Source organism: Desulfopila aestuarii DSM 18488 (genome assembly GCF_900143695.1).
GTDB lineage: Bacteria > Desulfobacterota > Desulfobulbia > Desulfobulbales > Desulfocapsaceae > Desulfopila > Desulfopila aestuarii.
This window is the reverse complement of record NZ_FRFE01000015.1, coordinates 1-115,343: the sequence shown is the minus strand read 5'-3', so window position 1 is coordinate 115,343 and position 115,343 is coordinate 1. Positions and strand designations below refer to the sequence as shown.

The window sequence follows — 115,343 nt, the reverse complement described above, 5'->3', positions numbered from 1 at the left end:
GCGATGATCGAGTCGATATCGCGGCTGATGCTGATAATATTCTCACCGCTTCGTTTCTTGACCGAGAGGTTTACCGCCGAGCGGCCGTCGAGCCGGGAACGGCTGGTCTCTTCCTTGAAACCATCAACCACCTGTGCCACGTTTTTGAGGTAGACCGGCTGGCCGTTGTGGGTGCCGATAATAAGACCGTAGATCTCTTCAGGGGTCTTGAACTCACCAGGCACCCGCAGCTGGAAGCGCCCGTTGCCAAGACGGATGTTGCCGCCGGAGGTATTCTGGTTTTCACTCTCCACAGCCTGCTGGAGGGAACCGATAGAAAGCCCGTAATAGGCCAGTTTTTCAGGAAAGACTTCGACCCGGATTTCACGTTCTAGCCCGCCGGTGACATCCACCTCCAGCACACCCGTAATACCTTCGATATCGTCTTTTAAATCATCGGCGATATCTTTGAGGCAGGGCAGGCCGCAGGTGCCGCTCAGGGAATAGACGACGATGGGCATCTCCGAGAAATTGACTTCGAAGACAGACGGATCCTCATCGAGATCGGTGGGCAGATCGCCCATAGCCTCATCAACCTTGTCTTTCACGTCTTGTAAGGCCTGATCGATATCGGTACCGGTTACAAACTCCACATTAATAGAAGAAAGTCCCTCGGAACTGACCGACTTGATCTTCTTGAGTCCATCGAGTCCCTTTAACTTCTTTTCGATCTCGATGGTGACGGCGGTCTCGATATCGGAAGGCGAGACACCGCGGTAGTTGGTGGAGATAAAGACGTTCGGGATGGTGATGTCCGGATCGCTCTCCCGGGGCAATACCTTATAACAGTACACGCCGAAGATGATGAGCAGCAGGGCCAGTACCGCCACCGCTGTGCTTTTCTGGACTGCGGTATCTGAGATGATCATAAGGTCAGCTCCCCGGGATTGGTCAGGGCCTTGATGACGTTGACCTGCTGACCGTTCTCGACATCACGGTGACCTTCGACCACCAGGTTTTCACCGGCGGCAAGTCCTGTAGTGATCTGCACCATCCAGCCGTCCATGATGCCCATTTTGACGTTGCGCTTTTCGACCACGCCATTTTTTTCCACAAAGACAAAATGCTCGTTCTTCCGGGAGATAACGGAGTAGAAGGGGACGACCACGGCATTCGCAACAGTTTTCTTGACAATATCGGCCCGCACGAACATACCTGGCAGGATACGACCGTCACTGTTGTCGATCGCAAGCTCCATTTCATAGAGCCGGGCCACGGAATCGGGAGCGGGGGAAATAAACTGGTTTTTTCCGATGATTTTTTCGTCGCCAAGGGCCTGGATGGACATCTCGACGCTGGTGAGCGGCCGAACAGCGTTGACATCGGATTCGGGTATGCCGATTACCCCTTTTAATCGGTCAATCTCTAGGATTCTGGCAATGGGGTCGCCCACTGAAAGCAACAAACCGATCTTGGCATCCATCGTCTTGATGATTCCACTCATAGGGGCGACGATATTGCAGCGGGAATACTGCAGTTCGGCATCTTCCAGATCGGCTTTTGCTTTGGCCAGATTCGTGCGACGGTTTTCGATATCCGCTGTCGGGATCATGCCCTTGGAGTAGATCGATTTGTCACGCTCAAGATCGGCCTTGGCTTGATTGTAGGCGGCCCGAGCCCGTTCGAGCGCTATACGGTAATCGGCTTCCTCGATCCGGGCGATGATGTCACCTTCGTTGACCCGGTCACCTTCGCTTACCAGGAGTTCGGTAACGGTGCCCTTGATTTTTGCCAGCAGCTGCAGGTCGGTCCACGGCTCGATTGAACCTGGAAGGTTGATCCTGTCTTGGATTTCTCTGGGAGTGAGCAGAAGGGTCACAGCGTTGACCGGCGGTTTCTCACTACTGATTTCCGCAGCTTTACTGGCAGCGATGGATTCTCCTTCTTTTTTGATGGCGAAAAAGAGCACGACAATGAGTGCCACCATCATCAACAGGGCGAATCTCGGCATATTGCTCCAGATAAAGTAGACAGTTCTGGCACGCAGGGATTTGGGAGGAGTAGTAGGAGAACTCATGATTGTGCCTCGGCATGGTGGGTGGTTGCAGTTGATGGCTGAAGGCCGACAAAGGCCTGAGTAAAGAGTGTTCTCAGTGCCGCTTCCGCCTCACTGGTAGCGATGAAATCGGAATACCAGGCATGAAGCAGCAGTAAGTAAATGGCAAAAAAATGACCGCAGAGGTGCAGCAACTCAAACTCTTGACGGATCTCTCCGCGTTCCTGCCCTTTCAGTAGGATAGGAAATATCATTTCAAAAAACTTGTTTTCACCTTCCTTGTGTTTTTCCGCCAGCAGTTTTTTGGGAAAAACGATTTCCTGCATATAGAGTCTGCCGAATTCGGGATTTCTGGTAACATACTCAAACTCTGCCATAAAGACGGTTACCAGTTGCTCGAAAACAGGGGCATCCTGGTTGGTTCTGGTGTTGAGCTGTTCATGAATATATTCAAGTTCGTCTTCGCAGAAGGCCAGCAGTAAGTCCTGCTTGGTTTTGAAATAGCTGTAGACAGTGCCTTTGCCGACGCCCGCAGTTTTTGCGAGCTGCGAGATGGAGGTTTTTTCAAAACCATTGATGGAGAAGAGTTCAACTGCTGCGGCAAGAATAGCCTTCTTGGTTTTCTTCTTTTTTGCTTCTCTAGTGAGGTGCATGTTGTTCCTGCTGCGATGAATTGTTAAAAATGACCACGGTCGACTTTTACCCTGCCCGTTGCATGGCGTCAAGATAAAAGTTGACCGCGGTCGAAAATTTGTTCAGAGTGGAGCCTTGTGCTGGAAATTAAGGATTTCCTAAAAAAGGTTGTGTACAATGAGCTGGCTATTGCTATATCTATATGGACAAATTGCGGTAACCGTGCTGTTATGTAACCGGTAAGACAAAGACAAGATAGGGATTTGAAAGGATACGAAATGGGTATTCAGGGAATAGTTAGTCAGTTGGTCGGCCAGATAGCCGAGATGTTACCGATGGGCTACGCCTTCGGTGCGGGGATGGTCTCAGCGGTCAACCCCTGCGGCTTTTTTCTGCTACCGGTCTATATCTCTCTTTATCTTGGTGCCGAAGAGGAGAACTACACGAGTCAGACCCTGGCAACACGTGCCATGAAAGCGACCTGGGTGGCACTGGTGGTGACGGTTGGTTTCGGGCTGCTTTTCGGTTTGGTGGGCGCGGCAGTTATGGCCACTGGCTATTACCTGATGAAGTTGATCCCCTGGTTTGCGGTTGGTGTCGGGGGGGTGCTTGTTATTCTGGGCTTGCGAATCCTGTCTGGGCGATCGGTGGCCCTTCCTGCGGCTGCGAAGGTGGTTGACTGGGTGGGCGATTTCCGGCGAATGAACGTCAGGGGCTATTTTCTGTTCGGACTGGCATTTGGTGCTACATCCCTTGGTTGTACATTGCCGGTTTTCTTGGCGGTAGTGGGCAGTTCGGTCACTGCGGACAACTATCTCGACGGTCTTCTCCGCTTTGTCAGCTACGTGCTGGGTATGGGGCTTGTCATGCATGCTCTGACAATGAGTATGGCGCTTGTGAAAAAACGGTTTGTTCTTGGTACCATGCGGAGAATTATTCCCTATATAAATACTATATCGGCATTTTTCCTGCTGACAGCCGGTGGCTATATACTCTATTACTGGTTCTCGAGCGGCCTGCTGTTCAATTCGTAACCACGGTATTATTTGAAACCTTTCCGAAAGGGTAGATGGTGGTATGCAATACTCAACCGGTATAGTTGCAGCAGTGGGGGCCTATGTGCTCTGGGGGATTTTGCCGATTTTCTGGAAAGCACTTCATGCAGTTTCTGCCCAGGAAATTCTTTTGCACCGTATGGTCTGGTCCCTGTTCTTTACCCTCGGGCTCATTCTGCTCATGGGCCGACTCAGGTCTCTTGTTTCCATTATCCGTAACAGGCGGAGCCTTCTGCTCTTCTCGCTGGCGGCTCTGCTCTTGTCCGGCAACTGGCTGCTCTATATCTGGGCGGTGAATGCCGGTTATGTCATTGAGGCAAGTCTTGGTTATTTCATTAATCCCCTGGTCTCGGTGCTGCTTGGGGTGATCTTTCTTACAGAGCGACTGCGGCCGGGGCAGATCGGGGCGCTGGTGATTGCCCTTTTCGGGGTCATGTACCTTACCTTCTATTATGGGCAGTTTCCCTGGATTGCGCTGACGTTGGCCTGTTCTTTCGGCCTCTACGGTTTTTTACACAAAAAAGTATCAGCTCCGGCTATTGAAGGACTGTGTCTGGAGACGATGGTGCTGTTTGTGCCGGCGGCAGCGGTGCTGCTGGCATGGGAGGTCGATGGGCGAGGCGCTTTTGGCCATGGAGATCTTCTCCAGACCTTGCTTCTTTTGGGCTCGGGCCTCATCACTTCGTTGCCGCTTTTGCTCTTTGGGTTCGCCGCCCAGCGGATATCTCTTACCCATCTGGGTCTTTTGCAGTATATCGCTCCCAGCATAAATCTTTTGCTCGGCATATTTCTCTATCATGAACCCTTTCCGCCAGAAAGAATGGCCGGTTTTGCAATGATCTGGAGTGCACTTTTTATCTATATGGCGGAAGGAACATTACTCAGACGACGTCGGCAGCGTGCGTTATGCAGTGTGGGGAAAGGATGAAGGAGCAATTCCGGTGAAGCCTGCTTGGCTTCAGTGAGATATTTTCGTTGTTTTTTCTTCTTCTTTTGCTTCCTGTTGTTCGCGCAGAGGCGGCTCCAGCGGCAATTCGACAATAAAGGTCGTGCCGAGATCCGGCTGGGTTGAGACCCGCAGGTCGCCATGATGATTTTCTTTGACAATAAAATAGGACACAGATAGCCCTAGGCCGGTGCCCTTTTCCCGCTCCTTGGTGGTGAAGAAGGGGTCGAAAACTCTCTGGGCCAGCTCGCTGCTCATCCCCGGCCCGTTGTCTTCGATCTCCACCCTGGCAGTTTTGCCATCCCGCATGATCCTGATGGTAAATGTCGGGAAGCTGGTTCCTGCATCACCCATTGCTTCAGCGCCGTTTTTGAGAATATTAAAAAAGACCTGTTGGATCTTGCTGGCACTGCAGTAAACCTTGGGCATGTTCTCCTCGAACAATTTATTGATCGTTATTGATTTGAAGCTATAGGTTCTCTTGAGTTCATGGTCTTTTTCAGCCAGAGCGATTGCCTGATTTATAATTTTTTCCAGTGACTCCAGGGAAAAGTCACCAATGGTTTTTCTGCTGAAAGAGAGCATATCCTCGATAATTACACCAGCCCGCTGGCCCGCTTCATGGATATCGCCCAGCATCTTTTTTATTTCCCTTTTTTCCGCATATCTCCTCACCTGGTCAAGCGTACAGTTGCAATCAACTGCAGCCTGGATGTTCATCTCGTTGTTGTCGAAAATCCGGTTTTTCACCACCTGAATCCCCTGGACAATGGAGGCGAGCGGACTTCGTATTTCGTGGGCTATGCCGGCGGCAACACCGCCCAGGGAAATAATTTTTTCCGTTTGCGATATCAACTCCTGGGTTTTCTTGTATTCGGAAATATCGGTGATTGAACCCTCCAGATAGAGGACATTGTCATATAGGTCATAAACGGTGTGGGTATTTTCGATGACATCGATGATTGAACCATCACGACACTTGAGTGAGTGCTCGCCCTTAGCCCAGTTATTGGTGAGTGTTTTTCGTGGAGACTGTGAGATGTAGAGCTGTTGGTCAATGTCAGTGAAGTGGTCTATCACTTCCTGCGGGGACGAGAATTTCAACATCTTGGCCAGTGCCGGATTGACCTGGAGGAAACGTCCATCTGCTGTGGCCTGATAGAGCCCGTCGTTATTGTTGTTGAAGATTGAACGGAAATTTTCCTCGCTTCTGCGCAGTTCGATTTCAGCCTGTCTCCTTCGGTAAATATTGACGGTGAGGATAAGGATAACCACAAGCAGGATCGCGATGAATATACCCGAAGTGATAAGAACGGATTGATGCTTCTGGATAAAGGTGATGGGGCGATTGATGATCAGGCTGTCTGGCGGCAGCTTGTCGGGATTGATATTGAATCTGGTCAGCTGTGCGTAGTCGAACATGAAACGGTTCGGACTTTCAGCCAGTGGTGGAATTTCGGTGATCGGAGTTCGTTCCAGCCAGGATCTCACCATCTCCGCCATCGCCGCGCCCTGTTGGTATCCGCTGGTCAGCATGCCACCGGTCAGTCCCAGGCCCAGATTGAAATCCCAGGCACCGAAGATTGGTACGGGACTTTGTCGGGATATGAGGCTGATGGCCTGGTCATATTCAAAGGTTTGACCTGTTTTGTCCTGAAAAAAGAAGGTGTAGAAAATAACACTATCTTGAGGAATGCTATTCACCCTGGATATGAGTTCGGCCATCGAGATATCTTCCCAGAGGGTGAACTTCACTTGGCCTTGAAATTTCGCCATGGCCTTTTCAATAGCAGGGTGAACTCTTTTTCCAGTGATCGTTCTGTCATTAATGACGTAAATATTGAGTGTTTGGGGGAGTAGTTCGAGGATTGTCGCAAATGTTGCATCGATATCGGCTCTTTCCGTGACACCGTGAAAATTTGGTAAATCATGCAGGTCCTCGGCGTCCAGATAGTTGGTGCCGCAGAAAAAAACCGGGACACCGGGAAATACCGTGTTGCCGAAGCGCTTTAAGAGCAGGAAGGCGGCGTCATCAGTGGAGACCACCATGTCGATGGGAATATCCTGATATTTGATGGCAAGTGCCTCGGCAAGCTGGTCCAAACGCTCGTCCGATGAAAAGCGTTTCGTGTCGAGGTATTCGACGTGCAGGGCGATTTTGGCACTGGAAGGTTCGAGGGTATCAAGAAATCCCTGATATTCCTCATCCGACCATTTGTAGCCGACATGGTATGAGTTCAAATACAGGATGTGCCTGGACTGGGCGAATGTTTGGCCAGCCATTATGAAAATGACAGCGAAAAGCAACAATAGCAGGAGAACCTGGCGAAGTAGCGTGGACCGTGCTGCTGATCGAGTAATGGAGTTATGGATGGGCATGCACTATGCTGTTGCCTGTTGCCGCAAGACGAGCGCCGGTGATAACCGGTACTCGTCTTGCGACGCGTGAGTCGCTTAGATCTTAAAGGTGTTGACCACCTTTTTCAGCTCTTCAGCCATGCGCATCAGGTCCGAACTACTGGTGTTGACCTGTGAGCTGCTGGTCGAGATATCCTCGGCGGCACTGTTGACCATGCTGATATCCTTGGTTATGGAGCCGGCTACTACCGAGACCTGACTGACATTCTCATTTACCTCGCTTAAGCCTTGGGCAGCCTGGTTGATATTGTTGGCAATCTCTGCAGTTGCCGCGGACTGTTCAGCCACCGAGGTGGAGATATTGGCAACGATCTCATTGACGCTGTTAATGACGGCACTGATTTCTTTGATCTCTGCTACTGTAGTGCCGGTGGTGGACTGGACGTCGTCGATTTGCTTTTTAATGTCCAGGGTGGCCATTGCGGTCTGCTTGGCGAGTTCCTTGATTTCATTGGCAACTACCGCAAAACCTTTACCTGCCTCACCGGCCCGGGCGGCCTCAATGGTGGCATTCAACGCCAGCAGGTTGGTCTGCTCGGAGATCTCGGTGATAGTTTCTGTCACCTTGCTGATCGCCTCAGCAGAAGCTCCCAGTTCTGCCATACGGACGGAGGTCTTTTCAGCCTGAGTGACCGCTGTCTCAGAAATAGTGTGAGCCTTGCCGGCATTCTGGGCAATCTCGTTGATGGTGGCGGTCATCTCTTCGGCGGCGCTTGCCACCATTGAGGTGTTGGTGGTGGACTGCTCCATGGCTGCGGCAACGTTATTCATGTTGACGCTCATTTCCTCGGCCGAGGAGGCGACGTTTTCGGAAAGATCAGAGGTCTGACCGGCATTTTTTTCAAGACTCGCTGCGATTACGGAGAGGTTTTGTGATTCGCTGTCAACTGCAGCGGTATTCTGGGCAATGGTGCCAATGATGCGCTGCAGTTTTTCCAGAAAGATGTTGAACCATTTTGCCAGCTCGGCAATCTCGTCACGGGATTTTATCTCGATACGCTTGGTCAGGTCACCTTCGCCTTCGGCTATATCCTGAAAACTGTTGATCATTGAACCGAGTGCTTTAACGATGCCGATGACGATGATCAGACAGAGGGTGATGATTCCAGCAAAGATAAGACCTGCGGTGGAGAGCATCACAAAAATGCTTTTTTTGACCTGGCTGGTGATTTCACTGCTCATGCTGGCCTGATAGGCATCGATATTGTCCAGATAGACACCAGTGCCGATCCACATGTTGGTACCGGGTATCATCTCCGAGTAGCTGAGCTTGGGTACGTCACCGGCGTTGGGTTTTGGCCAGATATAGGAGACAAAGCCGCCACCTTTCTTCGCATTATCGAACAATTCGCGTACCAGGAACACACCGTTTTTATCTTTGAGTTCGGCAAGGTCATTTCCCTGTAGCTTCTTATTGGGAGGCAGGGCGACGTTAACCGTTCCTTCATAGACGAAATAGTAGCCGGAACTATCCTCTTCAAAACGGACATCATCGATCATCTTGCGGATAAGTTCGATCTGTTGTTCTTTATCTGTAATGGACTCAATTGCGTGGCCAATAGCAACGGCAATGGTATGACTTGCCACCTGCAGTTTGGCTTTCTGGTCGGACAGCATGACCTCGCCTGTTTTTTGTATCCCCATATCTCTGGTCTTTGTCCCGTTCTGGATGGCGAAATAGGTCATGACCAGAAAGAGAGCCAGAATGGCGACAATAATGAGATACATCCGTTGTTTGACAGTGAACCTGTTGAGCATGATTCCCTCCTGAAATGCCCCTTCTCGTTCCGATGCCAGGGTGGGGTCTGTACTAAAACGAAAAAACTATTGAATTTTAAGTGTCTTGCGAACACTCTTGTTGTAAGTCAGTTTAAGTATATGTTGAATTTCCAGCAATGTGAAAAGGTTTTATAAAAAAAAGCGGAATCAGGTGTAAATCTGTTAGCGGACGAAAAAAATGCGGCAGTAGGGCAGGGAGACCGTTAGCTGAGAAGACTGTCGATAGTCGTGTAGATACTTGTAATGTTAACCGGTTTTTCCAGGTATGCATCAAACCCGGGTGAGGAGTGTCTGGTGTCGTCGATACCGTTTCCGGAAATGGCAATGGCTGGAATGGTGGCTGTCTTTACCTGCTCGCGAAGTTGTTTCAGCACCTCATTGCCGGTCATATCAGGAAGAGTGATGTCGACAAGAATAATATCGGGCGCTATGGTAAATGCCAGATGGATTCCTTCGCTGCCTGTTTCAGCCTCAAACATTTCGATGTCGTTACGTCGCGCCAGAATAAGCCGGACCAGATCTCGGATAGCTTCGTTGTCTTCAATATAGAGGAGCTTTTTCACGTTGACGTCCGGTTATCTGAGGGCTTGTGGTTGTGACACTGTGTACCATTTCATTCGAATTGTTATCATTAACTCTGCCATGAGTCAAGGGCGGGTTATCTGGAGGTGGTGATGGGAGTTATGCAGAGCCGATAACATATGGGGTGCTGGCGTGGGATCTGTGATAGCAGATTGCCTTATGGTTCCGATGTTTTTTGCCAACCGTGAAAAAAGGGGGCTTTCGTGGAGTATCAGTATTTACGTCTTGCTAACGATCTTGAGAGAAAGATTCGTGGCGGAAATTTTCGGGTTGGAGAAAAACTGCCGTCTCTTCGCAGCCTCCGGGCCCAGACTGGCAAATCTATTTCCACCATTTATCAGGCCTATAACGAACTGGAAGACCGTGGGGTGGTTGAGGTACGGGAGAAATCCGGCTTTTATGTCAAGCCGCTTTTGGACCGTGTTCTGCCGCGACCGCTCCGGGAGACCGGAGTGATCCGGCCGCATCAGGTGACCATCAATACCCATTCCACCATGCTGCAGCAGTATATCAACAATCCGGCAATGCTGCCGTTGGGTACAGCTGTGGCTGCACCAGAACTGCTACCCTTGAAACAACTCGGACGCGAGGTGCGCAACGTCGCGAGCGGCTACATGAACGGTCGGATGATCGGTTATGGCCACCCGACCGGCCATCCCGGTCTGCAGAGTGAGCTGGCAAAGCGCTCGGTTGGTTATTTTCGCCGGGAGAAAGGCGAAGAGATTATTATCACCAATGGCTGTATGGATGCCATCGATCTCTGTTTGCGCTCCGTTGCCCGGGAGGGCGATGTGATTCTGATCGAGTCGCCAACGTTCCTCTGTTACCTGCAGCTGATTGAAGATTTGAACATGAGGGCCCTTGAGATTCCTGTTGATGCCGATACCGGCTTCGATCTGGCCCAGCTCGAGGATATACTGCAGCAGCATGACGTGCGGGCGGCGTTGGTCAATACCAGTTTTCATAATCCCCTTGGCTATGTGATGACCGACCTCGCCAAAAGACGGCTCGTTGAAATCATCACAGGGCGAAATATCCCGATTATTGAGGATGACATCTACGGTGATCTCTATTTTACCGAGACCAGGCCACGCCCCCTCAAAAGCTTTGATAATGAAGGATTGGTCCTTTACTGTTCATCGTTTACCAAATCGCTTGCTCCTGACCTCAGGGTGGGATGGACCATCCCCGGTCGTTTTCGGGAGAAGGTAAAGAGGATCAAATTCAACTCCAACGTGGCCGGCTCCCAGCTGAACCAGTCTGTTGCGGCCAGTTTTCTCGCTTCCAAAGGCTATGAACGGCATCTTCGTAAGATGCGAGGATCACTCAAAAAGCAGGCTGCTTCCATGTTGCAGGGAGTGGCCCGCTATTTCCCCAAAGGCACCAGAGTCTCATCTCCCCAAGGTGGTATCTGTCTCTGGGTGGAGCTGGATCGCCGGGTCGACAGTCTGGTACTGTTTGAGATGGCGCGTCAGCACGATATTGCCCTGGTTCCCGGTAATCTTTGCTCGGTCACCAACCGCTACAATCATTGCATTCGTCTCAATTATGGCTACCCCTGGACAGAGCGGATTGAAGAGGGAGTGAAAACACTGGGGCGGATGGTCCACGAAATGCTGAAAACCTGATACTGAAGCTCGAGAAATGGCTGCCTTGGTGGGTGTCCTATGGTTTCAAGGTTTTTAAATTTCCTGGACTATTCCACTGTATGGGGCAGGTTGAAAAACAATAACAATTGACGCAACAGTGCTCGCAGGATACATTACAAAATTCTTCCGAATTATATTCACTTTTAAATAGTAATATCAAGTTATTGCATGTGGAGCTGTCGTGGTCAAATCTGTTCTCTCATTACGTGGGCTGAAAAAAGCATTTTCTGGGCAGACGGTGCTGGCCGATTTCAGTCTTGATATCTCGCATGGGGAGTTTGTCACCCTGCTGGGGCCATCCGGCTGCGGCAAGACCACCTTGTTGCGTCTGGTAGCCGGTTTTGAAACACCTGACGACGGTGCTGTCTTTCTCGACGGTACCGATATCTCCCAGCTGCCGCCGGAAAAACGCCAGGTCAACACTGTCTTCCAGAGCTATGCTCTTTTCCCGCACATGACGGTCTTTGACAATGTGGCCTTCGGCCTTCGCCTAAAAAAAATGAAGGGAAAGGTTCTTGCCGAGCGAGTAAGGCAGGTGCTGGTTCAAGTGAAGATGCGGGAGTTTGCCGACCGTTATCCGGGCGAGCTTTCAGGCGGGCAGCAGCAGCGGGTGGCTATTGCCCGGGCTATTGTCAACACCCCGAGAGTTCTGTTGCTCGACGAACCGCTTTCGGCTCTTGATGCCCGGCTGCGTCGCGAAATGCAGATGGAGTTGAAACGATTGCAGCGAGAGCTGGGCATCGCCTTTATCCTGGTGACCCATGACCAGGAAGAGGCACTTTCCATGTCGGATAGGGTCATCGTCATGCAGGACGGAAGAATTGCCCAGATCGGTACACCGCGGGAGGTGTATGAAGATCCGGCAAATCTTTATGTGGCGAGGTTTATTGGTGATATCAACCTGTTCCCCGGAAAGGTCACGGAATGTATCGGTGAAAACGAGCTGCAAGTAGACGTTTTCGGCAAAAGCGTGCAGGCCAGAACCAAAAAAAAGCTGCAGACTGGCCAGCAGGTCCTGCTGTTGCTGCGACCGGAAGATCTTCGCCTCACCGAAAATACTCAGGAGGAGATGCCCATTTTTCACGGTGCGATCATGGAGCGGAGTTATCGCGGCTCGACCCTTGATACCACCATTCATCTCGATGACGGTCCCGTGGTGCGGGCCTGTGAGTTCTTTGACGAGGATGACCCCGATTTTGACTATCGGGTCGGCGAGCGGGTGAAGGTGTCCTGGGTGCGGGGATGGGAGGTTGTTTTACCGGATGAAGATTATGCGCACTAAGACGGCAGTCATCTCGCTTGTTTCCGGTTGGCTGCTGCTCTTTGGTGTCGTGCCGATCCTGATGCTTCTGGCCGCCAGCTTTCTTACTCAGGATGCAACCGGTTTTTTTCGTCTTCCTTTCGCCCTCACGTCGTATCGGCAGCTCTTTCTTGATCCCGGTTATCTCGAGGTACTGCTCCGTTCGGTGAAACTTGCTGCCATTACCACCATCTGCTGCCTGGCCGTTGGATATCCTTTTGCCTGGTTTACCGTTCGCCGTGCCAGAAAACAGCGACTGGTAATATTGATATTGCTGATGATCCCTTTCTGGACCAATTCCCTGGTGCGAACCTACGCTATTCGGATGGTGCTTGGTACTAACGGTTTGCTTAATAAAATGCTGCTCGCAGCGGGGGTGATCGAGGCGCCGCTGAAGCTTCTCTATACCGATACTGCTGTTATTCTGGGGCTGTTCTATCTGATGCTGCCATTCATGATCCTGCCCCTTTATGCCAACCTCGAGAAACTCGATTACCGACTGGTGGAAGCGGCGCGTGATCTGGGAGCGGGACTCATGGCGATCTTCAGAAAAGTCATTGTCCCGCTCTCCATACCCGGTATCTTTGCCGGCTGTATCATGGTCTTTGTACCCACCATGGGGCTTTTTTATGTCGCCGCACTTCTCGGGGGAGCACGGCAGTTATTGATCGGCAACCTTATTCAGCAGCAGTTTCTCAATGCCCGTAACTGGCCGCTCGGTTCGGCCACAAGTGTGATTCTGATTCTCCTGATGACCGTGATGCTTGCCGGTTACGCGCTGGTGATGCGACGGCTGGCTTCAAGGGGGCAGCGCTCATGAGAACTCTGCGCTTCTTCTTTTTCACCGGCATCTTTCTCTATCTCTATGTGCCGATCGGCATCCTGATCGTCAACGCCTTTAATTTGAACCGTTATGGTCTCAAATGGGATGGTTTCACCCTGAAATGGTTTTCCGGGATGTTGGCCAACCCCGGTCTGATGGAGGCGACCCGTCATTCACTGGTTATCGCTGTCTGCGCCGCCACCATCGCTACCGCTATCGGCTGTTTTGCGGCAATAGGTTTTTCCCGCTATCGCTTTGCCGGCAGGCGCATTCTGCAGGGGACACTGATGACGCTCATGATGGCTCCTGATATCATCCTGGCCATCTCGCTCTTGGTGCTTTTTGTGGCGATCGGTGTCTCACTCGGCTTCTGGTCGCTGCTGCTGGCGCATATCACCTTCTGCCTGCCCTTTACCATGATGACTGTTTCCGCGCGTCTGCAGGGGTTTGATCCATTTCTGCTTGATGCTGCCCGTGATCTCGGAGCGTCGGAAGGACAGTTGCTGGGGAGGGTAGTGCTGCCGCTTCTGCAGCCGGCATTACTCTCCAGCTGGCTCTTATCATTTACCCTGTCACTTGACGATGTTATCGTCAGTTCGTTTGTTACCGGCCCCGCTTATGATGTGCTGCCGCTCAAGATCTTTTCCATGGTGAAAGTCGGGGTCAAACCGGAGGTGAATGCGCTGGCGACGCTGATGGTTGTGTTGTCGCTGGTGCTGGTCATTATCAGTCAATTGTTTTTAAAGGAGAGGGAGAAAAATGGGAAAAATCAGTAACATCATCACGAGCGGATTGCTGGCGGTCGCATGTACAGCTCTACCCGCATTCGCTGCCGAGAAGGTCTACGTCTATAACTGGACCGAGTATCTTCCCGAAAGTGTGCTGCAGCAGTTCACCAAGGAGACCGGGATCGAGGTGGTCTACTCCACCTATGACAGCAACGAGACCATGTACGCCAAGCTGAAGCTGATCCAGAAGGATGGATATGATGTGGTATTCCCGTCCACCTATTTCGTCAGTCGTATGGGGAAAGAGGGGATGTTGCAGCCGCTTGATCGTGCACAGCTTCCGAATATGAAGGATCTCGACCCGAATCTTCTGGATAAAAACTATGACAAAGGCAACGTCTATTCCATTCCGTATATGTGGGGCTCAACTGGTATCGGGGTCAACAGTGAAATGATTCCGGTGGCGTCTATTACCGGCTGGCAGGATCTCTGGAAACCGGAGTACAAGGGCAAGCTGCTTTTGCAGGATGATGTTCGCGAGGTGTTTCATATGGCCCTCAAGATCAAGGGGTACAGCAGCAACTCCACTGACCCCAAAGAGATCGAGGATGCCTATCTCCTCTTGAAAGAATTAATGCCCAATGTCCTGCTCTTTAACAGCGATTCGCCGCGCCTGCCGTATCTGGCAGGGGAGGTGAGCCTCGGTATGATCTGGAACGGTGAAGCCTATATGGCCGAACAGGAAAACCCGGCCATTCGTTACGTCTATCCCAAAGAAGGTGCCAACCTCTGGGTTGACAGCTACGTGATCCCGAAAAGTGCAAGAAACATTAAAAATGCCCATGCCTTCATCAACTTCATGATGAAAGCCGATGTTGCCAAGACCTGTGTTGAGGAAAACGGTTATGCAACCCCGGTCCTGACTGCGCTGCCGCTGTTGGACGAAGCGGTAAGAACCAATAAAACGGTTTTTCCGGATAAAGAGCAGATTGCTGCCGGCGAATTCCAGACCGATGTTGGTGAGGCCCTTGCCATTTACCAGCAGTATTGGGAGAAACTTCGGGCGGGGAATTAAACGAAGAAAAGCTTTCTCTGTAAGCACGGGGAAGGCAGATGTCGCATTTGGGAAGCGGTTGAGCATTGTCATGTTCAGCCGCTTCCAACGTATCAAACGGGACCCATCCCTATAACATTTTCGCTAAATTTCTGGGTTTTCGATCTTGTACGACTCAAACGCTCCCTGATCATTGATGCGGATGACCACGCCGCTCTTAATCGGATCACCACCTGCGGTCATGTCAAGGGTACCTGTGACTCCCTGAAAGCCTTTTACTGAGGCGAGACTGTCTTTTATCGTAGTCCTTGCCGTCAGCAGGTTGTCACTGATACTGCCAACATTCGCTATCGCGGTTATCAGCAGGCTGGCAGCGTCATAACCCAGCGCCCCGTCTGCAGTCGGATTTTTGCCTGTCTTGGCCTTGAACGCCTCGACAAACTCCAGGCTCTTGCCTTTTGCGCCGACAGCGGCAAAGTGTGAAGTGAAGAAATACCCTTTGCACTGATCGCCGCACTGTTCCATGAGGGTGCTTGTCTCCCAGGCGTCGCCACCAAGAATCGGCTTGTTCCAGCCCGCAGCTGCAGCCTGTTTGACAATCTCAGGGATCTGGTTGTCATACTGCGGAACAAAGAGTACATCTGCGCCGCTTGCCATAATACGTTTCATGTGTGCACTATAGTCCGTTTCATTGGAATGAAAATCTTCGTAGGCGACGATTGATCCCTCACCGTGTTTCGCCAGGAAGGCTGTTTTGAAAAAATCAGCAAGCCCTCGAGGATAGGCATCAGCTATATCAAAGAAGACAGCGGCTTTTTTTGCGTCAAATTCTGTGGTTGCAAAGTTTGCCATGGCCTGCCCCTGAAAAGGGTCCAGGAAGCAGGCACGAAAGACATATGGTCTGTCAAGCGTAGTTGTTGGGTTTGTCGACATCGGCGACAGCATTGGTGTTTTGAAAGATTGGCTAATGCCTCCTGCCGGAATGGCCCTGGAGCTGTCATTGGGACCGATGATCGCAACAACCTTTTCGACGGTAATGAGCTTTATTACATTATCAACAGCTTGTTGCACATTTGACTTGTTGTCGGCGTAAATATACTCAATAACGTATTTTTTCCCTCCTATGGTAACCCCGCCGGCATTATTGATCGTATCTTTTGCCATTTCGGCACCGGCTCTGGTGGCAAGGCCGGAAGATTCACGGCCTCCGGTGAATGCCAGATTCAGTCCGATCTTGATGGTATTTTCTGCCTGGCCAATGCTAGAAAACATGAATGTCAATAAAAGTACCAATCCTGCCTGTGCTGGCGAAATGAGACGTTTTCTCATCGGTTACCTCATAATATGGAGAAAATAAATGGTATTATACCTGCAGTATCTCCCGCCGCCATGATTTGGATCTGTTGGATGTTGCGTGCAGATCAGTACATGTAATGGCAAAAAATATCCTGCATTGTTGACCGCAATAGTCGATAATATGCTTTGAGAAAGAATGGTTAGCACACCATCATGGGGAATACAAGGAGTTTTTTCTTAATGGCGGGATATGGGTCTATTGATCGGACCCCTTTGGTGGAGTGCTGTCATCGACAGCGTTTTGTTGGATACGTTTTCGTAAAAAAAGAGAGCGCATCCAATTTCCGGATGCGCTCACAAGTTGGCTCAGATTAACTTAAGCGCATTGCCTTTTCCGGACAGATCTCCTGGCAGCAGAAACAGGCTATGCAGGTTTCTTCCTCAACCACAGGAAGTGTTTGCTGCATTGAGAGTGCGGAAACCGGGCAATGCTCGATGCAGGCGCCGCATGTCGTGCAGAGTTCAGGGTCGGCTTTGGGGGTAACGTGGCCCTTGGCATGCAGTAATTGCTGAGCGTTCGGGTTGTCGGTAATGGCTTCACCGCCAAGAGGGGGAAGCTTGAAATCGGGGAGAACCCGCATCTCGCCTTCAATTGCGATCATATCGGAAGCGAAATCACCAAGGCCGGTGTCCCTGGCTTTTTGCAGAAAATGTAAACGGGCAGGGTCAACGCCCATCATTCTGGCAACCACCGCATCCATGGCAACCGCATTATCGGCGGCCAGTATCAGACCAATTTCCCGTAATTCTGGCGATGCCGGGCCATTGCCCTCCATACCAATTACACCGTCCATAATAAACATATCCGGAACCCGTAGGCGGAATACTTCCACTATCAGTTCATGAAAACGTCTCGCTGTTCCCGCAATCTGGTGTAACCTCGCCTTCTGTCCGCCGGGAAGGATACCATAGCTGTTTTTGATGGCACCGGTCATCACGGTGAGCCCATGGGTTTTAAATTTGGGCAGGCTGATGAGGATGTCAGCAGCCATTATTTCTTCTGAAACGCCGATTTTCGGCATGAAATCAGGATGAAAATCAAGGTAACGTGTGGTGTCTCCAAGGTTTCTGTAATACCCTTTCGCAGCTGCCATCAGGCCGGTCTGCTCGAAACAGTTCTCATTGTCCCCATAATTGAACAGACCGGGGTTGTCGCCAACAATGAGCTGACGCGGTTGCATCTCTTCAACTTTTTCAATCACTGCCTGTAATAGTGCCGGGTTGGTGACAATATGCTCATCTGGCCTGGAACCGCGGAGCACATTTGGCTTGATAACCACTTTCTTGCCAGCAATTTCCTGGGGGAAAAGTTCAAATGCGTGGTCAACTGCGACGCGGCAGTTTTCATAGGTTGCCGGATGTATCATGACACGGTGCATATTTTCTCCTTTGCGCTGTTAAATTTTCGCTCGCTGATAGGGGGTAGGCCACTCGATGTCATCTCCCAGGTTTCTGGCAGCGTGAAGCGGCCAATAGGGATTCCGCAGCAATTCACGACCCAGCGCGATGAAATCGGCCTGGCCTTTTTTGAGGGTTTCCTCGGCCAGGGAGGGCGATTCCAACATTCCCACCGCCATGACAGGGAGTTGCAGCTGGTTCCTGATGGTCTCGGCAAATGGTACTTGATAACCGGGGGCCGTTTTTACCAAGGCGTCTGCCGCCACACCACCTGAGCTGACGTGAACAAGGTCGATCAAATGCTTGACCGGTTCGAGCAGCCGGCATAAATCTTCCGGGTGATTGCCGCCATCTTTGTAATCTTCAGCGGAAATGCGGAGGAACACAGGCATTCCAGGCGGGATATGGTTTGCTGTTTCTTCGAGAACTTCCCTGAGAAATCGTGACCGGTTTTTCCCGTACGTATCTGTACGTCTATTGGTGAGCGGCGACAAAAACTGATTGATCAAATAGCCATGGGCGCCATGAATCTCGATAAAATCAGCACCTGCAACAACTGCTCGACGAACAGCATCGCCAAATGAATGGACAATATCAGAAATTTCTTCTGGGGAGAGTTCTCGCGGCACCTGGTATTGATCATCAAAGGCGATGGCGCTTGGTGCCACAATAGACTCATGAGTGACAGTCGATTTCCGGCCGGCATGGGCTATCTGAATACCGACTCTGCAACCATGGCTTTTTATCTGTTCTAGCAATCCGGCAAACGGAGCGATGGCATCGTCATTCCACAGTCCAAGATCCCGGTCGGAAATTCGTCCCCGAGGCTCGACAGCTGTTGCCTCGGTAAGGATCATGCCTACCTGGCCGATAGCTCTTGAAACATAGTGAATGCGGTGCCAGTCGTTCGGCAAACCGTCAGTCGCAGCAGAGTACTGGCACATGGGAGCCATCGCCACGCGGTTTTTGAATGTTACACTTTTTAACGTATATGGCGAAAACAAGAGTGTCTTTTTCATGATGACCTTTTGGCAAACAGAGATATGTCAGCAGGGCAATGCGAAAAGGGTTGGCGAAAAGAGAGATCAGTTATTCTCAGATCGCACATTTCATCGAGCCTTTTGAGGTAAGACAACAGCACCATCCGGATCGGCATATAGCCACTCGCCTGGCCTGAAGGTGACACCGGCAAATGTCACCGGCTCCCCGCTGTCGCCTCGTCCCTTCTTGACGCTTTTTCGGGGAATAGTTGCAAGAGCAAGAACTCCCAGCTCCATTTTGCCAATCTCTTCTGCGTCTCGGATGCACCCAAACATCAGTATACCGGCCCAGCCATTGTCAACCGCCTTCTGGGCCAGGATATCACCCAGCATTGCGCAGCGGAGCGATCCACCACCATCAACCACCAGGATGCGTCCCTGACCTGGCTGTCCAAGCTGATCGCTTACCAGGGAGTTATCTTCAAAACATTTCAACGTGGCGATCGGACCGTGGAAGGTCCGGTGCCCGCCATAATGGCGAAACAGCGGTTGACAGACCTGGAGCAGTTCTTCTTATTCGTCATACAGATCAGCGGTCTTCATAATCACCTCGTGCGTATCAATTGTAACTGCCTCTGTACAATCTTTTCAGCCTCAAGGAGGCCATTGGCAGTGAAGTGGGGTGCAGGTAGTAACTTTCGCTTTTTTTCATCATTACGTCAAGGCATGGTCAGATGGGGCGGAGGCAAAAAAACATTTCCTCTGAGAGTTCAATTGACTCCAACTTGCCGCCCTGTGTGGCTGGCGACAAGGCAAAACTGACCCAGGTGCTGAATAACCTTCTGGCCAATGGCTGCAAATTTACAGAAAAGGGTGGGGTGCATTTGCTGGTGGAACTAGCCCATTCCGATGCGGTGAGTGCCAGTGTCACCTTTACCATTTCAGATACCGGGATAGGCATCGAACCCGAGGAAATACAGCATATTTTCCAGCTCTTTCGTCAGGTCGACTCCTCGATGAACAGAAAATTTGGCGGAACTGGTCTCGGGTTGACCATTGCTGAACGGATTGTGCAGCTGATGGGCGGAACTATTCACGTCAACAGCCAGAAAGATAAGGGGACTGTTTGTCGTTTTACGCCGACATTTCCGCTTGCCGTCTTTTTGAGTACAGCAGATTCGAGCTCTGAAACACGGGACAAGCAGTCACACTGGTTGAGGCCTCCGCGAGTGCTTCTTGTTGAGGACATCAAGTTTGATTCTGCCGATGAGGTACGAAAATACCTGAATATGATTCTACAAGAGACGAGAAAGGAGACCGCGCGTTTGAGAAAAAGGAAATAGCGGACTATGTATCCAACACCTTACGCACGATTCGTAGCATTTCTCCAACGTTATACGGCTTATTGATAAATGTCAGTCCATCTCGAAGAACGTTTTCCTGTGTTGCTATGTCTGAGTAACCACTGGCAATAATAACCTTGAGCGAGGGGAAATCCGCCAAAAGCCATTTCATGCATTGTTCGCCACCCATGCCCGGCATAATAATGTCAAGAATGACCAGCTGTATCTGTTCTCGCTGTTCTTCGGCAATGCGAAGCGCCATCTCACCACTTTCGGCACAGATTACAGTATAGCCAAATTGTGTCAGAATCTTTTGCCCAAGCTCCCTGATATACGGTTCATCATCAACCAACAGAAGCGTTTCCACGCCGCCTGGCAAATCCGTTGCCGGATCAATCTTGGCCTGATCCGGCAACAGGTCGATAGCAGGAAGATAAATGATGAAGGCGGTGCCTTTGCCGGGTTCACTATCACAAACAATATGACCCTGATGATTTTTCACGATGCCATATACCATGGCGAGACCGAGGCCTGTACCACGGCCGACTTCCTTGGTGGTGAAAAATGGATTGAAGATGCGCTCCCGTGTCTCCTGATCCATGCCGACACCGGTGTCGGCAACGCGTAAGACAACATAGGGGCCAGGTACCATCTCAGGAAGAATTTTTCCTTCATGGTCTGGAAACGCTATCTCTTCGGTGCTGATGGTCAGCACGCCGCCATCCGGCATGGCATCTCTGGCGTTGACAGCAAGATTCATCAGTACCTGCTCGAGTTGTGCACCATCGCCATTCACCTGGCGCAGGTTGGCATTGAGATGCAACTGAACCTGGATCATCTTGGGAATGGTTCGTTCCAGCAGAACGCGCATGTCGCCGATAATCTGGTTAATGTTCACCGGACAGAGCTTGCTCTCCATCTTGCGGCTGAAGGTGAGCAACTGTCGGGTCAACTCGCCGCCCCGTTGTGCGGCCCGAAGCACCTGATGCAGTTCCCGGGATTCATCCTTGCCGGATTTCAAAAGCAGTAATTCGGTATAGCCCTGAATGCCCTGCAGCAGATTGTTGAAATCATGGGCAACACCACCAGCAAGGGTGCCGATGGCCTCCATTTTCTGGGCGTGCTGCAGTTGCTGCTGGAGCTTGGCATTTTCCGCTTCCGCCATTTTTCTCTGGCTCATTTCTGACTCAAGTGCCCACATATGTTTTTCCATCTCATTGTGGGCCCGGGTAAGTTCGACGTTATTGTTCTGCAGTCGTTCATATGATTCGCCCAGCTCCAGGGTCATCCGATTCAATGCCCTTTCGATGACATCCCACTCGTCTTTTCGACCCATACTGATCACAGTCTGCAGATTTCCTTCACTGACCGAAGCAATACCTTGAAGAATTGCTGCCATCGGCCTGCGGATATGCAAAAGGAGAAACGTATAGATGATGGTGAGGATGACAATGGCAACAAGTGCTGCAAGCAGCACCATTGAGTTGACAGAACTGCTGATACTCTGCCGGATGGCTGTCTGGATGGTCTGGGCGCCATTGGCGCTTTGTTCATCGACGCTTTGCATGACGGCCAGAGTCTGTTCCTGGATACCTTTCAGCTCTGAGAGGCGTGTGTGCAGAGTCACCACTTCTGCGGCAAAGACGATGACGAGCTTTCGATAGGCAACTGTTTCAACGAGTAGTTTTTTGCCATAGGTTGCGACATCTGCTTCTGAGGCGAGAAGGGTTCTGAACCGCAGATGGAGGGTATCAAGTAACTCTGTGATGGGGAATACATCCTGGTTTCCATCCTGTACTGGATCGAGACTGGTGAAGCGCAGGGCGATCTGCAGAACCACGTCGCGATACGAAGGGATGAGGGCACCGAGCTGTTCGAGTGCCATGGAATCCTCACCGGCAAGAACGAGATTAACGATTTTCCCTGCAACACTTTCCTCCAGAGCGTTAAGGGTAGTATGTAAATTTTTGTCTACATTAAGAATGCTTCGCTTCAGCGAATTAATTTTTTTGCATTGTTCAAGAAGCGAAGAGAGTGAAGAGCGAAACTTCAGCAGAACCTTACCTTGTTCCTCATCCATATCTCTGCCGAGAATGGTGAGGGTCATGGTAGCAAGTTCCTTTTCCTTGGTTACCAGAACGACATCCTGGCCATAGAATGAACTTACCACCAGGTTGGTTTCGGTGAGGATACGGGTCAGATCTCGAACCAGCTGACCGTTTTGAATGATTCTGCTCACATCACGTTCGATAATGGTATTGCTCAGTGAATCAACTGTTCGAAATGCCGAGATCATCGTCCAGATAATAGCACTGAAGGCCAGGATGACAAAAAGGCAGAGCACAAAAAGTTTGGTGGTTATACTTGGCCGGAGGGTAAAAATACGAGACATTATTCCTCCGTCTTGAACAGCTCAACTCCGATCAGGGCGCTGGGCTTTGGCTGGATTCCCAGCTCCTTCATCACCGACACATTGATCATTCTTCGACCTTGATCATTACGGGTGACCGGGAGTGATGTCACGGGTGTTCCCTGAATGGCTTTCTTGAGGTATTTTGCAGCTTTCAACCCTTGCTCCTGACCGGAGACCGCTATTGCGGAGAACATGCCGTATTTCATATCATAGATGTTGTCGGAAATAAGCGGTTTGCCAAACGTCTTTGCCACAAGAGGAATAATCTCCTTTTCAGGGCGTGGGGTGCCATCTGCTCCTGTCAATCCCTCCATGGTGGCGACAAAAAGCACATCGGCTTTTTCTCGCAGCCCTGCTGCCATATCCACAGCCTCCTGTACGGTTTTAGGATACAGATAGGCGACCGGATGGGCAGAATAGTTCTCGGCCTCCTTTTGGGCTTGCTCAAGGACAGCCCGGCCGGTTGGACTTTCTTTGGCCATGAAACCGATTGTTTTGACAGCAGGAAGAAGTTCCTGCAGCATCGCAATGGACTCTTTGATATGTCCCCGCTCCAGGATACCGGATACATTTTTAGCGGGATAGCCATACTTCTCTGGTTCGGCGTTGACGCCGCAGAAGATGACCGGTGTGTTAACCTTTTCTTTTAAATAGGGTACCACAAACATTGACTGGGCATTATCATCCGAGGCGATCACGCCATCCGGTTGATATTGTAGGTAGAGTTGATACGCTTCCTGCGCCTTATCCTGACCACCAGCCAGATCTGTTTTGGTGTTCATGTAAAAATATGTGATATCACTGGATCCGCCAAGACCCGCTTCAATGCCTTCCTTAACCTCAAGATCCCAGGGAAAGTCTTCTTCGTAACTCATTATCACAAGGACTTTGAATTTCGGCGTGGTCCGGATCAATTTCACACCTTTGAGAACAAAGGGCTTTGGTTTCACTCCCAACTCTTCCATCACCGTGACATTGAGTACAGGCTGCCCTTTCTTGGTTCCCGTTACCGGGATATCCGACATTGGTGTGCCACGCATGGCTTGCAACAGCTTGTTTGAGGCCTCTTCCCCCTGCTCCTGTCCACTCTTGATGACAGCGCAGAGGGTGCCGTCCTCAACATGATAGAGATTGTTTGAAATGATTGGTTTGCCGAAGATCTTCGCCAAAATGGGTATCACTGTCCTGTCGTTTAAGGGAAATCCTTTTTCGTCAGGTATTCCTTCGAGTGTTTCAAAGAATAGGGCATCAACCGTGTTTCTGAGCTGTGCCATGATTTCTTTTGCCTCCATGAGGGTTTTGGGAAGGTGAAATCTCGCAGATTCGACCGGATAGTTTGCCGATTCTTTCAGAAACTGTTGCAGAGAGGCTTGACCGGCGGGACTCTCCTTCTGCATATAAGCCACTTTCTTGATGGTGGGGATGAGCTGTTGGGCAAAGGCCAGCGATTCACCGATATGGAGCCGTTCGGTTACGCCGGAAACGTTGGAAGCGGGATATCCATAGAGTGAGATATCGGCATTGACACCGCAGAATATGACAGGAGTTACCACTTTGTCCTTCAAATAGGGGACAACAAACATCGACTGGGCATTGTCATCGGCGGCGATTACCCCATCGGGTTGGAACTCTGTATACGCCTTGTAGGCTTCTTTCGCTTTTTCCGGGCCAAGGTCTAAATGGTTTTTGGTATCCATGTAGACATATTTGATCTCCGAAACCACACCCAGAGTGGCTTCGATACCTTCCCTGATTTCCTGTTCCCAGCCATATTCTTCATCATAACTCATAACTACCAGCACTTTGTACGGTGCAGCCAGACACACTCCTGGCAGAAGGAATAACAGGCCAAGGAGAAGCCGGGAAAGAAAGGAAAAATTCAATTTCATGTGCGTCATAAATCCTCCCAAATCTTTACCGGGTTATGCTGCTGCGACGATCAGATATATTGTAATAACAAGTGCTCTAGCTGAAGTATATATTCAGGGCGGAAAGGAAGCAAATGCCGTACACTGATTGGAGGGGTTGCCTGCACCGAGGAGGCGAGAGTTCAGATGATGGAACAGGGCAGGTTGAAAACATCCGGATAGCGGAAACCAGGGACAGCTTGTATGCTATTCGGCGCTGTCCCTTGATTTCCGAGTCGATTACTTTGGATGCTTTTTTTACGTCTTGGACCGTATAGCTGCGAGGGGAAGCTATTTCAGGGCCTTAAATTTATCGTGCCAGGCACATCTCTCACAGTAGGTTTCGGTCTCTTCCTCAACACTGAGTTGATCTTCTTCGCCGCTGCGAGGAATGATTGTGCCTTCTTTCAGGTCGAACTCGAAGATATTGAACTGGTCGTCAGGATCTTTCACATAAAAACTTTCACATCCGCAGTCCGGGCATTTCATGGGTGCCATAGTCTCTCTCCTGATGGGTGATATGAGGGGGTGAGGACCTGCCTCAACCTATCACTATAAGATAATGAAGGAAGCGGTCAAGAGAGCGCGATATTGATGTCAGGCTACGGTCTATGATTCAATCGCAAATGCGCGGAGCAAAGTGACTGTCGGAATCCTCATGTCCCCTGCTTGAATTGGCTGGCTGGTTATGGATAACAAAAACTCGCCCTTTCCAGTGATCCAGGCTTTCTGAAAATAGGATTCTGCAATAAAGAAGGTTTATTATTTTTCCGGCAGGTTCTTCAAGGAGAGCGCGATCCGTTTCCTGGCTTTATCCACCTCCAGCACTCGCACCATCACCTGCTGGCGTGGTTTGACCACCTCTGCCGGATCTTTCACAAATCGATCCGCCAGCTGGCTGATATGGATAAGGCCATCTTGGTGCACCCCGATATCGGCGAAAGCCCCGAAGGTGGTAACGTTGGTGATAATGGCGGGAAGGCGCATGCCGGGCACCAGGTCGTCTATGGTGTTGATGCCTTCGGCAAAGCTGAAGACTGAGAAGGATTGCCGGGGATCGCGTCCCGGGCGGGCCAGTTCGGCCATGATATCTATTAAGGTCGGCAGACCGGCGGAACCGTCCACATAGTCCTGCAGCCGGATGCTCTTTCGAAGTTCCTCTGACCGCATAAGTTCTTCGACGGAGACGGCCAGGTCTTTGGCCATGCGGGTGACGATACTATACCGCTCAGGATGTACTGCGCTGTGATCAAGCGGATTGGAACTGGCCGCAACTCGCAAAAATCCGGCGCACTGTTCAAAAGCCTTGGGGCCGAGCCTCTCAACCTTCAGCAGTTCACGACGGGTTTTGAATTGCCCGTGCTGCTGTCGGTAGGCAATGATATTGGCTGCAAGGGTAGGTCCGACACCCGAGACATAGGTGAGGAGTTCGAGGCTGGCGCTGTTCAATTCAACACCAACACTGTTTACGCATGACTCCACGACATCGTCGAGGCCGCGCTTTAAGGCTGCCTGGTTGACGTCGTGTTGGTATTGGCCGACGCCGATGGCCTTCGGGTCGATTTTCACCAGTTCAGCCAGCGGGTCCTGAAGTCGCCTGCCGATGGAGATGGCGCCACGGACTGTGAGATCGAGTTCAGGAAACTCTTTGCGTGCTGTTTCTGAAGCGGAATAGACTGAGGCACCGTCTTCGTTGACCATGGTGATGAGGATGGCCGGCGAGAGTCCGAGTGCGCGGATAAAGCTTTCCGTCTCGCGTCCGGCTGTGCCGCTGCCGATGCCGATAGCTTCAATCTGGTACTCGCGTACCAGTCGTTGTACCGTTTCCGCAGCTCGAGCCAATTGCTGTTCTGACTGGGTGGGGTATATGGTGGTGGAATGCAAAAGGTTGCCCTGAGCGTCCAGGCAGACCAGCTTGGCACCGGTGCGAAAGCCGGGGTCAAGGGCCATCACCCTTTTTTGGCCCAAGGGCGGAGCCAATAACAGTTCCCGGAGGTTATTGCAGAACACCTCAATGGCTTCACGATCGGCCGCTTCCTTGAGTTCCTTTTTCAGCTCGTTTTCTAAAGAGGGTGCCAACAGCCGGTGGTAGCCGTCTTCAATGGCGAGACGTACCTGTTCAGCGTTACCCGTTTTTCGTGTGATATGAAATCGGTAGAGGATTTCCAGAGCTCTGGCTGGCTCGGGACGAAAAGAGAGGGTAAGATATTTTTCGCTTTCACCTCGCAACATAGCCAGCAATCGATGACCGGCAACTTTTTTGACAGATTCCTGCCAGTCAAAATAATCGCGGTATTTCTGGGCTTCGTCACGTTTCTTTTCCACGACACTTGCGCCGATCATCGTCTCCCGGCGAAAGAGTTCTCGCAAAGCTTCCCGACTCTTTGGATGTTCACTTACCTGCTCTGCGATGATGTCGCGGGCTCCGTCCAGGGCGTCGTTATCATTGATATCTGTACCGAGACTGCGAAGAAAATCGTGAAGGGAAAATGGGGTCGCCGGACGGTTATACATCGCGTCAGCCAGGGGTTCCAGCCCGGCCTCTTTGGCGATGGCAGCGCGGGTGCGGCGTTTTGGGCGGTAGGGAAGGTAGATGTCTTCCAGTGTAGCCAGGGTTGTTGCCTGTTCTACGGCGATTTTGAGTTCTGGGGTCAGTTGCTCAGTCTTCTGGAGTGAGCTGAGAATTGCTTCTCTCCGTTTAGCGATCTCCTGTTGGTTCGTATATTCATCGCGGATAGCGGCGATCTGTACCTCATCAAGAGAGCCGGTGGCCTCTTTCCGATACCGGGCGATAAAAGGGATAGTGCATCCTTCCTCAATAAGGGACACAACACCCTCAACCCCTTTTGCCTCAAGCTGTAAAGCTTTGGAGATCGTCTGAACGAATTGCATTGGCGTGGTCATGGTTAGTGGGTATCAGGCAGCGTTAAGGCGCTGCACCCCGGCCATCATCAGACCGATCTCTTCACGACTGGCATTGTCACGTTCGACGATGCCCATGATTTCCCCCTCGTACATGACTGCGATACGATCGGAAAGGGCCATGATCTCGTCAAGATCCTCGGAGATCACCACCGTAGCTGTGCCTCGCGTTCGTTCGTCGGCCAGTCGTTTGTGAATATATTCAGCTGCGCCGATATCCACCCCGCGTGTAGGCTGGGCGGCGATCAGGACCTTGGGGTTGCCGGAAAGTTCACGAGCTAATATGAGTTTCTGGATATTGCCCCCGGAAAGATGCTTGGTCGGGGTTTCAAGATCGGGTGTTTTCACGTTGAACTCGTCAACGAGTCGATTGCAGTGTTCCTTGATTTTTGCAAAACGGAGCATACCGCTCGGGCGGCAGAATTTGGTATCACCATGATCAAGAAGAATCAAATTTTCCTTGATATTAAAATCTCCAATGGCCCCGTCGCGCATACGCTCTTCGGGTACATAGGCAAGGCCTGCTTTCCTGGCTGACTTGGGGCAGGAGGTTCGGAGCACAGTGCCGTTGATCTGCACCTTTCCGGCACGAGGTTTTCTGAGCCCGCTGATCGCTTCGGCGAGTTCTCTTTGGCCATTGCCGGAGACGCCGGCAATGCCGACAATTTCGCCGCTTTTTACCTGCAGGCGAAGATTGCGGACCGCGTCACCACCCCTGTCTCCTGGCGCGAAAAGGCCTTCGATATCGAGCATAACCGATCCCGGCCGTACCTCGGATTTATTGGGGGCCATCTGTACTTCACGGCCAACCATCATCTGGGCCAGTTGCCGCCGATCGGTTTCCTGGGGAAACGTTTCACCGGTAATCCGACCGTGGCGGAGCACAGTGATACGATCGCTTAACTGGAGCACTTCGTGAAGCTTATGGGAAATGAAGATCATGGAACGACCGTTTGCGGCCATCTGCTGGAAGGTAACAAAGAGGTCATCGACCTCAGGCGGTGTAAGTACGGCAGTTGGTTCGTCGAGAATGAGAATGGAGGCGTCGCGGTAGAGGGCCTTGATGATCTCGACCCGTTGCCTTTCACCCACGGCAAGCTGCCAGACGTACGCGTTTGGATCAACCTGAAGCCGGTATTTTTCCGACAGTTCCTGAATACGGTGTGCCACCGTTTTCAGGTTGGTCAGGGGATGACGCTTTGAACGCAAACCGAGCGCAACATTCTCGGCTACCGTGAGCGACGGGACCAGCATGAAGTGCTGATGGATCATGCCGATACCGTGCTTGATGGCATCGGCGGGTGACTGGAGCCTGACCGGCTTGCCGTGCATCCATATTCCTCCGCTATCGGGCTGTTGGAGCCCATAGAGGATGTTCATGAGGGTGCTTTTGCCCGCGCCGTTTTCTCCGAGCAACGAGTGAACCTCACCTCGATGCAGGGTGAGTGAGATGTTATCATTGGCAATGACACCGGGAAAACGCTTGGTGATATTGCGCATTTCAAGAACGGGGGCTGTTTTCTGTTCCATTGTGATCTTCCTGTACAGCGTAGGTGCCAATCGTCATAGTGACCGGCAGCATAGTCCGGGCCGAGGAACTTGAATGTCTCGGCCCGGCGGGGTTCTCCTGCCAGTACCGGCAGGAGGTGGGGCGTGTGATACGGTGAAACGATTATTTCAAAACGGTGATCTTACCTTCTTTGATAGCGGTAATAGCATCCATGCCAATGGTCTTGACGTCGGCAGGCAGTTCATACTTGTCGTTGAATTCTATGACAAGCCCATTGTTGGCCAGGCTGATGGCGTATTTCTTGCCACCAAGAACGCCCTGATCCATATCCGCCAGGATCTGCTTTAAAATTACTTCCCATTTATAAACCTGACAGGCTACGACGATTTCCGGAGCCAGAACGGTCTGGTTGGCCTGGGTACCGAACCAGGCGGCCTTTTTGGTTTTTGCGACACCGACAGCGCCGACTACCATCTGGGCAGTACCAGTCAGTACGTCGGAACCGACGGCAAGATGAGCGCGGGCGGCTTCAGCGGCAAGGGCCACATCGCTGAATGAACCGATGTAGTTGACGTTGGTCTTGATGTCCGCTTTTTGTGCCTTTGCACCAGCCACGAAGCCGTCAACATACAGCTTGGCATCACCAACCTCGATGGGTCCGACAACTCCGATAGATCCGGATTTCGAAAGGGCTGCAGCCATCATACCCATGACGTAGCCACCCTCTTCGGAGTGAGCCTCATAGGAGGAGACGTTGGGCATTCCGAAGGTGTCGGCGGAGGTGCCCCAGGCAAATGCGGTTTTGGGGAAATCCTTGGCTATCTCTTTGAGCGATCCACCATATTGGGAACCGTGGGCGATAACCAGGTCATAGCCTTTTGCAGCGTAATCCCGGATGGCAGCGGCAGCGTCCTCGACGACGAAGGTGCCGTCGGTTATGGCAACATCAAGCTCACGCTCTGCTTTGATGGCGTTGATACCTTCAACGATGGACTGGGTGAAGGCCAGATCGTTGCTGGCACTTGGCGCAATAATGGCAACCTTCAGAACCTTGCCAGCGGCGAAAAGGTTGCCGGAACTGAGGCAGAGGGCGACAGTTGCCGCGGCGATCAGGGCTTTTTTCAGAGTGCGTACTGGATTCATGCTGTTCTCCTTTCTATTGGATTATAAACCGGTTGATACAACGACAAACGAATAGTGTTCATGGCGACGACGTGCTTATCTGCCCCGTTCATATGGTTTGCTGAGGGCAGCAGGCTGTTTGAAGCGATTGGCGACCAGTACAAGAGCGAAAATGGTGATCACAGCAGGCGCCATTGCCGCAAGGTCTGAGGCGCTGCGAGGGATTATACCGAGTGTCTTGCCTTGTAGAACAATAGCCGCCACCATACCGAAGATGAGTGAACCAGCCATAACCCCAAACGGGCGCCAGGCCCCGAAATAGACAAGCGCGATAGCGATGAATCCCATAGAGTTCGTCAGATTATGCTGAAAAATACCGAGTTCAATGGCCAGTGCAGCTCCGGCCAGTCCTGCAAGACCATTGCCGATGATGATAGCGGAATAGCGGACTTTGGTGACGCTGACCCCGAGACTGTCGACTGCGGCCGGGTTTTCACCTACTGCCCGGATATTCATGCCGTAGGTGGTGCTGTTGAGCAACAGGGTAAAGGCCGGTACCAGCAGGAACGCGACATAGACGATAAGCGAGTGGGTAAAAAGCATGGGCCCGATGATTGGAATATCGGCAAGCAACGGGATATGTATTTCGGGAAATGGCATAATCGGTAGTGGTGTACCGACCAGCTTCTGGAAAAGCAGATCGCTCATGCCCAGTCCGAACAGGTAGATACCGATGCCGCTCACACCCTGTTCGGCATGGAGGTTGACGGTGATAAACGCGTAAACAAGCCCAAATACCATGCCGAGCAGGATTCCGGCAGCAGCGCCAATGAGCGGGTTGCCGGTTTTAAGAACAACGAAATAGGCGACAAAGGCGCCCATCAGCATGACCCCATCTACACCCAGATTCAGGACGCCGCTACGCTGTCCAAGGGCTTCTCCTAACGAGGCGAGAAGAAATGGAGTCGCAAGACGGATACCGGAGGCAACGGTGGCGATGAGGATAGTGGTGGAAAAAAAATCGTTCATGACCCAACGTTCTCCTCTGTCAGTCGGCTGTCTTCTTCAATAGCTTGACGAGCGGAATGGTGTTGCTGGAGCTTGCGTCGGAAAAATTCTGAGCTGACCACAAAAACGACGATCAAGCCGTTTAAGGCGATAACGAGGGCCGATGGTACCTGTGCAGCTCGTTGCAAGGCATTGGCACCAACCAGCATACCGCCAAATAACAGGGATGATGGGATGGACCAGAGCGGATGCAAACCGGCGAAAAGGGCGACCACAATGCCGTTAAAACCGGCACTGCCGGTAAAACCGGTGGATGAACCATCGGTTACCATGCGATGAGACTCGCTGCCGAAAACGAGTATAGCGCCGGCGAGACCGGCCATGGCACCGCTCAAGGCGAGAGCGGTGATGATCGAGCGCTTGACCGGGATACCGGCGTAGCGGGCAGCTTCACGACTTAAGCCCACAGAACGGAGCTTGAAACCGAGTGCGGTTCGCCAGAGCAACACCCAGACAGCAAAGGCGGCAAGAAGAGCAATCACAAAGCCCAGGTGAACCCGTAACCCTTCAAAGAGCAGGGGAAGGTCGCTTGTTTCCGGAAGCCGTGCGGTCTGAGGTATCCGGGTGCCGCGCTCAATTTCTCCAGGATCGATAAGGACGCCGCGTAGCAGATAGTTCATAATCTGAACGGCGACAATATTCAGCATGATAGTGGAGAGTATTTCACTCACATTGAAATAGGCCTTGAGCGCTCCGGGAATGGCACCCCATACCGCACCGCCGAGAATACCCATCAGCAGTACCAGCGGGACAAGCATAAGACTATCCAGATGGGGAAAACTCAGGGCGGTTATCGTGGCCCACAAGGCTCCCATGACCATCTGACCTTCACCACCAATATTGATGACGTTGGCACGAAACGAAATGCAGATGCCGACTCCGACCAGCAAGAGTGGAATCGATTTCATGGCGGTTGCTGATAAACCTTTGAGGTTACCGAAAGCGGCGCCGAACATGGTAGCGTAACCAGACAGTGGTTCTGCACCGAGTGCCAGCAGCATGATCGCCCCTAGGGCAAGGGCAGCGATAACAGCACCAATTGGTATGAGCCAACTGGTGACTTTGCTTTTTACTTCCTGCACGGCAACCCCATGGAAATATCGTAATGCATTTTCTGTTGTGAAATCATGAGACTGTATTTGTTAATGTGGGAGGTTGTCGGTATAGATGGTCACCTGGAAATGTTTACAGGGACAATGAAAAAACAACGATTGTAAAGGATACGCTCAAATATCTCGGTCGCAGTTTTCTAAAAAAAACATCGCGACACTTTGTCTATATGACTGACAACGATGGATTTGCTGCGAAAATGTAGGAATACTTCATTTACGAAAGATGGTGAAAAGACCCCGAATAGATTTCGCACTCCAGCGCCAACTTTATACCATACTGACTATATTCTGCACAACTCCAACATGATGCTTTCTCCCTCCCTTAGAGTGTTTAATCTGCAAATAACATGTTTTTATGGATAAAATTTAAAAAGACGATCCCTTGTCTCAATAGCTCGTAACTGATGCAAAAAGCAGACAATAATACAGAGGAGGAGAAACTGACGAAATGCGGGGGGCTTATTCGGCCTGAAAAATGGCTTCCGCCACCTGCAACGCCTGCCGGGTGGCAGCGACATCGTGTACCCGGATGATATCAACCTGATGTGGAACTGCAAGAGCTGAAACGACTGCCGTGGGGAGATCTCGTTGTTCTGCTTCGAGTCCGGTTAGGTGGCCAAGAAAACTTTTGCGGGAGTGGCCGAGCAGGACCTGCAACCCGAGGGAGCGAAACCGGTCGAGATGCTTGATAATTGAGAGGTTATGGGTGATAGTCTTACCAAAGCCGATACCGGGATCGACGATGATCCGCTCACGGTTAACACCATTCTGAACCATCCAGTTGATGCGCTCTTCAAGAAAGGCCAGAATATCATCAACAACGTTACTGTAACTGGGGCGATTTTGCATATCGGCAGGGGTGCCTTGCATATGCATAATGATCACCGGCACATTGGTAGAAGCGGCCACCGCAATCATTTCCGGATCTTTTTTCAATGCACTGATGTCATTAATTATATCAGCTCCGGCAGCAAGTGCCTGGCGGGCGACTTCGGCCTTGGTGGTATCGATAGAGATGGGAATGGTGTGACGGGAACGAACAGCCTTGATCAGCGGGATAGTGCGGGCAAGTTCTTCTTCTAGTGAAACAGGTTCGGCGTAGGGGCGGGTAGATTCCCCCCCCACGTCGAGAATGTCGGCCCCGGCTCCAATGAGCGCCTCGGCTTGAAGCAGAGCATCATCAAAGGTCTGAAAATTGCCACCGTCGGAAAACGAGTCAGGGGTTACATTCAGTATCCCCATGACTCGCGTACGAATCTGCTGCATCAGTTGCCTGCTGCTCCGCCTTCAGGAATGGAGTCATCACCGGCTTTCGCTTCACTTGCCGGAGGTTCGGTCTTCTCCTTGGCAACTTCGTTGTCGTCTTCCGGTTCAAACACAGCCTCTTCTGCGATGTCGGCGGCTTGGACAGGCTTTGCTGCTTTCTTGTCCTTCTGCGGATATTTACCAGGGCGAAGTTCCTGGATCATCACGTCAATATCATCGAGGACAATAGTTTCCTTTTCAAGCAGTTCCTCCGACATCCTGGTCAGGATATCCTTGTTACTCTCGAGCAGTTCAGTAACCTTGACGACAGCGTCGTTGATGATCTTCTTGACGGCGATATCGATCTGCCGAGCAGTATCATCACTGAAATCCCGGTGCTGGGCAATTTCACGGCCAAGGAAGATCTGTTCTTCCTTTTTGCCATAGGTCAGCGGACCAAGAGCATCGCTCATTCCCCATTCGCATACCATCTTGCGGGCAAGACCAGTGGCTCGCTCAAGATCGTTACCTGCACCGGTTGTGATTTCATTGAAGATGATTTTTTCGGCAATACGCCCGCCAAAAAGAATACAGATGGTGTTCTCCAGAAAGCTCTTGGAGTGGGTGTATTTTTCATCTATGGGCAACTGCATGGTGAGCCCCAGAGCTCGTCCGCGCGGAATGATGGTTACCTTGTGGATCGGATCGGTTCCAGGCAGCAACCAGGCCACCAAGGCATGACCCGCCTCGTGGTAAGCGGTGATTTCTTTTTCTTTATCGGTAATGATCATCGAGCGACGTTCAGCGCCCATCATGATCTTGTCTTTGGCTTTTTCCAGGAGCCCGTGGTCAATTTCCTTTGCCCCTGTTCGAGCTGCCATGAGCGCTGCTTCGTTGATCAGGTTTTCGAGATCCGCACCTGAAAAACCAGGAGTGCCCCGGGCAAGAACTTCGAGATCGATGTTCGAGGCCATTTTTGTTTTACGGGCGTAGATCTCCAAAATCTTCTTGCGGCCACCCACATCCGGCACCGGCACAACGACCTGACGGTCGAAACGACCGGGACGAAGCAGTGCGGGGTCAAGGACATCAGGTCGGTTCGTGGCGGCGACAATAATGACGCCTTCATTGGACTCGAAACCGTCCATCTCAACCAGTAACTGGTTCAGGGTCTGCTCGCGTTCGTCATGGCCACCGCCCAGTCCGGCACCACGATGCCGACCAACAGCGTCGATCTCATCGATAAAGATAATGCAGGGAGCATGCTTTTTGCCTTGGGTAAAGAGGTCGCGAACACGGGAAGCACCAACACCGACAAACATCTCGACGAAATCGGAACCGGAGATAGTGAAAAATGGTACATCCGCTTCGCCAGCAATGGCTTTGGCGAGCAAGGTCTTGCCGGTGCCTGGAGGGCCTGCGAGCAGAACACCTTTTGGGATGCGGCCACCGAGCTGAGTGAACTTGTGAGGGTCTTTTAAAAAGTCAATGATCTCTTCAAGCTCTTCCTTGGCCTCGTCAATACCGGCAACGTCTTTGAAGGTAACCTTGTTCTGGCCCTGTTCCATCAACTTGGCGCGGGTCTTGCCAAACGACAGGGCGCCGCCCTTGCCTCCGCCTTGCATCTGGCGCATGAAAAAGACCCAGACACCAATCAAGAGCAACATCGGGAACCAGGAGACGAAAATCGTCATGAACCAGGAATCCTTCTGCGCTTCTTTGACAGTGATATCAACCCCTGCATTACGCAGCATAGGGATGAGATCCCGGTCAATGATGGGGTAGATGGTCTGGAAAGGTTTGCCGTCCAGGGTTGTTCCGGAAATCACATCACCGTTGATTACGACCCGGCTGATGGCTTTGCTTTCCACGCTGGCCATAAACTCGCTGTAGGTCAGTGACGAGGAAACGCCCTGCGGCTTATTAAAGAGGTTGAAGAGCAGGATCATGGTAAGCCCAATCACCAGCCACATACTGAGATTTTTGTAAAAAGTGTTCAACGAGTCCTCCAGTGGCCCCTGATGGAATTCAAAGCAATAATTGTAACACCTCGGAATTCAAACAATTTTATGCCGAAATATTATCCTCTGATATAATGCCCAATATTTTAAGGCATTATGGTTAGATGTCGAGGAGATTTTTGTTATTTTTCTTGGCAATAGTGGAGAAAAGATCTTCAAACCTTGTTGAACCCAGCTGACAGGCATCAGGTTGAACCTGCCAGCTGAGTTACAGCGATCGACGATTTTGTATCAGTATACCATTAGGTAAAGTATTGTACAGGCTGAACACCTAAATCATTTGTTTTCAAATCCTGCATCGCCTTGACCACAGCTGCAGCACCGGTGATGGTTGTGGTGTAGGGAATATGCAGATCGAGCGCTGCCCGACGAATGGTGTAGGCATCCTCTGTGGTACGCTTACCCAGCGAGGTGTTGACGATCCAGGCGATCTCTTTATCGCGCATTTTGTCGAGGATGTGCGGCCGTCCTTGAGAGATCTTGTTGACATATTCACACATAACCCCGTTTTCCTGTAGGAAGGCGGCGGTTCCGGCGGTGGCAACGATGCCAAACTGCAGTTCTTCAAGTTTTTTGGCGATGGGAAGTACCGCTTCCTTGTCGCCGTCACGAACACTGATAAACACCATGCCGGAACGAGGCAAGGTGGTACCGGCAGCAAGTTGTGCCTTGGCAATGGCAAGGCCGAGGTTGTCATCAATCCCCATGACTTCACCGGTCGATTTCATCTCCGGGCCGAGCAGGGTGTCAACATTTTCAAAGCGGTCAAAAGGGAAAACCGCTTCTTTGACAGCCCAATGGCTGATCGATACCTCGCTCGTGAAACCAAGCTGCTCAAGGGTCATACCCATCATCACTTTGGTAGCCAGTTTTGCCAGCGGTACGCCGGTGGCCTTGGACACAAAAGGAACCGTTCGCGAAGCGCGGGGGTTGACTTCAAGGATATAAAGCTGATTTTCCTTCACCGCATACTGAACGTTCATCAGGCCGACAACGCCAAGCTCCGCAGCCATAGCTCGGGTGGCGTCCTTGATTTCGGCTATCATCTCAGGAGAAAGGGTGTGTGGTGGTAACACGCAGGCTGAGTCGCCTGAGTGGATACCCGCTTCCTCGATATGTTCCATGATGCCGCCGATAATGGTGTTGGTACCATCGGAGAGGGCGTCAACATCTACTTCAATGGCGTCTTTTAAGAACTTGTCGATCAGGATCGGGTGTTCCAGGCTCGCGCCGCCAATGGCGGTCATGAAATTCTTAATGCCTTGATCGGTATAAACAATACGCATATCCCGGCCGCCCAGAACATAGGAAGGCCGCACCACTACCGGATAACCGATGCGGTTGGCTGTCTCAAGTGCTTCGTCAAGGGTGTAGACGGTGTCGTTGTCCGGTTGGCGAAGGTTCAGTTTCTGCAGGAATTGCTGAAAACGCTTGCGGTCCTCGGCTCTGTCGATAGCATCTGGCTGGGTGCCGATGATGTTCACGCCTGCTTTTGCCAGCGGTACCGCAAGATTGAGCGGAGTCTGGCCGCCGAACTGGACAATAACGCCATCCGGCTGTTCCTGGTCGATGATGTTCAGCACATCTTCGCGGGTCAGCGGCTCGAAGTACAGCTTGTCGGAGGTGTCGTAGTCGGTGGAAACCGTCTCGGGATTGGAGTTGATCATAATCGACTCAACTCCTATCTCGGCAAGGGCAAAGGCCGCATGGACGCAGCAGTAGTCGAATTCGATACCCTGGCCGATGCGGTTTGGACCGCCACCGAGAATGACAATTTTCTTGGCTTCGGTTTTCTTGGCCTCGTTCTCCATCTCGTAAGTGGAGTAGTAATACGGGGTGTATGATTCGAATTCAGCTGCGCAGGTGTCGACCAGTTTATAGACAGGGGTAACACTATTGGTCTTTCGAAGGCTTCTGATATCGTCTTCGGTGGTGCCGGTCAGAAAGGCGAGTTGCCGGTCAGAAAAACCCTGCTCTTTGCAGACTCGCAAGAATCCCTGATCGATACCCTGGAAGCCGCGAGCTATGATTTCGCCTTCGGTGTCGACGATCTGTCTGAGGTTGTTCAAGAACCATGGGTCGATCCTGGTCAATTCAAATATGCGCTCGATGCTCATCTCCCGTTTCATTGCTTCGTAGATGTGAGCAATTCGCTTGGAGTTGGGAACCCGCAGGCCGTGTTCGAGATCTTCCAGCTCAAGATGGCTGAGAATCTCTTTGCCGTCACCGCCAAAACCGGATCGTCCGGTCTCTAGTGAACGCATACCCTTCTGGAAGGCCTCCTTAAAGGTCCGGCCGATGGCCATGGTTTCGCCCACGGACTTCATGGCGGTGGTGAGCAGGTCTTCTGCCTCCGGGAATTTTTCAAAAGTCCAGCGAGGAATCTTGACTACGCAGTAATCGATAGACGGCTCAAAAGAGGCGTATGTCTCACGGGTGATATCGTTTTTGATCTCGTCAAGGGTGTAGCCGATGGCAAGTTTTGCGGCAATCTTGGCAATAGGGAAGCCGGTTGCTTTTGAGGCCAGCGCAGAGCTTCTGGATACGCGCGGGTTCATCTCGATTACTACCAGTTCACCATCTTCAGGATTTACAGCAAACTGGACGTTGGAGCCACCAGTTTCAACGCCGATTTCCCGGATGATGGCAATAGCAGCGTCACGCATCTCCTGGTATTCCCGGTCGGTGAGGGTCTGAGCTGGGGCAACAGTTATGGAGTCGCCGGTATGCACGCCCATGGCATCCATGTTCTCGATGGAACAAATGATAACGACGTTGTCCTTACAGTCGCGCATCACTTCCAGTTCGTATTCTTTCCAGCCCAGGAGGCTCTTTTCGAGCATGATCTCGGTGGTCATGGAGAGGTCGAGACCGGCCGTGCACATCGTCTCGAGTTCCTGCTTGTTATAGGCAACACCGCCACCGGTACCTCCAAGGGTAAAGCTTGGCCGGACAATGACAGGGAATCCGATGTCGTCCGCTGCTGCCATGGCATCCTCCAGGGTGTGGACAATGGCAGATTCGGGAACGTTCAGGTTAATCGCTTTCATGGCAGCGCGGAATTCCTCGCGACCTTCGGCCTTCTTGATGACATCAATCTTGGCGGCCAACAGCTCAACACCATATTTTTCCAACGCACCGGTGGCTGCAACCTTAATTGCAGTATTGAGCGCAGTCTGGCCACCTAAGGTGGGCAAAAGAGCATCAGGGCGTTCTTTTTCGATGACCTTGATAACCATCTCCGGAGTGATTGGCTCGATGTAGGTGGCATCGGCCAGCTCAGGGTCAGTCATGATGGTGGCGGGGTTGGAATTGATGAGGACGACCTCGTAGCCTTCCTCTTTGAGCGCTTTTACCGCTTGAGCGCCGGAGTAGTCGAATTCGCAGGCCTGGCTGATGATGATGGGGCCGGAACCAATGATGAGGATTTTCCGTATGTCTGTTCTTTTCGGCATGATCTCTAGTATCCGTAAGCTGTGTTTGTGAAGTGTGTTGCTGTTCTCGGTTCGGCCAGGCGTCAGCTGTGGGCGCGCATCATTTCGATAAACCGGTCAAAGAGATAGAGGGCGTCGTGCGGGCCCGGCGCATGCTCGGGATGGTATTGCACGGAAAAGGCCGGAAATTTCTTATGTCGCATGCCCTCACAACTATTGTCGTTGAGATTGATATGCGTAAGTTCTACTTCGTCAGCGGAGAGGGAGTTCATGTCGACGCAGAATCCATGATTCTGAGAAGTGATTTCCACATGACCGGTGGTAAGGTCCTTAACTGGCTGATTACCGCCTCGATGACCAAATTTCAGTTTGTAGGTAGAGCCGCCGTAGGCAAGGCCCAGCATCTGGTGGCCGAGGCAGATACCGAAGATCGGCTTTTTACCAAGCAGGGTACGGATGGTCTCGACTACACCTTCAACGCCCGCCGGGTCTCCGGGGCCATTGGAGAGAAAGATGCCGTCTGGGTTCATGGCCAAGACTGTGGCGGCGTCGGTGGTCGCGGGCACAACCTGGACCTGACAGCCGCGCTCAACGAGCAGTCGGGGCTGGTTGTATTTGAGGCCGAAGTCAAAGGCTACCACCTTCAGGGGTGTGTCGGCATCGCAGCGAGCGGTTGCGAAGTTGGTGCCGGGTACCGGTTTATTGTCGGCCCAGCCGTAAGGTTCTGTACAGGTTACCCGTTTGACCATGTCCTGACCTACCAGGCCGGACCAGCTTTTAGCCCGTTCAACAAGCGATGCAGGGTCAAGATCTTCGGTGGAAACGATACATTTCATGGCGCCGACGGTGCGGATATGGCGCACTAACGCGCGGGTGTCAAAACCGTGGACACCAATGACACCATGGTCAATGAGGAAGTCGGCAAGTGTTTGGGTAGAACGGAAATTCGATGGGATTGGGTTGTATTCCTTGACGAGGAAGGCCATCGGGTGAATGCGGGCGGACTCCATGTCTTCCGGATTGACGCCGTAATTGCCGATAAGCGGATAGGTCATGGTGACCAGCTGGCCGGTATAGGACGGATCTGTCAGAACCTCCTGGTACCCGCTCATGGAAGTGTTGAAGACAATCTCGCCGACGGCTTCACCGGCGCCGGTAAATGACCGTCCTTCATAGATGGTCCCGTCTTCCAGGGCTATCAGTGTTTTCATGCTGTTCTATCCTTTTTTTCTGTACCTGTGGCAGGGTGTGGAACATTTTGGCATCTGCTGGGGAGCGAAGATGTGCTTGGGAATACTGGCGTGTTATGCTGCGGATCTGGCACTGTGCATGCGTGGGGAGACATGGCGGTGCGGGAACCTGGCGGCATGGAGGCCATACGCGCAGGACCCAGAGAAACTACAGGGTGCGCAGAAAAACTGTAATATATAACCTGTATCAACCGTTTTCGTCAATAGAAAATGGGCGAATAACGACTTGAAGTGGTGGGTAAGACAATGGACCAACGGGTTTTTTTAAAGAAGATGGTCCAGCTGACGCGATTTTATTATAACTTTGACAGCGGGAGCTGTTGGTGCCAAATGCCTGCCATCAGATTGTCACGTAGAAAACTGCTTTGCAAACAAAAGGCCGGAGTCCCTAGTGGAACTCCGGCCTTTCATCTAAAAATGGAAAGAACAGATTATTCGCCAAAAGAGCGGGCGAAAAGCTGATCGATGGCCTCGCGACCAGCATCGTTCAAATAGCGGGTACCCGAACCGACGAAGGTATTGTACTCGATTTTGGGGGTGTCCTCCTGCCAGCTGCTGTTTTTCCAGGTGAACCATTGCTTGTTCGGCTGGTCGAAGACATGGAGCGGCCGATTGAACATCTTAGCCAGTTCAACCGCCCAGCCGGTGCCGCCTTTAACTGAACCGTCCTCCTGGATGGTGCCTACAACAAATACCTGATGACCGCTGTTGACCATATGGAAAATGGTCTGCAGAACTTTTCTGATCTTCTCGGTTTCGTAATAAGTACGGTTCAGCATCCGGGAGGCAAGCTCCATGCTGATGTCGCCACGGACGAGTTCTTCGGCGCCAAGAATTTTCACGTTCTTATCACGGGACAGCTTATGTCCTTCAAAGGAATAGATTACTTCATTGACGCCATGTTTCTCGGCCGCCTCGCCGAAGGTCTCTTCCGCACCTTTCAGGCCACTGCTATACAGCGTGCATTTGTCTTTGATCATTGCATGACTCCTTGTGTCAGCTGGATTGTCGTTTTTTGAAGCTATTGTATAACCAACGGCATAACCTGGTACTGTTCGGTGTTTTCTTTGTTGGTTCCGCCTGTTGTGGGGCCTCTATGAGCCCATCAGGATAAAATATAGTTAAACAGGCCCCATCATATACATGCTGGCGACCAAAGGCAACATCCCACACACTTTTCTTTGGGTTAGCCATGATTTTTTTACAGTCATCCCTTCTTGCAACCTTTTAAAAACACCCGTAAAGGAGCTGGATAGCCTTCGACGGTGAGTTCGGGGTTGTCGGGATTGATGAAATCTTCATAGGACTCAAAGACCATCCATTCGGTTTTCCGCTGTTCCATGGACGACATTGGATGAGCGCAGAACAGTTCGATGTCGACAAAACCTGCCTTCTGCATCCAGTTCGCAAGGCAGCTGCCGGTGGGGACGAAATAGGTGCCGGGAACTTTGGCGTAGGTGGTGTCGGGAAAGAGGGCATACGGCTCGTGCCCTGGGATTGCCTGGGATTCAAGAATCAGGGTGCCGCCTGGTTGCAGGGCAGAGACAATATCTCGCAGGGTATCGATGGGAGAAGGGCGATGATATATGATGCCCATTAAAAAAATGACATCGAAACAGTTCGGGAAATGGGACAGATGCTCCACACCTAGGAGGTCGATGGCGAGATTGTCGAGACCGGCCATCTTGTTGAGACTATTGAAGCAGTAAAAGTGCTGAACCGAGGGCTCGAACCCTAGAACATATTTCGGCTGCTGGTGGGCCATGCGGAACATGTAATAGCCGTTGTTGCAACCGATATCGGCAACAACCTTGCCGCGCAGATCAGGTAGCTTGGCGGCTAGTCGGGCCCATTTGCGTTCACTGCGCCATTCCGCATCGATGTCGACCCCGAAGACGGAAAACGGGCCCTTTCGCCAGGGCATAAAAGACTGCAACAGCTTCATGATTTCCTGGCGTTCTTCATCGCTTACCTCATCGGGATTGCCGATGGTGACAGTGTCCCCGCTTACGTCAAGATGACGGGCGGAGTAGCGGGAAAGGGCCTGGTACGGTTCACGATAGCGCAGAAATCCTTTTTTCTCCTGATTAACCCAGAGCTGACGTTCCTGATGGATGGCGCTGATGTCGTGGTGATGCGCAGAAGAGGGGAGTATATCAAGATAATGCATGGTAGTTGGGATGATCTGTTTCGAGGGTAGTTTGCTTTGCTGTAGCGGGTATGGAAATTACGAGGCTTTTACAGCGATAAGTGAGGTGAAGTTGAACCACTGGAAGTAGGTTTCAACCGTGGTGAAACCGATCTGCTTGAGCATGGAGCGGTTTTCCTCAATGGAAAACGGGATCAGCACATTTTCCAGGGCTTCACGTTTTTTAGCGATCTCCAGCTCGGAGTAGCCTCTGGCTTTTTTGAACTGGTGATAGATATCGATAAACTCCCGATTCAGTCGCTGGTCGTGGGAGATAATTTTCTCACTGAGCAGCAGAATGCCGCCGGGGCGCAGGGAACTGTGCAGATTGCGTAAGAATGCTTCCCTTCTGAGGGGACGGATAAACTGCAGAGTGTAATTGAGAATGAATGCCCCCGCATCTGGATGGTGCATATCGGTGATATCTTCCTCGATGAAGCGGATGGATTCCTGTTTGCGATACAGTTCCGCTTTTAATTGCGCCTTTTCCAGCATGGGTCCCGAGCTGTCAATACCAACAAAATGCAAGCCCTTATCTTCCAGCAGCCGGCAAAATTCCAGCAGGGTGGTACCGGTGGAGCAGCCCAGATCGTACACCGTGTCACCGCTGTGCAGGTAACTGTCAAGCAAACGGGCTGAGCTGCTGATGACCTCGCGGTAGAAGGGGACCGACCGGTCGAGCATGTCGTCGAAAACCTCGACCACCCGCTCGTTGAAAACAAAATCCTCCTGGACTGTATCAACGGAAAAGAGTGTGTCGCGTAACGGTCGGACCATTTCTTGTTTTACTTCTGATACCATTTTCCATCCGCTGCTTGAAACCAGTGGCCGCTTTTACCATTGTCGGCAAGCATCTTTGCCCTACGCTGACCTACCAGCTGCGGGGAAACACCTTCTTTCTTGGCAATGGCCGCATATACCGCCTGACGATCGTTGTTTTCGTCCTGAATAAGGGCTTGTGAGGGTTTCTGGCCAGTGCGGAACTCCAGGAGGCCTGCGTTATTTTCACCGACCAGGCCCTGGTCTTTCAAAGCATTGATGGCCGGAATCCGTTCGGCCATTCGGTCCTTAATGGATGCGGCCTGAAGAATGCTTGTCGTGAAAAAGAGAGAGAAAACTACAACAAGAAGGGGCAGGACTTTATATCTGTTCATCATAAGATACCTCCAAAATGTTCGTGATTACTGTATTTGGTCAAGATCGGAGAAGAAGTCGTCCAGGGCCCGGTCCACTTTGACGTTGACATCGATGGTGATGTGGATCGGCTTGATTTCCACGGGTTTGATCTCCACCTCGTGCCGGGTGCAGGACGTCGTCAGTAACAGGCTGACGGCGAGAATACCGCCAAAGAAGGCGGCGTACCATTTTTTCATAACATTTTCTCCATATCTGCTATCGGTAGGTGTTTACGGCTTCATCATCTTCTGAAAACTTTGACCGTACTTGAACATTTGGGCAAATGGCAGATGAAAGTTGACATCCAGTCGAATGGGATGCTGAATGCCGGCCCCAGTGGTGGTATGGACAAGCTGCCCGCTGCTATAGCCAAAGGGCAGGGGAGTGGTCGGTTTGCCATCGATCTGCATGCTGATCTGCAGGTCGTCGCCTTTACTGTTGAAGGTGAGTTTTGTCCAGTTGTACGAAAAGTTTTCCATGGCCTGCATCGAATATTCAAGGTGCGCGGCCTGGCCTGTGTCCGGAAGGCCCTGGCGTAACATTGCCGTATTATTGAATCGCACTATACCACCATTGCCAGGGGTGGAAAATAGAAAACCATCGTCAAAAACCAACTCATGGCCGTTGAATAGAAGCGGAAGTCTGCCGTTCAGTGACCCGTCTCCTTCAGCATCGGTGATACCCAGCTGGCCGAGCAGTTCGGTGAACTGCAACCGGTCGCAGTAAAGGGTGGTGGCGAGTTCCGGGTTGGCAAGCGAGATGCGCAGGCTGCCGCTTTCCACCTTGCCACCACACCAGGTCAAACGGCTCTGTTCAATAAAAAGTGTTTCGGTGTTCTCAATACGAAATGTTATACGACCGTCAGTGAATTTAAGGTTGCCGATATCCATGGTGGCAACCTTCAGTTGTTGACTGGGGCCGCTCATAATGTATGGGAGCATGGGCAGAGTGAGGTCGGCTGTAATGCCTTCAAGGTGTATTTTCTGCTCCTTCATGTCGAGCTTACCTTTTTGGAGAGAAAGTGTGGTGTTCCCGTGTACACCACCTGGCCCGTATGCCAGGGTACCTTTGCCTTCCAGTCGGCCGGAAAATGTTAAACCTTTGGGCAACGAGATAAATCTTGGTATTGAGCCATTGCTCACGATGGTTGCCGGCACTGTGTAAGAAAGAGAGAGAGGTTCTTTGGTGGTGCTGGATCCGGTGAATTTTACTCGTAGTGAACCGGAACGGCGGCTTTGTATTTCACCAGCAAAGCCGATGCCCTCTGGAGTGACGGAAAATGTTGTGGCAAGGTTGGCAATGTTCTCTTTCTTATAATTAATCCCGGCAATGGCCAGATGGCCCATCGGGCTCTCACCGGCAATAGGTGCTCCGAGGGCGTAATGCATTTTGCCCTCTATTTTCTCTAGGAAAAGGTTTTGGTCTGGCATTTGGACGGAGCCTAACTGCAGTTCGGTGGTGATGTCGGTTATTCCATTTGTAACGTTGAGTAGGGTCTGCAGCTGATAGGGTCCGATCTTCACAAGCTGACCGTTAGCCTGCAGTTGTTGATTAACCCCGGCTAGTGTGAGTTCGAGCTGAGTCTGTTGTGAGCTGAGTTCTCCTGTAAATGTGAGACCGGTCGGCTGGTGGAGTTGGGCACTTTCAATGGTTCCAGAACCCTGAAGCTGGCCGGAATCAGAATTGAAGGTGCCAGAAAGTGCTGCCTGTACCATGGAGGGGGTATTCAAGACAAGGTTGGCAAGGGTGAAATCGATGTCTTTGCCGGTACTCGCCAAGCTGAGAGAAAGAGGAGTTTCCTGGTTGCTGGTGATGGTGTAACTTTTATTTGCAAGAGACAGTTCTGGAAAATAGAGTCGAGCCTGTAGCTGCTTGAGGTTTGCGATCGAGCTGTCCAGCAGTAAATCGGCCTCAACAGCTAAGGTTCCTTTGAGCTTTGTCTCTTCCGGTAGTGGCAGAATTTCAGTAATTCCGGATAATTCGCCGATCTTTCCGACCAGGGTTATATGTGGGCCTGAATCGGTCAGGTTGCTCACCAGTTGAATGGAGGTAGAAACTGCACCTTCGGTGTGAATCTCCGTCTGAATACCCTTCAAAATGAAACCACCGGTCTCCTCTTTATTCACCTCAGGCCGGATTTCCCCCTGCACGACAAGTGGTAGGAGGCTCTTCGGGCCATGCTCAAAGAGTATCTGGGTGTCGCGAAAAAGGATGCGCTCCACTATGACGGGAAGCGGAGATAGGGTGAAGGAGGTCGCTGTAGACTCTTCATTCTTCGCGGGTAGAGCAAAACCTTTCAGCCCAAGTTTGCCGTTGGTGGAGATCAAATGTATGGTGACACCACGCAGGGTAATTGCTTCTACCCTGCCTTCCAGCAGGCTTTGGAGTGAATAGTCGGCGCGGAAGCCCCCGGCGATAGCGGGCTGCTGTTTATCATCCCCCAGGATGATGTTGCCCTGGAGTTGCCATGGGGTCAGCTGGGTTATCTCTATTTGTGCACCATCAAGATCAGTTTTTGCCAGAAGTGATGGGAGAAAATTATTGATAAGGGCTGGCGCAAAACAAAACAGCAGTACCAGCGCCAGGGTGAAAAGGGTGATTAGTTGCGTGAAGAGACGAAAAAAATGTTTCATGGTGAAATGATAATCTCGCAAAAAAGTCCCTGGAACAGCAGGATGCTTACCGTAAGTCAGGAAGTTCTGGGGTAAATGCGTGCAGAGGCACCGCTTGTTTTTTATCCGTGCGGGCAGTGTTCGAAAGCTGATAAGATGAGGGTTGAAAAGAAGGCCAAATGATGGGGGATAAGGCCCATGTCCAGCGGAAAATCGCGGAGTTCCTCTTTTCGTCGCAACCCTGTGTTGTACAGTTTACTCTTGCCATGCGCGCATTATATCAGTATAAACCCTATGCTTTATTCATGCATACAGAAAACTCTGCATTGATTACCCCGCTGGAGAAGACGGCAGGTGACCGGGAGGCGTCTTCGTGAGTCAAAGCAGGTAGGATATCGGCCGAAGAGCCGACAGGTCGTGTGTTTTTCTTCCGGTAAAGACAAAACAGGTTGCAATTATGTCCAGTAAAATAGATTTTGATGAAATTTTAGGTAAATACAAAAGCGATCCATATAATTATGTGGATGTGCTTGCGGTGCATACCGGAAGGGTGGAGTTCAAGGTTGTCGATGGAGATGATGTACAGGCCCCATCCGGGGAGTGGCAACAGATTCCGGGAACGCGGCTCTACGAGATCAACCGGGAGCGTAATCCCAAGCTGATTTCTGCCCAGATCAATGGGACCGTCATGGATATCCGTACTGAGCTTGACGGCCAGTTCGTTGAGGCGGGGGAGAAGCTGATGACCATTCGTCATCCGCTCAAGAAAAAAGAGATCATTGAGGCTATCCTGAAAGAAGTGCTGTATCTCTTTCCGGCTCCTGAGACCGCAAAATATTTCTTTGCCCTCGATATCCAGTCAAGGATTGAGAAAAAAGGCGCAAGAGAAATCACTATCGATAACGGCGATGAGATTTTGACCATGTCGCTCATGAAGCGTGATACCCCTGTCTATTATAAAGGCGAACGTGGGGTTATCCATTCGGTCTATTTCAAGCCAGGCGTTTCCGTACCGCAGGGTGAGCCGCTTATTGGGGTATGTGCCCCGGACAAGCTGCCGCTCATCCAGAAAATCATCACCAGAGTGAAAGCTGACTGGGATGCCGAATAAGGTTTCTACAAGGGGCCTTACACAGGCCCCCTATTGTATTCCCGCTGTTTTCGCACGCGTCCATGACACAGAATTGCCCTACCCGAACACTTCTCGCTGAAACTCTGCAACAGGAGCTGCCTCTTCGGCAGGCGACCCATCCTCATCTTGATTGTGAGGTCACTTTCCGCTATGGCGGTTTTGTCGGTTCCGTGATCGAATGCCATGCAGAGTTGCCCAGGGCTATGGATCATGCCAGAAGCCATATCGCCCGGATAGAGGGGGAGTCGGGCTCCGTCCCTAACGGCATGGTTATTTTGGCTGACACTATGAGCCGGAGCAAAGGGCGCTTTACCAGAAGCTGGCATGCGCCGGCAGGAGGTGTCTGGGGTTGTCTGGTTCACGCCAATACTCTGCTCGATTTGTCGAAACGGTTTGTACCCTTGGCGGTGGGCGTGGCCTGCTGCGAGGCTGTTCATGCGGTAGGGGGAGATAAGGCTACGTTGCGCTGGGTAAACGATGTCCTGTTCGGCGAAAAAAAGGTCGCTGGTTTTTTGGTGGAAGGCTTTTCCGGGCCACGCTACAGCGACGAATATCACATGGTGGGTTTTGGCATTAATGTCAACAACCGTACCTTTCCTGAGGAGCTGAGCGGCTCCGCCACCTCACTTGTACACGAGTTGGGGCGGGAGTTCGACCTGACCCGATTCACGACCCTCTTTCTTGCAAAGCTCGCCTGGAACTTCGGACTGCTCTACTATGAAGAAGCCACATATCTTGAAAACGGCAGCTACTCTGGCCAGGATGGTATGCATCAGTTACTGGCCAACTGGCGGAACCTCTCTGATACTATAGGTCAGCGGGTTGTGTTCGGCTTTGATGTGATGACCAGTCCCCAATATGAGGCAACCGTAATCGGTGTCGATCCGGACGGTGGCTTGAGATTGCGGTTTGATGATGGTGCCGTGGTCGTGGAGCACAGCGGCGAAATCCGTTATCGTTGATGGGATTTCCTGTGAAGTCTGCGCTAATCTGAAGGATCTATACGTATGGAAAAGCTGACTTTTCACGAGATCATCATCGCTGAATATCCCAGTCGATGGTTCTGGCCTGCAGGGTGCTGCGCAGCATCGTCCAGGAAATTATATCGCGGCCCAGCACATGTCTGCCGTAGCGGTGCAGGATGTTCAAGGCTTCGTAGAGTTGTTGTTCGGGGATCTCTAAACGATACAGATCTTTGAGCGGCATATCCTGAGCGGCTTGCAACATCATGATGGTGTGTCCGGAAAGTCTGATGCCGGATCTGTTGTTTGTTGATACGCAGGAGTTGCAGACCAATCCCCCATAAACTGTGCTGAAGCCGAAAACTTTTCGCGTATCAGCAGGGTTTCCGCAGTGAAAGCACGAACTCAATTCCGGCCGGTAGCCGATATAATCATGGAAGCGAAGCAGAAAGAGCATCACCACCTGGAGGTGGGGCATTTCTCTATCGAGATGGTGAAAGGCCCAAAGTAGAAGGGCATAGGATCGTTCGTCAGCTTCACCCTCGCGGGTGGCGAGCAGGGTGAATTCCCTGATCACGGAAGCTGCCGTATAGCGTTGAATATCTTTTCTGAGCCGGATAAAGCCCGCGTGCAGTTCCGCTTCCTCTAAAAGTGCCATGCTGTTGGGGTTGCGCTGGCGCAAGGTAACATGCAGGAAACTATAGAGTTCGAGCTTGTTGACAAAGCGGCGTAAGCTCTTTCTGGCCCCCTTGGCGATGGCAGTTGATCTTCCGCCATCTCTGCAGAAAATGGTCAGGATCAGGTCCGACTCACCGTGTTCCCTCGTGTCCAGGATGATGCCATCTGTTTCACGGATGGTCGGATTCATTGCAACCTGTACGGCTAGACGAGACCGGGCAGGATCGGTACAAACTGTGGGGCGGAGAAGTCGGGCGTTGCCAGAGCTAGACTGAGATTACCATGAACTCTAAAAAGGGCTCCCTGATCCTTGGAGGGGGAACCGGCGGGTAGGGGAGTGTTTTCCTCTTTTGGTGCTGGCGAAATGGTCTCTGTTTGCTCAGTTTGAAAACTGCGCAATTGCTCGCTCAGGTAGGTGGCAGGATTGATGTTGAAATACCAGCAGAGACCTCCTGCAAGAATGATAAGCATCAATATGATATACCCTAGAGTAGACAGGGGCGAAACGGCTGATGGCTCGGCCATATTGCTGACCTGCTGGGCGGCCTTGTGTCCCGGCGGGTTATGGGCCATGGTGCCGCCCCGCTTCGGGATGACGCCTCTTTCTATCCGGTAGCGGGCGACAATCTCTTCGGGGTCGAGCAGGAGTTTTCTGGCATAGATGGTGTAAAAACCCCTGCTGAAAGCGTCTGCCGGCAAGGCTGCAAAATCGTCAGATTCCATGGCTTTCAGGTTGGATGTCGATATTCTGGTTTCTTCGACAACCTGCTCGAATTCGAGACCACGGGCAATCCGGGTCCGTTTTAGAAACTGGCCGAGAGATTCCTCTTCGCGGCCATGTTTATCATTGGTCATGAGTATGATCCTGGCTGTGTTACAGCTGAGGGATTGGTTAAAGCTTCTGGATGTAGGCCTGGTCCTTCAGTTCTTTGACCCACTGGGCGTACGCCTTCTTCATTTCCTGGTCAAACAGTTCCTGTTTGATCTTGTCTTTGACCTCCTCAAAGGGGGCCTTGGCAACGATATTGCTTGGTCCTGCCACTTCTCCACCTGAAAGCAGCTTGAAGAACTGGTAGCCTTCAGGGGTCTCGATGATTTCACTGATTTCTCCGGCCTGAAGACCGGCAACGGCATGACGCATGTTGGCTGCCATGTCATCGAGTTCAAAGGTGCCGATATCTCCGCCGTCAGCTCTGGATGGAAGATCGGAGAACTTTCTGGCGACTGCTTTGAAATCTTCACCCGCCTTGACCAGGTTGTGGGCTTTTTGTATGCGATCTCGTGCTTCGTTCTTATTGGAGCCCTGAAAGCTGCAACCGATCTGCAGCAAATAATAGCCATCTTCACTGGTGGTGCTACTCGGAGCAGCCGCATGGGAGACGTAGTGGGTGTCGTAGTAATCAAGAACCATATCGTCGGTGATGACTATTTTTGAAGAGATGTCCGAACCGACCAGTTTATTCTGGAGGATCTGAGTTCTTAAGGTCTCTTTGTAAATGGCCTCATCTACGCCGGCCTCGTCAAGTTTAGCCAGGAGCTGTTCACGGGTCATATGGGTTCGCTGCATGACATTTGCAAAAGCTGCATCGACCTCGGCATCGGTAACGGTGATTTTTTGGGCGGCAGCTTTCTGAGTGATCAACTGTTTATCGATCATCGTCTCAAGAATTTCAGCTCTCGCGGCGGCGAGAGCGGGAGCGAGTTGATCGGAAGGTGCCTTGGCGGCTATTTTTCTAAAGGTGGGCTCCCCCTCTCTTTCCAGGTCAGACAGGGTGATGACGTCGTCATTGACCACGGCTACAATCTTGTCGACCATTTCGGCATGAACCGGATGACTGAGGGAAAGAGCTGAGAAGAAAAGGGTAATAGCGAAAAAAAGTCCTGCTGTGGTGGGTCGTACTCGTCTTGAAATACACATAGTCAGCGTCCTAAAGCATGGTGTTGCAAAAAACGGGGCAGCGGCAGTGCAACTCGCCCCTGGACCGGCAAAAAACGAACCGGTGGCCGGTGGAGGCCGGCGTAATCGTTGATAGCGACTGGATTTTCAGCCGACATATACTATAGTTCAGATGTCAGGCCTCTGTATTGCAGGTCCGTACAGTTGAAACCAGCCGGGACTTCAGTGTACCGGTTGACATTCCAGCCATATCGAATATTCTGCCGTGAGAGTATAGCATATGAGAACTCATTTTGAAATCTCCGCAGGAGTACATACATGAAAAAACTCTCTCTGTCCTGTTTAGCCGGGGCGGTTCTTTTGATCGTGTCAGTCAGTCTCAGTCTCGCCGTTTCTGTTCATGCGTCTGCCCGGATGCCCGAATTTGTGCTGAAAAACGTAGTGGACGGCGCGGAGGTGGATAGTCGCAGCTTTTCCGGCAAAGTGCTGCTGGTCTCCTTTTTTGCGACGTGGTGTCCACCTTGCATTGAAGAGATTCCAACCTTTATTGAACTGCAGACCAGTTATGCAGATGAAGGTTTCTCGGTTGTCGCTCTCTCGGTAGACCAGGGTGGTCCTGAGGCTGTGGCAACTTTGGTTGGTAAGAAGAAAATTAATTATCCCGTATTGATGGCTGATGAAGAGACCATGGAGAAATTCGGTGGTGTCTATGGGATACCTGTTTCCTTCCTGGTCAACATGGAAGGGAATGTGGTGAAGAAATATCCTGGATATGTTCCGAAATCCATCCTGCAGAAGGACATTCAGAGTATGCTGAACTAACGAACCTGACCTGTCAGGGCAGGAGCAATTTATATTATTTTTTGCAGATTGTTCTTCTTTGTCGATAGTGTCGCTTGCTGGTTACGTTTGTGTGCGAGATATTGATACTGTTGGGTAGCGTATGCCTCAGGCTGTGATCATTATTGACAATATTTTGCCTATCGTGTATATTAGAAATTAACGAAATAGTATACTACGCTGTGGGTATTTGTAGCTTCCAGCCGGAGTTGATCCGGAAAAATCAGACACAACATAGGAGAAAAATCATGAAAAAGGGAATTATTGCTTTCGCGCTGGCAATGGCTATGGCTCTTTGCACCGCTGGCGCGGGTTTTGCTGCCAAAGTGACCTGCACCGTCGATTCTGTAGACGGTGACAAAGTTATCATGACCTGTGAAAAGGCAGACAAGATGAAAGCTGGAGATAAGGTAAAAGTCACCTTGCCTTCAAAAGGTGCCGCTGTAGAGGGTTGCTAATGCCATGAACCGGTGTGCTTTTGGCATTTCCGGAAACGCATGTGCGTAGGTTGCATGAGAAGAGATAGCGCCAATCGGTTCGCCTCTGTGTTTGGCTGAGGTGTCGTGATCGTCGAGAAATCCTCGGGGATTGCTGTGGCCATAACGTAATTGACAGAGTATCTCTTTTTCATTATCCTGCTGGGTCGGTTGATTGTTGAATCAACCGACCTTTTTTTTTTGGGGGGAGGCGGAGCTGTATGACTTTGGCAATTGTTTGCTTTTCTTACCAACTGCTGGGATACATTCTGCCCAGTTTTACCCAGGCACACTAATAGGCCCTGTGGCCGTAATGGTTATTTCATGGATATTCGTACTCTCCCGGAAGCTGAACGGGAAATATACAACCGACTGCGGAGTCGCCATCAACTGTATTTTGAACCGCTAAAACTCGGAGATGACACCGTAAGGCTCCTGAAAATTGCCGATCTTGAAGAGTTTCTGGACGGAAAGGATCCTTTTGCCGATGTCTCTGAATTTCCCTTCTGGGTCAAGTTATGGGAATCGGCTGTGGCACTGGCCTCGCTACTCCATGATCTCCCCCACGGTAACGGCCGGCGTCTCCTGGAACTGGGGGCAGGTCTCGGCGCGCCCGGACTTGGGGCCGCATTCAACGGCTATGACGTGACCATCACCGATTACGAGGATATCATCCTCGACTTTCAGCGGGTGAGTATTGCTGCCTCGGGTCTTTCCGGACTGGTTCGGTGCGAGATGCTCGATTGGTTAAATCCACCGGAGATGGAACCCTTTGATGTTCTTACGGGTGCGGAAATTCTTTTCAGGGAAGAATTTTTCCAACCGCTTCTGAATATTTTCCTCTCTTTTTTAAAGCCGGACGGGGTGATTTTACTGGCCCATGATTCCGGTCGGCAGAGTCTGCCCAAATTTCTCGAACTGGCCAGGGAACATTTTGTGATCGACGGTAAGGTACGGAGATTCCGTAAAGAACACAAGGATGTGACCATCATCATCAACCGACTGCGAAGAAAATAGTAACGTTCGCAACAAGGTAAGGATTACACCAAAGAGATGATGCTATACCCCGTAAATCTGCAGATTGCCGGTAAACTGTGTCTGGTTATTGGTGGCGGCAAGGTTGGTCTGCGCAAGATCCGTACGTTGCTTTCCTGTGGGGCCAGGGTGATGGTGATCAGCCCTGAGGTGGTTGAAGGCATCGCGCTTTTGGTAACCAAAGGGGAAATCGAGCTGCAGCAACGAGGGTATCGCGAGGGCGATCTGGCTGGTGCGTTTTTGGCCTTTGCCGTGACCAACAATCGCCGAATCCAGGATCAGGTCGCAACCGAAGCTCGGAAGAACGGGGTGTTTCTCAATATCGCCGATGAACCGACTCGCTGCGATTTCCAAGTACCGGCCCAGGTTCGTCGAGGGGAATTGTTACTCACGGTTTCCACTGGCGGAGCCAGTCCGGCCCTTGCCAAATTGATCCGGGAACAGCTTGAAGAACAGTTCGACGGTGAATATGGTAAAGTCATTTCACTCTTTGCTCGGATACGGGATGTTATTGTCGATCGTCCCGGTAATTCAGAGGTCAACAGGGTAATGTTTCAGCGCTTGTTGCAGGCTGGTCTGGTTGACCTTGTTCGCGGCAGCAAATGGGAGCTGGTCGCTGCGCTTCTTCGCAGCGAGTTGCCGGAAGGTATTGACGTCGATGCCTTGATTGGAGCAGTATCGAGTTAAGAAGCAGATGGTACCCAGAAGTTACAGGGTGCAGCAGTCCACAACGAGCTGGAGCACTCTTTATTCAATGATTCATTTGGGAAGATGCCACATATCGTAGGGACCACAGGGTAAAGGGTCGTTTGTATGATGAATGAGATGAGTTATCTGTTCTTTCTGGCGGTACTGGGGACTACCTTGCTCTCCTGTATTCTGTATGTGGTGTTTTTTGTCAGTCAGAATGCTAAGGTGCGGGTAGTGGCCAGAGGTGTGCTGCTGCTTTCCGGTGTCCTGCAGACCCTGTATATCGGCTCGCGCTATTTGATTGCTGGTTACACTCCCATCACGAGTCAGCATGAAGCGGTGGTCTTCTTTGCCTGGGCTGCCACCTGGGCGTATCTCTCTTTTCGCTGGCGCTATACGGTGAAAAATTTTGGTACTTTTGTGGCAATGCTCATCATGTTGCTTTTGCTTGCCGCCTCATTTGCCTCACGCGATATTCTACCATTGAAACCGGTGTTGCAGAGCTGGTGGTTGCCTGTGCACGCCGGGGTCTCGCTTTTTGCCTATGCCTTTTTTTCGCTGGCTTTCTGCGGTGGTCTTATGTACCTGCTCCAGGAACGGGAATTAAAAAGGAAAAAGTTCGGTTATTTCTTTAGCAGGTTGCCATCTCTTGACGCATTAGATCAACTCAACAGTCATTGCCTTGCCGCCGGTTTTGCCTTTCTTACCTTGGGGATCGTTACCGGTTCGCTTTGGACGAGGCAGGCCTGGGGAACCTACTGGCAGTGGCATCCGAAAGAGATATGGTCGATGATCACCTGGTTTGTCTACCTGCTGCAGATCCATCAGCGTTTTACCGCCGGCTGGCGGGGTAAGCGGGCGGCAGTTATGGCTATTGCCGGTTTTGCCATTGTGATATTTACCCTCTGGGGTGTCATGTATCCACTCGGAGGTGTGCAGTCGTATGGGCAGTGACAGCTTTATTCTGCTGGGAGTAAACCATAAGACGACTCCGGTTGAAATCCGCGAAAAGATTGCGCTTTCCGGTGGATATGAGGAGCCGCTTCAGCGTTTGAAAACTATTTCCGGCTGTCGTGAATGTTTCCTTCTTTCCACCTGCAACCGGGTGGAATTGCTGGTGGTGGGCGAACCCGGTCCGGCTATGGAAGAGCAGTTGATACGATTTCTTTTTGGTGAAACCGCAGTTGCAGATGACTGTCGGGGATACATCTATATCTATTCCGGTATTGATGCGGTGAGTCACCTCTTTACCGTCGCGGCAAGCCTTGATTCGCTCATTGTTGGTGAAGCCCAGATTCTCGGTCAGATAAAAGAGGCCTATCGTTACGCCTCATCGTTGCATTGCACCGGGCCACTTTTGAACCGATTGCTGCATAAAACGTTTTCGGTTGCAAAAAGGATCAGGACCGAAACAGGTATTGGTTCTTCCGCTGTCTCTATCAGCTCCGCAGCGGTTGAGCTGGCGAGAAAGATCTTTGGTGATCTACGGGATAAACGGGTACTTCTGGTCGGGGCCGGTGAGATGGCTGAGCTTGCCGCCCAGCATCTGGTTGGGCAGGGAGCCCTTTCGGTAACCGTCGCCAACCGGACCCTGTCCCGGGCGGTGGACCTGGCTAAACGATTTGACGGCCATGCCGTCTCATTTGAAGAGCTGGTTCCCCAGTTGGAACATGCCGATATCATTATCAGCTCCACCGGTGCACCCAACATTATCCTGGAAAAGGACCAGGTTAAACCGGTTATGCGTACCCGTCGCAACAAGCCTCTGTTCTTTATCGATATCGCTGTGCCTCGCGATCTTGATCCCGGCCTCAACGATCTCGAAAACGTCTACCTCTATGATATCGATGACCTGAGTCAGGTGGTGGAGATGAACCGTTCCGAGCGTGACAGAGAGGCAAAAAAAGCGGAACGGATCGTTGAGGAAGAGACTATCAAGTTCCAGCGCTGGCAGGAGGGGATGGCACTCACGCCAACCATTCTGGAACTGCGTGGCAAGGCCGATGAAATCTGTCGGCAGGAACTGGAGAAGACTCTGGGGCGTATGGCCAATCTCACCGCCGGAGAACGGCAGTCGTTTGAGAAAATGGCGGCGGCGATTACTGCGAAAATCCTCCATGATCCTCTGCAGTATCTCAAAGACGACAGTTGTGGAGGTCGTGACAACACCCAGATCAAGGTCGAAACGGTTCGTAATGTCTTTGGTCTCAACAAGAACGAAAGGCAATGAAGCGGGAGACGGAACATATTGACAATGAGTGGTTTGTCGTCCGTCATTCTGGTGAATTGCCGGAGGTCGCGCTCCACTCTTCACTCTATTATCTCACTGAGGCTGAAGATGGTCCCAAGTTGACTTTGGCCGAACATCACTTGCGTGAACTGCAGGCAGCGGCTATGGAGCGCTATCGTGATATTATCCTGCGCGATCTCCTGCCGGAGAACCGCAATACCTCAATGTATCGTGGGGTGAAGCGTGCTATTATCAATTACCAGCGTTACCAGCGTTTTTGCTTGAGGCAGGCGTTGGAGGTGTCGGACGGTTTTATCGACGAGGTAGCTGAAGCGTTCTCCTCCCTGTTGGCGGTTGAGGTGGCGGATGCGAAAGCCAGTGCCTACGAGACGGCGTTGAACTGCAGCTTGAATGAATTACAATCTTTCGCCATGGAGATAGGACTGGCTGTTAATGAACTGCCGAAAGAGCTGGCCGGGATCTGTCCTGTCCCTGATCCCTCAGGTGAGATTGCCATCGTCTGACAGTTCCTTGGGCGCCGGGTATTTTATAGCATTTTTGACAAGTTTCTTTCGGGCGGCGGAGATGGGGTCAATATCGAATGCTGCCGCCACTGTCGATAGATAGATCATGATATCGCCAATCTCCTCTTCGATGTGGGAGCGTGTCTCCTTTGTGACATTTCGGCTTTCTTCCTGTGTCATCCACTGGAAAATCTCTGTAAGCTCAGCGGCTTCTACACTCAGCGCCATGACCAGGTTTTTGGGGCTGTGATACTGCTTCCAGTTACGCCTGGCAATAAATTCCTTGATTTCGGTCTGTAATTGTTTCATGTGAAAGGTGCTCTTTGTCGTGGTATTTGTTACTCGCTTCTGGTATGTCTTTTACGCAACGGCGTAAAGAACTGGCCGGCGTAACCTGCATTCATTCACTCTTCTTTTTTCGATTCTGATCCTATGAAACGTCTTTATCGGTTTGTCCTTTGTACATGTGCCATTGTGTTACTGCTGCAGGCAGGGGTGAGTCCCCTTCATGCCCAGGAAAACGACCAGGTAGACCAGAAACGCAATCGGTTGATCGGGTACATGATCAGCAGGCAGCTTCCGTCTCTCCATTTCAGCGATAAGGTGATGGATGACACCTTGGCTGAGGCAGCCTTTACCCTCTATATCAAACAACTGGATTATCAGAAACGTTTTCTGTTAAAAAAAGATGTCGAGCAATTGACCTCCTTTGCCCTCTACATTGATGACAATCTCAAGCGCGGCAGCATTTCACTGCCCGATGCCGGGTATACCATCATCAATGAGCGTATTGCCCAGGTAGAGAAAATGGTCGGCGAGATCCTGGCCAGCCCTATTGATCCACACACCAAGGGAACCCTTGAGACAGATCCCGATAAGCTCGATTATGTTGCTGATCTCGGTAAGCTGAAAGAGCGTTGGCGGAAGATTCTGCAGATCCAGTTGAACAACCGTTTCCTTGAGCTGCAGGAAGACCAGAAGAAGGACAAAACGAATAAAAGTGATGAGGAGCTTTGGAAAGAAACCTATGAAAAGGTAGCCAAGAGTAATCAAAACTTTTTTCATCGGCTCCATCAGGAGACCCTTCAGGATCATTACGACCGTTTTTTCAACGCTGTCACCCGGGCCTTTGACCCCCATACCAACTATATCCCACCTGCAGACAAGGAGCAGTTTGATATCAGCATGCGCGGCAGCCTTGAGGGTATTGGTGCACTTTTGCGGGAGGATGACGGATTGATCAGGGTCGTGAGGATTATTCCCGGCAGTGCCTCGGCCAAACAGGGCCGGTTGGAGGCGGAAGATGTTATCCTGCAGGTGGCAGAAGGTCCGGCTGAGCCGGTGGATGTCAGCGATATGCGATTGCGGGAAGCTGTCCGCCTGATTCGTGGTCCCAAAGGGTCAGAGGTGCGCTTGACGGTCAGAAAAGCTGATGGTGCTAAAGAGGTAATTCCTATCATCCGTGATGTGGTGGAGATTGAAGAAACCTTTGTGAAAAGCCAGGTGCTGGATGCAGGAGACGGAACCCGAATCGGCTATATCCTCATTCCCAGCTTTTACAGGGATTTTGAAAAAAATGGCCAGGACGGCGGGCGCAGTTCAAGCGAAGATACCCGGGTGGAGCTGGAAAAACTGCTGAAGCAAGGTGTGAAGGGGATCATTCTTGATCTTCGTAACAACGGCGGCGGCGCGCTGGTCGATGCAGTGGAAATTACAGGTCTGTTCATCGATAATGGTCCGGTTGTTACTGTTAAGAACAGTAACGGTGCGGAGCGGATTCTTCGTGATGAGAGCTACGGTGTGGACTATGACGGCCCACTGGTAGTGCTGGTCAATAAATTCTCTGCCTCTGCTTCCGAGATTGTCGCTGGCGCCTTGCAGGATTACGGGCGAGCGGTGATTATCGGTGATGAACATACCCACGGAAAGGGAACGGTTCAGACAATTATCGACCTCAATGAGAATATTCCCCTGCTACAATTGAAGAAGTATGAAGATCTCGGGGCGCTGAAGGTGATGATTCAGAAATTCTACCGGGTTACCGGTGGTTCCACGCAGTACAAAGGAGTCGAACCGGATATCGTGCTGCCGAGCCTGTTCAAGCATATCGAGTCGGGCGAGCGGTATCTCGAGTATTCGCTGCCATGGGATTCCATTGCCTCAGTCGACTACACCCCGTACCGCAAACACCCGAATATTGAAAAACTGAAGAAAAAGAGCCTCGCCAGGGTCAAGAATAACAAGGCATTCCAGATGATCACCGAGGAGTCCGAAAAAGCAGTCAAGCGTAGCAAAGACACCCTGGTATCGATGGATATCGACGACATGCGGGCCAAGTTGGAAGAGGCGCGCAAGGCCAGACAGCATATCGGCGCCTACTATAAAAAATTCCGCGAAGATGAAGGTAGTGACGAGGATTTTGAGGTCGATACAGCCACCCCGGAAGAGAAAAAGAAGGAGTGGGTTGAAGAGGTCAAAGAAGATCCATATGTCCTGGAAGCATCGCAGGTCGTACGCGATATTTTAACTCCTTAAGGATGGTTGTCTTTTCTTGGGGTAGGCTCGGAACAAGACGTTTTTGCGAGACTTTTCACAGGAAAAATACTCTTGAAAAAGCGTATGAAAGATGCTAGAAGTGCGCTTTTGTGAATGGTCATTCAGTGGGACAATTGCGCCTGCTAGGCGGCGGCCATACGTACGGAAGTTGGATTATGAGAGGCCTTGATTAGATGGATCTTGCTGAAGCATTTCGCAATTATCGCGAAACAATTGTAGGTAAATGGGTCGATTACACCCTGTCGACATATACTTCCTCGGATTTTTTCAAACGAGAAAAAGATCAGTTTGCTAACCCGATCGGTGCAAGTGTCCGAGAGGCACTTGATAGCCTTTTTGTCATGATGTCCAAAGGAACAGATCCTGTGGAATTTAAAGGACCGGTCGAGAAAATTATTAAAATTCGCGCTGTCCAGGAGTTTACTCCAGCCCAGGCAGTTGCCCCCCTAAATGCGGTCAAACATATCACCAGGGAAGTTCTTGCCGCAGACAAGGAGAGGGCTGTATTTGTGAAGGACCTTTACGACTTCGAGTTTAATGTCGACCTTGCCGTTCTTGCGGCATTCGATATCTACATGGAGTCGCGTGAACGTTTATACAAAGTACGGATTGCCGAGATCAAATCCGGCAGCCATATCCTTACGGACAGTAAGTGTCCCTCCAAATTATTAAACGAAGAATCACAAGAATTTTTAAAAAGCGTATAAGGTAATTAACTGGTCTCTGCTTGAAAAATAGCTCGGTTTTTCAGGAGGATTCCAAAACAAGTTCAATTGAAGCGAGGTAAGAAATGAAGTATGCCTTATCATTTCTGGCGGTCATTGCGTTAGTATTGATTGCCTGGCTGGGGTCCCAGATACCTGGAATGCCGTACATCTTTGGTGTCGCCTTCCCTTATCTGGCCATCGCGGTCTTCCTGGGTGGTTTTGTCTATCGGGTGGTACAGTGGGCGAAGTCCCCGGTACCGTTCTCGATCCAGACCACCTGCGGACAGGCCAAATCGCTTGATTTCATCAAGCACAACAAGCTCGAGGCACCGCATACGACCGCTCAGGTTGTGGCCCGGATGGCCCTTGAGATCCTGACCTTCCGGTCATTGTTCAGAAACACCCACGCGGAGATGCATCAGGGACCGAAAATCACCTATGAGTCCTCCAAATGGCTCTGGATCTTCGCCCTCATTTTCCACTACTCGTTTCTACTGATCATTCTGCGTCACATGCGGTTGTTCCTGAATCCGGTTCCGTTCTGGGTACAGTGGCTTGAGACCCTTGACGCGCTCTTTCAGGTTGGTGCCCCGACCTGGTATATGAGCGATGTCGGTATCCTGATTGGTGTCGGCTTCCTGTTCGCCCGCCGCCTGACCAACGTCAAGGTTCGCTACATTTCGCTGTTGAACGATTATTTCCCGCTGGTGCTGATCTTTACCATTGCTATTACCGGTATCCTGATGCGGTACTTCCTGCGTACCGATATTGACATCGTCAACATCAAGCAATTGACCGTTGGTCTGGCTGCCCTGCATCCGACTATTGGTTCAGACATTGGTGCCATTTTCTTTATCCATCTCTTTCTTGTGTGCGCACTGCTGGTGTATTTCCCCTACAGCAAATTGATGCATATGGGCGGTGTATTCATGAGTCCGACCCGGAACATGAAAAACAATTCCCGAGAGGTTCGTCACCTTAACCCGTGGAACCCCCGCATCCTGCCGCATTCCTATGCCGGCTATGAGGATGAGTTCCGTGAGTTCATGGTTGATGCCGGCATCCCTGTAGAGAAAGAGTTGCCTCCTCAGAAGGATGAGGAATAACAGACCTTCCAATACTTGCATATAAGGATCAAATAGCGATGTCAGTGCCAAAATTAGAACAACTGTCGAAAAGCGTAGCGCAGGGACCTTCCCTGGCAACAGGAGCTGTGCCGACCCAGGACTGGATGGATATTCCAGCTGTGTTCAAGTCGGGCAACTATGCCTACCCTGCCAAAAAAGATAAAGTTGAATATCTCAACAGCCAGAAAGGGCTGTACTTCCCTAACGCCCGTGAGTGGTCGCCGGAAGATGATGACTGGAAACTGCCGGAAGACTGGAAGAACATTATCTTAAACGGCCTCAAGGAGCGGCTCGATAAATTCCGTTCCCTGAAGATCTTTATGGATTGCTGCGTTCGTTGCGGCGCCTGTGCGGACAAGTGCCACTTCTTCCTTGGTACCGGTGATCCCAAGAATATGCCGGTTCTTCGGGCCGAGTTGCTCCGTTCAGTCTATCGGAACGACTTCACCCTTGGCGGTAAGATTCTCGGCAAAATGGCCGGTGGCCGCGAGATGACCGTCGGTGTCCTCAAAGAGTGGTTCATGTACTCCTACCAGTGCACCGAGTGCCGCCGCTGCTCCGTTTTCTGCCCGTACGGTATCGATACTGCAGAGATCACCATGATGCTGCGCGAGCTGCTGCATCTGGTGGGTGTTGGAATCAACTGGATTCTCGAGCCGGCCTCGAACTCGAACCGCACCGGTAACCACATGGGTCTGCAGCCGCATACCTTTAAGGACAACGTGGAGTTCCTGGTTGACGACGTCGAGAATCTTACCGGTGTCCGTCCTAATATCTCCTTTAACCGTAAGGGCGCGGAGATCCTCTTCATCACTCCTTCCGCCGACGTATTCGCCGAACCCGGTCTCTATACCGCCATGGGCTATATGATCCTCTTTGAGGCGATCGGCTTGGACTATACCTGGTCAACCTACGCTTCCGAGGGTGGCAACTTCGGTCTCTTCACCAACAATGAGACCATGAAGAAGTTAAACGCCAAGATGTATGCCGAAGCCGAACGTCTCGGGGTGAAGTATATCATCGGCGGCGAGTGCGGCCATATGTGGCGTGTACTGCATCAGTACATGGATACCATGAACGGACCCGCCGATTTCCTGGAAGTTCCGGTATCTCCGATCACCGGCACCAAATTCCAGAATGCTGCATCTACTAAAATGGTCCACATCACCGAGTTTACCGCCGACCTCATCAAGCATGGTAAGCTGAAGCTCGACAAGAGCCGCAACAGCCATGTAAAGGCGACCTTCCATGACTCCTGCAACACCTCCCGCGCCATGGGGCTCCTTGACGAGCCGCGTTATGTGCTCGACCATGTCGTTGATAATTGGGTGGAAATGCCGGAGAATACCATCCGCGAGCAGACATTCTGCTGTGGCTCTGGTACCGGTTTGAACACTGATGAGATTATGGAACTCAGGATGCGTTCGGGCTATCCGCGTGCCAATGCCGTGCAGTATGTACGCGACAAGTTCGACGTCAACACCCTGGCTTGCGTCTGCGCCATCGATCGTGCAACCCTGACCTCCCTCAATAACTACTGGACCCCTGAAGTTACCGTTTGCGGCCTGACAGAACTTGTCGGCAACGCAATTGTCCAGGAAAATGAGGGCGAAAACAGGGCAGTGCTCGACGAGGGCCTGCGCACCATGGTGTGATCAATCCTGACCAGAATAGAGGAGTATGACTCATGTACAATAAACGAACTGTTATACCGGGACTTGCAATATTTGTCCTCTTCGTCACGCTGCCGCTCTGGTACAACGGATTATCGGCTGGCCCGATACCCAAACCTGAGTTGCCGCCTAATGGCACCAAAGAATGTGTGGCTCCCGCTTCTGAAATGCGTGACAACCACATGGTATTGTTGAACGAATGGCGAGACAGCGTCCTTCGCGAGAGCGGAAGGTCGTCTGTGTCTGTCGGCGGCAAGGAATATCCGAAGGCGCTGCAGCTGGCCTGTATGGAATGTCATTCCAACAAAGAAAAATTTTGTGACGACTGCCATACCTATGCATCCGTTAAACCATACTGCTGGGACTGCCACTTGACACCTGTCGAGGCAGCATCGAAGAAGGAGACGCACTAATGGATAATCAAAGAAGAAAATTCCTGAAGATGGCCGGTGCGACTGCACTTGCCGGAATCAGCGCCCCTGCGGTTGTCAAGTTGACAGCATCTCCTGCACTTGCTTCCTCTGCACCGGCAGGACATGGGGCCGCTACACAAGATTCTCATGCTCAGCCTGCTGCCCATGGCGAAGAGGCTCCCAAAGGCGTACGCCTCGGGCTGCTGATAGATATGCGGAAACTCTACGGCAAGCCGGAGTTGATGGACAAGGCCATCGCGGCCTGTAACAAGGTTCATAATATACCTCATTACGACGATAGGAAGAATGAGATCAAGTGGATCTGGAAGACACCGTTTGAGAATGCCTTCGTGGATCAATCCGTCTATCACTCTTCAAAAGAGACCAAGGAAAACGATTTCCTCGTTCTCTGTAATCACTGTGACGAGCCTCCCTGTGTCAGGGTTTGCCCGACGAAGGCCACTTTCCGGGATGAGAAAAACGGCATCGTGGCCATGGACTACCACCGTTGCATCGGCTGTCGGTTCTGTATGATGGGGTGCCCTTATGGTGCAAGGAGTTTCAACTGGTTCGACCCTCGCGATAATATCAAGGAATACAATCCAAAATTCCCCACCCGTATGCGCGGTGTTGTCGAGAAATGCAATTTCTGCGGAGAGCGGCTGGCAGAGGGGTTAGAACCCGCCTGTCTGGAAGCCATCAAGGAGACCGGAGCAATTGTCTTTGGAGATATCAATGATCCGAACTCCGAGATCAGCCAGGTCCTTGCCAAGGAGCATACGATCCAGAGGAATTCGTCTCTTGGAACCAAACCGTCAGTCTTTTACATAGTGTGAGGTCGTCATGATTGAAAAAGCATTGAAGGGCAACTCAGCCTACTGGATGTGGCTTGCTTTTCTGAGCGCATTCATCGCAGTCGGAGCCATCTGTTATCTGCGACAGTTTTTCATTGGTATGGGATTGACCGGTATGGGACGCGATCTTTCCTGGGGTCTCTATATCTCTCAGTTCACCTTTCTGGTTGGTGTTGCGGCGGGAGGGTTGATGCTCGTTCTGCCGTACTACATCCATAACTACAAGGTATTTGGCCGGATCACCATTCTTGGTGAATTTCTGGCAATAGCCGCCTTGATCATGTGTCTGATGTTCATTATGGCTGATATCGGTCAACCTCTGCGCGGTCTGAACATGATCCTGCATCCGACCCCCAATTCCATGCTTTTCTGGGATATGGTGGTGCTGCTCGGCTATCTCTCCTTGAACCTTATCTGTGGCTGGGTCATTCTGACTGCGGAGAAAAAACAGGTGAAGCCGCCCAAATGGGTTTATATCTTTGTCTATATATCTATACCGTTTGCCGTCTCCATCCATACCGTCACCGCTATGCTCTACTGCGGTCTGCCAGGGCGGCACTTCTGGTTGTCAGCCATTACCGCACCGCGCTTTCTTGCTTCAGCGTTTGCGGCTGGACCAGCACTGATTGTTATTTTCTGTCTTATCATGAAGCGGGTTGCCAATTTTGACGCCGGCAAAGAGGCGATCAATAAACTGACCACCATCATCATGTATGCTGCCCTGATCAACGCCTTCTTTGTCTGTCTTGAGTTCTTTGTTGGCTGGTATTCAAATATCCCCGGTCATAAACATGCGCTTGAGTACCTGTTCTTCGGGCTTGAGCACGGTGGTCATGTGTACAACAATTTAGTACCGTTCATGTGGACCTCGGTCTTCCTCTGTTTCGGCGGTTTGCTGCTGTTTGGTTACATGAAGATCGCCAAGATAGACAACGATCTGCTGGTTGGCCTCGGCTGTTTAGCAATCTTCATTGCCCTGTGGCTTGATAAAGGCCTCGGCTTTGTTTTTGGTGGTCTTGCGGTCAACCCGCTGAATGAGGTCACCGAGTACTATCCGACGGCGAACGAGATTGGTATTACGCTGGGCATCTGGGCGTTCGGATTTGCACTGGTCACTATCCTCTACAAGGTTGCGATTAAAGTAGAGCAGGAAGTTGAAGGTCATTAAGTCGTTTTTGAAATGAAAAAAGCCTCCGTGAAAGCGGAGGCTTTTTTTTGCCCTTTTGTCTCAAAAGATGTGCAAAATGTGCAAAATAGCAAACGATCAGTTGATAAATGATAGGCCAGCCAACACCAAACGAGTATTGATTGTCTATTATTCGTTTTCAGGGCAGACGCAGCTCCTTTTGCAGCGAATGGGGGCGGCAATGCGTGAGTGCGGTGTTGAAGTGGAAATCGAAAGGTTACAGCTGGTTGAGCCTATCCAGTTTCCTTTTGCCACATGGCTTCAGATGTCACGGGTCATGGTGTATTCTTTTTTCCGTTGGCGTGTGCCGATTCAACCTGTTGATCATCTACTGAATCAGGAGTGGGATCTGGTGATCCTGGCTGGCCCAACGTGGTCCTATAACCCCTCCGGTCCCATGCTGTATTTTCTTGATCAGTATGGTGCACAACTCGTAAACGGCACAAGAGTCATGCCGCTTATCTCGTGTCGGTCATATTGGCGCACCCATTACTGGGGAATCTCCCGCATTCTGAAAAAACTTGGAGCGGAGGTGATGGAGCCGATTATTTACCTGCATTCAGCAAATGAACCGTGGCGGACTATAGGGTTGTTCCTGCAGCTGGTAGGGCGACTCCCGAGGCTGGAAACTTCATGGTTCCGAAAGCGGTATCCACGTTATGGACATAGCCGCGAGCAGTGGCAGGACGCAGCAGAGCAGGGCAGGAAGATTGCGAGGATGCTGCTAGAAGAGTAGTTGTGTGTGGAAGACGCATGTGGTCTTTTACGGCCATTGCCCTTGCAGGTAGAGGTTGAAATAGAAAATGATCCATTTGGAAAAAAACATATAGGCAATACCTGCCAGGGACAGAAACGGTCCGAATGGAATTCTGGTCTGGCCCCCTTTTTTCTGCACGCTCATGGCCAAAAGGCCCACAACAGAGCCGGTCAGGGAGCTGGCAAAGACGATAAACGGCAGTGACTGCCAGCCTAAAAATGCCCCCAGCATGGCGAGGAGTTTGATATCGCCGCCTCCCATTCCATCTTGTTTGCGCCAGAGAAAATAGAGCATCGCAACCGCATAGAGGATGCCACCACCGACGACGATTCCGATTAGGGAATCGAGCCAACCGACATAGGGGTTCACGAAAGAAAACAGGAATCCGAGGACAATCCCGGGCAGACTGATGACATCCGGAATGATCTGCAGGTGAATATCGATAAAGATGACAACAAGCAGTGCGGCGGTGAAGAGAAAATAACCTGCCGTCACCAATGAAAGGCCGAATTGGTTCACCAGGGCCATCGTCAGTACAGCCATCAGCAGTTCAACAACAGGATACTGCAGAGAAATAGATGTTTTACAGTGCCGGCATTTTCCGAGTTGGACAATATAGCTGAGAACAGGTATATTCTCATACCATGCCAGCGGATGTTCGCATTTAGGGCAATGGGAGGCGGGAAATACGATAGAAGCATCCTCTCGCGGAAGCCGCAGGATTACCACATTCAGAAAACTTCCCACAATGGCACCGAAAAGTGCCGAAAATACGAGTATAAGCGGTTCTGCCGCAACCATCCGCAGCCTCATTCAAAGAAAAATCTGTCGCTGTAGACCTTAACTCCAGCCGAAAGTACTAACGTAACTATGCCACAATATCAGGAAAAAACAATAGTTACCCGTGTTGAGCAACTCTCTTGCGAAAACGTTCGCATTACATTGAAAGCTCCTGAAATAGCGAGCTGTTGCAAACCGGGTCAGTTCGTCATGATCAGAACCTCAGTTGGAAAAGACCCGCTCTTACGCAGGCCGTTCTCCATTCACCAGGCTGACGCCAGTGGCCATATCCAGATCTATTTCAAGATCGTAGGACGTGGCACAGAGATTCTTGCCCATGTTCGGGTAAACGAGGAAATCTCGGTTTTTGGTCCGTTAGGCCGGGGCTTTACCATTGATGAAAATCTCCCTACCTGCATCATCGGAGGCGGACTTGGTATAGCTCCACTGCTTTTTTTGGCCAAAGAGATCTGTAGAAGGAAAAAAAAGAACTGCGGACCAGATCTCATTATTTTGGGAGGTCGAACTCTTGATGAGGTAGAGCCTCTCGTGAACGACTTTCGAGAGGTCGGCATCAGGACGCTGGCTACCACCGATGATGGTTCATATGGCGAGAAAGGTTTTGTTACCGATGTGTTGAAAAGTGTCGAACTCGCACCCAATACCCAGGTTTATGCCTGCGGACCTGAGCCGATGATGGCGGCAATTAACGACTTCTGTCTTGCTGAAGGGTTGAGGTGCCAGGTTTCGGTCGAATCGGTTATGGCCTGTGGCATGGGTGCCTGCCTTGGCTGCAACCGACCGGTTGGTGATGGAAAATATGTGCATGTCTGTATGGACGGACCGGTTTTTGAGGCAAAGGAGCTGAAATGGAATTTGTAAAAGAAAACCATTCCGGGCCTGATCTCAGGGTTAAAATTGGCAGCCTCCATCTGGCCAACCCTGTTATGACCGCCTCCGGTACTTTCGGTTATGCTCGTGAGTTTGAGAACCTGATGAATCTGCACAGGCTTGGGGCAGTTATAGTCAAGGGTATCTCCCTTTTTCCCCGGCCCGGTAATCCACCGCCTCGTATCGTTGAGACCGCCTGCGGCATGTTAAATGCTATTGGTCTGCAGAATGTTGGTGTTGAGCGGTTCATTAAAGAGAAGATGCCGTATCTGGACGGACTCAATGTGCCGGTCATTGTCAATATCCTCGGTGGCTCGATCGAAGAGTACCGTGAAATCACTAAACGCCTTGAGGGTGTTCCCGGTGTGGCAGGAATTGAAGTAAACATATCGTGCCCGAATGTAAAGGAAGGTGGAGTTGCCTTTGGCGGTGATCCGCAGATGGCTGCAGCAGTCACTACAGCGGTAAAAGAGAGTTGTTCAGTGCCGGTTATTGTCAAACTCTCGCCAAATGTCACCGATATCGGCTTGATGGCACGGGCCGTCGAGGATGGGGGGGCGGATTCTGTCTCGCTCATCAATACCCTTATCGGCATGGCCATCAATTTGAAGACCAAACGTCCCGAGCTTGCTAATATCATTGGCGGTCTTTCCGGGCCGGCTATTAAACCGGTTGCGCTCAGGATGGTCTACGAAGTGGCGCGCTCGGTCAAAATCCCTATTATCGGTATCGGTGGTATTGAAACCGCTGAGGATGCGTTAGAATTCATGTTGGCAGGCGCTACCGCTGTACAGGTTGGGACAGCCAACTTCGTCAATCCTCGTGCCAGTGAAGAGGTTGTCGAGGGGATTAGCCGTTATGTACAAGAGGAAAAACTGCATTCTGTGCGGGAGATGATCGGCGCACTCAAGCTTGACCCTCTTCGAAATCATTAAGACGCTATGGCTATAACGGAACAGGGATTGATATGTGTAGCGATTGGCCTTGAGCGGGTTGAGGATGCACTTGCCGCCGCCAGGCAGGTTGCTGAAATGGCTGACGTCATCGAAATTCGCCTGGACGCATTGACCGTACCTGCGGTTGAGCCCTTTACCAGTGGACTTTCCAGTCGGTTGCTGTTCACCAACCGCCCGGTCTGGGAGGGTGGACAATATAACGGTACGGAAGAGGAGCGCATTGCTCTCCTGGTTCAGGCCGCCCGGCAGCAGGCCGCATTTGTCGATCTTGAACTGCTTGCACCCCAAGCCTCATTTACGCAATTGAAATCTGCTCTTAAAGGCAGCCGGACCAGGTTGATTGTCTCCAATCATAATTTTCAGACCACACCTTCACGCTCTGAGCTACTGGAGACCCTCAGTGGGATGAAAGAGCGGGGAGCGGATGTAGGTAAAATCATTACTACAGCCAATAACTATCAAGATGTCCTCAGAGTCATGCAATTGCAGGAAGATGCCGCAGCAATGGACTTGCCGCTGATCGCCTTCTGTATGGGAAGGGCCGGAGTTATTAGTCGCGTAGCTACACTTGAGCTTGGCGGGTTTATGACCTACTGCACGGTGAGCAGCGAAGAGGCAACAGCACCCGGCCAGATTCCAGTGAGTACGATGCGAGACGTTGTCCGGATGTTGTTCCCACTTTGATACTGGGAAACGAGGATATTGTAATGAGGATTGACGGCTCAACAAAAGTTTATGGGATCATCGGTAACCCGGTAAGTCACTCCAAAAGTCCGGTGATGCATAACAGCGGCTTTGTTGCGCTTGGAGAAAACCGGGTGTATATCCCGCTTCCGGTATCTGATGTCGAAGCCGGTCTGACCGGCATGCGTGGGCTTGGCCTTTGGGGTGCGAGCGTGACCATCCCACACAAGGAGGCGGTCATTTCGCTTTTGGATAAGGTCGATCCGGTTGCTTTACGGATTGGGGCAGTCAACACCATCAATGTTATCGAGACCTCCGAAGGGCGTAAGCTCCATGGTTCGAATACCGACTGGCTTGGCTCGAACAGGGCGCTGGCTGAAAAGACTGATCTGGCAGCCAAAAAGGTTGTGGTTCTTGGCGCAGGTGGATCAGCGCGGGCGATTGGTTTCGGCCTTTTGGAGGCTGGCGCGGAAGTTGTGCTCTGCAGTCGAACCGAGCAGCGCGGGCGGGCTCTTGCCGCCGATTTGGGCTGTATATGGTATTCCCTCGATCATGTAGACAACTTGTCTGGAGATATACTTGTCAACGCCACATCAGTTGGTATGCAGCCCCATGTTGACAAGACCTTGATCACCAAGAATTCTTTAGCTTGCTATACAGTGGTAATGGATATTGTCTACGCACCGCTAGCCACCCGGCTGCTGCAAGAGGCGGCAGCCATGGGCTGTATCACGGTCAACGGGCTGGAGATGTTACTTTACCAAGGCGTTGCACAGTTTGAATTATGGACAGGAAAAGAGGCACCGGTAGATGTTATGCGTAGAGCACTACTTGAGGCTACGGGCAACCTGTAACGATATTTTTTTTGTAAATAGTGCGGACAAAGGCGTACCCGGCCGCTGTCTGTGTATGGCGTTTTTGTGAGGAGAACATGATTGAGATTACCCCGGTTGGAAAATTAGATACCACCCTGGCCGTGCCGGGATCAAAAAGCCTTACCCAGCGGGCGTTGATTGCGGCTTCTCTGGCCGACGGGACCAGTCGGCTTATCGGGCCGCTTGCAAGTGAAGATACTGAGTACTCATCCGGAGCCTTAGCCCAGATGGGGATGGATATAGAAAAAGGAACCGATGCCTGGATTGTTAAAGGGCAGGGCGGCAAGATCAATCCAACTGCTGAACCTATTTTTCTCGGTAATAACGGAACTGCAACCCGGTTTTTGACTTCAGTGGCTGCTCTTGGCAACAGCCCTTATCTCATCGATGGTGACAAGCGAATGCATGAGCGGCCCATTGGCCCTTTGATGCAGGCTTTGCAGGGGTGGGGTGTCGATATCAGTTCTGTGAAAGGTACAGGTTGTCCACCGCTCTCCATCAATGCAGGAGGCTTGCAGGGTGGTGAGACGGTTCTACCTGAGGGCAAGAGTAGCCAGTATCTTAGCTCGTTGTTGCTGGTGGCCCCCTATGCTCGAAAGGCGGCGACCTTGCGCGTGGAAGGGGAGGTGTTGTCTAAACCCTATGTAGCGATGACGCTCGCGGTAATGGCGGAATTCGGCATCTGGGTCGATGCCGCAAAGGATTACAGTACTTTTACTGTCCCTCAAGGATGTTACAAAGCACGAGAATATTCTATCGAGGGCGATGCTTCCAATGCGTCATATTTCTGGGCTGCGGCTGCTGTTTGTGGTGGAAAGGTGACAGTGAGTAATGTACCGGTTCCTTCATTGCAGGGTGACGCTATGCTGGTGCCGCTGTTGGGACGAATGGGCTGTGAGGTGACCCGTGAAGGTAATGGTATTACTGTCGCGGCCTCACGCCCGCTGGAGGGCATTACCGTTGATATGGGCGACATGCCTGATGTGGTGCCGACGCTGGCTGTTGTTGCTGCCTTTGCCGAAGGAGTGACGAAAATCACCAATATTGCCCACCTGCGAATCAAAGAGTGTGACCGACTGAGTGCGGTTGTCACGGAATTGACCAAGATGGGCGCCAAGGTTGAGGAGTTTCCTGACGCTATGATTATCCATGGCGATAGCGGCAGAGGAATCCATGGCGCAGAGATCGAGACATACAAGGATCATCGAATGGCCATGTGTTTTGCTGTAGCCGGACTGCGGGTTCCCGGTGTACGCATCACTGGTGAGGGATGTGTTGCCAAGTCCTTCCCCGATTTCTGGGAGCGTTTTGCTCTGCTGAAATAGTGGGTCTGGGTCGGGGGGGCAATGGAACGAAAGGGGCTTTTGCTTGTATGGCAAAGCCCCTTTCGTGTTTTTTACATGTTTTCTTCGTGTGTATTGTGTCTTTGGGTCAGTAAGGTAATACTGCCATGATCTCTATCATTTTTTCACAAAGAAATACAGGCGGCCTGCTTGTTTCATGTTGCCTGCCGCAATTTCGGCAAACGGACCATTGCCCCAGAACAGGTCTACCCTGCCGGGCCCTTTGATTGCGGCGCCACTGTCTTGAGGCAGGACAAAGCGCCTGCTGATCTGCCAATCGACTATTATCCCTTGCTTGTTGATGACCGGGATCGATGTTTCCAGCCAGCCAAAAAGAGTGTCCGGTAAGGCTTTTCGGTCGATGGCAATGGACCGGCCTGCGGTCAGAGGTCGGCCGAGACTGCCTTTGGGTGGCTCATCGCTACCCCAACGGAAAAAGATATAGCGTGGGTTCTGGTTGAGCACTCGCTGTTCATCCTCAGGGTGCTGTTCGAGGTAACGGCGGATGGCTGGAATCGAACTTTGTTGCAGTGTCAGCTTGCCTTCATCAACCAGTAGCTTTCCGATACTTTTGTAGTCATGACCGTTGTGAGCACTAAACCGTACTGATCGCTCACTGTTGTCAGGGAGCAGCACCCTGCCGGACCCCTGGACATGCAGCAGGAACGCATCCAGCGGATCCTTGAGGTAGACCAGTTCGTTCCCCTTGAGTGGTTGATTTGCACTGTCAATTTCTGCCCGGGTCCAGAAAGGGCGGAGTTTGCCGTCGTTGCCGATTCTTCCCACTTTCTTTTTCCCGGTTTTGGGATCTTTCGTGGTGATCAGAGATTTCGGTGCCCTATAGAGAGGATAGATATAGGGCGGTCGTCGTTTGAGGCTACCGGCAATGAGTGGCTCGTAATAACCGGTGACGAGCATTTCGCCATTGCGGCTCCGCCGGCCTTCCGCTTGAATGACGGTGAAATTTTTTCGTAGTTGTTCGCTGAATGCTTCCTGCCCGAGGTCCTGTTCAAGCAGATCGATAAATGATTCCATGGAATCGAGCAGGCGATCGCGTGAATAACGGGTGCCGTTGATGTTCGTTTGATGGGATTTCGGTAGTTTTGCCAGATAGCCGGTGTGGATGCGCGCACATTCGAGAAGGTTCGCCCGGTCGCCATCGTCTAGAAAGATCGGGAGGTCATCATCCGGTTCTATTGCCTGGATGTATGGCTGTGACATGGCGCAGCCGGCCAGCAGTAGAATCGTCAGCAGTTGAGTCAGAAGATTGCAGCGAAAAGAGAAAATCATGACCATTCCGGTCTTGAAATGGTAAAGGAGACCGGTGGGGTGCTGGTAACGTAACATCTTCAGGGGTAAATCGTGTTGAAGGCAGCTAAAAAGTCTTCAATCTGGTCGGCAGGCATATAGTTAATACCGGCAGAGGCGGCCCGTCCGCCGCCTGACGGAAATTTCTTACAGAGAGTGGCTGCATCGCGACGATCATTTAACGGCGCGCGAACACTAATACGCAGAGTGCCGTCTCGATTCTCAGTGATCAATGCATGGGCGGAGTCGGCCTTTTCCCTGGCTTTCAGGTTTGCGAAAACACCGGCCACCCGGCGGCCCCAGGGAGCATCTGGAAAAAAGTACACCCTGTTCTTGCCTTTATTGGGATATTCGGCGACAGCGAGCGCCAGCTCCATGTCTTCTTGAAATCCTTTGCGAAGCTGGACGAGTTCCGATGATTCCTGAAAAAATAATAGAGGATTAGCAAAAGGGACCACAGCATCATAGAGTTCAAGCGGGTGAAAATGCAGGTCGTCGATCGTTGCGCCATAGCCATTATAGTTGAGCAACTCACCAATCTCTCGTAGCTGGTCTGTTTCGGTTTCGCTCAAAGAGCATGAGGCGGCAATTTTTCTGGCCTTGGTATGCAGGTTGTCGCCAAAAGCTCCGCAGATTGCCCAGCGCGCATACTTGCCCTTTAATGCTTCGTTCACGAGCAGTGAAGTGCACGTGTCGGCTGAAAGAACAATACTGGCCGTGAGGAGATCGGTTTTCGGGATGGGATCGGCGCTATGGTGGTCGAAATAAGTGATAGTATTGTTGCGGGCCAGAAGCTGCAAAAGCGGCTCCCGGTTGCTGTCAAGTGAGACATCAAGAACTGTCAAGGTCGCATCGCAGATTGAGGCGAGCTCCGGGCGCCCAAGCAACACTATGTCTCGTTTTACACCGCTGATTCGGGTTGCGTCGGGCCGGGGATCCGCAAGCCGCAATTGATGCAGGGCACAGATGCCGTCTGCATCGCCATTGAATATATCGTAATGCATGTTGTGTTGTTCCATTGGCAGAATCATTTGGGCCATCACAGGCCGGTACCGAGTGAGCCACCAATGTTGGCAAGGTTGAAGATAATCATATACCGCGTATCTGACGGGGTGTACTCCGTCTGGAATTCAACAGACCAACAGGGCGCAGTGTACAGTAGAGCAAGTTTCGCATCGTTGGTCTCATCTTCAGCTATTGAATGCTCTACTTCGATTCGTGTGTACCATTGTGGCAGCAACCTGGCGCGGGTGGTGAAGTTTATCTGGTCGATTTTGCTCGAAACCTCATCGGTGTTATTATAGCTGTAGTCGATGGAGAAATAATCACCACGTGAGTTGGTGTAAGCACCTAAAAAGCTGTGAAGAACAAAGCCTTCTCCATATACGTTGTAGTCGGTCTCGTATTCGACAAACAATTTAGGGATAGGGATGAGGCGTAACCGGAGATTGACCTCGGTGAAATCATCTTCAGCATCACTCAATAAATCATAGCCCTGGGATATCTTTACATAACCGATGTCTCGCTCAACATCGTTGAACATGCCGCTGAAAAAGTTGTCAAAGCCATAGGTGATAAGGCTTTCATCATCGATCCTGTCAACACTGTCGAAATCGGGCAGGTCATCCTGATCGACATCGGGAATATAGTTATATCGAACGTAGGGGCGCAACCGGTGATCGAGGCTGTCTCCATCTGAGAAACCAAATGTTCGCATCAGGGGACTGGCAACTTCCAGCTCAAAATCGCCGAGGAATCGATTCTGGGTGTCGTCATTGTCCCAGACCCCGTCACCATATGTCTCGACCTTGTAAAAAGTATTCCGCACTCCCGCTTCAGCTCTTGATTCCAGGTAGGGCGAAAGGGGAATGGATGTGCTGAGACTCGGATGGAGATCGATGCGGTTACCTCCTATGCCGTCTTCTCGCCAATAGTTGACATAGTCGGTGACCCAGTTGAACGAAAAGCTGCTTGAACCGATAGGGCGAACACCAGAGAAGTTTACTTGCGGCAGGGTCCAGAGCGGGTCTTCCTGACTTGCTTTTTTGGCATCGGTGCGTACATCGTTATAACCTAATAGATTGGCCTGCAGTGACATGCCATCCCAGCTTTTTAAAGCTGTCATGAGGTTCTGGCGGGTATCTTCGGTCTTGTTGTCAAACCCTCTGCCGAAGTCGTGCAGGTAACGGTCATCGCTCTTGGAAAAGCCGGTATAACCGCTGTTGAATTCAGTGAGATAGTCGCGATCGGAGACGATGTCGATATCGAGACGGGTCTGCCAGTCGGCGATATCCTGGTCAGCCTTGCCTCGAACCCAGTAGCGGTCGCTGTTGGTGTGAGTGAAATCGGTGTCCTTGTAGTAACTGGAGTTGAGGTCACCATCGGAAAGACTGTCATCAAGATAGCTGGCCGTAAATGTCCCCCGTGATGTTTCATCGAGGACGTAACGAAATTCGGCTCCTGGCATAAATCCCCGGTCAACATAAAACTCAGGGAAAATGGTAACATCCATGGAATCCGAGAGATTCCAGAAGAAGGGGAGGTTTGCCCCGAAACCACCGGTGCTCGATTGGTGAATCTCAGGCAGGAGCAGACCGGACTGGCGGGTATTTTTCACCGGTATGATCATGTATGGGGAATAGAAAACAGGAACACCCTTGATGTTGAAGGTCGCATGCTTCATGACCGCGTAACCACCTTCGGTGACTGTAGTATCGGCACTGGCGATGCTCCAGGGTGGTGTTTTGCCGGTTTCAACTTTACAGGTGACGGCCCAGCCATCGACAACATGATAGGTGGTCAGGCCTGTCTTTTCGATGGTCTTGCCCTCAAGATGGAGCTTATCTTCTTTGTGGATAATGACGGCATCGGTGAAGGAGCCGGTCTCGGTGTTCATGTCTACCCTGGCACCGTCAGCCATCAATGTGTCGTCTTTACCGACAATTTTGACATTACCCCTGGCTTTGATCAGCTTTTGATCCACATCGTAACTGAGCCAGTCGGCTTCGATTACCACATCTGTCCGATACCTGTCTTCGCTTATCTGTTCATCGACCTGGCCTGCGGTGATGTCTTTTGGAGGTTCAGTTTCGCCGAGGAGGCTGGCCCACTGCGATTGCTGTTCTGCAGATGGTTTGACTCTCGGTGGAAGTTTAACCCGCTTTTCAAGAACTATGCTACCTTCGGCAACGATACTGCTGGGGTTGTCATAGCGGATTATCCGGTCCGCGGTAATATTCCATTCGGAGGTGGCAACCGACTCAGCCCTGCAAACTATGGCTGAACCAATCAGCGACATGAGAACAAAGGAGGTGCAAAGATATTTAGTCGATTGGGTAAAAAGCCGGGTAGACCGACATTCAATTTCTGTAACTCGATGAATTGCCGTGCTCGGCGCGCAGGCGTTTCGACTTTTAGCGAGTTTTTGGAATTTTGTTCCTGTGCGTTGTCCCGGGCAGGATGTCACGGTTTGCTCCTTGGTTCATACCCGCAAACGATTAAACAAAAGCTTTGCGGGTGTTGGTCAATATATATTGCTCTGCAGCATCCTCAAAGAATGGATAACCGGCAGATATTGGTCTCTGATTCAAGGTGTTGAGTCTACGTTTCTCCACGGTCAGTGTCAAGTTTAAAGTCGGAGAAATCCCTTGATTATGAAGGGAAATTGTCTTATTTTCACGAAGGTACTCATCCTCTGGAACGTTTTAGGACGTGTTTTGGGAAAGCATCTTTTTCTGTGGTGATTTCTGATGCACATCATACTCCGTTGTTGCATTGTTGGGGGATGAAAGAGTATTATCTATACCTCTCTAACTGAGAAGGTTCCCCGTGAGGGTGAACAATGAAAAATGAGAAATCTCTCGGCAATATTCTTGCTGCTTGGGCTCGAGGAGTGGGCCTGACAAGAAGTTACCGAAAGTATAGAAGTACCACCGGGAGCGAATAAGGGTGCAGGTGACGGCAGGATGGTCCCCGCTCTCCCGGGAGGAGCAAAGAGCTCCTCAAATTTTTAAATTTGGAGGCAGGTTGTACCTGTCACGTCGATTCCTTTCCAAACTCCTCTGGTATCACCACAACGGTGACAACCAGCGGATCAAGTATGTAACGTATTAATTGTGCTGGTTATCCTGATAACTCGATCTGTGTGATGTGTCCATCCCGCAGCGGGGCTTTAGGGGAAAATACTTGCACATTTGAGACGCTTCGCTTGAATGACGTGACCGGATGATCGCCGGAAGACGTGGCTTTGTTGGCTTACCACCGGAGCTGCGAAGAAAAAAGTGTTCTGCAATTGTTGCTTCAACGGAGGAGATCCTCGTCTGTTTGAGGTGCAGTTTCAGGAAATGTTAGTGGAGTGTTGCTGCCGTATTGGGCAGTTCTGCTCTACTTAAAGGAAACTCATGGTAGAAGAAAAGAAGAACGAAGAAAAAAAAGCGAGTGCAACCAAAAAAGCAACAACAGGCGCCTGGTGGAAAAGTACAGTTGCCGAGGAGCAAGTAGAGCAAACCTCGCTACCTTCTCAACAGGTGTCAGCTGAACCAGCTGAAAAGACCCAAGCTGAACCCGCGGCGAAAAAAACACCCCGTAAGCGAACGCCCAAAAAGAGCACGGCAAAGAGTGATGAGGTACTGGCGGAGACTCCGTCTGATGACGCCGTAGCGACTTCTCCAAAACCGCGAAAGCGAGCCCCGCGTAAAAAGAAAGCAGTTGTTGAGTCTGATACGGCTAGCAGTACAGCTACAGCGCCAGAAACTGATAGTGGTGTTGATAATACCGCTGTTGTCGGGATTAAGGAGACTCCTAACGGCGAAGTTGCTCTATCTGTCGAACAGCCGAAAGAAACTGCGCCATCCTCGATGTCGGAGGCTAAACCACAAGAGGGGACGGAAGGCGCACCGGATCCAGCGGCTGTTCCGAAGAAACCAGCAAGAAAGCGACCAGCTCGCAAGAAAAAGCCTGTCGCAGAAGCTGCTCCCGCGGTGGCAGCAGAGACTACCGCTGAAGCAGCGACCACTGCCGTTGCCGAAGAATCTGATATCATCGCTCCGAGTGAAGGAGACGCTGACGGAAACCGGACAGAAGAAGAACAGTCTGAGAAGCCGAAACGTCCATCAAGAAAGCGCCCCAACCGCAGGAAGAAAAATAGTGTTGCGGCAGCTGCAGAAACAACCCCTGTCGAAACTTCGCCTGACCATGTTGTTGAAACCTCCTCGGCTCAGGAGGAGGTGGCTGAAGTTACTGTTGACGAAGAGGGCACCGGTGAGGGTGCAACAGAGGATGGTGGCCAGGAACGAAAAAAACGTCGTTCCTCAAGTCGCAGATCGCGGGGGCGTCGGAAGAAGAATCCTCAACCGCAGGCCGAAACTCCTGCACCGCTTGAAGCAGAAGAGCCCGTTGAAGACGAAGATGAGTATCTCGATATTGAGGACGATGACGATTTCGACGATGATGACGATTTCGATGAGCGTCCAGGTCGCACCCAGCGTGAGGCCGATCGGTCCGAAATGGGGGGTGACGCGAGTGGTGTAGAAATCCCCGAGCTGCCAGATGACGAGCCGGAGGATGAAAAGGAAAATGTTGTACTCAAGCTCCTGATCAATGCCGAGGAGCCCGAAGAGTGCCGTTTGGCGCTCTTGGCCAACGGCAGGCTTGAGTCTATTCACGTTTCCACCATCAACCGTGCCCAGACCAAGAACAATATCTACAAAGCGCGAATTGTGGCCATCGAGCCTAACCTGCAGGCGGCCTTCGTAGATTACGGTACCGAGAAAAACGGTTTTCTGCCTTTCAGTGAGATTCATCCCGAATATTATAAAGAGGATCTGAGCGAAGAAATTCGTCGCCATGTGGAGAATCACCACTGGAAAAAACTGAGTATTATTGATGTGGTGGATAAGGGCCAGGATGTGATGGTCCAGGTGGTGAAGGAAGAGGTTGGCAAAAAAGGCGCGAACATGACCACTTACCTCTCTCTGCCGGGACGAAGTGTTGTACTCATGCCAGGTTCCGACTCATCCGGCATCAGCCGAAAGATCTCCGGTGAGGAACGCCGTGCGCAACTGCGTACTGCAATGAATTCATTGGGGATTCCGGAAGGTATTGGCTGGATTGTTCGGACTGCCAGCGCCGATATCACCAAATCTGCCTTAGCTCGCGACGTAGGCTATCTGCTGCGTCTCTGGGAGGAGATCAAGAAAAAAGCCCAGGACATGGACGGGGTGGGACAGGTGTATGAAGACCACCAGTCTGTCCTGCGATTCTTGCGTGAGCATTTTGATCCCGCCATCGAGGAAATTCTGGTGGATGATGAAGGTGCCATGGAGCAGGTTCAGGAATTCATTTCTTATCTGCCGTCGAAACAGCGTGATGTGAAAGTTCGCCTGCATAAGGGCTCACGGCCTATTTTCAACCAGTTTAGTGTCGAGGACCAGATTGAATCGATCTATCAGCCAAGGGTTGCTCTGCCCTCCGGAGGTTCGATAATTATTGAGCCGACCGAGGCCTTGGTGTCAATTGACGTTAACTCCGGTTCGACTAGCAAGGGTAAAAATTTCGATCAGTCCATCTACCAGGCCAACCTGGAGGCGGCCAGTGAACTTGCCCGTCAATTGCGATTGCGCGATCTTGGCGGCCTGATCATCGTCGACTTTATCGATATGCGGAACAAGAAGCATATCCGTGACGTGGAACGGATGGTGAAACAGTCGATGCGAAGAGACAAGGCCAAAGTCGACTTTACCCGGATCTCAAAATTTGGCTTGATGCAGATCTCCCGCCAAAAACTCGGCTCGCCAATTGAGGCTGGGAACTATCGTGTCTGTCAGCATTGCAAGGGCAGGGGGACGGTCCGTTCAGTGGAGACCTTGGCACTCTTTTATTTGCGACGAATCCAGACCGGTGCCAGCCGTAAACATATTGGTCGGGTGGAATGCCGTTTCCCGTTGGACGTTGCACAATATCTACTTAATAAGAAGCGCCATGAGATCCAGGAGCATGAAACACGCTATGATACCGAGATCGTGATCCTTGCCGATCCTGCCATGGGTCCGACGGAGCATGAAATCTTGCTGCAGAAAGCGGAAAAAGAAGTAAACGATAAAAAACAGGGTTGATGTCTCAGATAAACTGGGGTATATAGTCACCACTTTTGACGCACCAGTAGCTCAGCTGGATAGAGCAACGGACTACGAATCCGTAGGTCGGGCGTTCGAATCGCTCCTGGTGTACCAGTAGATTCAAGGGGTTAGGCCAATTTGGTCTAACCCCTTTTTTCTTTCCTCCGGTCGCCCTCCGGTACTTTGAATTTCGTTGCTTGACGTTATTAGGATTTCGCCGCTTCGAATTCGAGTCGAATTGCTGCAACCTGCGAAACCCTATAGACCCGCCTGAAATAGGCCCTGTTAGCGTTTTAATGAAGAAATGACGTGTCGAACGAGGTTAGTCTCGCAAGACAATGATTCTCTCATAACGGCTGCCTTATGTATGCCTCCGAAAACTCATTCTACATAACCTTATACCCAGTAATAATCTTAAAGGTTCGGGCACCTGGGCGTTCACTTGACCTGGCAGACCCGCATCCGTTATTGTAACGCAGGCGGTTTTTTCCATTACACGGTAAATCATGACATCTGAGGGGGCTCTATACATGATAGTGTGACCCGATTTTTCCCCTCCTCCTTACTCCGGTAGCACGCAGTGTCCGCAAGGCGCATGAGTTGTGAAAACGAAACATTATTGTCCTGACTGAAGGCGATCCCAATGCTGGCTGAAAGGCCGGTGTAGGCATGTTCGTCTGGAAATGTGAGCGCATTTACCTCCCGAATAATATTTTGTGCTATTTTTTCGACTTCTTTCGTGTCGTCAAGAAAAAGGAACGTCACGAACTCATCTCCACCCAGACGTGCAACGATATCATCCTGGCGAACTGATCGTAGCATAATGTCAGCAACTTGTTTCAATGCCTCGTCTCCTGCCTGGTGACCAAGTGTGTCGTTTAGCGGTTTGAAGTTGTCGAGATCCAGAAAGAGCATGGCTACGCCGTGATGTGTCAAGGGTAGATGAATTTCGAATTGATTCTCAAATTCCTCTCGATTGAAAAGGCCGACAAGGTTGTCATGAGTTGCTCGATAATGCATGGAGTAGGTCAATTTAAAGTTTTCCTTCAGAGTCTTGTGGGTCTGGCGGCCAACCCGCCCCATGACTAAAACAAAAAACACAAACATTATGGAAAGTGCAGAGTAGGTGGGCTTTCCATAGGATACAAGTTTCAGTATTGAAAGGATGCATGACGGATACATAAAAAGTTGGAACGTGAATAAATCGACAGAATGTGTGCCGGAAGCCGCTGCTGTCAGGCCAACAATAGAAAAGAAGATCAGAAGTTGGTATTCTGCCGGGATACCTTCAAAAAACAACCACATTGCCAGGCCGTTTAACATCCCTGAAGCAAAGGTCATTATGCGATAGCTATTGAGCCAGAACTTCAAGAGGTGACTTTCCTTCCTTTTCTGATATCCCCACCACAATATCAATCTGAAAATGCCAATCACAATGCCCGAGACTGACCAGGGCAGCAATGTTTGCAGAGCGACTTGAGACGAGAGTGCGTATGCGAGAATCAACACAACGGCAAGACTACCGATTGCGGAGGGTGGTGCATTGCCATAAAGAAAGTCTAAGGTATGCTCTGCATTCCAACGATTGAGTTCTTCATTTCGAGATTTCGATTCTGTCGCCATTGGTGATTATCAGGCATCCTTTTGGTTGGAAATTGATGAAAAAAATATCACAGGGGCTTTAGAACTGCTGATTTCTATCTAAATAATGAATGGTCCGGCTCGTCATCAGCTTTGACCATACTGACAAAGTGATACGCATATCGACTAAAATAGATGATATGGGCTCACCTACAAAAGTGAAAGGGAAAAACGGTGCGCCAGATTTCTGCAGTGCAGTGTGTCGAGATAAATAGTTGCTTCTCTTTTCGGGGGCATCGGTCAATCGGTGTATCAGTTCCAGAGATGGCTCTGTTTTGTTTGTGGTAACTGGTAAGCATGGTTGAACAACTGATGATTGACTTTCCAGTGGCTGCCATGGAGAAAAAGACCTACGACGACAAGATCATCTTACACAGTAGAGGTCAGGGCTTACGATGCAATAAAAGGTAATCGCCCACTGAAAATATGCTTTGCTATGTCGCGTAATATGCTCATTTATATTGATATGATAGTGACAACCATTTAGGGTGGCCTTGTAAAGACGTTCGTCGCTGATCAACCCTCATAACGGAGAATTTTATGACACTCACAAAAACTGATATAGTACGAGAAGTCTTCATGCGCCATGATGACATAACCAAGGCTCAGGCTAGCAACGCATTGGAGTCCTTCCTGAACCTTGCTAAGGCTGTCTTAATCAGTGGTGACGATCTGCTGCTGAGTGGCTTTGGGAAATTTAATGTAAGAAACAAAAAGGAGAGAAAAGGGCGCAACCCTCAGACTGGAAGCGAGCTCATGCTGAGTTCAAGAAGGGTTGTCACTTTCTGTCCATCCGGAATTTTGCGTGCTAAAGTAAATGAACAATGAGACAATTCTGCCAGGTAATAGCAGCTCACCCAGAAATAGGTTCAAGAATTGAAGTTAGATGGAATAAATGCCAGGGCAGTCTTTCAAAACGCCTTTTCAGGCAATGCAGAATGGTAACGGCATGTGCAAGGTGTTAATTGTCGAAAATAATCCGACTATTATTAAGCTCCTATCTCATTTTTTTCAGACTGAAGGATGTGATATTCGTCTAGCGGAAAATGGCTTATTGGCTTTGTCTATGCTGGAGTCTTTTATCCCTGACATTCTTGTCACGGATATCATCATGCCGAAGATCAGCGGCGATGTGTTGTGTAGAGTTGTTCGTAATGATCCAAAATTCAAAGATATATTTGTCGTCATCTATTCCGCAATCGTATATGAAGATGAAAGTCATATTTTTGATCTGGAAGCTGATCTCTATATTGCGAAAGGACCAAAAGATACATTAAAAAATCACATCCGCCGTATTCTTGAACAGTTTCGGAGTGGAAAGCGACGAGAGCATGTTGTTCATGGAACGGAAGGTCTTCATCCAAGAAATGTTACCATTGAACTACTGCGGTCTCGACGGCACTATCATGCGATGATGGACAATCTCGCTGATGCAGTCATCGAGATGAACAGTGCAGGGCAGATAATCCAGGCTAATAGAGCAGCACAAGAGATATTGGCCCTTGACTTGACAACTATCCTCTCAAGCCAGTTGACAGAATATCTTACCGGGCAAGATTCCAATCTCGTCGAACAATGGCTTGCTCAGATTCCCTATGAAGCATTGCCTCCTTTTTGCTCAAGTTATGATAAACCCATGCTCGTTGGTAAGCGTCAGGTAATTCTCAAGCTTATGCGTATTGCCGATAATGACGACTTTTTCATTATTGCCATTTTGCAAGACATTACTCCACATAAGGTAATCGAGGAAAAACTCATAGAGAAAGTACAGGAATTCAACGCGGTAATGGAATCCATTGGATATGGGGTTCTGTTCATGGGCCCTGACCTCAGAGCTCGTCTTGCTAACCGTGCATTTCGGGATATGTGGGGCATAACAGATGACTTTTTTGCTGGACAACCAACCTTCCGCGATCTGATTAATTTCAACCGCTACAATGGCGTATACGATATCCTCGAAGAGGATTTTGACAGGTATATTGATGAGCGTGAGGCAGCTGTCAGAAGCGGTGGAAGTGTTTCAGAGGAAATCAATCGAAAGGATGGCTTGGTATTCCAGTACCAATGCGTTGCTTTGCCTGACGGTGGAAGGATGCTGACATATTTCGATATAACAAAGCATAAAAACACCCAAACGCAACTGGCAAGATCCCTGGAAGAAGTGAAGGCACTTGCCAATCGCGACCCTCTGACAGGTCTGTACAATCTCCGTATGCTGCAGGAACGTTTTATAAGCACATTAGCAATTTCCAAACGAAAGGATTGGAAAGCTGCGATCATGTTTATTGATCTCGACGGATTCAAGGAAGTGAACGACATTTATGGGCATCTTATAGGTGATATGGTCCTCAAGATGGTCCCTCAGCGGTTATTGAACATCGTCAGAACAGCCGACACTGTTTGCCGTATAGGTGGTGATGAATTTCTGGTAATTCAGACCGAAGTCTATGACGATGCAGATGCAGCTCATGTTGCCAATAAAATCATTGAGCAACTCAACGATCCATTTGTATTGGATGGGGTTACAATAACGATCGGGGCCAGTATCGGTATCTCAATGTACCCTGCGCATGGCAGCAACCTTAAGGTGCTGATCAAGAACGCAGATGATGCCATGTATGCTGCCAAAGCTATGGGCAAGCAAAACTACACATTCTTCTAATTTCAGCTAAGCTGACATCTCTCCTATCTACCTCACTCTAATGTTATCTTTAGAGTGAGGTAGACCTACGCTTTGTTTAAAAATTAATAAACCGTTGAGTTGAATTTACGCCATATAGAGTTGATCCAACCGTTTGAATAGTTTCTTGCGAGCGGTTTCGAATTCTTCAACCTTTTGGTGGGCGACTGAATCGTTGCCAGAATTGTAGAAGTTGACCGCTTCTGCTACCTTCCGGTGGACCTCTTCATGGTAACTGCCGATTTCCTTGAATACAGGCAGGGATGATAGGGCTTGTGGCGCATTGTCGTACCACTTGCCGAACTCGCACTGGTGATGATCAGGAATATCCTTGGCATTTATGGAAGTGTAGCCGTTCAGAACCGAAGTCAGCTTCATCTTCCAGTTGAAATGTGCATCCTTGATCTGACCGAGGTTGAACTGCGGTTGCCGGAAACTGAAGTTTTGGAGAATGTTCTCAAGCAACTGGGCATTGTATTTCATTTCCTCGGCGAGTTCTTTGACGTCAGAGCTGCCGGCTGCGACCGTCTCCGACTCGACTTTGAGGTTGGCGATATCCCGGGCAACCTCGCCGTTGACCAATGAGGCCTGGGTAATATTTTCTGTCACTTCATGCATGCCCATGGAGGCCTGGCTGACGTTTTCTGCAATTTCGCGACTGGTGACCGCTTGTTCCTCCACGGCAGCAGCCATGGTTGAAACGATCTCGCTGGTAGAGGTGATGATTTCGCTGATGGTACTAATGACCATGATAGTTTGTTCGCTCGAAGCTTGCACACCCTCGATGCGTTCCTGAATCTCGCGGGTAGCAGCAGTGGTCTGCTTGGCTAATTCCTTGATCTCATTGGCGACAACAGCAAAACCTTTACCTGCTTCACCGGCCCGGGCTGCTTCAATGGTAGCATTCAAAGCAAGCAGGTTTGTCTGGTCGGCGATCTCGTTGATGGTCTCTGTCACCTTATTGATTTTTTCGGCCGCCTTTCCAAGCTCTTTCACTCTTTCTGAAGCCTTGGCCGCTTCGGCTACAGCTTTGTCTGTGATAACCCTTGCGTTTTCAGCGCCGGAAGCGATCTCGGTGATGGTGGAAGTCATCTCCTCGGTGGCGGCGGCAACCATGCTGACGTTGGTACTGGTCTGCTCTGTGGCCGAGGCGATAGCCGACATATTGGTGTTCATTTCTTCGGCAGCGACCGCCACTGTCCTACAGTTGCCGGCCATGGTCTGGGCGAGTTTTGAGAGGTTGAGGGACAAGCGAAGAAGGGAATCGGAAGAGGTATTTATGGTCGAAGAGCTGCCGTGAACCCGAGTGCACATGGAATTAAGGCTTGATGCTAGGGTGTTGGCTGAGCAGGCGAGTTGTCCCATCTCGTCCTTCTGATCGATGTCTGAGCTGACCTGCATGTTGCCATGGGCCAGGTCATCGGTGACTTTGGCAAGTTTGCGGGCCGTGATGGTGATGTTTCGGGAGACGTAGAGGCTTGAAAAAATGCCGATCACCATGGCCAGCGAGGCGAGAATGAAGACGAGCCGCTTGCCGGTAGTGGTAGAGCTGTGGAGATGATCATTGGTAGAGTTGGCATATGTTTCCACAGCAGCTGAGACATCTTTGAGATGCTTTTGGGTTTCGGCCATGGCCTTCTTGGTGGTGCTGTCAAAAATCTCCTGCGCCTTGGCAAGGATTGTAGCTTTATCCTGTCCTTTGGCGAGAGTGTTGATTTCTGCCACCGACTGGTGCAGGGTCGAATGCGGTTGCTCGATTTGCTTGATCAGTGAGGCAAGGTCTGGCAGTTGTTTTTCAGCGTGTAGGCGGTCTTCGCCGTAGAGCCATTTGCCAAGATTACAGGCGCGGGGATCTGTCTGCACTTCCATGCTAGTAACATGGGGATCAGCGAAAAATGCCGAAGCTTTGGTCATGAAGGCGTGATGATCGATTTCCCGGCTGAGAATCTCTTGATTGAGGTGCTGGGCAAAGATGTTGTTATCAACCTCGTTGATGGTCGAATTAAACCGCCACAAACTGACGGCAGTAAGGCCGGCAAGCAGGATGAGAATTATCCCGAATGCTGCCAGGAGCTTTGCATTGATTGAAAGATCTTTTAAACGCATTCAGTTCACCCTGTGGAAAAATTATAGAAAAGTTTGCACTGTAAAATTGGGGGCGGGAAGCCAGAGAAAACAGCATAGAAAACAAAAAATTAACATGCATCAGTCTATCCATACGATCATGTAAGGCTGTATTATATAGCTTCTAACTTTAGGTACTCTTCGGGAACCATTTTCAAGAGATTGTCATCAAGTTTTTTAATGCAATCATTGTAGTGATCGATTATCTGCTGTCGTTGTTCTCGCGACAAATTCTGCGCCCAATCGATCCTTTTTTCAGGTGGGAGTGTATAAGCTGGTAGCATAGGGCAATTATCATCAGTACAAATCCGCTCGAAGAGTAAGCCTGTGATAATGACATTTTCGCAAATCGGCATGGTCGTATAATGTTTTGTATATATTAATATTTCTTTCAAGGTCCATTACCAGCATTTTGAGATTGAATCAATAGGTATATATACCTATTTTGCTGTATTTTTATAAAAAACCTCACTATTCGAGCATGTTTTGGCTAGTTCCAGTTTGTGTCATAGATCTTGGTACCACCCCTTATGAGAAGAACTATGTTAAGAGCCAGGAAATTCCAGCTATCTCTACTGCTACGTTCTCAAGCGATGGAAAACTACACTAGCGCACGAACGGTTTTCAAAAACAGTCCGTCCAGCCCCCTGAGAGCCTTCTCATCGGGCGATTGGCGCATAACCGGGATTGCCAGCAATACTTCGGGCCTGAGATACAGACCGTTACCATAAAAAAAGTTTGGGGGAGTTACCCTGGCGATAAGGGCATGTATTCTTGAGTCCGGCAAATTCCCTGAACGCATATATTGCCACGATGTTCAGGTGTAATCACTCTCTGCGGAATGACAGCTCGCCATACCAGTTCAGAGATCTATAATCTGTTTCTTTGTTGCTAGGTGCGCCATACTCTTCTTGCTGCCGATGATCCCCAGAAATGGGCAGTGATGAAATTGGGAAAACGGTCTTGACAGCATGTGTGGCCGCTTGTGCTTTGTTTGAAATGCAAAGATCCTGTCTTCGGTTTGCATAGATAATAGGCTCGCAAGCTTTTCCCGTGATAGATCCTGAAAGTTGTACAAATCGCAGCATGTCCGCTAGGATACCGTCTCACTCGCTTGGCAGGGATTAAGGTTGTTGGTGGGAGTCATGCTTATATCACCGTAACCTGCTTTGTCCGCATACGTACCTGAACTCAATATTCTGGCAGGAACAGGAAACGGTCCCTGCTTTTTTCAATATTGGCAGCGATAAAGTCGATTGTTGTTCGCACCCGGGCAAGTTGTCGAGAGTCCGGGTTGACTTGAAGCCAGAAGCTCCGTTCCAAATAATGTTCTGGCAATATTGGCACTAATGCGGGATGGCCATAGGCCATAAAATAGGGAATGACGCCAATTCCAGCACCCTCCAGCACGGCATTCAGTTGGGCGATTACAGTTGAGCTTCGGAAATGCGCTTTCAGACCTGGAGATACTTCTTCCAGGAATTCCAGATCCTGATCATATAGCAGATCGCCTATATATCCAATGAACCGGTGTCCTCTCAGATCTTCCCTGTTTCGAATTCTGGATTGGTTAGCAAGATATCCCGACGTCGCAAACAGACCTAGCCGGTAGTTGGTCAGTTTTCTGGCAACGATGTTTCCGGTTGTCGGTTTTCTTACAGTTATGAGAATGTCTATCTCCCGTTTCGACAGGCTGTAATACATGGGAACTGCAATCAACTCTACTTCCAGAATCGGTTGCAGGGTCTGGAGCTCAGTGAGGCAGGATGCGAGAAAACAATTGCCGAGGCCATCAGGAGCTCCGATTCGTATCGAGCCGGATAATTGGTTATTTTTTCCGGCGACGGACTCGGTAAGATTTATGACTGTGCTTTCCAGCTGTTCGGCATGCGGGAGAAGCATCTCTCCAGCCGGAGTCAGCCTGCAACCCTTTTCGGTTCGATGAAAGAGCTGGGTAGCTAATGAATTTTCAAGAGCTGATATTCGCCGGGCTACAGTGCTGTGGGTTACCTTCAGATCGATTGCTGCCGACACGAACGATTGGGTCCGGCAGAGAGCAAGAAAAAAACGCATATCATCCCAATTGAGGTTCATTGATGTGTCCTTTGTGGCAGTAGGGAAGAAGGTGTCTGCCTGACAATATCTTTGTGTTTTTCGCTGGTTGCCAGTTGTGCAAAAATGGTCATCAGCTGCGCTGATATCATTCTTTACTGAATGATAATAGATGCTCTATTATTTGTATAGGCAGAAAAGCGTATGGTGAATACGCGAACAACCAACATGGAGGTAGCTTATGGATAACAATGCTTATGGCCACAACCCAGGTAATCACAGCTACGATGACTTTGAGAAGTATATCGAACGCGGAAGGAAGCTGCATTCCCGCGCGGTAGCTGAATCGCTTCTCCGGATAGCTGGATGGGTCAGGCACCCGTTTAGAAAATCGGCCTCCATTGCCCTGCATGACAATAAATTCGAGTATTCACGGTAACATGCTTACAGCAGTTGCGTATTGAAATGATGCTTGAAGTTGCCATCGAGAGAAATCATACCCGGTAATCGAGCGCTACTGATTGCCGGGTTATACCGGAGCAGGGATCGATATGGCGGATATAATGGGCAACGAAAAAACTCCAATGAATTGGAAAATATTCTGGACGTTTTTCTCTGTGATATATGGGGCTCTCGTCGTACCTTTGTCCTGTGATATCTGGCTGGGAAGTCTGGGGACGAACATTGATATCCCTGGCCGGATCACGCTTACAGTCCTGATCCTCTGTGTGATCTGTCCATTGTTCTCCTCTGGTCCCCTGTTCGCCCTCCTTAATGCAAAAAAAATGATGGGAAAAAGATATCTGCCAGAGCTGCTTTTTCCTCCTGAGGTCTTGCCAACCAGCCGCCTCGTTTCATCAGGGTTGGGGACGAACAGAAAAGCGCAAAAATTATGCCAGGCTCTGCAGGTCACCGCTATCAGTGCAATGACGGTTTTCCCGTTTCTGCTGCTGATTGTGGTCTTGGGAAGATGGAATGAGTGAGGTCCGTTTAGAAAATATAATGAAAAAAAATACTTTGTAAACCACATAGAGATAACAAGGCATAGTTGCTTTGGCCCATATTTTACCCGCCCCGGATAGTTGGGCATTTCAGATCATCTCGATCCGGGATTTTCGTATACGCCCAATCTGTGGTTACGCCAATGAGCACCACCGTGACACAGAGACGGGGCCACCAATCCGGACCACCAGCTAAGAAAAGAACTCTCAAAAGAAATAGGGGGATACATTCGGGGATATAACACTGCCCGTCCGCATCACATACAACCTGGCATTGGTTGGAAAGCGAATATCCTTTTCCTGCACAGTGGTGTCAACATTCACCCGCTTGAGCTGAGTTGCCTTGACCGCTCTAAGTTTCAAGCCGGCTTCTATGGTTTTTTTCAGCAACTCTTCAGCGCCAGAATCACCAATCCTTTTCCGCCATCGCGACATGCTGGACCGGTGGATCGGCAACTTGTGTCCAAAGTACTTCATGCCGCTAAAGTACTGCCAGTATGGACTCTCATTCTTCTACGTTTATCTGCAAAAGTTTCTAAATTTACGTGCCAGCTGACACCTATAGACCCGCCTGAAATAAGCTCTTTTAGCGTTTTGATGAAGAAATGACGTGTCGAACGAGGTTAGCCTCGCAAAGTGATGATTGCTTTTTAACGTCTGAATTATGTATGTTTCCGAAGACTCACTCTCACGACAGTCTTATTGATACCAAAGGCTGGGTGATGCGAGTGGCTTTTAGCCAATCTGTTTATGAGGAAATCGAATTTTAACTACAAGCTTGGGTTGTAAGAAGGCTATGCTAACAGAAGTCAACAGAGAAAATGGCTGCGCAGTTTACCAGATTGAAGATAGTGCAGAGACAACGGTAAACCGTTACATACTCTCAACCCCTGAAACCAGGGCTATCTGTAATGATCCGCTCGTGATGGGCTATGAATACACTGAAAAACTGGAAGCAGCCTGTGCGACCTTTTTCCGACTCACAGCGCAAACTACGCCGATTTCACTACAGGAAAACCGTTCCATGGTTTTCAATATCCTTCGTGGGGGATTGAATTTCGGGCTTCGTGGCGCACTGGCAAAAGCCTTTGGCTGGAATACACACAGCTCTTCTTTTGTTACCGCCCAGAGAGCACGGGTGACCGAAGATTCAGAGCTGTGGCACATTACAGAGGATGAGTACAAGAAGATATCTTTTCCCCAGAAGGCCCAGATTATTATCGGTGATGTCGTGGCTACGGGAACGAGTTTACGGCACGGATTGGATATTATGGTCAAGGAGGCTGTAAAACAGGGAATCGAACTGGGTTCAATCCTGTTCTTTACTATAGGCGGCCTGATGAGCGAGGAACGATTGATAGAAGCAGACAATGCCTGTCGCAGGCACTTTCCGAATTACGAGGGAACACATGTCTGTTACATTGAAGGCCGATTTTTTGTGCCAACCATAGAGTCTAGAGTATCAATAAAGATAACAGGCACTGATCTCATGCGTTGTAATTCTCTCATGGCTCCAGAGTTTATTGAATCAAACTTTGAAGCACCATCTTACCCCCTGGAACGTTGCACTATTTATGATGCTGGTTCACGTGCGTTCCAGATACGAGAATATCTTGAAGATGTTATCGATTACTGGCAGAAGGTACTGAAACTGTCAAAAAACATGACGTTTGTCGAGATGATGGCTGAACGTTTTCCGGAGCTTGATGTTACACGTTTTGGCAACGTCTCCCTGGAACAAGTGGCAAGAGATCAACTACAGAAGCTGTCGTTGATCTCTTGATTCTCTCTGCCGGATGGCTATTTCAGGTCGGCTTGCTGAAACGTGACATCTGCTACAGTCTCTCCGAGGTGAACAGTGCTGTGAACCTCTGGCGTTGAGGCGATAATCCGGCCTTTGCGAAAAACATATAATTTGGCCGGTTTCAGTCTGAGCGCCTCCATTGGGTCAGCAGCTTGAAGGACAACGAAATCGGCCTGTTTACCGACTTCAATACCGTAATTCTCAAGGTTCAGGACTTCTGCGCCACGGGTTGTCACCATCTCCAGTAGCATTGCAGCTTGGGCTGTCCCCATCATCTGCAAACAGTGCGCACCCATATGGGCGACTTCAAGCATGTCGTGACTGCCCATTGGGTACCAGGGATCCATTACACAGTCATGCCCAAAGGCGACGTTGACACCGGCGGCCAGTAGCTCAGGAACCCGGGTGAGGCCGCGACGCTTCGGGTAGGTGTCGTGTCGTCCCTGCAGGTGAATATTAATCAACGGGTTGCAGATTGCCTGGATGCCAGATTCGGCCATGAGTGGCAGCAGTTTTGAGACATAATAGTTGTCCATGGAGTGCATGGAGGTCAGGTGCGAGGCTGCAACTCTGCCCCCAAGCCCCATGCGCCGGGTCTCGAAGGTGAGGTGTTCAACATGTCGTGAGAGCGGGTCATCGCTTTCGTCGCAATGCATATCGATGAGCAGACCCCGTGATTCGGCTAAAGAACAGAGCCAACCGATCGACTCGGTGCCCGCCTGCATGGTCTGCTCGAAATGAGGAATACCCCCGACGACTTCCACCCCCTTGTCAAGTGCTCTGATGAGAAGATCCTTACTGCCTGGAGTGCTCAATACACCGTCCTGAGGGAACGCGACGAGCTGAATATCGACCCACTCCTTCATCTCCTTTTGCACTTCAAGTAATACATCTACTGCTAGCAGCGACGGGTCTGTAACGTCAACATGGCTGCGGATGGCCAGGGTTCCTTTGGCGATGGACCAGTTGAGTAACTGGAGCGCCCGCTGCTTGATCGCTTCTCCAGTAAGCTTCGGCTTGAGTTCATTCCAGATCTGTATACCCTCAAGTAGTGTGCCGCTATGGTTGTATCTCGGCAGTCCCAGCGAAAGCGTTGCATCCATGTGGAAATGGCTGTCGACGAAGGGTGGGGTGACCAGGCAGCCTTGAACGTCCAGTTCCTGCTCTGCAGGAGCATTAATCGTTTTCTCTATCTCGACAAAGCGACCATTTCTGATGGCAATGTCGATAGGGTGCGCTTTCCCAGGGAGAAGTGCATTCTTTATAAGATAGTCTAACATTGTCTCTCCTTACCGTTCTCCTTTTCTGAAAGGAACCAGCAACGCTTTGGGATATGCAGATCTGCGTGACATTATGATGAGCGCGACAATAGAGAAAATATACGGCATCATCAGGTAAAACTGATAGGGAATGATCATGCCAGACTGTTGTTGAACCCGCATCTGCAGCGCATCGAATGCTGCGAAGATGATAGTGCCAAGGAGTGCCTTGAGCGGGTTCCATGAGGCGAACACCACCAGGGCGATACATATCCAGCCCCGTCCGTTGACCATGCCGATATAAAATGCGTCAAAAGCCGACATGGTAAGGAATGCGCCGCCAACTGCCATTAAAGCACTGCCGGTCATGACAGCCCAGGTGCGGATGGCAAACACCGAAAGTCCTTGGGATTCGACCGCCATCGGATTCTCACCTGTCATAGAGAGTGCCAATCCTGCTGGAGTTTTCTTGAGAAAATATGCCACCACAATGACGGTAAGAAGTGCAAGAATGGTCATCGGTGACTGGGTGAAGACAACCTTTCCCAGAAGCGGGATTTCGCTCAAAAATGGGATCTCCAGCAGTTGAAATGGGGTTATCTTCGGGGGCGTGGTGATATTCGGCAGCAGCATTCTGAACACGAATGAGGACAGGGCGGCAGCCAGCATTGTAATGCCCAAACCAGTGACGTGCTGGGATAGCCCAAGATGAACAGTAAACACGGCGTGCAGCAGACCAAACAGCGCACCGACAAAGGCTGCGGCGAGTACACCCATCCAGAGGTCACCGCCAAAATAGACCCAGGTCCAGCCTGTCATACAGCCGGCAGCCATAATTCCCTCAATGCCGAGGTTAAGGACACCGGCGCGTTCACAGATCAGCTCGCCTATGGTGCCGAATATGAGCGGGGTGGCCATGCGTACGCTGGCGGCCCAGAAACCGGCTTCAAAAAGCAGTTGTACAAGATCCATGTGCTATCTCCACCGTATTGTATATTTGGTCAACATCATACTGAGCAGTACGGCCAGTAAAGATACTGCAGTGGCAACATCAGCAATATAGTTGGATATGTTGAGCGATCTACTCATGGAGTCAGCCCCGATGGACAGTATTGCAATAAAGAGCGAAGAGAGCAGAACTCCCAGCGGATGCAAGGAGGCAAGCATGGCTACCACAATGCCTGAATAGCCGAAACCGGGCGAGAGATCCAGCGTCAGATATCCTTTCAGGCCGCAAAGCTCTGATACGCCGGCAAACCCTGCCAACCCTCCAGAGATGAGAGCTGTACGAATGATGACACGGTTTATCGGAATACCAGCAAAATGACTGGCTTTCTGAGAATGACCGACAGCACGGATCTCATACCCCCAGGTGGTGAACCGCATCAGAAACCATACTCCGAATGTGGCGATGATGGCGATAGCCAGACCCCAGTGCAGTCTGGTTTTTGCTAGTATGTGACCCAGTGTGGCCGAATCGATTACCGGTGCAGCCTGGGGCCAGCCCATGGCCATTGGGTCTTTCCAGGGGCCGAAAACAAGCCAGTTGACAAAGAGCAGAACAATGAAGTTGAGCAACAGGGTGGTGACAACCTCATCCAGCGCAAACTTTGTTTTCAGGATTGTCGGGCCAAGCAGCAGAAGGCCTCCCGCTAGTGCGCCTGCAGCAAAAAGAAAGGGAATCATCAACCAGGGTGGCAGGTCGATCATCCCGGTTCCGAGCCAGGTAGCGATGCAGGCGCCTGCATAGAGCTGTCCTTCGGCACCGATATTCCACAGTTTGGCTCGGAAGGCAACGGCAGCGGCAAGTCCGCAGAAGATAAGCGGTATTGTCCGGGTAAGTGTTTCCGAGATGGCAAAACGCGAACCCAGCGAGCCTTTGATCAGCAATACACATGCCTCAAGAGGTGACGCACCGGCCCAGATTATAAGGGCGGAGCAGCAGAGCAGGGAGATGATTCCGGCACTGATGGGCACCATGGCCTTGATCAACAGTGTTACGTTTTCTCGTGGCTCAAGTCTCATGATTGAGCCTCTTTGAGCAGCAGGGAGTGAACGACATCTCTGTGGCCGCTCATGGCAAGACCAAGTTCAGCTGCCGTTGTTCTCGCAGGGTCTATTGGCGGTGAGAGACTTGCCTGATACATAACCTGTATGGTATCAGCCAAACTAAACAGCTCATCAAGATCTTCGGAAATAATAATAACCCCGGCTCCTTCACTACATGCATCGATAAGTTGGCGATGAACGAAGGCGGTCGCCCCGACATCAAGCCCCCAGGTTGGCTGATTGGCTAGTATGACCTGCGGGTTTTCAGAGAGTACCCGTGAAAGAATAAGTTTCTGCATATTGCCGCCAGACATGTTTCTGGCGCTGGAATGTAAACCTCCACAACGTACATCAAAAGAGGTGGTCAGCTTTCTGGTGTGGTTGGCAAGTGTGCGGCTGTTCAGCATCCCGAATCGGCTGTACTCTTTTTTCCAGTATTTTTCGAGCGCAATATTTTCAAGGACGGTCATATCTCCAATGACTCCAGTTGCTGTCCGATCTTCTGGTATTCTTCCGACTCCCTTGCGCAGCATGTGCAAAGGAGTTGGTTTATCTACCTGGATGCCATTGAGAACCAACTGCCCAGATGAGGGTGTCAGTAAGCCGGACACAAGATCAGCGAGGTGGCTTTGGCCGTTGCCGGAGACTCCGGCAATACCAATGATCTCGCCAGCGTGAAGCTTGAGGTTGAGATCTCGTAGAAGCTGATGACCTTTGCGGTCGGAGGCGTTGATATTGTTCAGTTCAAAGAGCGATTTTCCCAGTTCTGATTTTTTCCGCAAGACTTTGGGAAGTTCGCCACCCACCATTTCCGTTGCGAGTTTGTGGGCTGTTGTGTCGGCGGTCCTGCACTGGTAAATAGTTTTGCCATGCCGCAAAACAAGGCACCGGTCACTGACAGCCATTACTTCGCGCAACTTATGGGTGATAAAGATAATTGCCAGTCCTTCTGTAACGAGAAGCTTGAGCGTGGCAAAGAGATGATCGCTTTCCTGAGGGGTCAAGACTGCCGTTGGTTCATCGAGGATGAGGATTCTGGTATCTCTATACAACGCTTTGAGAATCTCCACCCGCTGTCGCTGGCCAACCGATAGGGTGTTGACTTTTGAGTTAGGGTTGACATCGATTTCGTATTGTTCCGACAGCCGTTTGATCTTCGTAATTGCTTCACTGTTATGACGGCGCAGTGAAAACAACGGTTCTGTTCCCAGCATGATATTGTCGAGAACGGTCATGTTGTCAGCCAGAGTGAAATGCTGGTGAACCATGCCAAGTCCAGCCTGCAGTGCTTCCTTGGGAGAACCGGGTGACAGCTGGGAACCGTCTATCTCTATGGTTCCATGATCGGCGCGATAGTGACCGAACAGGATATTCATGAGTGTGGTTTTCCCAGCTCCGTTTTCACCAAGCAGGGCGAGAACCTCCCCGCGGTTCAGTTCAAGATCGATATTGTCGTTGGCAACCAGAGTGCCGAACGTTTTCGTTATGGCTTTAAGGCTGAGAAGAGGTCGTTCTGAGATCATGGAGGTTACTCGCGGGTTTCGGCGGCTCAAACAGAGCCGCCGACTGGGTGAGTTGAGGCTAGAACGTGGATTTTGGTTCGTTGTCGTTGATTTCCACTACCACGGAGCCGTCTTTGATCCCTGTGGCAGTCTGTGCAACCTTCTCTTTAATCTCTGCCGGTAGCTTGTCTTCGAACTCATAGTACGGTGAGAGGGAGGCGCCTCCCTTGCCCATCATGGTCCATTCCTTGTAATCTTCGGCAGTAAATGTACCAGCCTTTACTCTTTCAACAGCGTGGCCGATTGCTGGCTCCATATGCCACAGCGCTGAGGCGACGACGACATCTTTGCCGTTCTCTTCCTTGTTCATGTCGTTAACGTTACCAAAAGCGACAATGCCTTTCTCCTTTGCGGCATCAACAACTCCTGCGCGCTCAGCGTACAGCACATCAACTCCGGCCTCAATCTGGGCGTATGCGAATTCCTTTGCTTTTGGTGGATCATACCAGGAGCCGATGAATGACACTTTGAACTGCACATCAGGATTTACAGATTTTGCACCTTCCATGAAGGCGTTGAAAAGGCGGTTAACTTCACCAATTGGGTAGCCGCCAACCATACCAATCTTGTTGGTCTTGGTCATGGTGCCTGCAATCATGCCCATCAGGTAGCATGGTTCATGAATATAATTGTCGAAGACCGACATGTTTTTGCCGTACGGACCGAAAGAGTCACCCATAAGGAATGCTACTTCTGGATAGTCGTCCGCCGCTTTATGTACATCGCGGGAAATACCGAAAGCCTCTCCTACAACGAGTGCGACTCCAGACTCTGCATATTCACGAAGGACACGAATATAGTCGGTGTTTGATACTTTTTCGGAAAATACGTAGTCAATTTCGCCTTTTTCAGAAAGAGACAGCAGCGCCTTATGCAGGCATGCATCCCATTTCTGCTGGATTGGCTGGGAGTAGATACCGGCAACTTTGATTTTGGCTGCCAAGACACTGCCTGGGAGGCAGATCAAGGCTGCAAACAGGATGAAACAGACGAACGAAAACGGTTTTTTCATGATTACTCTCCTAATTTTTGAGTTAAGCTTCTCGGGATATTTATTTGTGCTGCAAGATACATTGAGTAGACACCCCGTGACAATGTTTGATCGTACATGTATTAAAAATCTTCTGACCACTTCCCTGTAATGATACAATCATCCGAAGCCACATCAAGAAAGGTGCCAGGCGTTTATTTGAAAAGTATGTTGGAGTTATGTTTCTAATTAAATAGAGAGTTTTGCTGGTATCGTTGTGTTTTTATAGGTGTGGTGGGTCAGGATAAGGGAAGCATTGTGGCAATCATTCACATTAATGTTGGACAACTGCCTGATATTCACAAAAATGTAGAAGTGGGATTTGAGTGCCATCTGGCTTCAGGTGGAGAGCGCTGGTGGCTTTGAGGTATTACTGTTTGACCTGCTGCATAAATTGTTGCAAACCCTTTTTGGCGTAATGCGGTCGCTCGCTCTCCGGTACTTTGAATTTCGTTGCCATGTATGCTGCGAAAGCTATTGGCAAGAAAAACAACACATTCTACCAAGCTCAGCTAAGCGAAGACCTTTCCTTGCAATTATTCCTAAGAGTAGCCAACTCCGTCTTGATAAAGCCGATGAGATTAGAGAGATCTTAGACATGCCCATGAAATAATGGCGAAATCAGTTTGCCTGGGCTTGCTTCACCTTCTTCTAGAAATAACCTTTCTGACTTCTGTATGAGAGCTGGCATTTTAGATGTGACGAAATAGGGATTCCGACGCGCCTAATTCTCGCCTCTTGAAATATACTTTTTCTGTCCCCTCCGCCAACTGTATAGGTCCTTTTTGCATGAGCCCCTGGGAAAAAATTTCATTTGGGATTTGATTTAACTTCAAATCCTGTCAATTCTGATTGATTTCATATTCCCTTCCTCTTTCATAGCGTTACATAAGTGTGGGTATGCGGCGACATGTTTGAAAGTTTAATACATTTATGATAGCAAATGGTCTCGTGTGAGATCGTTTCATTCTTATTTGCAGTGACATTTGTAAAATTAATAATCAATTTAAATCAATAAATTATCCATATTTTCATCTTTTTGAATCTGGGAAGGTTTTTCTGGCATTAAAGATGCTAGAACATGCGCATCTTACATCTTATAAGATGCAAGATACAAGATTGGAGGCGACCCAGTACTTATGGAACGCTGGGTGCACAACAGTTTCAATACGAGAAGAAGAATGGAGAATGATGATGAAACGGAATGTACTTTCTTGGTGTGCTGCGCTTGTCTTTGGTTTGCATCTCGCGGCGTTACCTCTATCCAGTGAGGCCTCTGACAATGCTTTAGAGAAGATTGGTAGCAGTGGGGTGCTCAAAGTAGCTGTGCCGCAGGATTTCCCACCATTTGGTTCTGTTGGCCCAGACATGAAACCCCTCGGCTACGACATTGACATGGCCGCTCTCATCGCGCAGGAGTTGGGTGTAAAGCTCGAACTTGTGCCTGTAACCAGTACCAACAGGATTCCATACCTGACGACGGGGAAGGTCGATCTGGTAATTTCCTCGCTGGGCAAAAACCCTGAGCGACAAAAGGTCATCGATTTCACCGAAGCCTACGCCCCTTTCTATAATGGTGTTTTCGGCCCTGAGGGCGAAGCGGTCAGTAAACCAGATGATCTTACAGGCAAGACAGTTGCGGTAACCCGTGGTTCTATTGAAGACCTTGAGCTTACTAAAATTGCACCGGAATCTGCTGTAATCCACCGTTTTGAAGACAATAGTTCAACTATCTCAGCCTACCTCTCTGGTCAGGTAGCTTTTGTGGCCACCGGCAATGTCGTTGCGGCCTCTATAAATGAGCAAAAGCCAAACAAAATGCTAGAGTCAAAATTCCTCATCAAAAATTCTCCATGTTACATTGGCATAAACAAGGAGCAACCGGCGTTGATGACCAAGCTCAATGAGATTATTGCCAGTGCAAAGAACAGTGGCGCTTTAGAGTCAATCTCGCAGAAGTGGCTCCATACAAAACTTCCTCAGGATCTGTAAGCCAAGCAATACCCTGGGCAGCTGGAATGCGATAGCTGCCCTTGTCGTAAGGAGACACTTTCATGGCATACCAATTTTCCTTTGAGGCGATTGCCAGCAATTGGGAACTACTGGCAAGAGGGGTAGCCCTAACAGTTGTGCTCACAGCGATCGGATCGTTTGTCGGTATTATTATAGGAACGGTCGGTGCGGTTTCCAGAGCCTGGACCTTACCTCTCCTGTCCCAGGTCTTTACCGTCTATATCGAGTGTGTTCGTAACACCCCTTTTCTGGTGCAGCTCTACTTCATTTTTTTTGGATTACCGGCGCTCGGAGTCAAGTTAAACGGATGGGAGGCATCTGTCTTGACCATGGTCATCAATTTAGGGGCGTATTCAACAGAAATTATCAGGGCAGGAGTGATGTCAATTCCCAAAGGACTTCTTGAGGCTGCTGAATCTCTGGCCATGAACCGTTGGCAGGCCTTGCGGTATGTTGTCCTGCGACCGGCCTTGAAGAATGTCTGGCCCGCGCTCTGCAGCCAGATCGTGATTGTGATGCTAGGCTCCTCGGTCTGTTCACAGATTGCCGCCCAGGAACTGACTTATGCCGCCAATCTCATCCAGACCCAGACCTTTCGTGCCTTTGAGATCTATTTAACCAGCACTCTGCTCTACCTCATGCTTGCCGTGCTGGTCCGCAAATGCTTAAACCAGATCGGCATGCGTTTTATTGAGAGGAGGAAGGCATGATCCAATTTACGCTATGGGACATTGTCTCCCATCTACTGATCGGCATGGGGTGGACTGTCGGTCTTTCATTTGCAGCCTTCATTCTTGGCTCGACAGCTGGGATGGTAATGCTGTTTGCCAGGATATCGCCCAACCCTTTGCTGCGACAACTCGCCAAAATATACATCGAGTTTTTCCAGGGGACTCCATTATTGATGCAGCTCTTTTTGCTCTTTTTCGGCCTTGCTCTCATGGGGATCGATATCTCAGCACTTGCAACCGCTCTTATTGGTTTGACCCTCTTTACCAGTGCCTACCTGGCTGAAATCTGGCGTGGGTGCGTTGAGTCCCTTCCCTTTGGGCAATGGGAGGCTTCAGCAAGCCTTGCGATGAATCGGTGGCAGCAGATGCGCTATGTCATTATCCCTCAGGCTGTACGCATCTCCTTGCCACCAACGGTCGGATTTTCCGTCCAGGTCGTCAAGGGAACCGCAGTTACGTCAATAATAGGGTTTATGGAGATTACAAAAACCGGGACAATGATCGCTAACGCGACCTTTAAGCCGATGCTTGTCTATGGTCTGGTCGCCATAGGATACTTTCTCATCTGTTTCCCACTATCGGCGTTTGCCCGCCGCGTTGAGAGGAGGAGCTATGCAACTTATATGCGTTGATGAACTCCACAAGAGTTTTGGGGACCTCGAGGTACTCAAAGGAGTCTCGTTCTCGGTTAAAGAAGGAGAGGTTGTTGCCATAATTGGCCGAAGTGGTTCAGGAAAGAGCACTCTTCTACGTGTGCTAAATGGACTGGAATCGTTTGGTGATGGCATCGTTAATATCGATGGCAAGCGGGTAAGTGGATTGAAGGCAGATCTGATCCCCCTTCGTTTGAAGGTGGGAATGGTTTTTCAGCAGTTCAACCTGTTTCCGCACTTGACCGCCGGAGAAAACGTCATGCTGGCTCCCAAAGTTGTCAAGAAGGAGTCGCGTGAACACGTTACTGAGCTTGCCATGGAGATGCTTGAACGTGTGGGGCTTGCAGATAAATTCAATGCTTACCCTGATCAGCTGTCAGGTGGCCAGCAGCAGCGGGTCGCCATCGCGCGTGCTCTTGCAATGAGGCCCAAAGTTCTTCTGTGTGATGAAATAACCTCGGCATTGGATCCTGAATTAGTCGATGAGGTTCTCGAAGTCGTTCAACGCCTTGCCGCAGATGGAATGACTTTGATCATGGTGACCCACGAAATGCGTTTTGCCAGAGAGGTCGGAGATACCCTGATATTTATGCATCAGGGCAAGGTACATGAGATGGGCGCGCCAGAGGAGCTCTTTACCCGACCACAGACCCCTGAGTTGGCCTCCTTTGTCAAATCGGTTTTATAACTGGCCGTTGCAGTGAGGCTGAGATGGAGATGAATATGGAAAAGAAGAGCAGAAGACCACGACCAAACCTCGGAGAAGTGGCGTATGACGAGATCAAAGCCATGATCCTCACAGGCGAGCTGAAGTTCGGGGAACGACTTGTACTCGATGAACTGTCAGAGCGATTGAACTTGAGTGTTACCCCTATTCGTGAGGCCCTCAATAAATTGGCCCAGGACGATCTCGTGGTTATCACCCCTCGCACAAGCCATTCCGTGGTACAGATCTCAGCGCAGGATGCTGCGGATATCCTGGATCTACGCTTGCTCCTCGAGACTTACGCTCTCCAGACAGCTGGGAACCGGTTGGCCACTTTTCCGGTGTCTGATTTCAAGCATCGGTTTTCCGAGGTAACCAATTCCATGGATCTCAAGGAGTTTTTTATTGTCGATAATGCCTTTCACCAGGCGATACTCTCGCTCAGTCCTAACCAGAGGCTCCCTAAACTCTACTCGTATCTGCAAAACCTTATTCAGGTCGTTTCCATTCAAGCGATACAGAGCCAGAATACCGACAGAATTCATGAGGCAACCGAGGAACACCTTGAATTACTGGGATCAATTGAGACAGGTAGTGTCAATGCGGCTGTTGACTGCCTGCAAAATCATTTTGAGCAGATGAAATCGGTAGTCTTTCGCTCCGCAGCTTGTGAGCGGGCCTGATGTCATCTGGAGGCTGTCATTGTTTCTGCTCAAGACAAACCAATAACTTGAAAAAAGACTACAGAAATGAACATGCGTACGAATAGAGACCGATTGCAAAAACTCCTCACCGAGATCGCCGCGTTTGGCGGAACCGACAGGGGCGGGGTAAGTCGTCTTGCGCTCACTGATGAGGACCGTGATGCCAGAGATCAGTTAAAGCGGTGGTTTGCCGAGGCAGGAGCGGAAATAAAAGTGGATACAATAGGGAACATGTTTTTCATCTTGCGTGGAAAGCAGTTGCACCTGCCGCCGGTGATGACAGGCTCCCATTGTGACTCACAGCCCGAAGGTGGTCGGTTCGACGGCATTCTTGGGATCATCGCAGGATTGGAGATTATGTACACCCTTCGAGATGCCGGCATCCAGTTGGAAAGAGATCTGATCGTCGTCAACTGGACCAACGAGGAGGGGAGTCGATTTACTCCAGGAACGACAGGATCAGGATATTTTGCCGGCAAGCTGGATCGCGACAAAATGTATGCTCTCACCGATCGCAACGGACTTACGCTTGGAGACGAGCTTGAGAGGATCGGCTACAAGGGCCAGGAAGACTTTGATCCTCGCCCAATGTATGCCAACTTCGAGTACCACATCGAACAAGGGCCGGTTTTAGAGCAAAGGGGTATCCGGATTGGTGTCCCTAAGGGGATCGTTTGCTTGAGATGGTACGATATAGAAGTACAGGGCGTACCGAACCATGTGGGACCGACCCCTATGAATGCACGACAGGATGCGCTCTACGCCTTTGCTCTTATGGGCAAGCGGATTTATGAACTGGGACTTGCAGCAGATAATGTAGTAGCGTCGGTCGGGGAGGTTCATCCTACTCCCAATTCACGAAACGTTATTGCCGGACACGTTCACTTCACTATCGATATCAGAGGCTGGAATGAGCAGGAGACGGATCGGGTGTGTCAGGAAGTTGAAAGATCACTCATCGAACTGGCAAAAGAGGCTGGTTGTGAGGTTGCCATAAATAAAGTCTGGGAGGTCGATAGGGCACCTTTTGACGAATCGTTAATCGCACTCGTCCATTCTACCGCCAGAGATTTGGGTTTAACTTCACTTGATATGGTTTCAGGGGCTTCACATGACACAATCTATATCAATAAGGATACCCCCAGTGCGATGATTTTTGTCCCGTCAATTGGTGGTCGAAGTCATGCTGAAGTCGAGTGCACTTCATGGGAGGATTGTGCGGCCGGAGCTGATGTTTTGTTAGGTGCTGTTATAAAGACCGGGAACTCTCTGAACGAGTTGCCTGCAATAGATCGTTCACTTTATTAATGAGGATTGGCTGATGGATACACGCGAGTTTGAGAAGATTTACCGTGATGAGGATGTGGATATGCAGATCCTCAATGGGAAGGTTGTTGCCGTAATCGGTTATGGAAGCCAGGGGCGAGCCCAGAGTATGAATATGAGGGAAAGCGGAGTCCAGGTGATCGTCGGTGCGGGCGACAGGAAGAGACATTCAAGCTGGGATAAAGCTACTGCAGATGGTTTTGAGGTCTACACTATAGAGGAGGCTGTAAAAAAGGCAGATATCGTTCATATTCTACTGCAGGACCCAGCGCAACCTCCAGTGTATTATGAGTCGATTCACCAGCATCTGCGAGCTGGACAAACCCTGAGTTTTGCCCACGGCTTTGCCGTACTCTATGGGACTATTCGTCCTCCTGAAGATATCGATGTGGTATTGTTTGTTCCCAACGGACCTGGCCCGGTAACCAGGCAGAAGTATAAAGATGGTTCCGGCATATGGGGGTGTGTGAGTGTGGATCAGGATGTCAGCGGAAACGCTTTGGAGACAGCACTGGCTATCGCCAAGGCTGTTGGTTCAACACGCGTTGGAGCTGTCGCTATGACCTTCCAGCATGAAACGGAGGGGGACAATTATGAGGAGCAGGTGCTTTATGGTGGAACTATTCACCTGATGCGGACTATGTACAACATCATGGTGAAAAACGGATACCCGCGATCTTTTGCTTATGCAAAGGCCATTCGCTCAATCCGCTCCATCATTGATGATATTGATGAGGTTGGAATTGAAACCTATCTCACATCCAGGGCAAGTCGTACCTGTGAGTTCGCCGTAAGACACAGTGGACCACGGGTCATCAACGAAGAAGAGATGGAGAAGATTTTCAAGGAGACTGAGGCCGGGATCTTTGCCCGAAATTGGTTGCAGGAGTTCTCGCTTGGGATGCCTACACTCAATAGAATGCGTCGCACCTGGACAGAATCAGATATGGAGCAAACTGGCAAGATTTGGCGTGAGAAATTTGGAAAATAACAACAGGAGAGTGTGATGGGATATCCAGAGGGGTTCTTGAAAAACAGATCGGTAATTCAGCCCGGGAAGTATGCCGTCATAAGCCCTGAGGGTAGGGTAATAAATGTGATTCCCGGGATCTCTGGGTGCAGGATGACAATTTTGGCCTCACCAAAGCTTGGTGCTAACTTCGTCCAGATGGTGGGCGAAGTGAGTACGAACGGGAAGACGACTATGCCTTACGGTTTACAGAAGGACATAGAGGTTTTCCTCTATGTCCTTGACGGCCAGGGGCATTTACAGGTGAGCACTGGGAATACCAGCACTACTTTGGCTGCTGGAGGGTATATATATGTACCTCCTGGGGAGGGGCTCCAGTTTGCCTCTGAAGGCGACAGCCCGGTCCGTATCCTGCTTTATAAGCAGCGCTTTACTCCTCATCCCTCCCCAGATAGAAAACGACCATGGCCGGTAATCGGCAACGTCAGAACTATAAGTGAGTCACCCTACGATGAGATGGGCAATGTTTTTGTCAGGGATTTGTTGCCTGTCGATGAATCCTTTGACATGAACTTTCATACTCTTGCCTTTCTTCCTGGAGGTTGTCACCCTTTTGTGGAGACACATGTTCAGGAGCATGGTGCCTATATCTATAGCGGGCAAGGCCTCTATCTCCTTGATGAGCAATGGATACCGGTTCAGGCAGAAGATTTCATCTGGTTTGCCCCTTTTTGCAAACAAGCCTGTTACGGCACCGGCCTATCGAGAATGGAGTATATTTATTCCAAAGATTGCCACCGCGATGAAAGCCTGTAGCTCACGTACTGCTTTGAGAACTGAGCTGCGGGGGCAACACGTGCAGGAGACGCCGCCTGATAAACTCTGCAGCATTGATGGTCAGTTCTTTTTCCGTAGTACCGTCACTACGGTCTGATATGGCGAACGAGATTTCAAGCACCTGTTCCGGTCAACCAAAGGGCTGCTTGGCATACGTGATCCACTGCTTGCTATGCAACGTTTCGATGAACGTCAGAAACTGTTTTTCACCTTGCAGCCCAGCATTCTTCTCAGGGAAAGTAAGAAGGTTTTTTTGTATGCCCTTTCCCGCTTGCCCAGATAACGACTTTTGAAATCCTTAATCAGTGACTGGATCCTGAATAGATAATTTCTTCTGCTGTCGGTCCATCTTTTACGATCAAATGAATGAAGATCTCGGATTTTATGATATTTTATTTACATAGAAGACAGAAAATGCGGTAACATGACGGTTGAAGTCGGTAAAATGTAAAATGCATTTCAAAATTCATAAAGTGAGATTTTCCTGTGAAGCTCAATGATCCATTTGGCCGTATGGCAAACCGGCATCAACGCGGCTACGAGTCCATGCGTGATACTATGCATAGCTGTGGCATCAAGACACCGGATGCTGCGTGGGAAATAATCAGGCAGTCGAAGAAACGTGCAAAAATATGTATCGGCCTCGCAATTGCAGTATTGGTGCTGGTATCCTTGCTATGGCCAGAAGGGGCGGCAGTAACCCTAAGTCTTGTGCTTTTTTTTATAGTTTGGGTAGCCACCTCTGCTCTCAACGGTCAGCGATATATACGGCGCTATATTGATGAAGAGCTGAACAAAAAAGAAGAAAAACAGAGTGATACCTGAAGGTGTTGGCCCTCGTAAGTGATCCCGGTATCATCGTCATCCATAAGAGGTCTGCATTTGCTGTTTGCCTAAAAATGTCGATTGTTACTGCGGTTTTTGCGATTCGATTTGTTGAATCACGGCCTCAAGGCTGAAATCGTATCGTTTGAGAGCGGGAGTATATGCTTTTGAGAATTTTCGAAAATCGATCTGTCGCCAGTCTTGCTTGCCGAATATCTGCAGATATTTTCCGACGTTTGTCGCATCGATAGAGAACATTGATGTTTTCCATGGATCGTCTATAAAATCAATGCCATGGTGGTAGTCGTTGAGCATCACCATTACCCAGCCCCCTTCCATGAAGTGACCGCCGACCGAGGTGGTGAGTTTTCCTTCTTCAACTTTCTGCAACGCCGGTTCATACCAGCCGCATCCGCCAAACAGGATATTCTGCCCCGGCCTCATGCCTAGAGAGGCTGCCACGTCCATGGCACCCAGAGCCGTTGTATCGTTGGCGCCCCAGAGAATCTGGACCTTCGGGTAACGTCGAAAAACACCCTGGCTGAGCTGCACGGCCTTGTCATAGGTCCAATCCCCATGGAAGACCTGGAGCAGTTGTACCGTGTCAGGATATTCTGCCATTGCATCATTCAGTCCTCGTAACCGCTCTTCGGAGGCGTGGGTGAGGTAGGCACCGGCGATGGCTACGATGTTGATTTTGCCATCAACTGCCCGCAGATTTTTGTGCAGCGCCTCGTCAATCAACATCTTGCCCATGGTATAGCCGGCTGAGTAGTTATTGGGTATGAGTTCACCAATCCAAAATGGGAACTTTTCTCGCGGGTTTCCGTATTCCTGTTTGTCTTTAGGGTCGACAAAACCATTGCTGAACAGGAAAATTTTCACTCCTGCCTCGTCGGCGATACGAATGATTTCCCCGGCGTTGCTCTTCTCATTACCGGTTATGATATAGTCGGGTGGATTCGCCCGTGCGACGATCTCTTTCGCCTGTTCAATGGTGAGCAGATGGTTATAGTCGGAAGTGACGACTTCCAGCTCTATATTGAGGTCTGCGGCCGCTGCCTGCATGAAATCAATCGTCATTTTCCAGAACCAGTGACTACCTCCCGGATTGAGGAGCACAGCCCGGATCGGTTTGTCTGACCTACTATTCATCTGGTTTTCATGACGTTGCGCCGTGACGCTTCGGGCGGACAGCAGCTGAACGCTTAAAAAACAGAGGATGCAGATGATTGTGGTGATGCGTTTTGTCATAACCCAGCCTGCATTACCTTTGGTGGGCAGTACGTGTAATGACCAGGATCGTGTTTTCGCATATTCGATTCCCAGCGTTTCCTAAATGTCGAGGTTCATCACAACCAATACGGAAAAAATGATAAAATCATTCTATAACCTCTTGAAAACGAAGTGAAGCGAAAGGTTGGTACAGGATGGCAATGAGAACTGGCCATTGCAAAGCCGAACAGGGAAAAAGAGGGCGCTCGTGCATGTTTCTCCGGAGCAGCCAGAGCCATTTCTGCATCAGCCGGTAATGGTAACCGCTAATTCGCTCTGGTGAATCCTCTCGCATTTTGCGAAGCGTTTGATACTCTTCAGGCATGCCTTCCTCGTATGCTGTTTGATCGATGAAGGCAAATAACGCGCCTGGCTAATGACAGACTTCAGCGTAATTTCTCAATGACTAAGGATGGCAATATGATCAGAAAGCCAACTACCTTTCGGTACAAGCTCACGTTGGAGTATGACGGTAAAAATTTCAGTGGCTGGCAGAAACAGAAAGACGCCAGAACAGTGCAGGGGGATTTGCTCAAAGGGGCTATGCGCGTTTTTGGTGAAGATGCTGAAATTGATATTCAGGGATGTGGCCGTACAGACGCTGGTGTTCATGCTCTTGAATATATCGCTCATCTTCAGGTGGCAAGTGAGTTGGAACCATTTGTCGTAGAACAGATGCTGAACGATACATTGCCCAAAGATATTGCTGTGATAGCAGTTGAACTGGTAGATCCGCGTTTTCATGCCAGGCATAGCTGTGTTGCAAGAAGCTATATCTATCAGCTGCGCAGCAGGAAATCGGCTTTTGGTAAGCGGTATAGCTGGTGGGTGCGAGAAGAATTGGATATTGCTGCTATGCAGCGTGCAGCAGCTCTCATGGAAGGAATGCACGATTTTGCCGCATTTGCAGAAAAGAAGGAGATGAAAAAATCAACCAAGGTACTTGTATATAAAGTTGATGTTGTTGAGGAGCAGGGCGGAGCTGTCAGAATTAGGGTTATAGGCTCTCATTTTCTCTGGCACATGGTACGTCGAATGGTCGGTGTGTTGGTTGAAGCAGGATGTCACCGGTTGACAGAAGAAACGATTCGGGGGCTGTGTCGTGGCAGCGCATCGGAGATTCCTTCGCATCATACAGCTCCGGCCGCAGGCCTTTTTTTTGAAAAGGCCTGTTATGACAAGGAACTTCTGGATGATTTTATAAGAAGTTCATAGCGGGGAAAATGTAAGTCCAGATGATTATTTGACATCGAAGATGAGACGACAATGAAAAAAATTGAATACCGCGAGCAGGCATTGAAAATCCTGCCCTGGGTTTGCGCGAGCTGTGGCCGTGATTTTACCGGCAAGAAATTGAGGGAGCTGACTGTTCATCATAAAGATCACAACTATAAAAACAATCCTCCCGATGGCAGCAACTGGGAATTATTGTGCATTTACTGCCACGATAACGAACACTCCCGGTTAATTGATGCCGAATGGCTGCCCACCCATAATTCTGATGCCGATAAACAGGAGCTTTCCACACATACCCCTTTTGCCAATCTTAAGGACAAGATGAAGGCAAAAGGTGGGAAGGGCGGGAGCTCATCTGGGTGAGTGTCGTAAAACCGTGACGTGTTTTTTGGCAGTACGCCGATATGTCACTTATGGAACAGTTAATGATCAATCTCAACCTTTCGTGAGCTCATGAGTTTGAAAACCAACAGAGATAAAATAGTTGAAATGTTACTGCAATGCCAGCCCGGTCAGCCCAGGACAAGGGGGACATTCCAGGTGGACCATAATGGGGTACCGTTCATCCTGCCGGCTATCGGCGGAATTACCTTGAATGTTCTGGTGGGTGATTCGGTCTTTGGCCTGGCGGGAGACCATATCGAACCGGGAGTCAGTTGTAACTCCAATACTGAGAAACGGCTCGAATTTCCCAACGATTCATTACAGATGTATGGGTGTGTTGGCAACAAGGCGATGCTTGTCAGCGGCAAGGCGGAGGGGACAGAAGGTGTGGTAACCGGTAAGCATGGTGGTTCCGAGCACCTGATGATTGATTTTCCAGTGGCTGCCATGGAGAAAATGACCTACGACGACAAGATCATCGTTTACAGTAGAGGTCAGGGCCTGGCACTCACCGATTATCCTGAGATCAAGCTTTTCAATCTTGATCCTGATCTGCTGCAGAAGATGGCCATCAAAGAGCAGGGCGGTAAGCTGCAGGTTCCAGTAACCACCCTGGCCCCCGCTGTGTGTATGGGCTCAGGTGTCGGTTCTCCCCATGTTGCCACCGGCGATTACGACATTATGACCAGCGATCCAGAAACGGTAGCAGAATACAAGCTCGACAAGATCCGCTTTGGCGACATTGTTGCTTTGCTCGATCACGACAATGCGTATGGACGAGCCTACAAGAAAGGAGCAGTCTCTATCGGTGTTGTTGTGCACAGCGATTGCTTGAAGGCTGGTCATGGGCCGGGAGTTACAACTATTATGACCTGTACCAGCGGCCAGATAGAGCCGGTTATTGATCCGGCGGCAAATATTGCAGGCTTGCTGAAGATTGGCAGAATGCGGCTGTAGCGGTCTGTATCCTGCAATATCTATCCTGCTGGATTAAGTTGAACTGTAACAAATACTGTTGGGTTGTCTTGAGCGATCTGGTTGGAGTCTTTGAGGATCTGTCAAAAGATCGCCCAAGTGAAAGTTTCGGGGGAGAAATCGTATGGTGCTTTACCAGAACCAGCTAACTATCCTGCCTGAATGGATTGATTATAATGGTCATATGAATGTGGCATATTATGTCCTTGCTTTCGACAATGCGACTGATGCTGTCTATGAAAAATGGGGATTGGGAGGGCAATACATTCAACAGACGGGCTGCAGTGTTTTTACAGTTGGCATGGATGTCGATTACCTGAGTGAGGTGTTTGAGGGGGACAAGGTTACAATCACTACGCAGCTGCTTAATTGGGATTATAAACGGGTGCACTACTATCACCGTATGATCAATACAGCAACTGGAGTGCTGGCGGCTGTCAATGAATGTCTGGCGATGAATATTCATTTAGCAAAGAGACGCAGTACTCCCTTTCCTGATGTTGTGCAGGCAGAATTAGCACAGGTTATGGTGAGACACAAAACATTGGAGAGACCAGACAAAGCGATGCAGCGACTCGGTATAAAAAGTAACAGGTCAGGTGTACCCTGACAGATCCCAGTTTTTCGTGTGCTTATTAGAAGGGGAATTCCCCTTTGTTCTATTTGGAATTCTGTAAATGGGCTGAAACTTGATGAGCTTGCTCTATCGGCTTCGATCTTTTTCGTCCTTGTCAATATCCCCAAGATAATGGCAACAGCTGACCGGGGGGGCTGGCGATTTTTCTTTCCTTTCTGGGTCCCTGATGAACCACCAATAGAGGGCCGTAAGACTTGAAACAGAGAGAACGGCCGCCGGAATTCCGAAACCGTAAAGGACAATAGCAAGTCCTGCTGCTGCGAGCAGCCCGATTGTGACCAAAAGTTTCATTATCATAACACGAAAGAGATAGTCTCCATTTTAACATCTGGATAGATGCTCTCGTCTTCTGGTTGAGCCCAAGGGCGAGAACATTGTCGGGTAGATTCATCCTTCTGGGGGGAGTAATAGATCGTATCTCCAGCTCTTGGCCTTCTCGGCAGGTCTCTATCAAAAGCAGAACTGTGGACAAAGATTTCCTGCCGGCCTTTTTCTGGAGCAATGAATGTGCCTCCCCTTGTCATCGAGCCATTTTGTGAGAGTTCCTTTTCAACGAATATTAGCCAATTCCTATCCTTTTTGAAATAAAGGTAGGGCAGCTGCTGATCGAAAAATAGTAGTAAAATGTGCTTCTCTGGAAATGATCTGCCAGCGCTTGTCATACCGTCCGTGCATCATTTTGCGCTAACAAGATGTTTGAGTCGTTATTCTAACGTAGACAATCACTAAGTTCTACGGTAATTGTTCGTAACCATGAGGATAATATGTGAATTGTCACATCGTGATAATTTGCATAAGGAACGAATCAAAGGCCACCGCTCAAAGATAAACCATTGCGATATGTCGCACTGGCCGCCGTTGAAGCCGATGAAACGATAGATGACCTTATTCACGATCGACTGGATAAGATGTGGGGCCTTGAGCCGAAAGCGTTGGGAAAATTCCTTGATGCATAACAGGTGCAGTTATCACCGGAAATGTGCAATTGGCGTCTTATCATCTTTCGCGGCGTATTAGTGATCTTGAGGTATTGGCGAAAGACTATAAGAAGTACTTCTCTGGCAAGCCGAATCTTGGGTCAAGGTTTTAGAAAAAGATTGGGAGTCAAGGGGAAGGGGAAATATGTTGACTTTGAAAGGACCTCGATCAATGCCTCAAAAACGATACTATCTTTCTGTATATCATCCCAATCTTGAGCGATATGCAGGTCAAATGAATAACTTATAGTTTAAGGAAATATTATGGCCAAAAAGACAACTCAACATATTGTGAAAAATCCAAGTGGTGGATGGGCTGTAAAAAAAGGCGGTTCATCTAAAGCCACAAAAGTACACAAGACTCAGAAGGATGCTATCGATCATGGCAGAACCATAGCAAAAAACCAAAAAGCAGAATTATATATACATGGGCAGGATGGTAAGATTAGGCAGAAAGATAGCTATGGGAATGACCCTAACCCACCAAAAGATAAGAAATAATCACTATGATTTGTGATGATTTTACTAGAAATGTGTTCATAAACTGCCCATTCGATGATGATTTCCGTCAGCTCCTAATTGGTATCATTTTCACCGTAATGTATTTTGGTTTTAAACCAAGATTAGCATTAGAGCGTTCAGATTCAGCAGAGTCTAGAATTGATAAAATCATCGATTTAATACTCAAATCAAAATTTGGAATTCATGATTTATCACGAATTGTTTCCAAGGGTAAGGGTGAACATTATCGAATGAATATGCCTTTTGAGCTGGGTATAGATTATGGTTGCAAAAGATTAAAAGGCGGCTTATGGGAAACCAAGAAGATTCTAATACTTGAAAAAGAAAAATATCGTTACCAAAAAGCTATTTCAGACCTATCTGGATCAGATATAAAAAATCACAATGATGATGTGGTAAAGGCAATTTATGCTGTACGTAATTGGTTCGTCAGTGAAGAGCTGAATAGAGGACATGGTGGTCAGAAAGTATGGGATGGTTTTAATGAATTTCAGGCATATTTATATGATGAAGTTGTCGAAAAAGATGGCCATAATTCAACTGACGAAGTCCCAATAGCAGAAATAATGCATCACATGAAAGAATGGTTTAATAAATAACAATTTTCTGGACGGTTGCGCAAAAACGCGCACCAACCGTGAGCATTGCGTTATATTTATGTGAAAATAATAATACCTGGAGTTATAGTTAATGAATAATAAAGACACTAGCCATTGGAATAGTGAAAAACTAAGTCCTGGGTTTCATTTTTGCATACAAAGGTTAGATGAATTATTATTTGATTACACGATAGATTCCTATAAGCCGAGAGCTCTTAATGCACCCTCTTTGTGTATTGAACTTTTAAAAGTTATCGAAGAAGTTGATAAAGGTAATATTGATCGAAACAACGTGAAATACATAATCGAAGAGCTTAAGCAAGTATTCAAAAAAGACAAATCAGCCAAGGAATTAACCGCTTTGGATATTAATTATTTCCTTGGCCTGAAAGAGGATTCTCCTTTAAGTGAATTAAAGCTTAAGGTCAGCGTGCTTGAAAGAAGTTTAGAGAGAGGGAGATACATAAAGAAGATTCAGGAGAAACTTCAGTCTGCAATAGAAAAAAATAATAAAGATGAAATTGATATACTTATAAGCACTTATATAACAACGCTAATCAACAGAGGTATAAGCAAACAATTCATCTATCATCAATTTAACAAAATTTTCTTTAATGGAAACATCAAAGTGGAATCCGACAATTCCCTTTGGGAGCTTTTCAAAACAATGAACCCTAAAAGGCATGTATATAGCGCCTTTTTCAAGGTTTCTAAAAGCATATTATTGCTAGAAAAGTCATTTAACTATTTTGGAATTAGGATTGCTGATGTTGCAGAAGAAAGAACTAAAGAATTACTTGAAAAGCATAATTTCAAAGCTAAAGACGGTCACATTATAGTCGAAGTGAGAGGTCTTAAACTTCCAGATCCGTTTTTTGCCAGGGACTTTGCTGAAAAAAGGCTTGAAACTATACGTAATACATCAAATCTCTTTTTCCACAACTCAAAACTCAGGTGGAATAAGCGAAGCTTGGTTAAACAACATTGTTGCAGTAAAGATTCTTTAGTCGCAAGTAATCAAATCAATCCAATGAGGAAATCGTTCAATCACAAGTCGAACGATGTGGCCCTTCTAACAAACCAAGTCTTTGAAAACATTTCACTGCAATCAGATAGTTTCAAGAAATTCAACAGAGTATTGGAACTTCACAGTAATTGCCTCCAAAATCTTACCCCAGAAAATCAATTAGTTAATTTATGGATCATTCTTGAAACACTAATCCCATCAGTATATAAAAAATCAAAAGTTGAAAATATATGTATAGAAATAACTCCGTTGATCTTAATGAGATATTTTAGAAAATTATGCTTAGAACTGTATCATGATATAATACGATGGAATTCTGACGCATTGCACGAGCTATCTGACGATATTGCAACAGATGTTGATACTCATTTCTCTAAATTTCTTCTGTTACTCTCAGATGATCAATTTCACCCTAAGCTAACGACTCTTTATGGTAAATTTGATAATTTCCATTTGTTAAGAAACAGAGTATTTAAGATTTCTAGCATTCTCAAAGATAAATCTAAAATTCAACAGAAACTAGAAAACCACAAAAGCAATATCACTTGGCAGGTTCGCCGTGTTTACAGAACCAGAAATTTAATCGTACATTCTGGAACCTCACCTAATTACATTAATGTACTAGTAGAAAATACTCACTACTACATAGATCAAATCCTAAGTGAAATAGTTGATATGACTACATCTACTTTTAAGATATATAATCTTGAGCAGGCTTTTGAGTTTGGGAAAATACTATATTCAGACTTGGAAAGAAGATTAAATGAAAGTAAGAAACCGAATGATTATATATTTGATCTGACTCGAGAAAGAAAAATCTAACAAGTCTACAAAAACGGAAGCACAGGTTGAGACTGCCGTGTCGAAGCTCAGATTCAAGTATTTCTGCCGTGTTTAAAGAGATCTACTGTTATGCGAACCTGAGTAGTCCACATATCTCCTATCGATCTAGAAAGACTTAGGGAAAACATGTTAACTGTAGAAGGTCCTCAGCAAGGGGCTCTAGAATGCTGTCATCTCTCTGTATATCATCCCAATCATGGGAGATATACAGATCATCTGAATAACTTGTTAAATGTCGTTAAAAAATAATTAATAAATTTCAAGACAATTCATAAGTAGAAAGCAACAATGGATGAACTTCAAATAGAAATATCTGAATGCTTACAGTCAGGAATTCAAACCGAAAAACTTGTTCAGTTAGTAGCACGCTCAGCTCGTTATTCTGAAAAAGCTGATTGTGATTCCATCGTAAAACTTGTTTACGACGAAGATCTTGCTCCATTAGCTATGGTTGCTCTGCCTGCATGGGGCAAGGTAGGTATTGAAAAACTCATAGAGTACTCATTTGACGACGATCTCGCGCTAAAAACAAAAACGAGAGCTCTGGAAGTTGCAATATATACTTCCAGAGGGATAATTCCGCGCCCAGCAGACATCCTGAGGCTCAACCCTTTATGGGACAACTATCAAAAAATTGAACTTACGGATGATCTTATTAAATTTAGCTTATCGAAATTGAGAGATCGCTTACTTCAGGCATTTAATGACGAATATGAAAAATCCATGTTCCTATTGCTTCTTGGAACTAAGGCAATGATGTATTTTGGCAGACCTGAAGAGAACAGAAAAGATATGGATTATCTATTGTCACTAATTTCCTTTAGGTAAACCCCCGGCTTTGCCGGGGGACTACAAAAGTTTGACGGTTCCTGCAAAATGAAGAAGCCTCCGCTCTCGTGGACCGCTCAAAGTCACGAGAAGGAGGCTTCATGAACAACACACAATGTTTAAGCCACTCGAAGTGGGAATGCAAGTACCACGTCGTGTGGATACCGAAGTGTCGAAAGAAAACGCTTTATGGGCAGCTGAGAAAACACCTTGGTGAGGTGTTGCATGATTTGGCTCGGCAGAAGGAGAGCAAAGTGCTGGAAGGGCATCTGCAGCCGGACCACATTCACATGCTGATCTCAATACCACCGAAATATGCTGTGTC

Annotated in this window: 104 protein-coding genes, 1 tRNA gene and 2 pseudogenes (1 of these 107 running past the window's edge); 56 read left to right on the top strand and 51 right to left on the bottom strand. The window is 49.8% G+C overall.

What is annotated here, in order from left to right; translation table 11 throughout:
• The 3 genes in view from BUF15_RS15215 to BUF15_RS15205 are tightly spaced (each overlapping or abutting the next) and all read right to left on the bottom strand, a layout consistent with a single transcriptional unit that may run on beyond the window.
• Positions 1-908, bottom strand: the start of a protein-coding gene (locus BUF15_RS15215; RefSeq protein WP_073614523.1) for an efflux RND transporter permease subunit. Its footprint begins 2,419 nt before the window's first position; only the first 908 of its 3,327 coding nucleotides appear in the window; the start codon lies at positions 906-908; its stop codon lies beyond the left edge, outside the window.
• Positions 905-2,056, bottom strand: coding sequence for an efflux RND transporter periplasmic adaptor subunit (locus tag BUF15_RS15210; RefSeq protein ID WP_084554031.1), 1,152 nt, complete (start codon positions 2,054-2,056; stop codon positions 905-907). Before BUF15_RS15210 ends, BUF15_RS15215 begins: the two co-directional genes overlap by 4 nt.
• Complete coding sequence (locus BUF15_RS15205; RefSeq protein WP_073614519.1) at positions 2,053-2,688, bottom strand: TetR/AcrR family transcriptional regulator; 636 nt, start codon at positions 2,686-2,688, stop codon at positions 2,053-2,055. Before BUF15_RS15205 ends, BUF15_RS15210 begins: the two co-directional genes overlap by 4 nt.
• A 258-nt stretch (positions 2,689-2,946) precedes the next feature.
• On the opposite strand from BUF15_RS15205, the gene BUF15_RS15200 reads away from it, so the two are divergent.
• Both BUF15_RS15200 and rarD read left to right on the top strand, forming a co-directional pair.
• Complete coding sequence (locus BUF15_RS15200) at positions 2,947-3,702, top strand: cytochrome c biogenesis CcdA family protein (RefSeq protein ID WP_073614516.1); 756 nt, start codon at positions 2,947-2,949, stop codon at positions 3,700-3,702.
• A 43-nt stretch (positions 3,703-3,745) separates the two neighbouring features.
• Positions 3,746-4,651 carry an EamA family transporter RarD gene (rarD, locus tag BUF15_RS15195; RefSeq protein WP_073614514.1) on the top strand — a complete coding sequence of 302 codons (906 nt, stop codon included), beginning with the start codon at positions 3,746-3,748 and terminating at the stop codon, positions 4,649-4,651.
• Positions 4,652-4,681: 30 nt separating this feature from the next.
• On the opposite strand, the gene BUF15_RS15190 is transcribed toward rarD, so the two are convergent.
• The 3 genes from BUF15_RS15190 to BUF15_RS15180 form a co-directional block, all read right to left on the bottom strand.
• On the bottom strand, positions 4,682-7,048 hold the full coding sequence (locus BUF15_RS15190; protein ID WP_073614512.1) for an ATP-binding protein: 2,367 nt from the start codon (positions 7,046-7,048) through the stop codon (positions 4,682-4,684).
• 75 nt (positions 7,049-7,123) lie between these two features.
• Complete coding sequence (locus BUF15_RS15185) at positions 7,124-8,845, bottom strand: methyl-accepting chemotaxis protein (protein WP_073614511.1); 1,722 nt, start codon at positions 8,843-8,845, stop codon at positions 7,124-7,126.
• 224 nt (positions 8,846-9,069) lie between these two features.
• Positions 9,070-9,429, bottom strand: a complete 360-nt coding sequence (locus tag BUF15_RS15180) for a response regulator (protein ID WP_073614509.1) — start codon at positions 9,427-9,429, stop codon at positions 9,070-9,072.
• Positions 9,430-9,651: 222 nt separating this feature from the next.
• Between BUF15_RS15180 and BUF15_RS15175 the strand changes: the two genes are divergently transcribed.
• The 5 genes from BUF15_RS15175 to BUF15_RS15155 all read left to right on the top strand — a co-directional run bounded on the left by BUF15_RS15175 (position 9,652) and on the right by BUF15_RS15155 (position 15,023).
• Entirely contained in the window at positions 9,652-11,076 is a 1,425-nt protein-coding gene (locus BUF15_RS15175; protein WP_073614507.1) for an aminotransferase-like domain-containing protein, read from the top strand.
• 202 nt (positions 11,077-11,278) lie between these two features.
• Positions 11,279-12,379 (top strand): spermidine/putrescine ABC transporter ATP-binding protein PotA, encoded by a 1,101-nt coding sequence (potA, locus tag BUF15_RS15170; protein WP_073614505.1) that lies wholly within the window; start codon positions 11,279-11,281, stop codon positions 12,377-12,379.
• On the top strand, positions 12,369-13,217 hold the full coding sequence (locus tag BUF15_RS15165) for an ABC transporter permease (RefSeq protein ID WP_234981186.1): 849 nt from the start codon (positions 12,369-12,371) through the stop codon (positions 13,215-13,217). The genes potA and BUF15_RS15165 overlap by 11 nt, the downstream gene beginning before the upstream one ends.
• Entirely contained in the window at positions 13,214-13,996 is a 783-nt protein-coding gene (gene potC, locus BUF15_RS15160; RefSeq protein ID WP_073614501.1) for a spermidine/putrescine ABC transporter permease PotC, read from the top strand. Before BUF15_RS15165 ends, potC begins: the two co-directional genes overlap by 4 nt.
• Entirely contained in the window at positions 13,980-15,023 is a 1,044-nt protein-coding gene (locus BUF15_RS15155; protein ID WP_073614499.1) for an extracellular solute-binding protein, read from the top strand. Before potC ends, BUF15_RS15155 begins: the two co-directional genes overlap by 17 nt.
• A 123-nt stretch (positions 15,024-15,146) precedes the next feature.
• On the opposite strand, the gene BUF15_RS15150 is transcribed toward BUF15_RS15155, so the two are convergent.
• From BUF15_RS15150 to rraA, 4 genes are all read right to left on the bottom strand, one after another.
• Positions 15,147-16,331 carry an ABC transporter substrate-binding protein gene (locus BUF15_RS15150; protein ID WP_073614497.1) on the bottom strand — a complete coding sequence of 395 codons (1,185 nt, stop codon included), beginning with the start codon at positions 16,329-16,331 and terminating at the stop codon, positions 15,147-15,149.
• 338 nt (positions 16,332-16,669) lie between these two features.
• A complete protein-coding gene (locus BUF15_RS15145) occupies positions 16,670-17,737 on the bottom strand; it encodes a DUF362 domain-containing protein (RefSeq protein ID WP_073614494.1) in 1,068 nt (355 codons plus the stop codon).
• An 18-nt stretch (positions 17,738-17,755) separates the two neighbouring features.
• Complete coding sequence (locus BUF15_RS15140; RefSeq protein WP_073614492.1) at positions 17,756-18,775, bottom strand: NADH:flavin oxidoreductase/NADH oxidase; 1,020 nt, start codon at positions 18,773-18,775, stop codon at positions 17,756-17,758.
• Positions 18,776-18,865: 90 nt separating this feature from the next.
• Positions 18,866-19,303: a ribonuclease E activity regulator RraA gene (rraA, locus tag BUF15_RS15135; RefSeq protein WP_143170731.1), complete on the bottom strand. Its 438-nt coding sequence runs from the start codon at positions 19,301-19,303 to the stop codon at positions 18,866-18,868.
• A 167-nt stretch (positions 19,304-19,470) separates the two neighbouring features.
• Between rraA and BUF15_RS15130 the strand changes: the two genes are divergently transcribed.
• On the top strand, positions 19,471-20,079 hold the full coding sequence (locus tag BUF15_RS15130) for an ATP-binding protein (RefSeq protein WP_073614490.1): 609 nt from the start codon (positions 19,471-19,473) through the stop codon (positions 20,077-20,079).
• A gap of 4 nt (positions 20,080-20,083) precedes the next feature.
• Here the strand turns inward: BUF15_RS15130 and BUF15_RS15125 are convergent, their stop codons facing one another.
• The 18 genes from BUF15_RS15125 to BUF15_RS15035 all read right to left on the bottom strand — a co-directional run bounded on the left by BUF15_RS15125 (position 20,084) and on the right by BUF15_RS15035 (position 46,080).
• Positions 20,084-22,471 (bottom strand): ATP-binding protein, encoded by a 2,388-nt coding sequence (locus BUF15_RS15125; RefSeq protein ID WP_073614488.1) that lies wholly within the window; start codon positions 22,469-22,471, stop codon positions 20,084-20,086.
• A complete protein-coding gene (locus BUF15_RS15120; RefSeq protein WP_084554029.1) occupies positions 22,471-24,390 on the bottom strand; it encodes an ABC transporter substrate-binding protein in 1,920 nt (639 codons plus the stop codon). The genes BUF15_RS15125 and BUF15_RS15120 overlap by 1 nt, the downstream gene beginning before the upstream one ends.
• A 300-nt stretch (positions 24,391-24,690) precedes the next feature.
• Positions 24,691-24,897: a hypothetical protein gene (locus BUF15_RS15115; RefSeq protein WP_084554027.1), complete on the bottom strand. Its 207-nt coding sequence runs from the start codon at positions 24,895-24,897 to the stop codon at positions 24,691-24,693.
• 264 nt (positions 24,898-25,161) lie between these two features.
• Positions 25,162-27,291, bottom strand: a complete 2,130-nt coding sequence (locus BUF15_RS15110; protein WP_073614484.1) for a Tex family protein — start codon at positions 27,289-27,291, stop codon at positions 25,162-25,164.
• Between the two features lie 24 nt (positions 27,292-27,315).
• Positions 27,316-28,851 (bottom strand): ABC transporter ATP-binding protein, encoded by a 1,536-nt coding sequence (locus tag BUF15_RS15105; protein WP_073614482.1) that lies wholly within the window; start codon positions 28,849-28,851, stop codon positions 27,316-27,318.
• 142 nt (positions 28,852-28,993) lie between these two features.
• Entirely contained in the window at positions 28,994-29,974 is a 981-nt protein-coding gene (locus BUF15_RS15100) for a BMP family ABC transporter substrate-binding protein (protein WP_073614480.1), read from the bottom strand.
• Positions 29,975-30,049: 75 nt separating this feature from the next.
• The gene (locus BUF15_RS15095) at positions 30,050-30,982 is read right to left on the bottom strand and encodes an ABC transporter permease (RefSeq protein WP_073614478.1); all 933 of its coding nucleotides are present in this window, start codon (positions 30,980-30,982) and stop codon (positions 30,050-30,052) included.
• Positions 30,979-32,103 carry an ABC transporter permease gene (locus tag BUF15_RS15090; RefSeq protein ID WP_073614476.1) on the bottom strand — a complete coding sequence of 375 codons (1,125 nt, stop codon included), beginning with the start codon at positions 32,101-32,103 and terminating at the stop codon, positions 30,979-30,981. The genes BUF15_RS15095 and BUF15_RS15090 overlap by 4 nt, the downstream gene beginning before the upstream one ends.
• A 489-nt stretch (positions 32,104-32,592) precedes the next feature.
• Entirely contained in the window at positions 32,593-33,399 is an 807-nt protein-coding gene (gene folP / locus BUF15_RS15085; RefSeq protein ID WP_073614473.1) for a dihydropteroate synthase, read from the bottom strand.
• Positions 33,399-35,378, bottom strand: a complete 1,980-nt coding sequence (ftsH, locus tag BUF15_RS15080; protein ID WP_073614471.1) for an ATP-dependent zinc metalloprotease FtsH — start codon at positions 35,376-35,378, stop codon at positions 33,399-33,401. Before ftsH ends, folP begins: the two co-directional genes overlap by 1 nt.
• Positions 35,379-35,641: 263 nt before the next feature.
• Entirely contained in the window at positions 35,642-38,854 is a 3,213-nt protein-coding gene (carB, locus tag BUF15_RS15075; protein WP_073614469.1) for a carbamoyl-phosphate synthase large subunit, read from the bottom strand.
• 62 nt (positions 38,855-38,916) lie between these two features.
• On the bottom strand, positions 38,917-40,044 hold the full coding sequence (carA, locus tag BUF15_RS15070) for a glutamine-hydrolyzing carbamoyl-phosphate synthase small subunit (RefSeq protein ID WP_073614467.1): 1,128 nt from the start codon (positions 40,042-40,044) through the stop codon (positions 38,917-38,919).
• A gap of 470 nt (positions 40,045-40,514) precedes the next feature.
• Positions 40,515-41,063 carry a hypothetical protein gene (locus BUF15_RS15060; protein ID WP_073614463.1) on the bottom strand — a complete coding sequence of 183 codons (549 nt, stop codon included), beginning with the start codon at positions 41,061-41,063 and terminating at the stop codon, positions 40,515-40,517.
• 227 nt (positions 41,064-41,290) lie between these two features.
• A complete protein-coding gene (gene cmoB / locus BUF15_RS15055) occupies positions 41,291-42,253 on the bottom strand; it encodes a tRNA 5-methoxyuridine(34)/uridine 5-oxyacetic acid(34) synthase CmoB (protein ID WP_073614461.1) in 963 nt (320 codons plus the stop codon).
• A gap of 57 nt (positions 42,254-42,310) precedes the next feature.
• The gene (cmoA, locus tag BUF15_RS15050; RefSeq protein ID WP_234981185.1) at positions 42,311-43,072 is read right to left on the bottom strand and encodes a carboxy-S-adenosyl-L-methionine synthase CmoA; all 762 of its coding nucleotides are present in this window, start codon (positions 43,070-43,072) and stop codon (positions 42,311-42,313) included.
• Positions 43,057-43,428 carry a YdbL family probable chaperone protein gene (locus BUF15_RS15045; protein ID WP_073614460.1) on the bottom strand — a complete coding sequence of 124 codons (372 nt, stop codon included), beginning with the start codon at positions 43,426-43,428 and terminating at the stop codon, positions 43,057-43,059. The genes cmoA and BUF15_RS15045 overlap by 16 nt, the downstream gene beginning before the upstream one ends.
• Before the next feature lie 24 nt (positions 43,429-43,452).
• Entirely contained in the window at positions 43,453-43,644 is a 192-nt protein-coding gene (locus BUF15_RS15040; protein ID WP_073614459.1) for a YnbE family lipoprotein, read from the bottom strand.
• A gap of 33 nt (positions 43,645-43,677) precedes the next feature.
• The gene (locus BUF15_RS15035; RefSeq protein WP_073614458.1) at positions 43,678-46,080 is read right to left on the bottom strand and encodes an intermembrane phospholipid transport YdbH family protein; all 2,403 of its coding nucleotides are present in this window, start codon (positions 46,078-46,080) and stop codon (positions 43,678-43,680) included.
• 436 nt (positions 46,081-46,516) lie between these two features.
• Here BUF15_RS15035 and BUF15_RS15025 point away from each other — a divergent pair, with 436 nt between their 5' ends.
• The gene (locus BUF15_RS15025) at positions 46,517-47,170 is read left to right on the top strand and encodes a hypothetical protein (protein WP_073614456.1); all 654 of its coding nucleotides are present in this window, start codon (positions 46,517-46,519) and stop codon (positions 47,168-47,170) included.
• A 62-nt stretch (positions 47,171-47,232) separates the two neighbouring features.
• A complete protein-coding gene (locus BUF15_RS15020; RefSeq protein WP_073614455.1) occupies positions 47,233-48,153 on the top strand; it encodes a biotin--[acetyl-CoA-carboxylase] ligase in 921 nt (306 codons plus the stop codon).
• A 73-nt stretch (positions 48,154-48,226) separates the two neighbouring features.
• Here BUF15_RS15020 and recO read toward each other — a convergent pair whose 3' ends face one another.
• From recO to BUF15_RS15005, 3 genes are read right to left on the bottom strand one after another with little or no spacing between them, the layout of a single operon-like run.
• Positions 48,227-49,021 carry a DNA repair protein RecO gene (gene recO / locus BUF15_RS15015; protein ID WP_073614454.1) on the bottom strand — a complete coding sequence of 265 codons (795 nt, stop codon included), beginning with the start codon at positions 49,019-49,021 and terminating at the stop codon, positions 48,227-48,229.
• Between the two features lie 14 nt (positions 49,022-49,035).
• The gene (locus BUF15_RS15010) at positions 49,036-49,686 is read right to left on the bottom strand and encodes a helix-turn-helix domain-containing protein (RefSeq protein WP_073614453.1); all 651 of its coding nucleotides are present in this window, start codon (positions 49,684-49,686) and stop codon (positions 49,036-49,038) included.
• A 37-nt stretch (positions 49,687-49,723) separates the two neighbouring features.
• On the bottom strand, positions 49,724-50,749 hold the full coding sequence (locus BUF15_RS15005; RefSeq protein WP_073614452.1) for a peptidylprolyl isomerase: 1,026 nt from the start codon (positions 50,747-50,749) through the stop codon (positions 49,724-49,726).
• Between the two features lie 297 nt (positions 50,750-51,046).
• On the opposite strand from BUF15_RS15005, the gene BUF15_RS15000 reads away from it, so the two are divergent.
• From BUF15_RS15000 to BUF15_RS14970, 7 genes are all read left to right on the top strand, one after another.
• Positions 51,047-51,550 (top strand): TlpA disulfide reductase family protein, encoded by a 504-nt coding sequence (locus BUF15_RS15000; RefSeq protein WP_073614451.1) that lies wholly within the window; start codon positions 51,047-51,049, stop codon positions 51,548-51,550.
• A gap of 266 nt (positions 51,551-51,816) precedes the next feature.
• Complete coding sequence (gene extJ / locus BUF15_RS14995) at positions 51,817-52,026, top strand: selenite/tellurite reduction operon protein ExtJ (RefSeq protein WP_073614450.1); 210 nt, start codon at positions 51,817-51,819, stop codon at positions 52,024-52,026.
• A 342-nt stretch (positions 52,027-52,368) separates the two neighbouring features.
• Positions 52,369-53,061, top strand: coding sequence for a class I SAM-dependent methyltransferase (locus BUF15_RS14990; protein WP_073614449.1), 693 nt, complete (start codon positions 52,369-52,371; stop codon positions 53,059-53,061).
• Positions 53,062-53,097: 36 nt separating this feature from the next.
• Complete coding sequence (locus BUF15_RS14985) at positions 53,098-53,766, top strand: precorrin-2 dehydrogenase/sirohydrochlorin ferrochelatase family protein (RefSeq protein ID WP_073614448.1); 669 nt, start codon at positions 53,098-53,100, stop codon at positions 53,764-53,766.
• Positions 53,767-53,904: 138 nt separating this feature from the next.
• Positions 53,905-54,723 (top strand): c-type cytochrome biogenesis protein CcsB, encoded by an 819-nt coding sequence (ccsB, locus tag BUF15_RS14980; RefSeq protein WP_073614571.1) that lies wholly within the window; start codon positions 53,905-53,907, stop codon positions 54,721-54,723.
• Positions 54,713-55,999: a glutamyl-tRNA reductase gene (hemA, locus tag BUF15_RS14975; protein WP_073614447.1), complete on the top strand. Its 1,287-nt coding sequence runs from the start codon at positions 54,713-54,715 to the stop codon at positions 55,997-55,999. Before ccsB ends, hemA begins: the two co-directional genes overlap by 11 nt.
• On the top strand, positions 55,996-56,523 hold the full coding sequence (locus BUF15_RS14970; RefSeq protein ID WP_073614446.1) for a hypothetical protein: 528 nt from the start codon (positions 55,996-55,998) through the stop codon (positions 56,521-56,523). Before hemA ends, BUF15_RS14970 begins: the two co-directional genes overlap by 4 nt.
• On the opposite strand, the gene BUF15_RS14965 is transcribed toward BUF15_RS14970, so the two are convergent.
• Positions 56,500-56,832, bottom strand: a complete 333-nt coding sequence (locus BUF15_RS14965; protein WP_073614445.1) for a nucleotide pyrophosphohydrolase — start codon at positions 56,830-56,832, stop codon at positions 56,500-56,502. The genes BUF15_RS14970 and BUF15_RS14965 overlap by 24 nt on opposite strands.
• 123 nt (positions 56,833-56,955) lie before the next feature.
• On the opposite strand from BUF15_RS14965, the gene BUF15_RS14960 reads away from it, so the two are divergent.
• The 8 genes from BUF15_RS14960 to BUF15_RS14925 all read left to right on the top strand — a co-directional run bounded on the left by BUF15_RS14960 (position 56,956) and on the right by BUF15_RS14925 (position 65,775).
• The gene (locus tag BUF15_RS14960) at positions 56,956-59,058 is read left to right on the top strand and encodes a carboxy terminal-processing peptidase (protein WP_073614444.1); all 2,103 of its coding nucleotides are present in this window, start codon (positions 56,956-56,958) and stop codon (positions 59,056-59,058) included.
• A gap of 194 nt (positions 59,059-59,252) precedes the next feature.
• On the top strand, positions 59,253-59,786 hold the full coding sequence (locus BUF15_RS14955) for an RsbRD N-terminal domain-containing protein (RefSeq protein WP_073614443.1): 534 nt from the start codon (positions 59,253-59,255) through the stop codon (positions 59,784-59,786).
• Between the two features lie 83 nt (positions 59,787-59,869).
• A complete protein-coding gene (gene dsrM, locus BUF15_RS14950) occupies positions 59,870-60,892 on the top strand; it encodes a sulfate reduction electron transfer complex DsrMKJOP subunit DsrM (protein ID WP_073614442.1) in 1,023 nt (340 codons plus the stop codon).
• Between the two features lie 38 nt (positions 60,893-60,930).
• Positions 60,931-62,568 (top strand): sulfate reduction electron transfer complex DsrMKJOP subunit DsrK, encoded by a 1,638-nt coding sequence (gene dsrK, locus BUF15_RS14945; RefSeq protein WP_073614441.1) that lies wholly within the window; start codon positions 60,931-60,933, stop codon positions 62,566-62,568.
• Between the two features lie 32 nt (positions 62,569-62,600).
• Complete coding sequence (gene dsrJ, locus BUF15_RS14940; RefSeq protein ID WP_073614440.1) at positions 62,601-62,999, top strand: sulfate reduction electron transfer complex DsrMKJOP subunit DsrJ; 399 nt, start codon at positions 62,601-62,603, stop codon at positions 62,997-62,999.
• A complete protein-coding gene (gene dsrO / locus BUF15_RS14935) occupies positions 62,999-63,835 on the top strand; it encodes a sulfate reduction electron transfer complex DsrMKJOP subunit DsrO (RefSeq protein ID WP_073614439.1) in 837 nt (278 codons plus the stop codon). Before dsrJ ends, dsrO begins: the two co-directional genes overlap by 1 nt.
• Positions 63,836-63,842: 7 nt before the next feature.
• Positions 63,843-65,021: a sulfate reduction electron transfer complex DsrMKJOP subunit DsrP gene (dsrP, locus tag BUF15_RS14930; protein ID WP_073614438.1), complete on the top strand. Its 1,179-nt coding sequence runs from the start codon at positions 63,843-63,845 to the stop codon at positions 65,019-65,021.
• Between the two features lie 76 nt (positions 65,022-65,097).
• On the top strand, positions 65,098-65,775 hold the full coding sequence (locus BUF15_RS14925; RefSeq protein ID WP_073614437.1) for a flavodoxin family protein: 678 nt from the start codon (positions 65,098-65,100) through the stop codon (positions 65,773-65,775).
• Positions 65,776-65,802: 27 nt separating this feature from the next.
• On the opposite strand, the gene BUF15_RS14920 is transcribed toward BUF15_RS14925, so the two are convergent.
• On the bottom strand, positions 65,803-66,597 hold the full coding sequence (locus BUF15_RS14920; RefSeq protein WP_073614436.1) for a prepilin peptidase: 795 nt from the start codon (positions 66,595-66,597) through the stop codon (positions 65,803-65,805).
• A 69-nt stretch (positions 66,598-66,666) separates the two neighbouring features.
• On the opposite strand from BUF15_RS14920, the gene BUF15_RS14915 reads away from it, so the two are divergent.
• From BUF15_RS14915 to aroA, 5 genes are all read left to right on the top strand, one after another.
• A complete protein-coding gene (locus BUF15_RS14915; RefSeq protein WP_073614435.1) occupies positions 66,667-67,458 on the top strand; it encodes a dihydroorotate dehydrogenase electron transfer subunit in 792 nt (263 codons plus the stop codon).
• The gene (locus BUF15_RS14910) at positions 67,446-68,402 is read left to right on the top strand and encodes a dihydroorotate dehydrogenase (RefSeq protein WP_073614434.1); all 957 of its coding nucleotides are present in this window, start codon (positions 67,446-67,448) and stop codon (positions 68,400-68,402) included. Before BUF15_RS14915 ends, BUF15_RS14910 begins: the two co-directional genes overlap by 13 nt.
• 6 nt (positions 68,403-68,408) lie before the next feature.
• Positions 68,409-69,107 carry a type I 3-dehydroquinate dehydratase gene (gene aroD / locus BUF15_RS14905; RefSeq protein ID WP_073614433.1) on the top strand — a complete coding sequence of 233 codons (699 nt, stop codon included), beginning with the start codon at positions 68,409-68,411 and terminating at the stop codon, positions 69,105-69,107.
• 23 nt (positions 69,108-69,130) lie between these two features.
• Entirely contained in the window at positions 69,131-69,961 is an 831-nt protein-coding gene (locus BUF15_RS14900; protein ID WP_073614432.1) for a shikimate dehydrogenase, read from the top strand.
• A 77-nt stretch (positions 69,962-70,038) separates the two neighbouring features.
• On the top strand, positions 70,039-71,307 hold the full coding sequence (gene aroA / locus BUF15_RS14895; protein ID WP_073614431.1) for a 3-phosphoshikimate 1-carboxyvinyltransferase: 1,269 nt from the start codon (positions 70,039-70,041) through the stop codon (positions 71,305-71,307).
• A 135-nt stretch (positions 71,308-71,442) separates the two neighbouring features.
• Here aroA and mltA read toward each other — a convergent pair whose 3' ends face one another.
• The 3 genes from mltA to BUF15_RS14880 are packed head-to-tail and all read right to left on the bottom strand — an operon-like array spanning position 71,443 to position 76,099.
• On the bottom strand, positions 71,443-72,672 hold the full coding sequence (mltA, locus tag BUF15_RS14890; protein ID WP_073614430.1) for a murein transglycosylase A: 1,230 nt from the start codon (positions 72,670-72,672) through the stop codon (positions 71,443-71,445).
• Between the two features lie 2 nt (positions 72,673-72,674).
• On the bottom strand, positions 72,675-73,637 hold the full coding sequence (locus tag BUF15_RS14885; RefSeq protein WP_073614429.1) for a DHH family phosphoesterase: 963 nt from the start codon (positions 73,635-73,637) through the stop codon (positions 72,675-72,677).
• Positions 73,638-73,672: 35 nt separating this feature from the next.
• On the bottom strand, positions 73,673-76,099 hold the full coding sequence (locus BUF15_RS14880; protein WP_073614427.1) for an LPS-assembly protein LptD: 2,427 nt from the start codon (positions 76,097-76,099) through the stop codon (positions 73,673-73,675).
• A gap of 934 nt (positions 76,100-77,033) precedes the next feature.
• Between BUF15_RS14880 and BUF15_RS14875 the strand changes: the two genes are divergently transcribed.
• Together BUF15_RS14875 and BUF15_RS14870 are read left to right on the top strand one after the other, a co-directional pair.
• Positions 77,034-79,745, top strand: a complete 2,712-nt coding sequence (locus BUF15_RS14875; protein WP_073614425.1) for an Rne/Rng family ribonuclease — start codon at positions 77,034-77,036, stop codon at positions 79,743-79,745.
• A 40-nt stretch (positions 79,746-79,785) separates the two neighbouring features.
• Positions 79,786-79,862 (top strand) — tRNA-Arg (locus tag BUF15_RS14870).
• A gap of 390 nt (positions 79,863-80,252) precedes the next feature.
• Here BUF15_RS14870 and BUF15_RS14865 read toward each other — a convergent pair.
• Positions 80,253-81,371, bottom strand: a complete 1,119-nt coding sequence (locus tag BUF15_RS14865; protein WP_073614423.1) for a GGDEF domain-containing protein — start codon at positions 81,369-81,371, stop codon at positions 80,253-80,255.
• A gap of 558 nt (positions 81,372-81,929) precedes the next feature.
• Between BUF15_RS14865 and BUF15_RS14860 the strand changes: the two genes are divergently transcribed.
• Positions 81,930-82,217: an integration host factor subunit alpha gene (locus BUF15_RS14860; RefSeq protein WP_073614421.1), complete on the top strand. Its 288-nt coding sequence runs from the start codon at positions 81,930-81,932 to the stop codon at positions 82,215-82,217.
• Positions 82,218-82,284: 67 nt separating this feature from the next.
• On the top strand, positions 82,285-84,051 hold the full coding sequence (locus tag BUF15_RS14855) for a diguanylate cyclase domain-containing protein (RefSeq protein WP_073614419.1): 1,767 nt from the start codon (positions 82,285-82,287) through the stop codon (positions 84,049-84,051).
• 105 nt (positions 84,052-84,156) lie between these two features.
• On the opposite strand, the gene BUF15_RS14850 is transcribed toward BUF15_RS14855, so the two are convergent.
• From BUF15_RS14850 to BUF15_RS14840, 3 genes are all read right to left on the bottom strand, one after another.
• Positions 84,157-86,175: a methyl-accepting chemotaxis protein gene (locus BUF15_RS14850; protein WP_073614417.1), complete on the bottom strand. Its 2,019-nt coding sequence runs from the start codon at positions 86,173-86,175 to the stop codon at positions 84,157-84,159.
• A 619-nt stretch (positions 86,176-86,794) separates the two neighbouring features.
• The gene (locus tag BUF15_RS26820; RefSeq protein ID WP_143170730.1) at positions 86,795-86,995 is read right to left on the bottom strand and encodes a hypothetical protein; all 201 of its coding nucleotides are present in this window, start codon (positions 86,993-86,995) and stop codon (positions 86,795-86,797) included.
• A gap of 389 nt (positions 86,996-87,384) precedes the next feature.
• Positions 87,385-88,287 carry a LysR family transcriptional regulator gene (locus tag BUF15_RS14840; protein ID WP_073614413.1) on the bottom strand — a complete coding sequence of 301 codons (903 nt, stop codon included), beginning with the start codon at positions 88,285-88,287 and terminating at the stop codon, positions 87,385-87,387.
• 199 nt (positions 88,288-88,486) lie between these two features.
• Here BUF15_RS14840 and BUF15_RS14835 point away from each other — a divergent pair, with 199 nt between their 5' ends.
• Both BUF15_RS14835 and BUF15_RS14830 read left to right on the top strand, forming a co-directional pair.
• On the top strand, positions 88,487-88,684 hold the full coding sequence (locus BUF15_RS14835; RefSeq protein ID WP_073614411.1) for a hypothetical protein: 198 nt from the start codon (positions 88,487-88,489) through the stop codon (positions 88,682-88,684).
• Positions 88,685-88,796: 112 nt separating this feature from the next.
• Entirely contained in the window at positions 88,797-89,228 is a 432-nt protein-coding gene (locus BUF15_RS14830; RefSeq protein WP_073614409.1) for a hypothetical protein, read from the top strand.
• A gap of 279 nt (positions 89,229-89,507) precedes the next feature.
• Here BUF15_RS14830 and BUF15_RS14825 read toward each other — a convergent pair.
• Positions 89,508-89,753: pseudogene (locus BUF15_RS14825) on the bottom strand (transposase); the annotation flags it as partial.
• A 289-nt stretch (positions 89,754-90,042) separates the two neighbouring features.
• Between BUF15_RS14825 and BUF15_RS14820 the strand changes: the two are divergent.
• Positions 90,043-91,029, top strand: a complete 987-nt coding sequence (locus BUF15_RS14820; protein ID WP_073614407.1) for a hypothetical protein — start codon at positions 90,043-90,045, stop codon at positions 91,027-91,029.
• Positions 91,030-91,046: 17 nt separating this feature from the next.
• Here BUF15_RS14820 and BUF15_RS14815 read toward each other — a convergent pair whose 3' ends face one another.
• Genes BUF15_RS14815 through BUF15_RS14795 form a run of 5 tightly spaced genes read right to left on the bottom strand, consistent with a single transcriptional unit; the run spans position 91,047 to position 96,932 of the window.
• Complete coding sequence (locus BUF15_RS14815; protein ID WP_073614405.1) at positions 91,047-92,330, bottom strand: cytosine deaminase; 1,284 nt, start codon at positions 92,328-92,330, stop codon at positions 91,047-91,049.
• Positions 92,331-92,339: 9 nt separating this feature from the next.
• Entirely contained in the window at positions 92,340-93,281 is a 942-nt protein-coding gene (locus BUF15_RS14810) for an ABC transporter permease (RefSeq protein ID WP_073614403.1), read from the bottom strand.
• 3 nt (positions 93,282-93,284) lie between these two features.
• Positions 93,285-94,334: an ABC transporter permease gene (locus BUF15_RS14805; RefSeq protein WP_073614401.1), complete on the bottom strand. Its 1,050-nt coding sequence runs from the start codon at positions 94,332-94,334 to the stop codon at positions 93,285-93,287.
• Positions 94,331-95,881: an ABC transporter ATP-binding protein gene (locus BUF15_RS14800; protein WP_073614399.1), complete on the bottom strand. Its 1,551-nt coding sequence runs from the start codon at positions 95,879-95,881 to the stop codon at positions 94,331-94,333. Before BUF15_RS14800 ends, BUF15_RS14805 begins: the two co-directional genes overlap by 4 nt.
• Before the next feature lie 58 nt (positions 95,882-95,939).
• The gene (locus BUF15_RS14795) at positions 95,940-96,932 is read right to left on the bottom strand and encodes a BMP family protein (protein ID WP_073614397.1); all 993 of its coding nucleotides are present in this window, start codon (positions 96,930-96,932) and stop codon (positions 95,940-95,942) included.
• Positions 96,933-98,138: 1,206 nt separating this feature from the next.
• Between BUF15_RS14795 and BUF15_RS14785 the strand changes: the two genes are divergently transcribed.
• From BUF15_RS14785 to allE, 8 genes are all read left to right on the top strand, one after another.
• Positions 98,139-98,942 carry a transporter substrate-binding domain-containing protein gene (locus tag BUF15_RS14785; RefSeq protein ID WP_073614393.1) on the top strand — a complete coding sequence of 268 codons (804 nt, stop codon included), beginning with the start codon at positions 98,139-98,141 and terminating at the stop codon, positions 98,940-98,942.
• Positions 98,943-99,004: 62 nt separating this feature from the next.
• The gene (locus tag BUF15_RS14780) at positions 99,005-99,673 is read left to right on the top strand and encodes an amino acid ABC transporter permease (protein WP_073614391.1); all 669 of its coding nucleotides are present in this window, start codon (positions 99,005-99,007) and stop codon (positions 99,671-99,673) included.
• A complete protein-coding gene (locus BUF15_RS14775) occupies positions 99,670-100,326 on the top strand; it encodes an amino acid ABC transporter permease (RefSeq protein WP_073614389.1) in 657 nt (218 codons plus the stop codon). Before BUF15_RS14780 ends, BUF15_RS14775 begins: the two co-directional genes overlap by 4 nt.
• On the top strand, positions 100,307-101,035 hold the full coding sequence (locus tag BUF15_RS14770; protein WP_073614387.1) for an amino acid ABC transporter ATP-binding protein: 729 nt from the start codon (positions 100,307-100,309) through the stop codon (positions 101,033-101,035). The genes BUF15_RS14775 and BUF15_RS14770 overlap by 20 nt, the downstream gene beginning before the upstream one ends.
• A gap of 35 nt (positions 101,036-101,070) precedes the next feature.
• Complete coding sequence (locus tag BUF15_RS14765) at positions 101,071-101,736, top strand: GntR family transcriptional regulator (RefSeq protein WP_073614385.1); 666 nt, start codon at positions 101,071-101,073, stop codon at positions 101,734-101,736.
• 66 nt (positions 101,737-101,802) lie between these two features.
• Positions 101,803-103,065: a Zn-dependent hydrolase gene (locus BUF15_RS14760; RefSeq protein WP_073614383.1), complete on the top strand. Its 1,263-nt coding sequence runs from the start codon at positions 101,803-101,805 to the stop codon at positions 103,063-103,065.
• Between the two features lie 13 nt (positions 103,066-103,078).
• A complete protein-coding gene (gene ilvC / locus BUF15_RS14755; protein WP_073614381.1) occupies positions 103,079-104,074 on the top strand; it encodes a ketol-acid reductoisomerase in 996 nt (331 codons plus the stop codon).
• Between the two features lie 15 nt (positions 104,075-104,089).
• Entirely contained in the window at positions 104,090-104,869 is a 780-nt protein-coding gene (gene allE / locus BUF15_RS14750; protein ID WP_073614379.1) for a (S)-ureidoglycine aminohydrolase, read from the top strand.
• 31 nt (positions 104,870-104,900) lie between these two features.
• Here the strand turns inward: allE and BUF15_RS28625 are convergent.
• Positions 104,901-105,256: pseudogene (locus BUF15_RS28625) on the bottom strand (transposase); the annotation flags it as partial.
• 120 nt (positions 105,257-105,376) lie between these two features.
• Here BUF15_RS28625 and BUF15_RS14745 point away from each other — a divergent pair.
• The gene (locus BUF15_RS14745; RefSeq protein WP_073614377.1) at positions 105,377-105,715 is read left to right on the top strand and encodes a hypothetical protein; all 339 of its coding nucleotides are present in this window, start codon (positions 105,377-105,379) and stop codon (positions 105,713-105,715) included.
• 84 nt (positions 105,716-105,799) lie between these two features.
• Here BUF15_RS14745 and BUF15_RS14740 read toward each other — a convergent pair whose 3' ends face one another.
• Both BUF15_RS14740 and BUF15_RS14735 read right to left on the bottom strand, forming a co-directional pair.
• On the bottom strand, positions 105,800-106,969 hold the full coding sequence (locus BUF15_RS14740) for an ABC transporter substrate-binding protein (protein WP_073614375.1): 1,170 nt from the start codon (positions 106,967-106,969) through the stop codon (positions 105,800-105,802).
• 127 nt (positions 106,970-107,096) lie between these two features.
• Entirely contained in the window at positions 107,097-107,315 is a 219-nt protein-coding gene (locus BUF15_RS14735; protein WP_073614374.1) for a hypothetical protein, read from the bottom strand.
• Between the two features lie 95 nt (positions 107,316-107,410).
• Here BUF15_RS14735 and truA point away from each other — a divergent pair, with 95 nt between their 5' ends.
• The 4 genes from truA to BUF15_RS14715 all read left to right on the top strand — a co-directional run bounded on the left by truA (position 107,411) and on the right by BUF15_RS14715 (position 110,195).
• Positions 107,411-108,205 (top strand): tRNA pseudouridine(38-40) synthase TruA, encoded by a 795-nt coding sequence (gene truA / locus BUF15_RS14730; protein ID WP_073614372.1) that lies wholly within the window; start codon positions 107,411-107,413, stop codon positions 108,203-108,205.
• 51 nt (positions 108,206-108,256) lie between these two features.
• Positions 108,257-108,589, top strand: a complete 333-nt coding sequence (locus BUF15_RS14725) for a YajD family HNH nuclease (RefSeq protein WP_084554021.1) — start codon at positions 108,257-108,259, stop codon at positions 108,587-108,589.
• A gap of 90 nt (positions 108,590-108,679) precedes the next feature.
• On the top strand, positions 108,680-109,567 hold the full coding sequence (locus tag BUF15_RS14720; RefSeq protein ID WP_073614363.1) for a DUF4438 domain-containing protein: 888 nt from the start codon (positions 108,680-108,682) through the stop codon (positions 109,565-109,567).
• Positions 109,568-109,709: 142 nt separating this feature from the next.
• On the top strand, positions 109,710-110,195 hold the full coding sequence (locus tag BUF15_RS14715) for a thioesterase family protein (protein WP_073614361.1): 486 nt from the start codon (positions 109,710-109,712) through the stop codon (positions 110,193-110,195).
• Between the two features lie 93 nt (positions 110,196-110,288).
• Here the strand turns inward: BUF15_RS14715 and BUF15_RS14710 are convergent, their stop codons facing one another.
• Positions 110,289-110,513 (bottom strand): hypothetical protein, encoded by a 225-nt coding sequence (locus tag BUF15_RS14710; RefSeq protein WP_073614359.1) that lies wholly within the window; start codon positions 110,511-110,513, stop codon positions 110,289-110,291.
• A gap of 2 nt (positions 110,514-110,515) precedes the next feature.
• Entirely contained in the window at positions 110,516-110,884 is a 369-nt protein-coding gene (locus BUF15_RS14705; protein WP_073614357.1) for a cold-shock protein, read from the bottom strand.
• 171 nt (positions 110,885-111,055) lie between these two features.
• Between BUF15_RS14705 and BUF15_RS28090 the strand changes: the two genes are divergently transcribed.
• From BUF15_RS28090 to tnpA, 6 genes are all read left to right on the top strand, one after another.
• The gene (locus tag BUF15_RS28090; RefSeq protein WP_268753193.1) at positions 111,056-111,178 is read left to right on the top strand and encodes a hypothetical protein; all 123 of its coding nucleotides are present in this window, start codon (positions 111,056-111,058) and stop codon (positions 111,176-111,178) included.
• Positions 111,179-111,463: 285 nt separating this feature from the next.
• On the top strand, positions 111,464-111,700 hold the full coding sequence (locus BUF15_RS14700; protein WP_073614355.1) for a DUF2188 domain-containing protein: 237 nt from the start codon (positions 111,464-111,466) through the stop codon (positions 111,698-111,700).
• A gap of 5 nt (positions 111,701-111,705) precedes the next feature.
• Positions 111,706-112,320, top strand: a complete 615-nt coding sequence (locus BUF15_RS14695) for a hypothetical protein (protein WP_073614347.1) — start codon at positions 111,706-111,708, stop codon at positions 112,318-112,320.
• Positions 112,321-112,411: 91 nt separating this feature from the next.
• Positions 112,412-114,169 (top strand): hypothetical protein, encoded by a 1,758-nt coding sequence (locus tag BUF15_RS14690; protein ID WP_073614345.1) that lies wholly within the window; start codon positions 112,412-112,414, stop codon positions 114,167-114,169.
• A gap of 309 nt (positions 114,170-114,478) precedes the next feature.
• Entirely contained in the window at positions 114,479-115,018 is a 540-nt protein-coding gene (locus BUF15_RS14685; RefSeq protein WP_073614342.1) for a hypothetical protein, read from the top strand.
• Between the two features lie 101 nt (positions 115,019-115,119).
• Positions 115,120-115,343 (top strand): IS200/IS605 family transposase (tnpA, locus tag BUF15_RS14680; RefSeq protein ID WP_143170728.1); only part of this gene is annotated, 224 nt, incomplete at its 3' end.

Excerpts from the sequence above, each read along its gene's own strand:
- BUF15_RS14875 (WP_073614425.1), top strand. The coding sequence starts at position 77,034 with ATGGTAGAAGAAAAGAAGAACGAAGAAAAAAAAGCGAGTGCAACCAAA.
- BUF15_RS14985 (WP_073614448.1), top strand. The coding sequence starts at position 53,098 with ATGATGCTATACCCCGTAAATCTGCAGATTGCCGGTAAACTGTGTCTG.
- ilvC (WP_073614381.1), top strand. The coding sequence starts at position 103,079 with ATGGATACACGCGAGTTTGAGAAGATTTACCGTGATGAGGATGTGGAT.
- BUF15_RS15185 (WP_073614511.1), bottom strand. The coding sequence starts at position 8,845 with ATGCTCAACAGGTTCACTGTCAAACAACGGATGTATCTCATTATTGTC.
- BUF15_RS14775 (WP_073614389.1), top strand. The coding sequence starts at position 99,670 with ATGATCCAATTTACGCTATGGGACATTGTCTCCCATCTACTGATCGGC.
- BUF15_RS14685 (WP_073614342.1), top strand. The coding sequence starts at position 114,479 with ATGGATGAACTTCAAATAGAAATATCTGAATGCTTACAGTCAGGAATT.
- BUF15_RS14900 (WP_073614432.1), top strand. The coding sequence starts at position 69,131 with ATGAGGATTGACGGCTCAACAAAAGTTTATGGGATCATCGGTAACCCG.
- BUF15_RS14795 (WP_073614397.1), bottom strand. The coding sequence starts at position 96,932 with ATGAAAAAACCGTTTTCGTTCGTCTGTTTCATCCTGTTTGCAGCCTTG.
- BUF15_RS14965 (WP_073614445.1), bottom strand. The coding sequence starts at position 56,832 with ATGAAACAATTACAGACCGAAATCAAGGAATTTATTGCCAGGCGTAAC.
- BUF15_RS14885 (WP_073614429.1), bottom strand. The coding sequence starts at position 73,637 with ATGCATTACGATATATTCAATGGCGATGCAGACGGCATCTGTGCCCTG.
- BUF15_RS14715 (WP_073614361.1), top strand. The coding sequence starts at position 109,710 with ATGGTGCTTTACCAGAACCAGCTAACTATCCTGCCTGAATGGATTGAT.
- BUF15_RS15110 (WP_073614484.1), bottom strand. The coding sequence starts at position 27,291 with ATGCAATTCGTTCAGACGATCTCCAAAGCTTTACAGCTTGAGGCAAAA.
- BUF15_RS14840 (WP_073614413.1), bottom strand. The coding sequence starts at position 88,287 with ATGAACCTCAATTGGGATGATATGCGTTTTTTTCTTGCTCTCTGCCGG.
- BUF15_RS26820 (WP_143170730.1), bottom strand. The coding sequence starts at position 86,995 with ATGCGTTCAGGGAATTTGCCGGACTCAAGAATACATGCCCTTATCGCC.
- BUF15_RS14700 (WP_073614355.1), top strand. The coding sequence starts at position 111,464 with ATGGCCAAAAAGACAACTCAACATATTGTGAAAAATCCAAGTGGTGGA.
- BUF15_RS14805 (WP_073614401.1), bottom strand. The coding sequence starts at position 94,334 with ATGAGACTTGAGCCACGAGAAAACGTAACACTGTTGATCAAGGCCATG.
- BUF15_RS14855 (WP_073614419.1), top strand. The coding sequence starts at position 82,285 with ATGCCAGGGCAGTCTTTCAAAACGCCTTTTCAGGCAATGCAGAATGGT.
- BUF15_RS14990 (WP_073614449.1), top strand. The coding sequence starts at position 52,369 with ATGGATATTCGTACTCTCCCGGAAGCTGAACGGGAAATATACAACCGA.
- BUF15_RS14910 (WP_073614434.1), top strand. The coding sequence starts at position 67,446 with ATGGAATTTGTAAAAGAAAACCATTCCGGGCCTGATCTCAGGGTTAAA.
- BUF15_RS15145 (WP_073614494.1), bottom strand. The coding sequence starts at position 17,737 with ATGCACCGTGTCATGATACATCCGGCAACCTATGAAAACTGCCGCGTC.
- BUF15_RS15165 (WP_234981186.1), top strand. The coding sequence starts at position 12,369 with ATGCGCACTAAGACGGCAGTCATCTCGCTTGTTTCCGGTTGGCTGCTG.
- truA (WP_073614372.1), top strand. The coding sequence starts at position 107,411 with ATGATCAGAAAGCCAACTACCTTTCGGTACAAGCTCACGTTGGAGTAT.
- BUF15_RS14860 (WP_073614421.1), top strand. The coding sequence starts at position 81,930 with ATGACACTCACAAAAACTGATATAGTACGAGAAGTCTTCATGCGCCAT.
- BUF15_RS15025 (WP_073614456.1), top strand. The coding sequence starts at position 46,517 with ATGTCCAGTAAAATAGATTTTGATGAAATTTTAGGTAAATACAAAAGC.
- extJ (WP_073614450.1), top strand. The coding sequence starts at position 51,817 with ATGAAAAAGGGAATTATTGCTTTCGCGCTGGCAATGGCTATGGCTCTT.
- dsrP (WP_073614438.1), top strand. The coding sequence starts at position 63,843 with ATGATTGAAAAAGCATTGAAGGGCAACTCAGCCTACTGGATGTGGCTT.
- BUF15_RS14765 (WP_073614385.1), top strand. The coding sequence starts at position 101,071 with ATGGAAAAGAAGAGCAGAAGACCACGACCAAACCTCGGAGAAGTGGCG.
- BUF15_RS15105 (WP_073614482.1), bottom strand. The coding sequence starts at position 28,851 with ATGGAACAGAAAACAGCCCCCGTTCTTGAAATGCGCAATATCACCAAG.
- BUF15_RS14830 (WP_073614409.1), top strand. The coding sequence starts at position 88,797 with ATGGCGGATATAATGGGCAACGAAAAAACTCCAATGAATTGGAAAATA.
- BUF15_RS14760 (WP_073614383.1), top strand. The coding sequence starts at position 101,803 with ATGAACATGCGTACGAATAGAGACCGATTGCAAAAACTCCTCACCGAG.
- BUF15_RS14815 (WP_073614405.1), bottom strand. The coding sequence starts at position 92,330 with ATGTTAGACTATCTTATAAAGAATGCACTTCTCCCTGGGAAAGCGCAC.
- BUF15_RS14865 (WP_073614423.1), bottom strand. The coding sequence starts at position 81,371 with ATGGCGACAGAATCGAAATCTCGAAATGAAGAACTCAATCGTTGGAAT.
- cmoB (WP_073614461.1), bottom strand. The coding sequence starts at position 42,253 with ATGCATTATCTTGATATACTCCCCTCTTCTGCGCATCACCACGACATC.
- BUF15_RS14810 (WP_073614403.1), bottom strand. The coding sequence starts at position 93,281 with ATGGATCTTGTACAACTGCTTTTTGAAGCCGGTTTCTGGGCCGCCAGC.
- BUF15_RS15125 (WP_073614488.1), bottom strand. The coding sequence starts at position 22,471 with ATGTCTCGTATTTTTACCCTCCGGCCAAGTATAACCACCAAACTTTTT.
- BUF15_RS15045 (WP_073614460.1), bottom strand. The coding sequence starts at position 43,428 with ATGATGAACAGATATAAAGTCCTGCCCCTTCTTGTTGTAGTTTTCTCT.
- BUF15_RS14920 (WP_073614436.1), bottom strand. The coding sequence starts at position 66,597 with ATGGTTGCGGCAGAACCGCTTATACTCGTATTTTCGGCACTTTTCGGT.
- BUF15_RS14835 (WP_073614411.1), top strand. The coding sequence starts at position 88,487 with ATGGATAACAATGCTTATGGCCACAACCCAGGTAATCACAGCTACGAT.
- BUF15_RS15150 (WP_073614497.1), bottom strand. The coding sequence starts at position 16,331 with ATGAGAAAACGTCTCATTTCGCCAGCACAGGCAGGATTGGTACTTTTA.
- BUF15_RS15130 (WP_073614490.1), top strand. The coding sequence starts at position 19,471 with ATGGGGCGGAGGCAAAAAAACATTTCCTCTGAGAGTTCAATTGACTCC.
- carA (WP_073614467.1), bottom strand. The coding sequence starts at position 40,044 with ATGAAAACACTGATAGCCCTGGAAGACGGGACCATCTATGAAGGACGG.
- aroD (WP_073614433.1), top strand. The coding sequence starts at position 68,409 with ATGGCTATAACGGAACAGGGATTGATATGTGTAGCGATTGGCCTTGAG.
- rarD (WP_073614514.1), top strand. The coding sequence starts at position 3,746 with ATGCAATACTCAACCGGTATAGTTGCAGCAGTGGGGGCCTATGTGCTC.
- BUF15_RS15060 (WP_073614463.1), bottom strand. The coding sequence starts at position 41,063 with ATGATCAAAGACAAATGCACGCTGTATAGCAGTGGCCTGAAAGGTGCG.
- dsrK (WP_073614441.1), top strand. The coding sequence starts at position 60,931 with ATGTCAGTGCCAAAATTAGAACAACTGTCGAAAAGCGTAGCGCAGGGA.
- BUF15_RS14735 (WP_073614374.1), bottom strand. The coding sequence starts at position 107,315 with ATGCCTGAAGAGTATCAAACGCTTCGCAAAATGCGAGAGGATTCACCA.
- BUF15_RS15040 (WP_073614459.1), bottom strand. The coding sequence starts at position 43,644 with ATGAAAAAATGGTACGCCGCCTTCTTTGGCGGTATTCTCGCCGTCAGC.
- carB (WP_073614469.1), bottom strand. The coding sequence starts at position 38,854 with ATGCCGAAAAGAACAGACATACGGAAAATCCTCATCATTGGTTCCGGC.
- BUF15_RS15200 (WP_073614516.1), top strand. The coding sequence starts at position 2,947 with ATGGGTATTCAGGGAATAGTTAGTCAGTTGGTCGGCCAGATAGCCGAG.
- BUF15_RS14695 (WP_073614347.1), top strand. The coding sequence starts at position 111,706 with ATGATTTGTGATGATTTTACTAGAAATGTGTTCATAAACTGCCCATTC.
- BUF15_RS14800 (WP_073614399.1), bottom strand. The coding sequence starts at position 95,881 with ATGATCTCAGAACGACCTCTTCTCAGCCTTAAAGCCATAACGAAAACG.
- ccsB (WP_073614571.1), top strand. The coding sequence starts at position 53,905 with ATGAGTTATCTGTTCTTTCTGGCGGTACTGGGGACTACCTTGCTCTCC.
- BUF15_RS14780 (WP_073614391.1), top strand. The coding sequence starts at position 99,005 with ATGGCATACCAATTTTCCTTTGAGGCGATTGCCAGCAATTGGGAACTA.
- BUF15_RS14970 (WP_073614446.1), top strand. The coding sequence starts at position 55,996 with ATGAAGCGGGAGACGGAACATATTGACAATGAGTGGTTTGTCGTCCGT.
- BUF15_RS15155 (WP_073614499.1), top strand. The coding sequence starts at position 13,980 with ATGGGAAAAATCAGTAACATCATCACGAGCGGATTGCTGGCGGTCGCA.
- BUF15_RS14955 (WP_073614443.1), top strand. The coding sequence starts at position 59,253 with ATGGATCTTGCTGAAGCATTTCGCAATTATCGCGAAACAATTGTAGGT.
- BUF15_RS15140 (WP_073614492.1), bottom strand. The coding sequence starts at position 18,775 with ATGAAAAAGACACTCTTGTTTTCGCCATATACGTTAAAAAGTGTAACA.
- BUF15_RS14820 (WP_073614407.1), top strand. The coding sequence starts at position 90,043 with ATGCTAACAGAAGTCAACAGAGAAAATGGCTGCGCAGTTTACCAGATT.
- BUF15_RS15020 (WP_073614455.1), top strand. The coding sequence starts at position 47,233 with ATGACACAGAATTGCCCTACCCGAACACTTCTCGCTGAAACTCTGCAA.
- folP (WP_073614473.1), bottom strand. The coding sequence starts at position 33,399 with ATGCAGCAGATTCGTACGCGAGTCATGGGGATACTGAATGTAACCCCT.
- BUF15_RS15205 (WP_073614519.1), bottom strand. The coding sequence starts at position 2,688 with ATGCACCTCACTAGAGAAGCAAAAAAGAAGAAAACCAAGAAGGCTATT.
- recO (WP_073614454.1), bottom strand. The coding sequence starts at position 49,021 with ATGAATCCGACCATCCGTGAAACAGATGGCATCATCCTGGACACGAGG.
- BUF15_RS14710 (WP_073614359.1), bottom strand. The coding sequence starts at position 110,513 with ATGAAACTTTTGGTCACAATCGGGCTGCTCGCAGCAGCAGGACTTGCT.
- BUF15_RS15095 (WP_073614478.1), bottom strand. The coding sequence starts at position 30,982 with ATGAACGATTTTTTTTCCACCACTATCCTCATCGCCACCGTTGCCTCC.
- BUF15_RS14740 (WP_073614375.1), bottom strand. The coding sequence starts at position 106,969 with ATGACAAAACGCATCACCACAATCATCTGCATCCTCTGTTTTTTAAGC.
- cmoA (WP_234981185.1), bottom strand. The coding sequence starts at position 43,072 with ATGGTATCAGAAGTAAAACAAGAAATGGTCCGACCGTTACGCGACACA.
- mltA (WP_073614430.1), bottom strand. The coding sequence starts at position 72,672 with ATGTTACGTTACCAGCACCCCACCGGTCTCCTTTACCATTTCAAGACC.
- BUF15_RS14705 (WP_073614357.1), bottom strand. The coding sequence starts at position 110,884 with ATGACAAGCGCTGGCAGATCATTTCCAGAGAAGCACATTTTACTACTA.
- hemA (WP_073614447.1), top strand. The coding sequence starts at position 54,713 with ATGGGCAGTGACAGCTTTATTCTGCTGGGAGTAAACCATAAGACGACT.
- BUF15_RS15005 (WP_073614452.1), bottom strand. The coding sequence starts at position 50,749 with ATGTGTATTTCAAGACGAGTACGACCCACCACAGCAGGACTTTTTTTC.
- BUF15_RS14960 (WP_073614444.1), top strand. The coding sequence starts at position 56,956 with ATGAAACGTCTTTATCGGTTTGTCCTTTGTACATGTGCCATTGTGTTA.
- BUF15_RS14770 (WP_073614387.1), top strand. The coding sequence starts at position 100,307 with ATGCAACTTATATGCGTTGATGAACTCCACAAGAGTTTTGGGGACCTC.
- dsrJ (WP_073614440.1), top strand. The coding sequence starts at position 62,601 with ATGTACAATAAACGAACTGTTATACCGGGACTTGCAATATTTGTCCTC.
- BUF15_RS15210 (WP_084554031.1), bottom strand. The coding sequence starts at position 2,056 with ATGAGTTCTCCTACTACTCCTCCCAAATCCCTGCGTGCCAGAACTGTC.
- BUF15_RS15190 (WP_073614512.1), bottom strand. The coding sequence starts at position 7,048 with ATGCCCATCCATAACTCCATTACTCGATCAGCAGCACGGTCCACGCTA.
- potC (WP_073614501.1), top strand. The coding sequence starts at position 13,214 with ATGAGAACTCTGCGCTTCTTCTTTTTCACCGGCATCTTTCTCTATCTC.
- BUF15_RS14720 (WP_073614363.1), top strand. The coding sequence starts at position 108,680 with ATGAGTTTGAAAACCAACAGAGATAAAATAGTTGAAATGTTACTGCAA.
- BUF15_RS15115 (WP_084554027.1), bottom strand. The coding sequence starts at position 24,897 with ATGGCACCCATGAAATGCCCGGACTGCGGATGTGAAAGTTTTTATGTG.
- BUF15_RS14925 (WP_073614437.1), top strand. The coding sequence starts at position 65,098 with ATGTGCAAAATAGCAAACGATCAGTTGATAAATGATAGGCCAGCCAAC.
- BUF15_RS14725 (WP_084554021.1), top strand. The coding sequence starts at position 108,257 with ATGAAAAAAATTGAATACCGCGAGCAGGCATTGAAAATCCTGCCCTGG.
- BUF15_RS15100 (WP_073614480.1), bottom strand. The coding sequence starts at position 29,974 with ATGAATCCAGTACGCACTCTGAAAAAAGCCCTGATCGCCGCGGCAACT.
- dsrO (WP_073614439.1), top strand. The coding sequence starts at position 62,999 with ATGGATAATCAAAGAAGAAAATTCCTGAAGATGGCCGGTGCGACTGCA.
- BUF15_RS14915 (WP_073614435.1), top strand. The coding sequence starts at position 66,667 with ATGCCACAATATCAGGAAAAAACAATAGTTACCCGTGTTGAGCAACTC.
- BUF15_RS15035 (WP_073614458.1), bottom strand. The coding sequence starts at position 46,080 with ATGAAACATTTTTTTCGTCTCTTCACGCAACTAATCACCCTTTTCACC.
- aroA (WP_073614431.1), top strand. The coding sequence starts at position 70,039 with ATGATTGAGATTACCCCGGTTGGAAAATTAGATACCACCCTGGCCGTG.
- BUF15_RS15010 (WP_073614453.1), bottom strand. The coding sequence starts at position 49,686 with ATGACCAATGATAAACATGGCCGCGAAGAGGAATCTCTCGGCCAGTTT.
- BUF15_RS14690 (WP_073614345.1), top strand. The coding sequence starts at position 112,412 with ATGAATAATAAAGACACTAGCCATTGGAATAGTGAAAAACTAAGTCCT.
- allE (WP_073614379.1), top strand. The coding sequence starts at position 104,090 with ATGGGATATCCAGAGGGGTTCTTGAAAAACAGATCGGTAATTCAGCCC.
- BUF15_RS15120 (WP_084554029.1), bottom strand. The coding sequence starts at position 24,390 with ATGACGCACATGAAATTGAATTTTTCCTTTCTTTCCCGGCTTCTCCTT.
- dsrM (WP_073614442.1), top strand. The coding sequence starts at position 59,870 with ATGAAGTATGCCTTATCATTTCTGGCGGTCATTGCGTTAGTATTGATT.
- BUF15_RS14785 (WP_073614393.1), top strand. The coding sequence starts at position 98,139 with ATGATGATGAAACGGAATGTACTTTCTTGGTGTGCTGCGCTTGTCTTT.
- BUF15_RS14850 (WP_073614417.1), bottom strand. The coding sequence starts at position 86,175 with ATGCGTTTAAAAGATCTTTCAATCAATGCAAAGCTCCTGGCAGCATTC.
- BUF15_RS15000 (WP_073614451.1), top strand. The coding sequence starts at position 51,047 with ATGAAAAAACTCTCTCTGTCCTGTTTAGCCGGGGCGGTTCTTTTGATC.